At 49.2% G+C, this 115,343-nt stretch carries 109 protein-coding genes and 5 pseudogenes (2 of these 114 running past the window's edge); 27 read left to right on the forward strand and 87 right to left on the reverse strand.

All coding sequences use genetic code 11. The annotated features are described in order from the left end of the window. The 14 genes from IEW11_RS10655 to IEW11_RS10720 form a co-directional block, all read right to left on the reverse strand. Window positions 1-925, reverse strand: the 5' portion of a protein-coding gene (locus IEW11_RS10655) for an ABC transporter substrate-binding protein (RefSeq protein WP_188531061.1). Its footprint begins 329 nt before the window's first position; 925 of the gene's 1,254 nt are visible here — the first part of the coding sequence; it begins with the start codon at window positions 923-925; its stop codon lies beyond the left edge, outside the window. A gap of 170 nt (window positions 926-1,095) precedes the next feature. Beyond that, the gene (locus IEW11_RS10660; protein WP_188531062.1) at window positions 1,096-2,628 is read right to left on the reverse strand and encodes a response regulator transcription factor; all 1,533 of its coding nucleotides are present in this window, start codon (window positions 2,626-2,628) and stop codon (window positions 1,096-1,098) included. An 18-nt stretch (window positions 2,629-2,646) separates the two neighbouring features. Then, window positions 2,647-4,377 carry a sensor histidine kinase gene (locus IEW11_RS10665; protein ID WP_229725148.1) on the reverse strand — a complete coding sequence of 577 codons (1,731 nt, stop codon included), beginning with the start codon at window positions 4,375-4,377 and terminating at the stop codon, window positions 2,647-2,649. A gap of 100 nt (window positions 4,378-4,477) precedes the next feature. Next, the gene (locus IEW11_RS10670; protein ID WP_188531064.1) at window positions 4,478-5,275 is read right to left on the reverse strand and encodes a glycosyltransferase family 2 protein; all 798 of its coding nucleotides are present in this window, start codon (window positions 5,273-5,275) and stop codon (window positions 4,478-4,480) included. Window positions 5,276-5,305: 30 nt separating this feature from the next. Beyond that, window positions 5,306-6,100: a glycosyltransferase family 2 protein gene (locus IEW11_RS10675; protein WP_188531065.1), complete on the reverse strand. Its 795-nt coding sequence runs from the start codon at window positions 6,098-6,100 to the stop codon at window positions 5,306-5,308. Between the two features lie 243 nt (window positions 6,101-6,343). Further along, complete coding sequence (locus IEW11_RS10680; protein ID WP_188531066.1) at window positions 6,344-6,511, reverse strand: hypothetical protein; 168 nt, start codon at window positions 6,509-6,511, stop codon at window positions 6,344-6,346. Window positions 6,512-6,635: 124 nt separating this feature from the next. Then, on the reverse strand, window positions 6,636-8,672 hold the full coding sequence (locus tag IEW11_RS10685) for a molybdopterin oxidoreductase family protein (RefSeq protein WP_229725150.1): 2,037 nt from the start codon (window positions 8,670-8,672) through the stop codon (window positions 6,636-6,638). 63 nt (window positions 8,673-8,735) lie between these two features. After that, window positions 8,736-10,016 (reverse strand): extracellular solute-binding protein, encoded by a 1,281-nt coding sequence (locus IEW11_RS10690; protein ID WP_188531068.1) that lies wholly within the window; start codon window positions 10,014-10,016, stop codon window positions 8,736-8,738. 3 nt (window positions 10,017-10,019) lie between these two features. Beyond that, window positions 10,020-11,579, reverse strand: a complete 1,560-nt coding sequence (locus IEW11_RS10695; RefSeq protein WP_188531069.1) for a response regulator — start codon at window positions 11,577-11,579, stop codon at window positions 10,020-10,022. Next, entirely contained in the window at window positions 11,554-13,383 is a 1,830-nt protein-coding gene (locus IEW11_RS10700; protein WP_188531070.1) for a sensor histidine kinase, read from the reverse strand. The genes IEW11_RS10695 and IEW11_RS10700 overlap by 26 nt, the downstream gene beginning before the upstream one ends. 82 nt (window positions 13,384-13,465) lie before the next feature. Beyond that, window positions 13,466-15,256, reverse strand: coding sequence for a glycoside hydrolase family 66 protein (locus IEW11_RS10705; protein WP_188531071.1), 1,791 nt, complete (start codon window positions 15,254-15,256; stop codon window positions 13,466-13,468). Window positions 15,257-15,282: 26 nt separating this feature from the next. Next, a complete protein-coding gene (locus tag IEW11_RS10710) occupies window positions 15,283-16,116 on the reverse strand; it encodes a carbohydrate ABC transporter permease (protein WP_188531072.1) in 834 nt (277 codons plus the stop codon). Between the two features lie 9 nt (window positions 16,117-16,125). Continuing rightward, complete coding sequence (locus IEW11_RS10715; RefSeq protein ID WP_229725151.1) at window positions 16,126-17,085, reverse strand: carbohydrate ABC transporter permease; 960 nt, start codon at window positions 17,083-17,085, stop codon at window positions 16,126-16,128. 97 nt (window positions 17,086-17,182) lie between these two features. Further along, complete coding sequence (locus tag IEW11_RS10720; protein WP_188531073.1) at window positions 17,183-18,484, reverse strand: extracellular solute-binding protein; 1,302 nt, start codon at window positions 18,482-18,484, stop codon at window positions 17,183-17,185. A gap of 270 nt (window positions 18,485-18,754) precedes the next feature. Between IEW11_RS10720 and IEW11_RS10725 the strand changes: the two genes are divergently transcribed. After that, window positions 18,755-19,090, forward strand: coding sequence for a GNAT family N-acetyltransferase (locus IEW11_RS10725; RefSeq protein ID WP_188531074.1), 336 nt, complete (start codon window positions 18,755-18,757; stop codon window positions 19,088-19,090). A 186-nt stretch (window positions 19,091-19,276) separates the two neighbouring features. On the opposite strand, the gene IEW11_RS10730 is transcribed toward IEW11_RS10725, so the two are convergent. Next, window positions 19,277-21,244, reverse strand: a complete 1,968-nt coding sequence (locus IEW11_RS10730; protein ID WP_188531075.1) for an ATP-binding protein — start codon at window positions 21,242-21,244, stop codon at window positions 19,277-19,279. A gap of 627 nt (window positions 21,245-21,871) precedes the next feature. Then, entirely contained in the window at window positions 21,872-22,396 is a 525-nt protein-coding gene (locus IEW11_RS24885) for a DDE-type integrase/transposase/recombinase (protein ID WP_229725153.1), read from the reverse strand. 788 nt (window positions 22,397-23,184) lie between these two features. Here IEW11_RS24885 and IEW11_RS10740 point away from each other — a divergent pair. Then, complete coding sequence (locus tag IEW11_RS10740) at window positions 23,185-24,957, forward strand: ATP-dependent nuclease (RefSeq protein WP_188531076.1); 1,773 nt, start codon at window positions 23,185-23,187, stop codon at window positions 24,955-24,957. A 282-nt stretch (window positions 24,958-25,239) separates the two neighbouring features. Here the strand turns inward: IEW11_RS10740 and IEW11_RS10745 are convergent. After that, window positions 25,240-26,943, reverse strand: a pseudogene (locus IEW11_RS10745) (proline--tRNA ligase); the annotation flags it as partial. A 404-nt stretch (window positions 26,944-27,347) separates the two neighbouring features. Between IEW11_RS10745 and IEW11_RS10750 the strand changes: the two are divergent. Beyond that, window positions 27,348-27,785: pseudogene (locus IEW11_RS10750) on the forward strand (helix-turn-helix domain-containing protein); the annotation flags it as partial. Between the two features lie 191 nt (window positions 27,786-27,976). Here the strand turns inward: IEW11_RS10750 and IEW11_RS10755 are convergent. From IEW11_RS10755 to IEW11_RS10765, 3 genes and pseudogenes are all read right to left on the reverse strand, one after another. Next, complete coding sequence (locus tag IEW11_RS10755) at window positions 27,977-28,177, reverse strand: hypothetical protein (RefSeq protein ID WP_188531078.1); 201 nt, start codon at window positions 28,175-28,177, stop codon at window positions 27,977-27,979. A 121-nt stretch (window positions 28,178-28,298) separates the two neighbouring features. Continuing rightward, window positions 28,299-28,823: pseudogene (locus IEW11_RS10760) on the reverse strand (alpha-amylase family glycosyl hydrolase); the annotation flags it as partial. Beyond that, entirely contained in the window at window positions 28,816-29,853 is a 1,038-nt protein-coding gene (locus tag IEW11_RS10765) for a Gfo/Idh/MocA family protein (RefSeq protein WP_188531080.1), read from the reverse strand. The pseudogene IEW11_RS10760 and the gene IEW11_RS10765, both read right to left, overlap by 8 nt. Before the next feature lie 133 nt (window positions 29,854-29,986). On the opposite strand from IEW11_RS10765, the gene IEW11_RS10770 reads away from it, so the two are divergent. Beyond that, window positions 29,987-30,877 carry an AraC family transcriptional regulator gene (locus IEW11_RS10770; protein WP_188531081.1) on the forward strand — a complete coding sequence of 297 codons (891 nt, stop codon included), beginning with the start codon at window positions 29,987-29,989 and terminating at the stop codon, window positions 30,875-30,877. Between the two features lie 15 nt (window positions 30,878-30,892). Here IEW11_RS10770 and IEW11_RS10775 read toward each other — a convergent pair whose 3' ends face one another. Continuing rightward, window positions 30,893-31,900 (reverse strand): globin-coupled sensor protein, encoded by a 1,008-nt coding sequence (locus IEW11_RS10775; RefSeq protein WP_188531082.1) that lies wholly within the window; start codon window positions 31,898-31,900, stop codon window positions 30,893-30,895. 146 nt (window positions 31,901-32,046) lie between these two features. Continuing rightward, window positions 32,047-32,700 carry a response regulator gene (locus IEW11_RS10780; protein ID WP_188531083.1) on the reverse strand — a complete coding sequence of 218 codons (654 nt, stop codon included), beginning with the start codon at window positions 32,698-32,700 and terminating at the stop codon, window positions 32,047-32,049. 261 nt (window positions 32,701-32,961) lie between these two features. On the opposite strand from IEW11_RS10780, the gene IEW11_RS10785 reads away from it, so the two are divergent. Both IEW11_RS10785 and IEW11_RS10790 read left to right on the forward strand, forming a co-directional pair. Then, a complete protein-coding gene (locus IEW11_RS10785) occupies window positions 32,962-33,615 on the forward strand; it encodes a Crp/Fnr family transcriptional regulator (RefSeq protein WP_188531180.1) in 654 nt (217 codons plus the stop codon). Between the two features lie 149 nt (window positions 33,616-33,764). Continuing rightward, a complete protein-coding gene (locus tag IEW11_RS10790) occupies window positions 33,765-34,868 on the forward strand; it encodes a PAS domain-containing sensor histidine kinase (protein WP_188531084.1) in 1,104 nt (367 codons plus the stop codon). Window positions 34,869-34,934: 66 nt separating this feature from the next. Here IEW11_RS10790 and map read toward each other — a convergent pair whose 3' ends face one another. The 21 genes from map to ilvB form a co-directional block, all read right to left on the reverse strand. Next, the gene (gene map / locus IEW11_RS10795; protein ID WP_188531085.1) at window positions 34,935-35,681 is read right to left on the reverse strand and encodes a type I methionyl aminopeptidase; all 747 of its coding nucleotides are present in this window, start codon (window positions 35,679-35,681) and stop codon (window positions 34,935-34,937) included. Window positions 35,682-35,742: 61 nt separating this feature from the next. Continuing rightward, on the reverse strand, window positions 35,743-36,336 hold the full coding sequence (locus tag IEW11_RS10800) for a DedA family protein (RefSeq protein ID WP_188531086.1): 594 nt from the start codon (window positions 36,334-36,336) through the stop codon (window positions 35,743-35,745). 158 nt (window positions 36,337-36,494) lie between these two features. Beyond that, entirely contained in the window at window positions 36,495-37,292 is a 798-nt protein-coding gene (locus tag IEW11_RS10805; protein WP_188531087.1) for a Nif3-like dinuclear metal center hexameric protein, read from the reverse strand. 72 nt (window positions 37,293-37,364) lie between these two features. Further along, a complete protein-coding gene (locus tag IEW11_RS10810) occupies window positions 37,365-38,213 on the reverse strand; it encodes an SDR family oxidoreductase (RefSeq protein ID WP_188531088.1) in 849 nt (282 codons plus the stop codon). A gap of 1 nt (window position 38,214) precedes the next feature. Continuing rightward, entirely contained in the window at window positions 38,215-39,291 is a 1,077-nt protein-coding gene (gene uxuA, locus IEW11_RS10815) for a mannonate dehydratase (protein WP_188531089.1), read from the reverse strand. Further along, a complete protein-coding gene (locus IEW11_RS10820) occupies window positions 39,292-40,002 on the reverse strand; it encodes a GntR family transcriptional regulator (protein WP_229725155.1) in 711 nt (236 codons plus the stop codon). Between the two features lie 231 nt (window positions 40,003-40,233). Then, complete coding sequence (locus IEW11_RS10825) at window positions 40,234-40,833, reverse strand: sulfite oxidase-like oxidoreductase (protein ID WP_188531090.1); 600 nt, start codon at window positions 40,831-40,833, stop codon at window positions 40,234-40,236. Window positions 40,834-40,881: 48 nt separating this feature from the next. Beyond that, the gene (locus tag IEW11_RS10830) at window positions 40,882-42,180 is read right to left on the reverse strand and encodes an MFS transporter (RefSeq protein WP_229725157.1); all 1,299 of its coding nucleotides are present in this window, start codon (window positions 42,178-42,180) and stop codon (window positions 40,882-40,884) included. 44 nt (window positions 42,181-42,224) lie between these two features. Then, window positions 42,225-43,763 (reverse strand): leucyl aminopeptidase, encoded by a 1,539-nt coding sequence (locus tag IEW11_RS10835; protein ID WP_229725159.1) that lies wholly within the window; start codon window positions 43,761-43,763, stop codon window positions 42,225-42,227. 63 nt (window positions 43,764-43,826) lie between these two features. Next, entirely contained in the window at window positions 43,827-45,206 is a 1,380-nt protein-coding gene (locus IEW11_RS10840; protein WP_188531091.1) for an ATP-binding protein, read from the reverse strand. Window positions 45,207-45,472: 266 nt separating this feature from the next. Continuing rightward, window positions 45,473-46,876: an anti-sigma-I factor RsgI family protein gene (locus IEW11_RS10845; protein WP_188531092.1), complete on the reverse strand. Its 1,404-nt coding sequence runs from the start codon at window positions 46,874-46,876 to the stop codon at window positions 45,473-45,475. Further along, complete coding sequence (gene sigI / locus IEW11_RS10850; RefSeq protein ID WP_188531093.1) at window positions 46,873-47,688, reverse strand: RNA polymerase sigma factor SigI; 816 nt, start codon at window positions 47,686-47,688, stop codon at window positions 46,873-46,875. Before sigI ends, IEW11_RS10845 begins: the two co-directional genes overlap by 4 nt. 93 nt (window positions 47,689-47,781) lie before the next feature. Next, the gene (locus IEW11_RS10855; protein WP_188531094.1) at window positions 47,782-48,207 is read right to left on the reverse strand and encodes a hypothetical protein; all 426 of its coding nucleotides are present in this window, start codon (window positions 48,205-48,207) and stop codon (window positions 47,782-47,784) included. Window positions 48,208-48,506: 299 nt separating this feature from the next. After that, window positions 48,507-49,055: a peroxiredoxin gene (locus IEW11_RS10860; protein WP_188531095.1), complete on the reverse strand. Its 549-nt coding sequence runs from the start codon at window positions 49,053-49,055 to the stop codon at window positions 48,507-48,509. A gap of 143 nt (window positions 49,056-49,198) precedes the next feature. Continuing rightward, on the reverse strand, window positions 49,199-50,278 hold the full coding sequence (gene leuB, locus IEW11_RS10865) for a 3-isopropylmalate dehydrogenase (RefSeq protein ID WP_188531096.1): 1,080 nt from the start codon (window positions 50,276-50,278) through the stop codon (window positions 49,199-49,201). A 163-nt stretch (window positions 50,279-50,441) separates the two neighbouring features. Next, window positions 50,442-51,131 (reverse strand): response regulator, encoded by a 690-nt coding sequence (locus IEW11_RS10870; protein WP_188531097.1) that lies wholly within the window; start codon window positions 51,129-51,131, stop codon window positions 50,442-50,444. A gap of 21 nt (window positions 51,132-51,152) precedes the next feature. Continuing rightward, window positions 51,153-52,505: a sensor histidine kinase gene (locus IEW11_RS10875; RefSeq protein WP_188531098.1), complete on the reverse strand. Its 1,353-nt coding sequence runs from the start codon at window positions 52,503-52,505 to the stop codon at window positions 51,153-51,155. 109 nt (window positions 52,506-52,614) lie between these two features. Further along, entirely contained in the window at window positions 52,615-54,156 is a 1,542-nt protein-coding gene (locus IEW11_RS10880; RefSeq protein WP_188531099.1) for a 2-isopropylmalate synthase, read from the reverse strand. Between the two features lie 170 nt (window positions 54,157-54,326). After that, window positions 54,327-55,319, reverse strand: coding sequence for a ketol-acid reductoisomerase (ilvC, locus tag IEW11_RS10885; RefSeq protein ID WP_188531100.1), 993 nt, complete (start codon window positions 55,317-55,319; stop codon window positions 54,327-54,329). A gap of 206 nt (window positions 55,320-55,525) precedes the next feature. Beyond that, window positions 55,526-56,011: an acetolactate synthase small subunit gene (ilvN, locus tag IEW11_RS10890; protein ID WP_188531101.1), complete on the reverse strand. Its 486-nt coding sequence runs from the start codon at window positions 56,009-56,011 to the stop codon at window positions 55,526-55,528. Continuing rightward, entirely contained in the window at window positions 56,008-57,753 is a 1,746-nt protein-coding gene (gene ilvB / locus IEW11_RS10895) for a biosynthetic-type acetolactate synthase large subunit (RefSeq protein WP_188531102.1), read from the reverse strand. Before ilvB ends, ilvN begins: the two co-directional genes overlap by 4 nt. Before the next feature lie 521 nt (window positions 57,754-58,274). Here ilvB and IEW11_RS10900 point away from each other — a divergent pair. After that, window positions 58,275-58,742 (forward strand): GNAT family N-acetyltransferase, encoded by a 468-nt coding sequence (locus tag IEW11_RS10900; protein ID WP_188531103.1) that lies wholly within the window; start codon window positions 58,275-58,277, stop codon window positions 58,740-58,742. A gap of 4 nt (window positions 58,743-58,746) precedes the next feature. Here the strand turns inward: IEW11_RS10900 and IEW11_RS10905 are convergent, their stop codons facing one another. After that, entirely contained in the window at window positions 58,747-59,037 is a 291-nt protein-coding gene (locus tag IEW11_RS10905; RefSeq protein WP_188531104.1) for a 50S ribosomal protein L33, read from the reverse strand. 305 nt (window positions 59,038-59,342) lie between these two features. Between IEW11_RS10905 and IEW11_RS25335 the strand changes: the two genes are divergently transcribed. Next, window positions 59,343-59,402, forward strand: a complete 60-nt coding sequence (locus IEW11_RS25335; protein ID WP_373289319.1) for a hypothetical protein — start codon at window positions 59,343-59,345, stop codon at window positions 59,400-59,402. A gap of 30 nt (window positions 59,403-59,432) precedes the next feature. On the opposite strand, the gene IEW11_RS10910 is transcribed toward IEW11_RS25335, so the two are convergent. The 5 genes from IEW11_RS10910 to IEW11_RS10930 all read right to left on the reverse strand — a co-directional run bounded on the left by IEW11_RS10910 (window position 59,433) and on the right by IEW11_RS10930 (window position 62,354). Further along, window positions 59,433-59,576, reverse strand: a complete 144-nt coding sequence (locus IEW11_RS10910) for a hypothetical protein (RefSeq protein WP_188531105.1) — start codon at window positions 59,574-59,576, stop codon at window positions 59,433-59,435. A gap of 80 nt (window positions 59,577-59,656) precedes the next feature. Next, window positions 59,657-60,016, reverse strand: coding sequence for a 50S ribosomal protein L20 (rplT, locus tag IEW11_RS10915; protein WP_188531106.1), 360 nt, complete (start codon window positions 60,014-60,016; stop codon window positions 59,657-59,659). Window positions 60,017-60,062: 46 nt separating this feature from the next. Next, a complete protein-coding gene (gene rpmI / locus IEW11_RS10920; RefSeq protein ID WP_188531107.1) occupies window positions 60,063-60,263 on the reverse strand; it encodes a 50S ribosomal protein L35 in 201 nt (66 codons plus the stop codon). A gap of 25 nt (window positions 60,264-60,288) precedes the next feature. After that, on the reverse strand, window positions 60,289-60,783 hold the full coding sequence (gene infC / locus IEW11_RS10925) for a translation initiation factor IF-3 (RefSeq protein ID WP_188531184.1): 495 nt from the start codon (window positions 60,781-60,783) through the stop codon (window positions 60,289-60,291). Between the two features lie 329 nt (window positions 60,784-61,112). Next, window positions 61,113-62,354, reverse strand: a complete 1,242-nt coding sequence (locus IEW11_RS10930) for a glycosyltransferase family 2 protein (protein ID WP_188531108.1) — start codon at window positions 62,352-62,354, stop codon at window positions 61,113-61,115. A gap of 598 nt (window positions 62,355-62,952) precedes the next feature. On the opposite strand from IEW11_RS10930, the gene IEW11_RS10935 reads away from it, so the two are divergent. Beyond that, window positions 62,953-63,537: a phosphatase PAP2 family protein gene (locus IEW11_RS10935; protein WP_229725161.1), complete on the forward strand. Its 585-nt coding sequence runs from the start codon at window positions 62,953-62,955 to the stop codon at window positions 63,535-63,537. Here IEW11_RS10935 and trmB read toward each other — a convergent pair. Beyond that, a complete protein-coding gene (gene trmB, locus IEW11_RS10940; protein ID WP_188531109.1) occupies window positions 63,456-64,238 on the reverse strand; it encodes a tRNA (guanosine(46)-N7)-methyltransferase TrmB in 783 nt (260 codons plus the stop codon). The genes IEW11_RS10935 and trmB overlap by 82 nt on opposite strands. Window positions 64,239-64,502: 264 nt before the next feature. Then, window positions 64,503-64,712 carry a hypothetical protein gene (locus IEW11_RS10945; protein ID WP_188531110.1) on the reverse strand — a complete coding sequence of 70 codons (210 nt, stop codon included), beginning with the start codon at window positions 64,710-64,712 and terminating at the stop codon, window positions 64,503-64,505. A gap of 353 nt (window positions 64,713-65,065) precedes the next feature. Here IEW11_RS10945 and mnmL point away from each other — a divergent pair, with 353 nt between their 5' ends. From mnmL to IEW11_RS10965, 4 genes are read left to right on the forward strand one after another with little or no spacing between them, the layout of a single operon-like run. Next, entirely contained in the window at window positions 65,066-66,028 is a 963-nt protein-coding gene (gene mnmL / locus IEW11_RS10950) for a tRNA modification radical SAM protein MnmL/YtqA (RefSeq protein WP_188531111.1), read from the forward strand. A 1-nt stretch (window position 66,029) separates the two neighbouring features. After that, window positions 66,030-66,635, forward strand: coding sequence for a tRNA 5-(aminomethyl)-2-thiouridylate-methyltransferase MnmM (gene mnmM, locus IEW11_RS10955; RefSeq protein WP_188531112.1), 606 nt, complete (start codon window positions 66,030-66,032; stop codon window positions 66,633-66,635). A 16-nt stretch (window positions 66,636-66,651) separates the two neighbouring features. Continuing rightward, window positions 66,652-67,044, forward strand: a complete 393-nt coding sequence (locus IEW11_RS10960; protein WP_188531113.1) for a VOC family protein — start codon at window positions 66,652-66,654, stop codon at window positions 67,042-67,044. 58 nt (window positions 67,045-67,102) lie between these two features. Beyond that, window positions 67,103-68,074 carry a type I phosphomannose isomerase catalytic subunit gene (locus IEW11_RS10965; RefSeq protein WP_188531114.1) on the forward strand — a complete coding sequence of 324 codons (972 nt, stop codon included), beginning with the start codon at window positions 67,103-67,105 and terminating at the stop codon, window positions 68,072-68,074. Window positions 68,075-68,122: 48 nt separating this feature from the next. On the opposite strand, the gene IEW11_RS10970 is transcribed toward IEW11_RS10965, so the two are convergent. From IEW11_RS10970 to IEW11_RS10980, 3 genes are all read right to left on the reverse strand, one after another. Next, window positions 68,123-68,647, reverse strand: coding sequence for a DUF2062 domain-containing protein (locus IEW11_RS10970; RefSeq protein WP_188531115.1), 525 nt, complete (start codon window positions 68,645-68,647; stop codon window positions 68,123-68,125). A gap of 80 nt (window positions 68,648-68,727) precedes the next feature. Next, window positions 68,728-70,530: a B12-binding domain-containing radical SAM protein gene (locus tag IEW11_RS10975; RefSeq protein ID WP_188531116.1), complete on the reverse strand. Its 1,803-nt coding sequence runs from the start codon at window positions 70,528-70,530 to the stop codon at window positions 68,728-68,730. 108 nt (window positions 70,531-70,638) lie between these two features. Next, window positions 70,639-72,153 (reverse strand): stalk domain-containing protein, encoded by a 1,515-nt coding sequence (locus IEW11_RS10980; protein ID WP_188531117.1) that lies wholly within the window; start codon window positions 72,151-72,153, stop codon window positions 70,639-70,641. 213 nt (window positions 72,154-72,366) lie between these two features. On the opposite strand from IEW11_RS10980, the gene IEW11_RS10985 reads away from it, so the two are divergent. After that, window positions 72,367-73,353 (forward strand): RluA family pseudouridine synthase, encoded by a 987-nt coding sequence (locus IEW11_RS10985; RefSeq protein WP_188531118.1) that lies wholly within the window; start codon window positions 72,367-72,369, stop codon window positions 73,351-73,353. 81 nt (window positions 73,354-73,434) lie between these two features. Here the strand turns inward: IEW11_RS10985 and IEW11_RS10990 are convergent, their stop codons facing one another. Further along, window positions 73,435-73,782 carry a DUF3243 domain-containing protein gene (locus IEW11_RS10990; protein WP_188531119.1) on the reverse strand — a complete coding sequence of 116 codons (348 nt, stop codon included), beginning with the start codon at window positions 73,780-73,782 and terminating at the stop codon, window positions 73,435-73,437. Window positions 73,783-73,953: 171 nt separating this feature from the next. On the opposite strand from IEW11_RS10990, the gene IEW11_RS10995 reads away from it, so the two are divergent. Then, window positions 73,954-74,955: a Gfo/Idh/MocA family protein gene (locus tag IEW11_RS10995; RefSeq protein ID WP_188531120.1), complete on the forward strand. Its 1,002-nt coding sequence runs from the start codon at window positions 73,954-73,956 to the stop codon at window positions 74,953-74,955. A 112-nt stretch (window positions 74,956-75,067) separates the two neighbouring features. Here the strand turns inward: IEW11_RS10995 and IEW11_RS11000 are convergent, their stop codons facing one another. Then, on the reverse strand, window positions 75,068-75,757 hold the full coding sequence (locus IEW11_RS11000) for a M50 family metallopeptidase (RefSeq protein WP_229725164.1): 690 nt from the start codon (window positions 75,755-75,757) through the stop codon (window positions 75,068-75,070). A gap of 143 nt (window positions 75,758-75,900) precedes the next feature. Here IEW11_RS11000 and IEW11_RS11005 point away from each other — a divergent pair, with 143 nt between their 5' ends. Beyond that, window positions 75,901-77,376 (forward strand): M14 family metallopeptidase, encoded by a 1,476-nt coding sequence (locus tag IEW11_RS11005; protein WP_229725166.1) that lies wholly within the window; start codon window positions 75,901-75,903, stop codon window positions 77,374-77,376. Window positions 77,377-77,495: 119 nt separating this feature from the next. Here the strand turns inward: IEW11_RS11005 and IEW11_RS11010 are convergent, their stop codons facing one another. Both IEW11_RS11010 and IEW11_RS11015 read right to left on the reverse strand, forming a co-directional pair. Then, a complete protein-coding gene (locus IEW11_RS11010) occupies window positions 77,496-78,053 on the reverse strand; it encodes a hypothetical protein (protein ID WP_188531121.1) in 558 nt (185 codons plus the stop codon). A gap of 129 nt (window positions 78,054-78,182) precedes the next feature. Then, complete coding sequence (locus IEW11_RS11015) at window positions 78,183-79,607, reverse strand: S41 family peptidase (RefSeq protein ID WP_188531122.1); 1,425 nt, start codon at window positions 79,605-79,607, stop codon at window positions 78,183-78,185. 134 nt (window positions 79,608-79,741) lie between these two features. Between IEW11_RS11015 and IEW11_RS11020 the strand changes: the two genes are divergently transcribed. Both IEW11_RS11020 and IEW11_RS11025 read left to right on the forward strand, forming a co-directional pair. Continuing rightward, on the forward strand, window positions 79,742-80,545 hold the full coding sequence (locus IEW11_RS11020; protein WP_188531123.1) for a Cof-type HAD-IIB family hydrolase: 804 nt from the start codon (window positions 79,742-79,744) through the stop codon (window positions 80,543-80,545). A 214-nt stretch (window positions 80,546-80,759) separates the two neighbouring features. After that, a complete protein-coding gene (locus IEW11_RS11025; protein ID WP_188531124.1) occupies window positions 80,760-81,332 on the forward strand; it encodes a GNAT family N-acetyltransferase in 573 nt (190 codons plus the stop codon). A 68-nt stretch (window positions 81,333-81,400) separates the two neighbouring features. On the opposite strand, the gene IEW11_RS11030 is transcribed toward IEW11_RS11025, so the two are convergent. The 7 genes from IEW11_RS11030 to IEW11_RS11060 all read right to left on the reverse strand — a co-directional run bounded on the left by IEW11_RS11030 (window position 81,401) and on the right by IEW11_RS11060 (window position 87,959). Further along, a complete protein-coding gene (locus tag IEW11_RS11030; RefSeq protein WP_188531125.1) occupies window positions 81,401-82,504 on the reverse strand; it encodes a sulfate ABC transporter substrate-binding protein in 1,104 nt (367 codons plus the stop codon). Window positions 82,505-82,539: 35 nt separating this feature from the next. Beyond that, a complete protein-coding gene (locus IEW11_RS11035) occupies window positions 82,540-83,604 on the reverse strand; it encodes a sulfate/molybdate ABC transporter ATP-binding protein (RefSeq protein ID WP_188531126.1) in 1,065 nt (354 codons plus the stop codon). A 3-nt stretch (window positions 83,605-83,607) separates the two neighbouring features. Beyond that, on the reverse strand, window positions 83,608-84,402 hold the full coding sequence (locus IEW11_RS11040; protein WP_188531127.1) for a sulfate ABC transporter permease: 795 nt from the start codon (window positions 84,400-84,402) through the stop codon (window positions 83,608-83,610). Beyond that, entirely contained in the window at window positions 84,399-85,205 is an 807-nt protein-coding gene (gene cysT / locus IEW11_RS11045; protein ID WP_188531188.1) for a sulfate ABC transporter permease subunit CysT, read from the reverse strand. The genes IEW11_RS11040 and cysT overlap by 4 nt, the downstream gene beginning before the upstream one ends. A gap of 292 nt (window positions 85,206-85,497) precedes the next feature. After that, window positions 85,498-85,866, reverse strand: coding sequence for a DUF4383 domain-containing protein (locus tag IEW11_RS11050; RefSeq protein ID WP_188531128.1), 369 nt, complete (start codon window positions 85,864-85,866; stop codon window positions 85,498-85,500). 86 nt (window positions 85,867-85,952) lie between these two features. Beyond that, a complete protein-coding gene (locus IEW11_RS11055) occupies window positions 85,953-86,585 on the reverse strand; it encodes a YigZ family protein (RefSeq protein ID WP_188531129.1) in 633 nt (210 codons plus the stop codon). A gap of 24 nt (window positions 86,586-86,609) precedes the next feature. Beyond that, window positions 86,610-87,959, reverse strand: a complete 1,350-nt coding sequence (locus tag IEW11_RS11060; protein ID WP_188531130.1) for a glucose-6-phosphate isomerase — start codon at window positions 87,957-87,959, stop codon at window positions 86,610-86,612. A gap of 301 nt (window positions 87,960-88,260) precedes the next feature. Here IEW11_RS11060 and IEW11_RS11065 point away from each other — a divergent pair. After that, a pseudogene (locus IEW11_RS11065) lies at window positions 88,261-89,139 on the forward strand (NAD(P)-dependent oxidoreductase); the annotation flags it as partial. A 93-nt stretch (window positions 89,140-89,232) separates the two neighbouring features. Then, window positions 89,233-89,556: pseudogene (locus IEW11_RS24890) on the forward strand (PilZ domain-containing protein); the annotation flags it as partial. A gap of 79 nt (window positions 89,557-89,635) precedes the next feature. Here IEW11_RS24890 and ppnP read toward each other — a convergent pair. After that, window positions 89,636-89,953 carry a pyrimidine/purine nucleoside phosphorylase gene (ppnP, locus tag IEW11_RS11070; RefSeq protein WP_188531132.1) on the reverse strand — a complete coding sequence of 106 codons (318 nt, stop codon included), beginning with the start codon at window positions 89,951-89,953 and terminating at the stop codon, window positions 89,636-89,638. 42 nt (window positions 89,954-89,995) lie between these two features. After that, complete coding sequence (tkt, locus tag IEW11_RS11075) at window positions 89,996-92,014, reverse strand: transketolase (protein WP_188531133.1); 2,019 nt, start codon at window positions 92,012-92,014, stop codon at window positions 89,996-89,998. Between the two features lie 302 nt (window positions 92,015-92,316). Between tkt and IEW11_RS11080 the strand changes: the two genes are divergently transcribed. Together IEW11_RS11080 and IEW11_RS11085 are read left to right on the forward strand one after the other, a co-directional pair. Continuing rightward, a complete protein-coding gene (locus tag IEW11_RS11080; protein WP_188531134.1) occupies window positions 92,317-92,808 on the forward strand; it encodes an SH3 domain-containing protein in 492 nt (163 codons plus the stop codon). A gap of 45 nt (window positions 92,809-92,853) precedes the next feature. Then, a complete protein-coding gene (locus tag IEW11_RS11085) occupies window positions 92,854-93,552 on the forward strand; it encodes an AIM24 family protein (protein WP_188531135.1) in 699 nt (232 codons plus the stop codon). A gap of 39 nt (window positions 93,553-93,591) precedes the next feature. On the opposite strand, the gene IEW11_RS11090 is transcribed toward IEW11_RS11085, so the two are convergent. The 3 genes from IEW11_RS11090 to IEW11_RS11100 all read right to left on the reverse strand — a co-directional run bounded on the left by IEW11_RS11090 (window position 93,592) and on the right by IEW11_RS11100 (window position 96,442). Next, a complete protein-coding gene (locus IEW11_RS11090) occupies window positions 93,592-94,167 on the reverse strand; it encodes a spore coat protein (RefSeq protein ID WP_188531136.1) in 576 nt (191 codons plus the stop codon). Window positions 94,168-94,298: 131 nt separating this feature from the next. Next, a complete protein-coding gene (purU, locus tag IEW11_RS11095) occupies window positions 94,299-95,198 on the reverse strand; it encodes a formyltetrahydrofolate deformylase (protein WP_188531137.1) in 900 nt (299 codons plus the stop codon). 116 nt (window positions 95,199-95,314) lie between these two features. Then, window positions 95,315-96,442: a deoxyribonuclease IV gene (locus tag IEW11_RS11100; RefSeq protein WP_188531138.1), complete on the reverse strand. Its 1,128-nt coding sequence runs from the start codon at window positions 96,440-96,442 to the stop codon at window positions 95,315-95,317. A gap of 100 nt (window positions 96,443-96,542) precedes the next feature. On the opposite strand from IEW11_RS11100, the gene IEW11_RS11105 reads away from it, so the two are divergent. From IEW11_RS11105 to IEW11_RS11115, 3 genes are all read left to right on the forward strand, one after another. Beyond that, window positions 96,543-96,980 (forward strand): DUF2621 domain-containing protein, encoded by a 438-nt coding sequence (locus IEW11_RS11105; RefSeq protein WP_188531139.1) that lies wholly within the window; start codon window positions 96,543-96,545, stop codon window positions 96,978-96,980. 101 nt (window positions 96,981-97,081) lie between these two features. After that, complete coding sequence (locus IEW11_RS11110; RefSeq protein ID WP_188531140.1) at window positions 97,082-97,609, forward strand: LytA/YqiH family protein; 528 nt, start codon at window positions 97,082-97,084, stop codon at window positions 97,607-97,609. A 23-nt stretch (window positions 97,610-97,632) separates the two neighbouring features. Further along, on the forward strand, window positions 97,633-98,532 hold the full coding sequence (locus IEW11_RS11115) for a TIGR01777 family oxidoreductase (protein ID WP_188531141.1): 900 nt from the start codon (window positions 97,633-97,635) through the stop codon (window positions 98,530-98,532). Window positions 98,533-98,582: 50 nt separating this feature from the next. On the opposite strand, the gene IEW11_RS11120 is transcribed toward IEW11_RS11115, so the two are convergent. The 16 genes from IEW11_RS11120 to IEW11_RS11195 all read right to left on the reverse strand — a co-directional run bounded on the left by IEW11_RS11120 (window position 98,583) and on the right by IEW11_RS11195 (window position 114,749). Next, a complete protein-coding gene (locus tag IEW11_RS11120; RefSeq protein ID WP_188531142.1) occupies window positions 98,583-100,055 on the reverse strand; it encodes a DUF6382 and FHA domain-containing protein in 1,473 nt (490 codons plus the stop codon). Window positions 100,056-100,099: 44 nt separating this feature from the next. Beyond that, the gene (locus IEW11_RS11125) at window positions 100,100-100,603 is read right to left on the reverse strand and encodes an A24 family peptidase (RefSeq protein WP_188531143.1); all 504 of its coding nucleotides are present in this window, start codon (window positions 100,601-100,603) and stop codon (window positions 100,100-100,102) included. A 14-nt stretch (window positions 100,604-100,617) separates the two neighbouring features. Next, on the reverse strand, window positions 100,618-101,568 hold the full coding sequence (locus IEW11_RS11130) for a TadE/TadG family type IV pilus assembly protein (RefSeq protein WP_188531144.1): 951 nt from the start codon (window positions 101,566-101,568) through the stop codon (window positions 100,618-100,620). Then, window positions 101,531-103,801 carry a pilus assembly protein gene (locus IEW11_RS11135; RefSeq protein WP_188531145.1) on the reverse strand — a complete coding sequence of 757 codons (2,271 nt, stop codon included), beginning with the start codon at window positions 103,799-103,801 and terminating at the stop codon, window positions 101,531-101,533. The genes IEW11_RS11130 and IEW11_RS11135 overlap by 38 nt, the downstream gene beginning before the upstream one ends. Then, complete coding sequence (locus IEW11_RS11140; RefSeq protein ID WP_188531146.1) at window positions 103,798-104,505, reverse strand: TadE/TadG family type IV pilus assembly protein; 708 nt, start codon at window positions 104,503-104,505, stop codon at window positions 103,798-103,800. The genes IEW11_RS11135 and IEW11_RS11140 overlap by 4 nt, the downstream gene beginning before the upstream one ends. Beyond that, window positions 104,498-104,683: a Flp1 family type IVb pilin gene (locus IEW11_RS11145; RefSeq protein ID WP_188531147.1), complete on the reverse strand. Its 186-nt coding sequence runs from the start codon at window positions 104,681-104,683 to the stop codon at window positions 104,498-104,500. Before IEW11_RS11145 ends, IEW11_RS11140 begins: the two co-directional genes overlap by 8 nt. Before the next feature lie 39 nt (window positions 104,684-104,722). Next, window positions 104,723-105,598 carry a type II secretion system F family protein gene (locus tag IEW11_RS11150; RefSeq protein ID WP_188531148.1) on the reverse strand — a complete coding sequence of 292 codons (876 nt, stop codon included), beginning with the start codon at window positions 105,596-105,598 and terminating at the stop codon, window positions 104,723-104,725. Window positions 105,599-105,613: 15 nt separating this feature from the next. Further along, complete coding sequence (locus tag IEW11_RS11155) at window positions 105,614-106,390, reverse strand: type II secretion system F family protein (protein ID WP_229725168.1); 777 nt, start codon at window positions 106,388-106,390, stop codon at window positions 105,614-105,616. Further along, complete coding sequence (locus tag IEW11_RS11160; RefSeq protein WP_188531149.1) at window positions 106,391-107,626, reverse strand: TadA family conjugal transfer-associated ATPase; 1,236 nt, start codon at window positions 107,624-107,626, stop codon at window positions 106,391-106,393. After that, entirely contained in the window at window positions 107,550-108,752 is a 1,203-nt protein-coding gene (locus IEW11_RS11165; RefSeq protein WP_188531150.1) for a P-loop NTPase family protein, read from the reverse strand. Before IEW11_RS11165 ends, IEW11_RS11160 begins: the two co-directional genes overlap by 77 nt. 129 nt (window positions 108,753-108,881) lie before the next feature. Then, window positions 108,882-109,529: a fructose-6-phosphate aldolase gene (gene fsa, locus IEW11_RS11170; protein ID WP_188531151.1), complete on the reverse strand. Its 648-nt coding sequence runs from the start codon at window positions 109,527-109,529 to the stop codon at window positions 108,882-108,884. Between the two features lie 48 nt (window positions 109,530-109,577). Further along, a complete protein-coding gene (gene ndk, locus IEW11_RS11175; protein WP_188531152.1) occupies window positions 109,578-109,976 on the reverse strand; it encodes a nucleoside-diphosphate kinase in 399 nt (132 codons plus the stop codon). A 16-nt stretch (window positions 109,977-109,992) separates the two neighbouring features. After that, complete coding sequence (gene glpX, locus IEW11_RS11180; RefSeq protein WP_188531153.1) at window positions 109,993-110,961, reverse strand: class II fructose-bisphosphatase; 969 nt, start codon at window positions 110,959-110,961, stop codon at window positions 109,993-109,995. Window positions 110,962-110,993: 32 nt separating this feature from the next. Beyond that, window positions 110,994-111,806: a pyruvate, water dikinase regulatory protein gene (locus IEW11_RS11185; protein ID WP_188531154.1), complete on the reverse strand. Its 813-nt coding sequence runs from the start codon at window positions 111,804-111,806 to the stop codon at window positions 110,994-110,996. Window positions 111,807-111,821: 15 nt separating this feature from the next. Next, window positions 111,822-112,463 carry a CBS domain-containing protein gene (locus tag IEW11_RS11190; RefSeq protein ID WP_268237381.1) on the reverse strand — a complete coding sequence of 214 codons (642 nt, stop codon included), beginning with the start codon at window positions 112,461-112,463 and terminating at the stop codon, window positions 111,822-111,824. 498 nt (window positions 112,464-112,961) lie between these two features. Beyond that, entirely contained in the window at window positions 112,962-114,749 is a 1,788-nt protein-coding gene (locus IEW11_RS11195; protein ID WP_188531156.1) for a M3 family oligoendopeptidase, read from the reverse strand. Window positions 114,750-114,908: 159 nt separating this feature from the next. On the opposite strand from IEW11_RS11195, the gene IEW11_RS11200 reads away from it, so the two are divergent. Further along, window positions 114,909-115,082 carry a YycC family protein gene (locus tag IEW11_RS11200; protein WP_188531157.1) on the forward strand — a complete coding sequence of 58 codons (174 nt, stop codon included), beginning with the start codon at window positions 114,909-114,911 and terminating at the stop codon, window positions 115,080-115,082. Further along, window positions 115,079-115,309, forward strand: a complete 231-nt coding sequence (locus IEW11_RS11205) for a hypothetical protein (protein WP_188531158.1) — start codon at window positions 115,079-115,081, stop codon at window positions 115,307-115,309. The genes IEW11_RS11200 and IEW11_RS11205 overlap by 4 nt, the downstream gene beginning before the upstream one ends. 21 nt (window positions 115,310-115,330) lie before the next feature. Here the strand turns inward: IEW11_RS11205 and IEW11_RS11210 are convergent, their stop codons facing one another. After that, window positions 115,331-115,343, reverse strand: the end of a protein-coding gene (locus IEW11_RS11210) for a DUF2225 domain-containing protein (protein ID WP_188531159.1). It continues 689 nt past the right edge of the window; only the last 13 of its 702 coding nucleotides appear in the window; its start codon lies off the right edge, out of view; the stop codon is at window positions 115,331-115,333.

Raw genomic sequence — 115,343 nt, forward strand, 5'->3', positions numbered from 1 at the left:
CGATCATTGTGCTGCCAGCCGTTGTACCTTCAGGTACCGGGAAAGCAACATATTTCAGATCAGGAGCAGCATCCTTCAAGTAGCCTTTATACCAGTATCCGCCGGTTGTCATAACCGCTTTACCGTTAGCGAACACTTCTCCGTCCCAACCGTATCCAAGGGATTTCGGTGTTACCGCAATGCCTTCTTCGTACATGTCAAAGATTTTTTGCAGCGCTTGGACGTTCTCCGGGGAGTTGATCGTTGCGCCGTTGCCCCAGTCACCGCCATAGCTTTTTGCAATATTCGTAATGTGGTAAGCATCAATATTGATCGCGATGCCGTAACGGTCTTTGTTCGTCAGCTCTTTCGCCGCTGCTTCTACTTCATCCCACGTTTTCGGGTACTCGCCAAGTCCGGCTTCTTTCCACAGATCTTCGTTGATGAAGAACATCGCCGGCATCGCCGTGTTTGGAACGCCATATTGCTTGCCGTCCACCTTCCAAATATCCATCGCGGATTCGGAGAAGCGGCTCATATCCACACCGGAAGGCCCGATGTGCTCGTCCAGTGGAGCGAACAAGCCTTTATTGATATATTCGAACGAACCTTCATTGGAAATTTTGATAAAATCCGGTGCTACGCCTGCCGCAATCTCACCAGGAAGCGTGTTCCAGAATTGATCGCTGCTCGGATACTGCTTGATTTTCAGTTCAATATTCGGGTACTGCTCGGAAATCGCGTCCGCCGCAGCCTGATAAATTTGCAGATCCTGCGCCGTTCCCCAGAAGCCCATCGTAACAGTTGCTTTTTCCGCGCCCGCTTCGCCGGCTTGGCTGCTGCCGTTGTTAGCGTTGTTGTTGGCGTTGCCACCGCATGCCGCCAAGGCAACCAATAAAATCAAGGAAACGATCAACATTCCCGTAAGCCTTTTCGTCTTTTTCATGGTCATCCCCCTAGATGTATATAATTTAACTTTCTATAGCTATGTTAAAGGCATCCGCACACAAAAAAAATTAATCAAATGATGATTAATTTCATAAGATATCCTTATTTTTTTATTCATTCCGGCTTGATCGTTATTTTTTTAATATTGTTTACCTTTCTTTCATTCAATCAACCTTTTTCCTTGCGGTATTCTTTTGGCGAGACTCCCGCATATTTATGAAAGACGATCGCAAAGTGAGCCTGGCTGTTATAACCTACCATCTCAGCGACCTCATAAATTTTGTATTTGTAATCCTTGAGCAGCTCTTTTGCGTTATGGATGCGGACTTCGTTAATGTAATCGAATAATCCCCGCTCCGTTTCCTGTTTAAAAAGCCTGCTGATATAGTTCGGGCTGGCATGGAATTGTTCGCCCAGCATCTTCAAGGAAATATTCTCGTTATAGTGTTTATCGATGAACTGAATAATATTGCGGGTGAGGGGACTGTAGTCTTTGTTTTTCCCGGCGATCCTGGCGGTCAGCTTCTCGTTAAATACGGCATGGTAATAAGCTGACAATTCATTGAACTCTTCAATATGCTCCGCGTCGCCTCCTCCCTCCAGATATTCCTCCCCGTCCTGCATCATGAACAGCAAGCCTTCATAAATTTTTTTGACATCCCGCTCACTCATGAACTCAGTGTCCTGCACATATTGCTCCCACTGCGCCAAATGAACGGCAAACTCGTCATACTTTTCCGCCTTCAGCCTGTTTTTCATCAGCACGATTAAATCATTGATCCGTTCCATCGCCTGCTCTTCTTCGATCTTGCGGGGCTCATAATAAAACAACGGATCGTTGGGATGATAGAACCGCTGCTCCAGCGCCTGCTTTGCTTCCCCTGCCGCCTGCTTGAAGCCGCCGAAGGAGTGAAATACTCTGCTGACTCCAAACACCGTTTCGATGTTTAAAAACCGCTTAAGCGAAGAACTGATCGTATAGACGAGATCGTTAACATGCGAGAACGCAGCTTGTACGCTTTTTGATTCGCTGTGACTGACACAAATCGTATATAAATTGTCCTCCAGCTGCACAAACTCCGACTCTTTCTCTTTAGACAACAGCTCGAATAGGATGTTTGCTATCGTATTGGGCAGTATGGCTGTGTTTTGCCCCGTATACCGTTTGACGACCGCCGTATATTTCTTTACCGTAAACAGCACGATAAAAATATTGTTTTCCTTCAGCTTTGTTTCCAGTGCACCGTCCACAGCGCCGCTGAGCATATCTTCAAGCGTCGCTGCCTTTACACGATGATTCAACTCGGCGGCCCCTGTCTGCTGAATGGGATTCAGATTCTCTTTCACATGTTTTAGTGCTTTTTTGATCTCTTGCTCATTCATGCCCGGTTTATGAAAGTAGTCCACGGCACCTAATTTCATCGCTTCTTTAACATGCATGAAGTCATCAAAGCTGCTTAATATAATGGCCTTGGCCGTTATGCCTTTTTCTTTCATTTCCGCAAGCACATCCAGGCCGTCTTTTTTCGGCATTTTAATATCGAGCATGACGACGTCGGGCTTGCGTTCGAGCATCAGCCTGACGGCCTCTTCTCCATCCCCCGCTTCGCCCACGATTTCCATGCCTTCCGCTTCCCAATCGATCGCCGATTTAATTCCGATCCGCACGAGCGGTTCATCATCCACGATAAGTATTCTCATCACGTCTCACCTGCATTCTCATTTTTTCATCACAGGAATTACGATTTTAGCAACCGTTCCGTTGTTCTGCCCGCTTGTAATCCACAAGCCGCACCCGTCCCCATAGTTGAGCTCGATTCGTTTGCGGATATTATTAATGCCGATTGCATTCAAATGATCGGCCGGTTCGCTCTGTGCCAGATCTTGTTGCTCAGTGCCCGTCATGCCTCTGCCGTTGTCCGCGACGATCATAATGACATGGCCCGATTGCTCGTAAATCCGAATCGTCAGCTTTCCTTTATAATCGATTTCATCAAAGCCATGGAAAATTGCATTTTCAACCAGGGGCTGCAGTATAAACTTTAATGTCTTGTATTCCAGCACAGCCGGTTCAATATCATACAATACTTCAAATTTATTTAAATAACGGAAGTCCAAAATTTTTGTGTAATTTTGAATGAATATAACCTCGTCCTTGATCAGAACCTCGTCGGTTTCCGTTTTGGCCGTGAACTTAATCACGGATGAAAAGGCCGTCAGCGCCTCTTCGATTCCGGAAGCGCCTTGAATTTTAGCCATCCATTTAATGACGTTAAGCGTGTTGTACATGAAGTGGGGTTTGATCTGCGATTGCAGCGCGAGCAGCTCCAGCTTCCTCTTTTCCTGTTCTTCATGCACGATTTTCTGAATTAATCTTCGAATTTCTTTCAGCATTTTGTCAATCGTTATGCTTATCTTACCGATTTCGCCTTGCTGAATATCGATGTCCACGTCCAGATTGCCTTGCGATACCAGCTTCATCTTCCGCTCCAGAATCAATAACGGCTTCGTGATGCCTGTAGCGATGTAGATCGAGGTGATGATCGACAGACCCAGCAATACGAGCAGCGTGATTACGATCGTTCTAACGATCGTATCCACAAAACCAAACAGCTCGTTTTTCGGAATAATCGTAACCGCTTTCCATCCCGACAAGTCTGAAGCAGCCGAGATCACATAGTGACCTCTATCATAATCGTCACCTATTATATCGGCAGCGGCTTGTCCGATTTCACTGCCCGCTTTGCTGTAGATGATATTATCATTTTCATCTACCAGATAGAATCGGGTGTTGTCAGTGAAGTGAATGTCGCTCCATAATGTTTTAAGCTTTTCAACTCCGATATTTAATAATATAAAACCGAGATTTTTTTTGGAATACGGATCCACGATCGCCCGTCCGACCGAAACGACAGGCTCATCCTGAAAAGACATCAGCTTTTCAGGATGAACCCCGATCAGCACATACCTTCCGTTTTCCTTGGCTATGGCCTGGATAAACGGTTCGTCATAAAAACCATTTTCCAAATAATGATGGTCCATATAATTCGTGTTGCTTCTTCCGAGAATGATGTGGCTCTTCCGTTGATAAATGACGACCGAGTCGACCAAATCGGTATATAACAGCATGCTGCTGCGGATAATTCCGCCCACCGTATCGAAATCCTTTTGCCGCTCGTACAGGGGATAAGGCAAAGCGGCATAATCCTTTTGCATCATGTGGAACAGCTCTCGGTCCTGATTGGGATACATCGATAATCGCAGAATCGGATTGATCGAGGTATCGATATTTCTAACGATTTGTTGATTGTTTTCAACAGCCGCATCCAATATCATGCTCCGGTTCGATTCGACATACAGCCAAGACAACGTACCGCCGACAATAACAAAAGGGATAATAATAAAACAGGAAAAGGCCCATATCAGCTTATGTCTTAATGTTACATTCATCCATCGTTCCTTCAAGCGTTTCACAAGCGTTTCACCGTGCTTTCTCAAATACATCAAAGAAATCTAGAAATTATATCGTATACAATTACAATTACAATAGTCAACCTTGATCGCGCTTCTTTAATTTCTTTATATACAGCCATCCGTCACTGGCAATTGCAAATTCGGCTTCGTACTCGTCTCCCCATTGTTTCAACATTTTCGTGAAAATATAACGTTTTACTTCCGCAAAATATTTTCTGTTTTTAGGCTGCGTAGAATTACTGCCATGAGACCGGCAATTGTACAGATCCGCATCCACCCAGTGAAATTGGCTGATACCAATCAACTTAAGCAATAGATACCGGTCTTGCTCATAACGCCCTTGATGCGGATCATCGGTTTCAAATCCGTTGACTCTGCGGACGGTTTCCGTCCTAAAGAAACGGGGATATACCATCGATCCATATCGGAGAAAATCATATTTATCCTGAAAAGACCGGTGCTTTTCGACGACAACTTTATTTAACTTCCCCCCAAAATCAGTCCACACGATCGTGTTTGCATAGATCAATGAAGTTTTTATCGGTTGTTTTTCCATTTCATTTAAGAGTATTTCTAAAGCTTTCGGCTCAATCCAGTCATCAGAATCGACAACGACAAAATAGGGCGTATCGATCATGTCTAATGCCGTTTGTAGCGCAACGGCCGTTCCTTTATTTTTGGAAAGTCTGACCGTTTTAATTTTTTTTGATTTATATTTTTCGATAATATCCGGCGTCTTGTCCGTTGAAGCATCATCCACGATAATCATTTTCCAATCTTTTAGCGTTTGTTTCAATACACTGGCAATCGTGGTTTCAATATAATGCTGCCGATTATAGACAGGTATTACGACTGTGACTTTTTCCTTTGCCATCGAGTCATCCCTCCATGATGTTCGAAACATCTATTTTTTCTTCTTTTTTAATTTTTTGAGATATAACCAGCCATAACGGTCCATTCCAAATTCAGGCTCATATTTGTCTCCCCATTGTTTCAGCATTTTCAGATAGACATATCGCAGAACGGCCGTAAAGCATTTTTGATGTTTCCCGTTTGTAATGTAATCCGTATGGCTTCTTCGAAGATTATAAAGATTTGCATTCACCCAGTGAAAATCGCTGATTGCAATCAATTTAAGCAATAGATACCGGTCCTCGGCATAACGTCCCCGGTAAGGATCATCCGTTTCAAATCCGTTGACGCGCCGCACGGTCTCTGTCCGGAAAAACCTGGGATATACCATTGGCCGGTACATGATGAAATCGTATTTGTCTTGAAAGGAACGATGTTTTTCAATTGAATATTCGGGTATTCCCTTGTTTTTTCGCCAAATCACCGTGTTTGCGTATACCAGCGATGTATTCTTGGGCTGTTTCTCCATTTCATGCAGGAGCACCTCTAAGGTTTGCGGTTCGATCCAATCATCGGAATCAACGATCATAAAATACGGCGTACCGATCAGGTCTAACGCAATTTGCAATGCTTTTCCGGTGCCTTGATTTTTGGAAAGCTTTACATGGCTAATTTTTTCCGATACATAGTTGTCGATGACATCTGCCGTCCCATCCGTCGAACCATCATTTATGATCAGCATTTTCCAATCCTGCAGAGTCTGATTTACAATGCTGACAATTGCATTTTCAATGTAATGTTCTCTATTATAGACAGGTAAAATGACCGTTACCTTTTCCTTGACCATCCCCGTTCTCAACTCCTTTCGCCTATCATTTTGTCCAAGATTATCAGCTTTACCGCCAGTCTACTTCTATATAGTATGTCTGTTAATAGCATGTGAAACGGCATATGACTTTTTGGCGGAAGGGAGTGTAATAGCTAGGGATGCATGCAACAGCGGGGAATTCACGGGTACCGCCTCACAGGTAACGGACATGGACGCAGCTTTAGACAATATAAAAAGAGCCGCTATATCAGCGGCTCGGCTTTAGTTGCGTTTGGACAATTCACTTCTTATGAACCGGATAAAGCTTATCGATTCGGTTTCCGACATGAATTGATCATCTATTGTAAATTTGAACTTTTTTAAAATCTCCTCATCTTCATCATGCAGCATGTCCACTAACTCTTGTACTTTCTGATCTGTAATGTTCATAACAGCCCTCCTCTGCATATCTGGTTGCATGAAATCTATTATAGCTAACAAGAGGTAAAACATCCCCATCATAAGTGTCTAAAAAATGATAAATGCTGCGCAGAACGATTTGGCGAATAAAAATTCAAACTTTCTCGATCTGTACTCTACCCGAAAAAAAGGTTGCCCCTCCGCCCATATCGGCAATTCGGTCAGGGGTCAGCGCATTGACTACGTTTTTGCTTCCAGGGGAGTCGGCCCACAGGCCTTGGCTTACGACGACGCCCGGCAGTACATCCTCGCCCACCGCAGCTTCAAGTACACATTCTCCTCGCGCATTCCATACCCGGACGTCTTTCCCATCCGTTATCCCGAGGATCGAGGCATCCGCTGCATTCATATGCAGCCTCTGTTTTTTCTCCATCCTTACATGCTTGCCGTTATTGGAGAATGTGGAATTCAGGAAATTATGGTTAGGAGCGGGAATAAACAGGAATGGCAGGTCCTCATTTTCGCTCAACGGTGTATAGGTAGGCAAAGGCGGGTATCCTCTGCGTTCCATCGATTTTGAATAAAGCTCAATTTTACCGCTTGGCGTTCGTAATTTCCCCGGCAATAATGGTTGTGTGTTCGCTTTAACGAATTGTTCCTCTGCCAGTCTTTCATAGGTAATTCCCGCCATATTCGGATTGCTTGGGTAATCCAATGCTTGGCGGATCATGTCCGCCTCCGTATCCTGAAATGCCGGCTCTTCAAATCCCATGGCTTGCGCCAGCAAACGGAACACCTCCACATTCGACTTGCTCTCTGCGTAAGGTGCAATTACGGGCTGCTGTATTTGCACATAATGATGCCAATAAGAATGGTACAGGTCCGTATTTTCGAAAGAAGACGTCGCAGGCAGCACAATATCCGCATAACGGGCCGTTTCGGTCAGGAACAGATCGTGCACAATCGTGAATAAATCTTCCCTCTCAAGCCCCTGCCTCACTTTGCCGGCATTCGGAGCTACGAGGGCGGGGTTCGAGTTATAGACATATAACGATCGGATCGGAGGATCCAGTTCAAGCAATGCACTGCCCAGCAGATTCATATTAATGTAACGGGTATGCTCCTGCCGTAAGTCCGGCCGCTGAAGCGCAGCCGTATTATGCTCCACATAAGAGCCGTTCCCTTTGATGGCGCCGCCGCCCTGATGCATCCATTGGCCTGTCAACGCAGGCAAACAAGCGATCGTCCGTACGCACATGCCGCCATTATCATGGTGCTGGATCCCGTTACCGATCCGGATGAAGGAAGGGTTGGTTCGTCCATATAGACGCGCAAGCCGGTAAATATCCGCTGCCGGAACCCCGGTAATGGAAGAAACGGTCTCCGGATCATACTGCCGCACATGCTGCCGGAGCTCTTCATGTCCCACGGTGTATTGCTGAAGGAAGGCTTCGTCGACCATGTTTTCCGCAAACAGGATATGCATCAATCCGAGCGCAAGCGCGGCGTCCGTACCCGGCTTGATCGGAATAAACCAGTCCGCCCATCGCCCGGTTTGGTTCTTATGAACGTCAATGACTACTATCTGAGCGCCGTCCTTGCGGGCCTGCTCGGAGAGCACCACCTGATGCATATTCGTGCTCACCGCATTGATGCCCCAGAAGATATGCAGCTTGGCGTGGACCGTATCCTCGGGATCTGTCCCGAAGCTGCCGCCCATCGTATATTTGTAACCTTCCGTGCCCGCGGCTTCACAGATTGTATACTGCAAGCGGCTCGCGCCCAACCGGTTAAAAAAGCGCCGGTCCATGCCTTCGGTTCCGATCCTGCCCATGTTTCCGTAAAAGCTGTAAGGCAGGATGCTTTCAGCGCCCTCTGCCGTTATGAGCGTTTTCCATTTGGACGATATCGTGTCCATCGCTTCTTCCCAGGAGATCCTTTCAAACCGGTTCTCTCCCTTTTTCCCGATGCGCTTAAGAGGATACTGCAGACGCTCGGCATCATAGATCCGCTCAGCCATATGGCGAACCTTGTTGCATATCTTGCCTTTTGTGACGGGATGCGCGGGATCTCCATCTATTTTTACAATCTTTCCGTCTTCTTTATGAATGAGCAACCCGCATTGGTCCGGGCAATCCAGTGAACATACGGATGGAAACACCCCTGTTGTCATCTCGCTGGCAGCACGCATGACGGCACAGCCCCTTTCAAAATGTTCTGTCCTTCTAAGTATACTATAATTCAAGAAAGACATTTACTCTATCAATGCATCAATCAACGAAGAAGCTTCATCTAACGCCTCTTTCACATCCCGTTCATTCAGGAAAACATCCTCCATCATCTCATTATAGATCAGCTCGATCTCATTCCACCGCGGAAGCGCCGGACGGTAAAAGGCTTCCTCGATCCCATTGATGTATGCTTCAATATACTGATTCTCCGCACCGCCCCCTCCACCGTTGCCCCCTTGAAACGCTTCCATATTTGTAGGAATTAAACCGGTTTTGAACAGCTTTCTCTGCGTTTCCTTCTGCATCATCCAACGGATAAACGTCCACGCTTCCTCTTTTACCTTACTGCCTTTGGTCAACACGAGGCTTTCTCCGCCGATAATCGATTCATAATCGCCACCCGATGGGAACGGGACGGGATGCGTTTGCCTTAATATATCGACCTTTAAGCTTGAGGAGTTCAATAATATACTGTAATACCAAGGGCCTTCGTCGATCATCAGCGTTCTCTTGCTTGAATACACAGCGGTCCATAGATCCCCGCTTCCTTCGATTAAATCCGGGTTCAGGATGCCTTCATCATACAAATCCAGTAGAGCCTGAACCGCTTGAATGCTCTCTTCACTGTTCAAATACCCGTCCGTCATCGAAAATGATTCATCTGCGAAATGTCCCCCCAGCCCAAAAAAGTAGGGCAGGCTGTTCCATAACTCGAGACCTGACATCCCAATCGTATAATGATGCTCCCTGGCAAGCTGTATGACCTCCGACAACGAATCGGGCGGCTCAGTAATACCGGCTTCCCGCAGCAGCATCCGGTTATAGATCGCTGCCTTCGTATTCATGTTAAGAGGCAGCCCGTATATATGCTCGCCATATCGGTTCGTGTCGAGCATACGGCTTCGAAGCTCTGCCGCCGCTTCCTTGTAGTCAGAAAAAAGATCGAGCGGATACAACAGCCCATGATGGGCAAATCTCGGCACCCAGGTATAGTCCATCCGAATGACATCCGGCGTTTTGTCGGCTGATGCTCTTGCCATTAGTGCGGTCTGATACTCCTGATTATGAGCCTGTCTGACCGATTCAATGTGAATATTCGGAAATTCCGCCTCAAAGGCCGGGATTACCTCACTCTCAAATACTCTTGTTTCCTCATCGCTGTACGTATGCCAGATGACGACCGTCTTCACAGGCTGCTCTTCCAAGCTGGGAACCTCATTCTCATTTTCAATAATACCGGCATTATTACAGCCTGTGGTCAGCATAATCATAACCAGTACAATTCCAGCAAACCTGATTCTCATCTTTTACGATTCGCCCCTTTTCGGATCGTCTCGATTCGAACGATAATACTCTCTGTAATCGACCGGAGAAAGGCCGGATATTTTCTTGAACAGCTTGCTGAAATACTTCACATCATTGAACCCCGATTGCTCGGCTACCTCATAGATTTTCAACGCTGTGTCTGCTAAAAGCTCTTTGGCCTTCTGAACCCTCAGTTGAATGACATAGTCAATAAAATTATGGCCTGTCGTCTTTTTGAACAAGATGGAAAAGTAATTTTTACTGACATGGACCACATCGGCCACCTGCTGCAGTGTCAGGCTCTCGGCGTAATGCAGCCGGATATATTCCAATGCTTTGTCAACCGGGTTATCTGAAGGCTGGGCATCCGTATGCTCGGCTGTTTGTTTTTGAAGCTCCGCAATTTGCTCCTTCAACAACACGCACAGCTCATCCAGACTTTCCGATTTCACTAACCGGTCAAAAGATTCTACAAGCAGGTAAGGATCCACGTAATGTTTGAACAGGTTCGATAGGACCCGATTGGCCTGCTCCTTCAGTACGGCCGGAGATGCGCCGCCAAAAATCCAGCCAGCCTTCCATCTCTCTATCATCTCGTCTAACTGTTCATCATTCAAATAAGGCGATGCTTGCACAATGCCCGGAAGATGCGCTCCCTCACTCGTCCATGGCTGTTCCTGCTTATATGGAAAGACACCTTCCCCTTCAAAAAATCCGCGCCAGCACGCTTCTTTGCTGCGGTTAAAGCAAGCCTTGATCGCTCCGCTGCCCGCTCCGCATTCATATCCGAAGGTCGCACTGGCTCCCGTCTCTTGTTCCAGCTTGCTGCGAATCGTGCTTAGCTGTTCCACTTCCAGCTCACCGGTCGGGATTAAGAAGAACAATTCACTCTCAGCAGTCGACAATGCAATGCATAGCGGGAATCGTTTATAAAATTCATCCATAAATTGCTCTAACACGATCGATTTGTGCAGAAAACCATACATTTCTTCAATCGCACGAACCCGGTTTAAGGTCACATAAACCGCCGTGTACGTATGCTCAATCCACCCTGGAATATGATCCTTGAATAAGGTATCGGTCTTATCGATTAAAAATCGTTTCAGCTCCTGCTCATAAAGCTTCCTCTTGCGTAATAACTCCACATCCCGGGCACTCTGCAGCCGTTCCTGGAGCTGCTCCTCCTCTACAATCAGTTCCCGGCAATTCCGTACAACCTGCAGCAGTTCTTCCGGTTCCAGCGTATGCTTGAGGATATAATCCACCACACCCAGCTTCAATCCTTCCCGCACATAGACGAAGTCATTATGACTGCTGACAAGAATGATTTTCAGATGAGGGTAAACAGCTAACGCTTGACGAATCAGCTGAAGTCCATCCATGACCGGCATTTTGATATCGGTAATCAGAATTTCGGCAGGCTCCGATTGCAAAAATTCAAGCGCCTCCGCACCATTGGCGAATTCACCCGTGACTAGAAGGCCTTCTTTCTTCCAATCAATCGATGCCTTGATCCCAAACCGGATGAACGGCTCATCATCGACGATCACGACTCGTATCATATGGTTCACCCCCCTGTGCAACAGCCTTTGAGTACAAAATTAATCGAGCAGTCGTTCCTTCATCATCAGCGCTTGTTAACGTGAATTCAGAACCCCGGTCAAAATACAGCTCGATGCTTTCAAACACATGACGCAGCCCGATTCCGGTTTGTCCGGCTCCGATAGCTTCCCTTATCGATTTCTCGACTAACTGCTTCTCGGGAAGGATACCGATCCCGTTGTCCTTTACAATAATGATGATCTTACCCTCTTGCCTTTGAACCTCGATATCGATCTCACCATCCGTTCCTTTGGGGACGATGCCATGAAAGATGGAATTCTCCACAATCGGTTGAATCATCATGCGAGGAATTAAAAATTGGGAAGCGTCGGGATCGAGCTTGATATTCAGATTGAATTTATTATTATAACGAAGCTCTAAAATAGCCAAATACTTCTCGATAATGTCCAATTCCTCTTCAATCGTAACAAAATGGCCTTTCTTCCCCATATTCGCATCCAACAGGCGAATAAGTGCCGAGATGCCTTCGTTTGCTTTGTCTGTCTGATTATACTTGATAAGCCATCGCAGCGTGCTCAGCGTATTAAACAGAAAATGGGGATTGATCCGGTGGGTAACGACGCGCAATTCGGCATCCTGCTTCTGCCTTTGCTCTAATGCAACCTGATTCATCAGCAGATCGATATCGGACATCATGCGGTTAAACTGCCGGCTCATGAGGCCGAATTCATCCTTGGAGTGGACCTCTGTGCGGACGGACAGATCCCCTTGCTGGGCTAATTTCATCTGCCGTGTCAGCTGCTTGATTGGCCTTGTCACCCGACTTGCGATCACGAACCCAATCAAGATGCCTCCCAGTGTAAATACAGCAAAGGAGAGAAGAATATTATGATGCAGCGCATCCAGCTTATCTGTAATCTCGTGGATCGGAACTGTCCCCACAATAAGCCAGCCATTGCTAAGGCGTTGTTTGACCCCATAGTGAGGGACCAGTCCCTCCGCATATTCAAACTCGATGGCGTCATTTTCCGTAATATTGCGGAGCAGATCTCCGTTGCTTACAACGGTATTAATCCGCTCGGGATTCGGATCGACCATAATCCGGCCTTCTTCGTTCACAACGAAGAATCCCCCTGTCTCCCCCAGTACCATCTGCTGAAGATTTTGTATGATTTTCTTGCCGTTAATATTAACGTGGATATAACCGATGTTTTCCATCGTTTCAAAATCCTTCAATACCCGTCCGAGCGGCAGCACCAGCTCTGTATTATCGCCGCCGCCGCTGAGCTGATCGTTTTGGAGCGGCATCCAGACCAGACTGCCGTTTTTGATCAACGCTTCCTTGACCCAGTCCTGCCTGTGGATTTCATAACGCGAAAGCTTCACCTTCGAGAACGTTCCGCTTCCCCAGCTATTATTCTTGCTTTTCAATACATAGACGATATTAACGAAAGAGCTCGAGTATACCATATTGTTCAAAGCGCTCTTGAGATATTCCTCATTCTCCCGCCATAACCGGTCATTCCGATTGTTGAGCGCACTGCTCGAGACGGCATGCTGAATCCGCATATCGCTGTAAATCTGGTCCGATACGTCACTGCCTGCATTAAGAATGAAGGACAGCGAATCCGCCGCCTGCTTCGCAATTTGAATCGAAGATTCTCTTACATTATCTTTCACAGTCCGGTTGGCGACCATATAGAATGAAGCGCTTGTAAACAAGGCGGGAATAAGGATGACAACCACAAACGCAATGATCATCTTTGTCGCAAAACGGTTGAACAATTTAATGCTGCCGATCATAACAAGCACTCCTTCCCGCCTTTGGATAACATGACAGAAAGACGCCAGAACCCGGCGCCTTGTTGTCTATCTAACTATACGATTAATCCTGTGTGTATTCAATGACAACCATATCCCAGTACTTCAGCTTCGGCAGGATCAGCTCTACTGCTCCGTCAGCTTGTTTGAATTCCAGTTCAATTGCGGAACCGTTATAAAAGTCCGGCGTTGCCATCCACACCTTCTCCACCTTTTTGCCAGTTTGCACCTGCAGCTGAATATTTTCCTTCAGGGTTGGCTCTGCCTGATTGGCGTCGGTATCGTTCCAGTTCATATGCACAGCATCACTGAAGTTAATCAGGTGAATCATATCCATGCCTTCTTTTTGCTTCGCAATGGTCCATACTTTGCCCTTGTCCGCTTGAGCGGACAATTCAACATCCGCCGAGGTGACCTCCAATTCGGTCTCCTGCACCTGATCGCGCAGCACATTCTGGTACGCAGTCAGAAAATCATAATATACGATCATCTGCTGCTCCAGCTCAGCCGGAATGGACAGATTTTTATTCGGGAAATATTCTTTGGCCAGCATATTTTCCCCGAGCGCAATCTGCGAACCGCCGGATGCGAAGATCACAGCCTTGGTCAGCAGAACGCCCGGCGCATTGAATTCGCCTGTCGATTCGGCATGATTGTAGTTGAGGTAACCTGCAATGACCGTGCTTAATTCGCCCTTGCTGAATTTAAGGTTCTGATCGATGATCCCTTTCAAATCTCTGTACGTCGGATGCCCATCCCATACTTCGGTATACAGGAACTTCACGGGCGCCGTGGTCGCGATGAAGGCTTGGGCGAATTGGCCGACCGCATTCATCACATAGTCCACATCGATGGCCTTTTTGGCCTCTTGAAGGAACGGTCCGTATGTCTGCGCCAGGTTTACGCTCTTCCCTTCATAATTCCACAGCGATCCGCGGTCTCCCAGTTGATCGACATGCCAGCCGTCAAACGGCAAATGCTCGAACACTTCCTTCTCGGAGGCGATCAAATAATCCCGCCACTTTGCATTCGATGGGTCATACATCATAATATCGCTCGCCCAGGAGTCCGGAAGAGGATGCCGATCTTGATTCTGTCTGAGCGGATCTCTGAAAATCCCCCATTCCTTCTTCACGCCATCAACCTCTGCATCCTCAAAGGCGCCGAAGATCAGATTGTAATTCATCGCTTTCATATTATGCTTGTGAAGAAGATCGATATAACCCTTCACCGTATCGAAAGACACTTCGCGGTTGGCAATTTCCGGCCATGATGCCGCAGGCTGTCCATTCTCCAGCTTCAACGGAATATGGTGCTTCCACTGCCAATCGTAGAATTGGACGCCATTAATACGGAACCGGTTCAACCGGTCGACCACAGCCTGCCGCTCGGATTCCTCCATCGCCATGAAGTCCGCTAAATACCCGTACCGGGGAAATTTCCCCCAATCCGAAGAGACATCAACCGCAATATTCGCATGATCCAATACGTCTGAACCATCCTTGAAGAAAATCTCGGTCATGTAACCTTGGTAATCGTCTGCAGGCGGCGTCCAGGACCAGTTGACCTCTTCTGTGCCGTCCCGCTCCAATTCTTTCTCCTCGATCACGCGGTCCAGATGTTTGTAGCGGACGACCAGTTCCCCTTCCTGGCTGCCTTGGTTCAACGTTAAGGTGTAATTAATCGTGTCGCCTGGATTATACCTGGCTTTATCCGTTATAACATGGCTTAACAGATTCCCATCAGCCGCATCCTGCGGCTCAATGGCCGCTTTGCTAAAACATGCCGTCAGCACCGTCGTAAGCATCATCACCGAAACGCCAAGAGCGGCCGCCCTCTTCCATTGATATTTCATGTTTTTAATGATCTCCTTCGGATTAATTATCCTTTTACTCCGCCTTCGTTAAAGCCGGACTGGACGAATCGTTTCTGGAAGGTCATATAAATCACCATGACCGGAAGCAGTGCAATTAACGACGCGGCAAAGATCTGACCGTAGTTCGTCGCGTATTTGTCGTTGAACATCATGATGGCGATTGGCAGCGTGCGCAGCGCCTCGCTCTTGATCAACGTCAGTGCCAGGAAGTATTCCTCCCAGGTGCCTTGGAAAATGAAGATCGCGAGCGTTCCCATGGCTGGCAGCGACTGCGGCAGGTAGATGTGCCAGAATATGCGCCAGTTGCCTCCTCCATCGATCAATACCGATTCCTCGTACTCCTTCGGAATGCTCTCGAAGAAGCCGCGCAGGAAGAACATATTTCCCACCACGCCCCCGGCGATGTACACGAGCCAAAGTCCGGAGTACGTATTGACAAGCCCGAGGTCTTTAACGATGACGAATTGAGGAATGATGTTAATGACGCCCGGGATCATCATGGACAATAAGAAGACCCGGAAGACCAGCTCTTTGCCTGGAAAGGTAAACCGGGAGAATCCGTAAGCGGTCAACGCGCCAAGGAACAAGGACCCGACCATCGCAACGGACGTCACGATCACACTGTTCATGAAATAAGTCGTAAAGTTATTTTTGTTCCAAACTGCAATATAGTTCTTAAAGTTGGGCGTTACCGAGAACACTTCATTCGGTTTGGGCAGCGTATTCGTGCCTAGAAAGAATGTGGTCAGAATCATATAAATAAAAGGAAAGACAAACAGCAGAGCGCCCAAAATAATAATCGTATAAACGACAATTTGATTGATTAACGGTGTTTTCATGCGCCCCTCCTAGAACATTCTCTGTCTTCCGATTTTTTTCATCTGCGAGTAGGTGAGCAGGAACACCATGATCCCCATCAAGACACCCATCGCCGAAGCCGGACCGAACTTAAGCTGCTCAAAGGCCTGCATATAGATCAGGCTTGGGATAACCTGTGTCTGGTCCATTGGACCGCCCTTGGTGATGAAGTAAACCTGCGGGAAAAATCCAAATGCGCCGTTAACAAGATTAATGATGACGAAGACCGTAATCGGTTTAAGCAGAGGAACGGTAATTTTCCAAAACTTCTGTACGCCGCCCGCTCCGTCGATGTCTGCCGCTTCATACAGATCTCTGGGCACACCCTGCAGTGCGGCCATGTAGATGACAACGCCCCAGCCGACGGTTTTCCAAATGTGGAACAACCAGATCATAATCATTGCCGACCAGTAATTGCTTCTCCAAGAGATCGGTTCCGAAATGATCCCCAGCTGCTTATGCAAAATAAAGTTAACGAAACCTCCGTCTCCATCCGCAAACAGATACTTAAAGAGAAGGGCAACGATAATCCATGAGGTTACGATCGGCAAATAGTAGATGGTCCGAAACGTAATTTTGAACTTCACAAAGCGTTGATTAATCAATACGGCGAAGAAAATCGCCAGAAACCAGTTCACGGGCACCGTTGCGGCAACGTTAAGGAAGGTGTTGCGCAGCGCGACTAGGAATCGGTCATTGGGATCCTGAAATATTTTGATGTAGTTCTCGAACCCGACCCATTCATTCTTCGCATTCGGCATAATGCTGAAATCCTGAAAGCTGATCATAATATTTTTGATCATCGGATAAATGACAAATACGGCTGTACCGGCTATACCAAGCACCACAAAGGGCAGCACAGTCAGCCATTGCTTCAGCCCGATCGCAAATCGGCTCTTCTTCTGTTTAGGTCCAGCAGTTCCGCTGGACAACATTGCCCGGCTCGACATGAGCGCATCCTCCTTCTTGGGGAAATGGATTGGCTGCTTTACCTAAAAGCGGATTGCTTCAGGCAGAGCAGCCAATTTTCACCATCTGTTTCGCTAATTATTGAAGAATCGCTTGAATTTGCTTGGCTGCATCATCAAGTGCCGCCTTCGGCTCCATCTCGCCGCGAATGGCTTTCTCGAAAGCAAGGTTGAAGATCGCTTCCATTTCGCTCCATTGCGGGATCGGCGTGCGCGGCAGCGCCGTTTCAAGCTGCTGGACATACTCGGCAATGAAAGGAATATCCATCTCGGTCATCGCCTCTGCAGCCGCTTTATTGGATGGGATAAGTCCGGTTGCGGCCATCATCTTCTGAGGCTCTTCCGTCATCATCCACTTCGCGAACGTCCAAGCTTCTTCCGGATGCTTGGAGTTGACGAACACTACCAGGTCTTCGCCGCCGATAACAGACTTGCTGCCGCCCGGCCCTTCAGGCATTAAAGCGCGTACCGTTTGCGCCATCGGATCAAATCCGCTTTCCGTCTCGTTCATCAGCGAGCTGTAGAACCATGGACCATCGTCAGTCATCAGATAGTCTCCACTTTTAATGCCGTCCCACGTACCGGGTTCTCCGCCAAGCATAACGGGAAGAACCAGTCCTTCATTGTTCCAGCCTACAATTGTTTCCAGCGCTTTTACGCTTTCCGGGCTGTTGAGGAAGCCCTCAACCTGCGTGTAATCGTCGTTTGTAATGGTACCGCCAAGACTCCAGAACCAAGGTGTCAGACCCCATGCATGTACGCCGGATACGCCAAGGCCGTATTTGCCTTTGCCTTTCAACGTTTGAGCGGCTTGCACAAGCTCATCCATCGTTTTCGGTGCTTCAGTCAGACCCGCTTCTTCTAAGGTTGCCTTGTTGTAAATCGCAATTTTCGTGTTTGTGTTGACCGGCACGCCGTAGTAGCCGCCGTCATAGAAGTTTGTAGCCATTGGTCCTTCGAATACGCTGTTCTTCACATCTTCGAAGCCTTCAAGGCCGCTGATTTCGAGCAGTGCGCCTTGCGCCGCGAACTCAGGCACCCATACGATATCCATCCGCATCAAATCCGGAGCCGCATCGCCGGCTACGCCTGCGATGACCTGCTGCTTCAAACCTTCGTACGGCATACGTGTTAAGTTCAATTCAATATTAGGATGAGCCGCTTCAAACGCCGGTTTGATTTGTTCAACCAGAACCTTCTCTTCCTGATCGCTGTACGTGTGCCAGTACTCAATCGTCGTTTTCGTGACCGCAGCGCCTGAGTTACCGGTGCCGCTGTTTTCAGTGCTGCCGGAATTACCATTATTGCCCCCGCATGCAGCCAGAGTGAACACCAGCACTAATGCAATGATGCCGATAAAGCTTTTTTTCATCTTACGCATTTCTTTATCCCCCATTCGGTTGTTGAATACCTCTTGATTATGCCGCCAAATGGAAAGGATCGTAACCGTTTACATTCTCATTAGGGTGTTTTATATCTCTATCCCCCTGGCATGCAGCCCTGTCCGCTTTCTTGCGGGGGTGTCTAATATTACGAACAGCGGATAATAATGCACCCTTGTTGTGCGAGATCGCCTGGGAAAGATTCACATACGAATTGCTGCCCCATCCTTATCCAAGACAGACCGCCAACTGGTGGATCAACTTTGTAAATGAGAATATCGATAAGGGTCAGTATCTTAAAAGAACATCACAACGGTGAACTAGGATACTTTATCCATCCTGATTATTGGATTACGGGCTATGCTACAGAAGCTTGCCGAACGTTGATCGAGTTCGGTTTCACAGAACTAGATCTTGAAAGAATACATGGAAGATGCTTGACCAAAAACATCGGCTCTAAGCGAGTGATGGAAAAGTCGGGCTTAATTGTGGAAGGAATAGCAAGGCATGAAGTATTTAAATGGGGTAAATACGAAGACGTTTGTCACTTAGGCGTCATTCGCTCTGAGTGGCTGAATAGAAGGGTGATCGTCTTTACTGACTAATAGTGAACAGCACTCTACATATGTCGAATATTCACGCTCCCATCAGCAAATTGAGCAACTTCGCATCAACCTTCAACTCAACTCTCCGCTTTACCGCTATTTGTGGTACGGTTCACCGTATCACTCTAACGGCGAATAATTTTGTTATTACAGAAGAGACACCTCATTGGTGTCTCTTCTGTAATACTAATCTTCATATTTTTCAATTTGCATTTGTTGGGTTTCTCCAGGGTTATTCAAAAAATCAATTAACTCACTTAGAACGATTAAATCCATTTCTCTTTGTCCAGTGGTCAGATTCGTCATAATATGTGTTAATCCATGATACTGCCTCAAAGATAAATTGTTTTCATCTAAAAGAGATGTGATTTTATAGTTTCCGATATAGCTTTCTCCGGTCTCCCAAACAATAACTAAGCCAATGTCATTCGAGTTTTTAGAGCCATCTTGTATATTTTCAATCAGCCCATCCAAAGAAAACTTGTACTCCAATATCTTTGGCTTACTGACAAATGGAAGAGTAGAAATTGATTCTACATTTTCCTTTAAAACACCCAGAGGATTAATGTATTCATCATATTTGTGATTCTCCGCCGGTTCTTCGATCACAATTTTGTATAAACCATCGTAAGTTAATCTTTCATTTGTGGACATAATTCTTACTCCTCTGATCACTCCACCTGCAACCATCTGATTAAATAGTGCAATTACATCTTGTTCTCTTGTTGGAATCGATGTAATTGAGATTTTTCTCAGCGGCAGGAAAAAATGATCACTTATTAACTGTAAAGGATGCTCCTTTTCATAAACTGACATTTCTTCTTTCCAATCCTCGACTTCTTTTTCCCTCATCAAATCTGGTGATATGCCTGTATTAGTTTTTAGGCAGTACTTAACTTTTTGAAGGGGACCATCAATTAATCTCTTTGATATTTCTTTTGCAAATTCTACAATCTCGTTTTGGAATCCCTTTCTGCCCAGGTCAGCACTACAATTATCAAAGTGGATAACCATGTGTACCTGATTTTGACGTCCAATGTTCCTATTCAGTGGAATTTGGATTAATTCCCCTTGAGGCATATTATTTGCAGCAATTTGTATGCCGCCGTATAAGATTTTAGAATTACCTCTTATATTCAGAGACTCATTAAAACTGTTCCAAACTTTTAATGAGTATGCATAACCAAAATATACAGTCGGTGAAAATTTATTGCATACATCCAATTCATCTTCGTCAGAAATAACTAACAAGTCAATTAACTCATTTGTTGTCCACATCTCATAAAAAACGTCTAAATCCTTAAGTGTTGACGGTAATTTGTATGGGTCTTTACCCTTATCAAAAAGCTCCTTCCTTTTTAATTCTATTTGCTTAAATGAAGCCGCCTTTCTAACAATTTTTTGTGGCCATAGATATTCAATACCTTTTTGATTAACTGTTTCTACCTTCCCATTTTTATTTATTACGGACAGTACTACATTTATATTCTGATTATTAAAAAAAGCCCCCAAACCAGTTTTAACAGATAAGATCTTCATCCAAGAATCTGCAGTATCTGCTTTTATCCAACCCAATTCTTTTGGATGAGTATACTTATCGAATTTTAAATATATTGAAACACCCTTATCGATATCTTGAAAGACTGGATCAATCGCACCATTTTCATCATACTTAACCTGCGGATTCCCCGAGGGATTCTCGTCAGCTAACCACTTTCTGGCATCAACCATTTTTCCAACAGCCATAAAATCTTCTGTTTTTGAGCATATCTGCATAAAATTAAATCCGTATGCCAAATACGTTGCCCCTACTCCTTTATGACCACGAGTTTTTCCAGATTTGAATGAGAAGTCCGGCGCCAAAAAAGACTTGAATTTTGTTTCATCAAGTCCCACCCCATTATCAGTAACGATTAAATAGTTTTCCTGAATATTAATGGTGACCCAAATTGATGGAGTATACTCCCCTTTTTCTAGTTGCGACCGTTCCTCTACAGAGTCTAATGAGTTCTGTATTAATTCAGCAAAAGGGTCATACCATCCAACATACGAACTTAAAATATTACTGATTTCTCTCTTTAAGGAACGTGTAGCTACATCTGAGCTTACTACTTGCTTAGCTTGTAGTGGATCAAATGATTCAAACTTCATCACTGTATATTCCTCCAAGCATTTTTTACATATAATGATGGGTTCCCTTTAGGACCAACCTATTACTAATTATATCCACATACAATAAATATAACATCTTTTCTTTTCAACCCAGCTGCTCGTGAATCATTTAATATCGAAATAAACGAAATAAGCAAAGGGTACCCTCAAAGGGTACCCCATCTATGTAGATGCTTAATCAACTAAGTGATAATTCAAGAAAGCACTCATTAAGCATATCATGACTATGTTCGTGAAAGCGTTCATGGTACTCTTTATTTCTTATTATTTTAACAATCTGGAGTTGTCAAAAAAAGTGCAGTTTGAAAACACCCTCATACAAAAATCCAGTTGCTAAGCTGCTTGTGACAGCATTCTTTCGCGATAGATAGTTGAGGCCGACCCCCTGGATTAGAGGTGTAGACCCGCCGTCTGTTGTAGTAGACCATGATATATCTGAAGATGATCGATTTAATATAGGCCATCGGATAGCGCTCCGTGTTGATCTTGTACAGCTTCTCTTTCTTTAGCGTAGCAAAAAAGCTCTCCATCCTTGCGTTGTCATAGCAACGCCCTGTGCCGCTCATGCTCTGAATTGGCACCTCGTTTAGCTAGACACTCTCGGAATGCCTAGCTCGTGAATTGGCCTGCCTCGGCATTTCTTGCTTTACAGGCATTCTCAGAGGATTGGATGCAGAGTTGCTTGCGCATGTTATCGTCCATGGCGACGCCCACGATCTCTCCGTTGAAACAATCCAGTACCGCGGACAGATATAGCTTGCCGTCTGAACAAGGGACTTCGGTGATATCCGATAGCCACTTTTGGTTGGGTACTGAGGATTTAAAGTCTCTGCGGCTCAGGTTTTCGCTCTTCTGAGCTGCGGCATCCTCACGTGTAATGCCGTTTGGATGACGCTTGGCTTTCTTCAGCAGGCCGTGCTTCTTCATAATTTGGTAGACGGTGCTGTAGCTGGTCGTGATCTCTATTTGTGACAGCGCCAGCAGAATGCGCTGGACACCGTAATTCCTGTTGTCTTCATGTTCTGCAATAATGTCTTTGATTTTGACCAGAAGAAGTTGCTGCCGCTCCTGTTTGGGTGCGGGCTTCAAGCTACGGTAATAACCCGATTCACTGACAGCAAGTACTTCGCACATCTCCTTGACGGTCCACCGATCCCGTCGTTCACGGATATATGCATAGAGCTGGCATGCCTTTACCGCTTCCGGTCTTTTGCGAAAAAACCGAGTGCACTGCATTTTTATCGTAGCACTCCATTATTACCTTGTTAAATACCTTACTAAGCACTCCAGCGACGAACGGTTACAAGGGCGGCATAGTTACCTTTGTTCCCATGGAATGAAACTACAAACGGCTGACGGATACTTTCATTCCGTAGATGAAGTGCAGGAGCATTTGAGCAGCCTGGGAAAAGAGATTGGCAGTCAAAAGCGTTCATTACTTCGAGGATGTCGTTTGGATTAAGTAGTGGTCAGCTGCGAGGGCATAACGGGCGGGAGAAAGTGAACACTCCGTGTTCACGACAATCCGCGCGGTAGACCACCACGCAGCCTGTCTGGTTCAAAAGCAAAAAGAGAGCCCGTCAAGGCATGATCTGCGCCTTGACGGGCTCTCTTTTTTGCTTTCACCCACGCTCGGTTATGCCCCAGCCGAACGGCTGGGGATGGCACACGCCGAGTGTGGGGATGCAGGGGGCTAGCCCCCTGCGTCTCCCCCGCAGGGGGACGGAAGGGGGAGGTTTTAAGGCTCTTCCTTTACTTGACTAATGGTAGTATTTTGGCCGCATTGTTGGCGAGAAAGTCTTCTCATATTTAACTTATCGGCAACTGAAAGATTAGGTCTACAAATTCCCTATTTATGGTAGTATTAATGTTAGATAATATAATTCAACTTAATATTGCAAAACGAGAAAGTGAGGATATTTATGAGCGAAGAAGTGACATTCACTAAAGTAGATTTTAAGAATTATAAGGCCCTTAAGAGCTACTCCATCCGACTTCAGCATATGAATATATTAGTAGGACCCAATAATAGCGGAAAATCAACAATTTTGAGTGCATTCCGCGCTTTGGGAGTAGCCTTAAGACACGCATTATCTAAAAAGGCAACGATAATAAATGGTCCAGAAGGTAAGGACAGATATGGATATCAAATCAAGGAAGATACATTGCCGATATCCTTAGAAAACGTGCACACTGATTACGATGATGTTGATACTACTGTAACCTTCTCTTTATCAAATTCCAATCAAATTATTCTTTATTTTCCGAAACAAGGTGGATGTTATTTATTCTCAGAAGCTGGGGGAAGAAATATAATCACTCCTAAACAATTTAAAGATGCGTTTCCTGTAAGTATGGAAATTATTCCGGTCCTAGGACCGATTGAACAGAATGAACAGATCGTGACTGAAGAAACAGTTCGGAAGGGATTAACCACTCATAGAGCATCTAGGCACTTCAGAAACTATTGGAGTTATTATCCTCATGGCTTCGAAGAGTTTGCTGAATTGGTTAGTACTACATGGCCAGGAATGGAGATTGAACCTCCAAAACAACCGGACATGATGAACCCGGAATTAATCATGTTCTGCCGAGAGAATCGTATACCACGCGAATTATATTGGTCAGGCTTTGGATTTCAGATCTGGTGCCAACTTCTCACACATATCTCCCGTTGTAAAGATGCATCATTATTAATTGTTGATGAGCCTGAAGTATATTTACATCCAGATGTGCAACGTCAATTACTTGGTATTTTAAGGTATTGTGGTCCGGATATTATTCTAGCATCCCATTCTACAGAGATAATGGGTGAGGCTGACGCATCAGAAATCCTACTGGTAAATAAGACCTATATGAAAGCGGAGCGATTAAAGGATGTAAAAGGAATTCAAAGAGCATTAGATGCAGTCGGTTCTATTCAAAATGTAACGTTAACACACTTGGCAAGAACAGGGAGATTAGTATTTGTGGAGGGAGACTATGACTATAAAATAATGCGGAGATTTGCACGTCAACTAGGTTTAAAAGAACTAGCATCAGGAAATGAAATAACTGCCTTTGAGTCCGGCGGATTTACATTTTGGGATAGGATAAGATCCTTTGCATGGGGGTTTAAATCCACATTAGAGACCTCGCTACACATTGGTACGATATTCGATCGTGATTACTGGTGTGATGAACAATTGTCACAAATAAAAGAGGAGTTAGATGAGCACCTGGTTTTCTCGCATATTCATCGCAGGAAAGAGATTGAGAACTATCTACTCGTTCCAAATGTATTGGACCGGGCATTGAGAAGAGCGATCAGGGAACGAGCCAAACGAACAGGCTTGGAAATCACTGAATATGACTCTATCCATCAGATTCTAGAACAAGTGACTTATCCTATGAAATTCAAACTTCAGGCACAATACGTCCAAAAACGCGTTGAGTATCTAAAAAGTAGCGGGTTGGATGGAGCTACCATTGGAGAAGAAACCTTAGAGTTATTTGAAGATACCTGGAATAACATTGAGACTCGCATGGAGATAGTTAAAGGCAAAGAAGTTCTAGCCTTGCTACGAGCAGAAATTCAGTCTCGATATTCTATAAGTATCACCGATTTTAGAATTATTGATGAATTTACACCGACTGATATACCAGAGGATCTTAGAGAATTGCTTTTCAGAATGGATAAATATAGGACTCTATAGATTATGCATTTTACTCTGATAACAAAATAATGTGCGCTGCGGTAGTTAGACAATTCACTTTATACATCCATAATTTTCTAATTATGACGGTGAATATAGTGATGCGCTTCGTCTAACTACCCATTCGCGTATTAATGAAATCTGTCAGTTAAACTATTTTATTTGGATAGTTTCAATGTAGCCATTCATAGTGCAAACTATATGTCTACGTTCTCCGCGATGTCTGTAACGGCAAGTTTTATGGCCACTCTTTAGCAGGATGGCCATTTACTTGAAGCCTTACTAAACACTAGCGCTTACTCGAAGAAGAGCTTCGTCAATTGAAAGTAGCTGTTTCTCGTTCGTTCCGCGGTCGACGTATTCTACATTACCATGGACCGAGTCCTTACCAATGACGATGCGAATAGGGAGACCGATCAAATCGGAATCATTGAATTTCACGCCTGCCCGTTCGTCCCTGTCATCAAGTAGCACTTCAATACCTCTTTGCCTTAATGCATCGTACATATCATTCGCTATTTTCCTCTGAGTATCGTCCTTAATAGAGATAGGAATGAGATGCACTCTGTAAGGAGCAATTGCAATTGGCCATGCAATCCCGCGCTCATCATGATGCTGTTCCACAATTGCTGAAACGATGCGCGACACGCCAATGCCGTAACAGCCCATAATCATCAGTTGCTCTCTTCCGTTCGCGTCCAAATAGCGGGCCCCTAGTGCCTCACTATATTTTGTCCCAAGCTTGAATACATGGCCTACCTCAATTCCTTTCACGAAGCGTAGCTTGCCTGCTTCGCAACGAGAGCATGATTCACCTTCCTTGACGTTACGGAAATCACCGACGTGCTCAACCGTGAAATCCCGACCTGGAACAATGTTTCTTATATGAAATTCGCTTTCGTTTGCACCAGCTACGCCACACTCCATCCGGGCTACAGCTTCATCTACAAGAAGGGGAATCGACAACCCGATCGGACCTGCAAACCCTATTGATGCACGTGTAACCGCTACTGTCGTCTCTGCATCTGCAAGCGCCACCGTGTCGACACCTAATGCGTTCTTTACCTTTATTTCATTCACTTCATGGTCTCCGCGAACAAGGACTGCGATTGGATTTCCATCGGCAATTTAGATGAGTGTCTTCATGACGTCAATGGCCCTAATTTGTAAGTGCTGGGTAAGTTGCTCGATCGTTTGCACACCGGGGGTGTGGATTTTCTCATACACTGGTATTTCACTTTCGCTGCTCTTAAAACGATCCTCCATGGACGTTGCCTTCTCTACGTTGGCAGCATACCCGCAATGAGAGCAAACCGCTATTGTATCTTCCCCAATGTCGGCTAGAGCCATGAATTCATGGGTGCCCCCTTCGCCACCGATTGATCCTGCATCGGCTTCTACCGCTCTGAAAGTCAATCCACATCGTTCGAAAATACGATGGTACGCATCGTACATTGCTCGGTAAGATCGGTCCAGTCCTTCCCATGAGGCATCAAAGGAATAGGCGTCTTTCATTAGAAATTCGCGACCTCGAAGCAAACCGGAACGTGGACGACGTTCGTCACGGAATTTCGTCTGGATTTGATATAGTGTTACAGGCAACCGACGATAGGAATTGATTTCGTTCTTCACCAACATCGTAACGACTTCCTCGTGCGTCGGTCCCAATGCAAACTCCCGCTGATGCCGATCGGTAAGTCGGATTAGCTCTGGACTATACGCGTTATAACGGCCCGATTCCTTCCACAACTCCGTAGGCTGAAGTGCAGGCATGAGAAGCTCTTGTGCGCCAGCGCCATCTAGCTCTTCGCGTAGAATTCGTTCTACATTGCGTAGTACGCGCCAACCCAGTGGCAAGTATGTGTAAATGCCTGCGCCAAGTTGGCGAATATAGCCCGCCCTCAGCAATAGTCGGTGACTTGCGACTTCCGCTTCCGCTTCCGCTGGTGCCTCTCGTAAGGTGTTGGCAAATAGTTGGGTTTGACGAAATGAATATACCTCCTTTTAATACACTAAAGAAACAAAAAGACACACTCGTCAGGGACGAATGTGTCGTGGTACCACCCTAGTTTTGATCGCCTATTCTTGGCGATCCTCAATCCGAATAACGGTCGGCACCGGCAACGGTTACTTGAATTCGCCGTTGCAGCTCACAAGGCGGGAAATGTATCTTTCGGGGGAGACCTTGCAGCTCTAGGGTCCCTCTTTGCGCCGCCGAATTCGATAACGTGCTCCTTGGTCTAAGCTATTACTGTCATTTATTGTTATAGATCATAGTTGATGAGGAGCTCCATGTCAAGTCATTCTGAACGGAGGTGTCGTTGTTCTGTGATAATGTCACCCCATAACTGTTCTGAGATAATGTCACCATGGGACAGGAGACAATTACATTGACCAGAGCAGAGATGAAGAAGGTAGTCGTGGTGGAGAAAATTATCGGTGGACACATGACAAACGATGAAGGGGCGGCAGCGTTAGGATTGACGAAGAGGCAGATCATCCGTCTGAAACAGAAATACAATCAAGGTGGGGCCAGAGCGCTTATCCACAAGAACAGAGGCCGAAAGCCGGCACACGCGTTAAAGGATGAAATAAAGGAACGCGTTGCCGAACGTTATACACAGATCTACCACGGCAGCAACAACTGCCACTTCACGGAACTGCTGGAGGAGCATGAGGCGATCCGGTTGAGTGCGTCCAGTGTACGGCGGATCTTACTGGGAAAAGGCATCAAACAGGCGAAACAGCGTCGACGCAGCAAAGCGCACCAGCCTCGAAGCCGCAAAGCACAGGCCGGGATGCTGTGGCAAAACCACACAGCAGGATATGGAAATGGCATTGGCGAATATTGAGTGGTGATGATCCACTCTTTTTGTCTTCATGGGAGGGGGCTTCTAAATGGGAAAATCAAGCCGCCAACTGATGGCGCGGAGATTTTTGAGGTGATTTTACTGTGAAATAAGGATAGAGCGATGATATAACCGAAAAATGAGGAGGAGTACTAATGCTCTTTAAGCCATCACCTTATCCGAATGGAGCTAATTTGGACAATCTGCATACTCAATCGATTTTTCGCTGACTCGTAAGAATCGCTGCCGTTGGTCGACGCAAGCGCCACGGCATGACCTTCCGAGCGCAGCGTCAGTCCGCTTGCCCCGGCCGCCGCTACTCCGAGCTCGCGGAGCTGCCATCCTTCCAGATTGCTAGAGAACCCGGGCAAAGGAACCATTCCGTCTTTGCCTACGCTGGAGCAGGCGGAAGCTTTGGCGACTAAGGGGAACGAGCAAGGCGTCTGAACGGCGGGCGCGAAGGGGGGTGGCGATGAAAACATGGCCGATGAACATCCCGAGCTCCTCGCCCTGATAAATGTACGGCGTTCCTTTGAGCGTGTGCAGGAAGGTTGCCAGCATCTTCGCCGATTGCTTCCGGTATACCCCGTCATCGCCAAAGCGCGATACCATCCGGGGCTGGTCGTGATTGTTCAGGTACAAGCTGTTCCAGCCGCTTTCCGCCAGGTCCACCTGCCACTTGTGCATGATCGTCCTTAAGCCATCCAGCGTCCAAGGCTTCACATCCCATTTGCCACCCGGCCCGGAATCAACATCCATATGCTCGAATTGAAAAACCATATTCAATTCCTTGCGGTCATCTGCCGTGTACAGCTTGGCTTCCTTCACGCCTACGCCGGGCATCTCCCCGACCGTCATGACCTCACGCTGCGAGAGTACCTCTCTATTCATTTCCCGCATGAACTCATGGATACGAGGCCCGTCGATAAAATATTCGCCCCCCCATGCATAACGGTCGGCTTCGGCGCTTGGCAGGCCGGGTTTCATTTCCATCACCTGTCTTCCCCCATCAAATCCGGATCCACCGCTCCTCAGTAAACGATTCGATAATCGCATCTATCGTTTTCTGGTTAATATAGCCGTCCGCAATTGTCGCATCCATCCCGTCGCCTCTGCCATTCAACAGATCAAAGAAAGCTTGCATCTGGTCTGCCTTACATTCATCGGGAAGGTCCACTTTACGGAAGCCCTTGTCCCCCTCATGCGTCAAATTCACCTGCAGTGTATCTTCTTCCTCCAGGTTATAGACGAGCGCGCCCTTTGATCCGTAAATCTCGATCTGTTGATAGTTGCCACGTCCGTAAGCGAACCTGGAGATGGCCATCGAGGAGGAGATCCCATCATCAAGCGCGGCCAGCACATGGCAATAATCATCAACATCCACCTCTCCCTTTCCTTCGCCGTCAACGAGGTTACGCTCCCTGACGATCGTTTCAGCGTGGGATACGACTTTCACTGTATTGCCTACAAGGAATCGGTGAAGGTCCAGAATATGCGAGCCGAGGTCGCCCAGCGCGCCCGATCCGGAAAGCTCCTTCTGGAACCGCCAGACGAGAGGAATATCCTCCTGAATGGCCCACCCCTGCAAATATTGGCTGTAGATGTGATTGATTTTTCCCAGCTTGCCCTGCTCGATCAGCGATTTCGCGTACCGGACAGCTGACTTATACCGATAAGTAAAACAGACCATATGGCGGACCGGATTCGCTTCCAATGCCTCCATTAAGATTTCCGCTTCCCTTGTATTCAGAGCAATCGGCTTCTCAAGCGCAAACGGCTTGCGGTACTTGATCGCATCATAAGCAATGGTAAAGTGATTGAAATTAGGCGTGCCGATCATAACCGCGTCGACTTCCGGATCCTGCAGCATTAATTCATGATTCAAGTAACGGCGTGACTCAGGGATATTTAACTCATTTCCCCTCGCTGCAAGAGCCTCTTCATTAAAATCACAGATCGCCCATACTTCCGCGTCCTGGCTTGCCTTTATCCCCGCAATGTGAAAATTCGCAATTCCGCCTAATCCGATAACGCCGATTTTCAGCATCTTTTTCCCCACCATTTCGTGTACTGGATTGTTTAACTTCTTTCCCAGTATAGGTTGTGGTAGAATGAACGGGAATGTCGGATCGAGACTCTTTTTGTACAATAGCGACTTTTATACATGAGGAGGAATAGGTTTGCTTGCGATTAATGTGGAGCTTGTTCCAAAGATTCGGTTCATGGGATTTGTATCGTATAAAAGTCCGTGGATTCATTTCAAACGAAATGTCGATGAGTATATTCTGTATTTCATTAAGAGCGGTGAGCTCCATATCGAAGAAAACGGGGTTCCTTATGTGTTGAGAAAAGGCGATGTATTCATGTTAGAGCCCAACCTTGACCATGAAGGCCTGGAGAAACACGCCTGCGATTATTACTACATCCACTTTTCCCACTCTGATATTCAAGCGCTGGATATTCCAGACTTATTGACGCTCGCCAAACGCATTGTTCTGGAGGAAGACTCCCACAGCGATCAGCACGATAACACGATTTGCTACTTTCCGAAGCACTTTACGTTATCCCATAAAACAAGCCTCCACCATGCCTTTCACACCATGAATGAAATGGTTCAATTGTACCGTCGCAAGCACTATAACGAAATGCTGATCGCATTAACCTTTTCCGGGTTTTTGATTGAGGTGTCCAGGGAACATCTCATAACAAAACTCCAAAAAAATAGCAGCAAGCACACAAAATCATTCATGAAGGTGAATTCCTTATTGGATTATATCCATCAGCATTACTCCCAAAAGATCACCAGTGTAGACATTGAACAGGAATTTGAATGCAATTTTGATTATATCAATCGCATCTTCAAGCAGGTGACCGGCCATACGATCACCCGCTATGTTAACCTGATACGCATTAATCATGCCAAGGAATTAATTCAGGCCACTCACCTAAGCATAGGCGAGATTGGGTACCTTACCGGTTTGAACGACCCTTACTACTTCAGTAAAGTATTCAAGAACTATGTAGGCATGTCACCAATTCAATATTCTAAGAAGATCAAAGAGCATCATTGAAGATAACAAGTCTTGTTAAGCGTCTTGTTTTAACTGCTCAAGCTCAGAGGTTACTTTCTCGATCATTTGAACGAAGGAGGATAATTCCTGGGAGCTGGCAGCCTGTGTTTGCGCTTGTGCGGTCGTCAGTCTTGATTCACTCTCCACTTTATTCAGCAGCCGGGAAATAACCTGGAGCTTGGCATGAATTTGTGTAAGAGCATCCTTGGAGCTTGAAGCAAGCTTGCGGACTTCATTAGCCACAACCTCGAAGCCCCGCCCTTGGTCGCCGACATGGGCCGCTTCAATGGCCGCGTTAAGTCCCAACAAATGGGTTTGGGAAGCTATTTCATTCATAAGGGAGCCCATATCTTGAATATGTTTTATTTCTTGGGACAGCTCTTTCACAGATTGAAGTGACTTTTCCTGCGTTTCTGCTGTAAAGAAGGCTGTGTCTGCCACAGCTTGCGTGCTGCTGCTCAGCTCAACCATCATGGAGGCCAGCTCCTGTACAGCCGCATTAATGCCGTTTAGAAGATGACCCCGTTCATCCGCAAGAGCCTGAACCTTTCTCTTCTCATCTGCCTCGTAAGCTTCAAGCACGAGCTGTGAATCCAAATTGAACATCTTGGTGATCGCATGGTAGATTGGCAGCCACTCGTCCGGAAGAACACGCTGTAAATGAGCTGCGGCCAGATTAAGATACAAGATATACGTGCCCAAATACCACTCTGTGGTCAAGCCGATCCTGGAATGCACGCTGCCGATAAAAAGCCTTTTTTCGATAAAAGACTCATCGATTTTCCCTTCCGTCAGAGAGAGAAAATACCACCTTTGCGTCTCTTTAAGCCGCTCAACGGTACTATGTGTTTCAATCATTTTCAGGAGATCCGGGCGAAGCATGATGCGTTCATAAAGCTCATCGACCAATATATTTACAATCGCTGCGAACGCTGTTTTTTTGCTTTTCAGGAGCAGTAAATCATCTTCCGTTATGCCGATATACGCAATCTGCTCTTTACGCGCTTCTGATAAATCAATCATATATACATCCCCCATGTTGATCATTCTTTATTTCCCTCACGCTCTGTTGGATCACAAAAGCATACCGCACTCCCGGGGTGCTTGCCTGTGATATTTCTCACAGAACATCAAAAAAGCGGCGGCTCTTGGCAGGAGCCGCCGCTCATTCATTCGAAACTCAATAGCCCTTTCTTCAGCGCAAACTTGACGAGCTCCGGGCGTGTCTTTAAACCAAGCTTCTCCATCACATTGCTTTTGTGCGATTCTACTGTCTTGACGCTAATAATCAGCTGATCGGCAATCTCTTTGTTTGCGTATCCTTTTGCGACCAGCGACAATACCTGTTTCTCGCGCTCGGATAACGTCTCGTAAGGTCCCGTATTTTCACCCTGCTTCACCCGCTCCAGATACTCGCCCATGAGACGCTTAGTTGCGCTTGGATACAAATATGCATCCCCGTCCGCTACAGATTGAATAGCTGCCAGGAGCTCTTCATGCGGCGCGCTTTTTAGAATATAGCCGGACGCTCCGGCTTGGATCGCTCTGAATAAATATTCCTCGTCATCATGCATCGTCAAAATGAGTACGGACGTATCCGGCTGCTTTGTCTTGAGCTCACCGGCAGCCGTTAAACCGTCCATACCGTGCGGCATGCTCAGATCCATCAGCACGACATCGGGCTTCAGCTCGCCGGCAAGGCGAACCGCCTCGCTGCCATCCGCCGCTTCCCCCACCACTTCCAGGCCATGCTTGCCATGCAGCAGCAGGCTCAATCCGGACCTTACGACCGCATGGTCGTCAACCACGATGATTTTTATCATGTGCTCACCTCCCCTTTATCTTATAAAAAACACAGCACTGCTACAATAAGAATTGCTAATGTGATCTTTCTCACTTTTTTCAGGATAATCTCCCCCGATGATCAGAGAATTCCCCGATAACCTCATCCTTTAGGAATTGATATGATGGGAGCATGGAGAATGAAGAGGAGGATATAAGTGATAAATAATTATGATTCGGTTACTCCTATATCGGAAACGGCACAGGTACAGGGGTTGAGACAGTACTTTACGGAAGAAAACATGGAGCGGCTTGCGGGGATCATGTATCCAAGGAAGATAATGAAAGGCTCGAACCTGTTTTGGGAAGGCGATAAAGCTGAATATATATATTACATCAAAAAAGGACGCCTCAAAATGACCAAAACATCCGATGAAGGCAGCTCATTTACGCTGTATCTGCACCATGAAGGAGACTTGCTCGGCTACGGGAATGTGATGACGGAATCTGTGCACTTCCTTGGTGCCGAAGTGACCGAGGACTGCGAATTGGGCGTTATCCAGTGTAAGGATCTGGAGGTTCTGCTCTGGCAGCACGGTGACTTTGCCGTAGAATTCATGCGTTGGCAGGGGACCATGCATCAGTTGGTACAAACTAAACTCCGTGATCTGATGATGTTCGGCAAGCCCGGAGCGCTTTGTTCCCTTCTTATCCGTCTGAACAACTCCTACGGGGAACCTTACCAAGCTTACAGCCGCATTACAGTGAAGCTGAACAACACGGAATTGGCTGAAATGATCGGCGCCACCAGGGAAAGCGTCAACCGTATGTTAAGCGATATGAAAAAGGAGGGCGCCGTCTACACGGAGAACGGCCACCTCATCATCAAGGATCTGGCGTATCTCCGCGGGATCTGTCACTGTGAAAATTGCCCGAAGCACATCTGCCGCGTATGAATATAACGGTGCCAGAATATTGATCCTAAGATCATTCGAAGACTGGAGAAGCAGCAGCTTCCCCGGTCTTTTTACTTCTCAGTCGTTGCCGGGATTCTTTCCTTTTTGCTACTATAGGGAGGATACAGGAACGAGAGGATGATCACACGTTGGATGACAAGACAAACAAGCCGTATCCGGAAGTAATCGGCCAGAATGTCGAACAATTACAGGAACAGCTTGACTCCCATATTATCGATCAGCCGTTTCGCGACCGCTTGAAGCAATCGTTAAAACAGCTTGCGGACGTGAAATTTGCGCTCGATGAATCTTCGATCGTTGCCGTAACCGATCATCGCGGGACGATTCAATACGTAAATGATAAATTTTGCGAAATCTCGAAGTTTGGCCGCGATGAGCTGATCGGTCAGGATCACCGGATTATCAATTCCGGTTATCATGGCAAAGACTTCATGAACAATCTGTGGAAAACGATCTCCTCGGGACAGGTTTGGCGGGATGACATTAAAAACAGAGCGAAAGACGGGACCTATTATTGGGTAAATACAACAATCGTGCCTTTTCTGAATGATCACGGAAGGCCCTATCAGTATCTTGCCATTCGCAATGAAGTTACGCAGCTTAAAAATATAGAAGAAGAACTGAAGCATATGATGAGCCATGTCATGCAGGTACAGGAAGATGAGCGAAAAAGATTTTCGCGTGAACTCCATGACGGCATCGGCCAAAGCCTCTTTTCCCTGCTCATTCAAATCGACCGTATTATTAACGACACCGGCATGCAGCAGCTCGACGGCCTGAGAAACGATGTCGCCCGGATTATCGAGGACGTACGCGGGCTTGCATGGGAATTGCGCCCGTCGGTATTGGACGATCTTGGCGTCGTGCCGGCAATACGTTCGTACATTGACAGCTATTCCAATCATCACGGCATCAAAGTGAAGTTTACCTGCAATCTGCGCATACGTTTAACAGCGCATAAAGAAACGGCCATATACCGGATCATTCAGGAATCGTTAACCAATCTCGCAAAATACGCAGAGGTCTCCGAGGCACGGGTGAAAGTTAACGAGTACGATGATTATGTAGAGGTCAAGGTAGAAGATGACGGAAAAGGCTTTTTCAGCGGAACAGATACAATGGGTGTGGGACTTTTCAGTATGGAAGAAAGAGCCCGGGCGGCGGATGGCAAGTTCTCCATCCGGTCCGAGCCCGGCGCAGGAACCACCGTTACGTTGATCCTTCCCAAATGACAATACTGCTAGTACACCCAACAAAAAAACTCCGGGAATTTCCATTTCCCCGGAGTTTATTCTATGTTACTGCTCTGTAAGAATGAGAGGCCCATCCTTCGTGATGGCAATCGTGTGCTCATACTGTGCAGACCATTTTCCGTCGACGGTTCTGGCTGTCCACCCGTCCGCATCGATCTTGCAAGCATATGATCCGAGATTTAACATCGGTTCTATCGTTATAACCATGCCTTCCTTCAACCGTGTTCCTCTATGCGGCGGGCCATAATGAGGCACTTTAGGCTCTTCATGCATCTCTTGCCCGATCGCATGTCCGACGAATTCCCGAACCACTGACAAGCCATGGGACTCCGCGAACTTCTGAATAGCATGTGAAATATCGCCGATCCGGTTACCTGCGACAGCTTGCTCAATTCCTAAATATAGCGATTTTCTGGTCACATCCAGCAGATGGTTTGCTTCATCCGATATATTGCCCACCGCATACGACCAGGCGGAGTCGGCAAGCCAGCCATCCAGATTCACAACCATGTCTATCGTAACAATATCACCGTCTTTTAAAGCTTCATTGTTCGGAAACCCATGGCATATGACATCATTAACGGAAGCACATGTAGCAAATGGGTAACCATGGTAGCCCTTTTGCTCAGGAATGGCTTGATGGGATTCCAGAAACTTCTCCACAAACTGATCGATCTCAAGCGTAGTGATGCCAGGACGTATCAAACCCCGAATCTCCCGGTGGCAGGCGGCCAAGATCTCTCCGGCTTTTTTCATTTTGGCAATTTCTTCATCTGTTTTAATGATTATCATCTTACCGGCTTTCTCCTGTCTTTATCGTTTTTCTTTCTCTAATGTATGCGAGCCATCGATCTTAAGTACTCTTTCGCTTCAGCAAAATACGCCATATGACAATGAGAGCTAGGACTGCCGCAACAATATACAACATGTAATTATGGACATTTTCAATATACAGATTCCATTTCTCTCCCAAATACCAACCAATAGTGACAAACGTAACAGCCCATGCAATGCCTCCCGGGATCGCATAGATCAAAAAAGTACGGTAGCTCCATTTGTTGATGCCCGCCGATAAGGCAGTAAAGTGACGAACCCCGGGAATAAAAAATCCGATCGTCACTGCTATTTTACCAAACCGCTGAAACCATTTTTCCGATTTCATTAATTTTTCCGGTGTCAGAAATAGTTTGTTTCCATATTTCTCCAATAACGGCAGACCTAATTTTTTCCCGGCAAAATAACTAAAGGAAACGCCAAATATCGCGCCAAGGCTGGAGACCAGAAGCGTCATCCCGTATAACATTTCCCCTTTAAATACCAAGTAACCCGCAAACGTCATTAATAGTTCATCAGGCAATGGCAATCCGATCATACCGAGCATCATCGATCCAAAAAGTCCTGCATACCCAAATCGCGTTATAAATTGAAGAACGGCATGTTGTATCATTGTGGTTGTCCTTTTAGTTTATGAATTGGATAATCTGTACTTAGATTGTACAAGCTTAGATGATTATAACCTTAATCCTCTAATTTCGAAAACAAAAACACCATTCAGTTTCGAACGGTGTTGTTGCTTGCTCTTACCTTCCTCTTTCGAATTCGAAGTCAAATCCATTGAAACACCGGCTTCTCCCTTACGAAATGCACGGGGATCTCCGGGAATTGCCGTTGCAGAAGGTCGGCTAGCAGCTTCATACCGGGTTCTTCGCTTTCCGCATGGCCCAGTACGATCAACGCCTTCGACCGGCCCTGCCAAACGGCATCCCGCACGTATTCCGGCGTTTCCCATTCGGGGCCTTCGCCGTACACCACCAGATCGAGGTTCTCCTGCTCCATGAGCGGAATCACTAACTGCCCTCCGCCTCTATACCCTGCCAATAGACCGACCCTGCTGCAAAGGGTGTCCATTTCGCCTCCCACCCTTACACATGGGATGTCCAATGTCTTTTTCAGGTAGTTCGCTATGTCGATTACGCTCGTTGCAGGGATTTCCATCACCGAATAGGCGGGTTCATGCTTCTGTACATAAGTATCCCATGCCAACGCCTCGATCAGCCCCAGCATGATTCCGTCCTGCGGATATCGATGCCAATAATCGTGAAATCGAAATATCGAGAGCCCTGAATCGAGAATGAACTTCTTCTTCGCAGCAAAGACAGGGTCGTCCCCGTACGTGCTGTCCAGGGGCGGTTTATGTTGGAAGAACGGCCCCTCGTGGGCGATAACCAGGTTCGCGTTCAACTCGAGCGCTCTCTCCAGCACACGCTGCGTCGGCATGAACGCGGTCACGATCCCCGACACTTCAGCCTGCGGATTCCCGTAATATAACGAATCTACCGTTTCGGTCAAGCGTCCGACCGGATCGATTAACCGATTGATTACGTTCTGGATGGTGGTTTTCAATGATGAAGAACTCCTTCGGATATTTATTGATATTTGCACTTCGGTCAAATTTTCGACGTGTCCTGTCCTGGTTCAAACCCCTGAGTACGCCATGAATCCGCCGTCGACGGGAATCGTGACGCCCGTAACGAATCCCGACTGCTCCGCGTCCGCCAGCCACAACAGGATGCCGAGCAGGTCCTCGGGTTTGCCGAACCGCCTCATCGGGGTATGCGCGATGATCTTGTGCGCGCGCTCGGTCAGGCTCCCGTCCGGCTGTGTCAGCAGATTGCGATTTTGCTCCGTTAAGAAAAATCCGGGCGCAATCGCATTCACCCGAATGCCTGCATCGGCCATGTGCACGGCGAGCCATTGGGTAAAATTGTTGATCCCCGCCTTGGCGGCACTGTACGCGGGAACTTTGGTCATCGGGCTCGGCGCGCTCATCGAGGACATATTGATGATCGAACAGCCTACACGGCCAAGCATCCGTTTCGTAAACACCTGCGTAGGAATCAAGGTGCCGAGAAGATTCAGGTTAAAGACGAAACTGAATCCGTCGGGACTCAAGTCGAAGAAGCTTCGGAGTTCGGCTTTGCCCAGATCCTCCAGCTTCAGCGTCTCCTTCGTGGTCGTCCCGTCCGGATGATTGCCTCCGGCGCCGTTGATCAACAGATCGCAAGGTCCGAGTCTCGCAAAGATTTCTTCATCCGCGCGTCTGACGCTTTCCTCGTCAAGCACGTCGCAAGCGACGGCGATCGCTTCTCCGCCGGCTGCGCAGATGGCATCGGCCACAAGCTGCCCTTTCTCCGCCGTGCGGTTTAAGACGGCTACCTTAGCGCCTTGTCTGCCCAGCTCAACCGCCATCGCGGAGCACAATACGCCGCTTCCGCCGGTGACTACGGCCACCTTGCCCTTCAAATTTCCGTTCATGCCCAGCATGTTATCTCACGCCTCCTTTTTGCTCCCGTTGCATCGCATCCCATAGACCCCACAGGTACATAATCCCCATGGCACGGTCGTATAGTCCATAGCCGGGCCGGCATTCTTCACCCCATAGATGCCGGCCGTGATCCGGCCGCGCATAGCCCGTAAATCCGATGTCATGGTACGCTTTCACGATGCCGGCAATATCGACCGTTCCATCGGTCGTGCGGTGTGACGTCTCGATAAAGTCGCCATTCTCGTATACGCGCACGTTCCGAATATGGGCGAACGGTATCCGGTCTGCGAACTCCCGAATCATCGCCGGGATATCGTTCGCCGGATTCGCGCCAAGTGAGCCGCTGCACAGCGTAACCCCGTTGGCCGGATGGTCCACCATCTGCAGCAGCCTGCGGATGTTATCCGCATTGGTGACGATGCGCGGCAGCCCGAAGACGGACCAAGGCGGATCGTCCGGGTGAATCGCCATCTTGATTCCGCTCCGCTCGGCGACCGGGATGATCTCCTCCAGGAAGTATCGCAAGTTGTTCCACAGCTGCTCTTCCGTCACTTCCCGGTACGCCAGAAATAATTCAGTCAGCGTTTGGAGCCGCTGCGGCTCCCAGCCGGGAATCGTGAACTTGGGGTTGCTCGCAATGCGTTGTACCAGTTCCAGCGGATCCATATGCTCCAGCATGCTCTTCTCGTAAAACAGCGCCGTGGAACCGTCCTCCAGCTCCCGGTACAGATCGGTGCGAACCCAATCGAATACGGGCATGAAATTGTAACAGATGACCTTTACGCCGACCCGGCCGAGCTTCTCGATCGTGCGCTTGTAATTCTCGATGTATTGATCCTTGGAAGGCAGACCTAGCTTAATGTCTTCATGGATGTTAACGCTTTCCACAACTTCAATGTGAAAGCCGTGCGCTTCCACTTGACGCTTGACAGCCTCAATCTTGTCCATCGGCCATTCCTCGCCTGCGGGAACGTCATGCAGCGCCCACACGATTCCTTCCACACCCGGGATCTGCTTAATCTGCTGCAGTAACACGTTGTCATTGCCTTCGCCGAACCAACGAAACACCATTCTCATCTACGTGTCACCGCCTTGTGGGGAATTCTTAAAATAATCCGGATGCGCTCTTATGAGCGCTTCCTGATCCAGCACGATTAGGGATACATGCTCCCTCATGACCCGCTCACCGCGATCGGCATCCTTGGTTTTAATCGCCTCAACAACTTCCCTGTGCTGGGCTATAATCGTAGTCCAGTTATATTCCGATGCCAGACTGAGCATGCGGATTCGACTGAGATGGGCGTTCAGGGAATGAACGATCGCCCATGTCCGTTCTTTGCCGCTGCCAGTGAACAAGATTTCATGGAACCGGATGTCCAGATCAAAAAGCTTTGAGTAATCCTTCTCCTCCACATATTTCTCGAATAAAATCAAATTCGACTCCAGCTGGATCCGTTGGTCGGCTGTGAATCGCCCGCAGGCAAGCCTCACGACCGCAGGCTCCAGCTGCTCACGGACGAAGCGCGCCTCCTCCACTTGCTCCAGATCGATCAGCGAGACATACGTGCCCCGTTGAGGCAGCACTTCAAGCAGTTGTTCCTGGGAAAGCCGGATCAACGCTTCTCGAACCGGCGTTCGGCTGATTTGCAGCTTGGCGGCGAGTTCATTCTCCGACAGCGGTTGACCGGGCTTCAGCTTCAGCCGAATGATATGGTCGCGCAACAATTGATAGGCATACTCGCGGGCTGACTGCCCCGCGTCCGGCTTGATCATCTCGAGCTCTAGCATGGCTGTACCTCCGTAATGTTAGTTCTATCGAATATACTGACTACAGAATACCACATCACACACTTGTATACTAGTCATACTAATATATACTTTTAGTGAATAAACACATTCAAAAGGGAGGCTGCTTAGCTGCCTCCCAGTTCGCTTTATTATGGACACACCAATGATGTAAATGGCTTAAAAAAGACTCCTGTAATGGAGTCAAAATTGTTAGTATTCGATTACGCAGCGTCAATCAAAATCGTATCTTTGTGACTTCCACGGGTCTCCATACATATGGTACCCATTGCGCTCCCAGAAGCCCGGCTTGTCGGCAGCCATGAATTCGATGCCGCGCAGCCATTTCGCGCTTTTCCAGAAGTACAGATGCGGCACGACCATGCGCACCGGATAACCGTGTTCAGGCGTTAACATCTCCCCATTGTGGCGGATGCCGAGGAAAGAAGTTTCGGCGAGGAAGTCCTCTACCGGCAGGTTCGTCGTCCAGCCATGCTCCGCATGCAGCATCACATATTTGGCTTCCGGCTTCAGCTTAACCTTCTCCATAATCGTAGACACCGCTACGCCTTCCCATACATTGTCCAGCTTCGACCATGTTGTTACACAATGAATATCATTGTGGAACTCCTTCATCGGCAGCTCCATGAACTCGTTGTACGGGATGACGGCTTCTTCCTCCACCAGCCCGAAGACCCGCAGATCCCATTTGCTCATATCCTGGTAATAAGGCACCTGGCCGTGATGCAGCACCGGGAACCCTGTCGTCAGGCGCTGCCCCGGTGGTGTGCGCCGAGCCTCTTCTTCAGTCGGTTTGGTTGATCCGAATAACATGTATATCCCTCCATATTCTAAGTTGAAGTGTATTTTACATCATGCCGCTCATTTTTGGATGGCTTCAGCTGTTTGTCTTCGCAATGGTTTTGAACCGCCCAGCACAAACGGTCCCATTCCAAGCGCAAGCAGCAGCAGGACGATGCCTGTCCCTACAGATACCCCGTAGCTTTGCATCCAAAACGGTCCATCTTCAATCTGTTTATACAATATTCCGCCAACAAGCGGGCCGATAAAGCCGGTGATCCCCGTCAAAGCAGAGAACATCGCAATGTACATCGGACGATCCGATTTGGGTGTGTCGCCGATCATAAAATTGAATGCAAGCAGGTTATAACCGCCCAGCCCTACGCCAAGTAAGATATGAACAAGAATAAGGACGATAAATACCGGCATAAATTCCAGCCCGATCCATAGTAGGCAGGCCGTCGCAATAACTGGCAGTGACCAGAGCAGCAGCGTCTTCGTTGCGAATCTCGTATTCAAATTGCCCCAGTAATAATAACTGATCATCATAACAATCATTTGCACGGTCGTGATGACCGTAACTCGCCAATAGCTGATATTTAGAATGTCCAACATAACGAAGGAAAATAACGGGACGGCGATATTTTGGATTAAAATAAACAACGCGATAAACAGCGTCGCTTTCATGAATGCGCGATCCTTGACCGGTTTCAGGAACAACCCGCTCTTGCTCGACTCCCCCGATTTCTCAAAAGGAGGATTTGGATACCGCCATAACTCGATTGCGTTCCATACCGTTAAAACTGCGCTAATGATATACAACACGGTGAATCCCGCACCTTCCGACATTCTCTCGAGCACCTGTCCGCCAACCAGCAAAGAGATGCTGCCGACTGCCCAATGAATCGTATTGCGAATGCCAAAATAACGCCCGCGAAGCTGAGCCGGAACGAAGTCCGCTACGAGCGAAGACCAGAATACGCCGCAGATCGAGGCCGATAGGAAGGAAATCATGAACATTGCGATAAATACAGGAATTTGTAAAGGGTCCGGTACCATGAATGGAATTAGTCCGGTTGCGACCCACATCGTTCGATGAATGGCACCGAACGCGGTGAGGAAGAACTTTCTGTTATTTACCCGCTGCATGTAAAAAGCAGTAATAATTTGCGCGAGATTGGCAAGCGGAGGGATGGCCATCACCAATCCCACCTCTGCCGAATTTGCTCCTAAATATAATACATAGGCCGTTAAAATCGGTCCGCCAAGCAAGTTGGCAATGATCATCGCCGGAATGCCTTCTACAACTGCAATGCGCAGCGATTTTCGCTGCTCAGAGGAAGGACGCCGGCTCATAAAAATTCGGTGCCTGATATTCATTTGCTAATGTGCTCCCCACAATCCTCAATTACAATGTAAATCAATTACGTCAATAATTCGGCCAACGTCCGAACCATAACGCCCGTAGCGCCCTTCGGCTCCCAGCCCCGTTCTTTGTTCAGAAAGGCGGTTCCGCCAATATCCAGATGAACCCAAGGCTTCTCCTCGGCGAACACCCCGATAAATAATCCGCCGGTAATCGTGCCCGCGTAACGTCCGCCGCTGTTCTTCATGTCTGCGGCATCACTGTTCAACTGTTTGCGGTAATACGGATCAGACGGCAAAGGCCAGATTCGTTCCCCTGCACGGTATCCTGCTTGCACAACCCGCTGCATCAAGGTTTCATCATTGGTCACCGCACCGGTAATAAGGTCCCCAAGCGCAACCATAACCGCGCCGGTTAACGTCGCAACATCGATCAGCTTCGTTGCGCCGCGCCGGATCGCCGTCGTTAAGCCATCGGCCAACACGAGACGGCCCTCCGCATCCGTATTGACAATTTCGATCGTCCGTCCGCTCATTGTCGTGATGACATCGCCCGGCTTCAGCGCACGGTCGGAAGGCATATTCTCCGCAGCCGGTATGACTGCAACAACATTGACGGCAGGCTTCAGTTCCCCGATAATCTGCATAGCTCCAAGCACAGCTGCGGCCCCGCCCATATCGGAGATCATTTCTTCCATTCCGTCGGCTTTCTTGAGTGAAATGCCGCCTGTATCAAAGGTGATGCCCTTACCGACCAGGCCCCATACTTCATCGTTGTCGGGAGCGCCTTGATAGTGGAGGACGATCATCCGCGGTGGATTGGCACTGCCAAGGCCAACACCTAGCAAACCGCCCATCCCTTGCTCAGCGGCTGTCCATTCATCGATGATCTCGCAATCCATATTCAGCCGGGCAGCGAGCTTCTCCGCTTCTTCCGCGAGCGCTTCAGGCGTGAGGCGGTTGCCGGGAAGGTTAGTCAGATCCCTTGCAAAAGCTGTCGCTTCAGCAAACCGGACTCCGCGTTGAATTCCAGCGGACCACTCCTCCTGAAGGGCCTCCGACTCCGCTGCATTAAGCGTGTCCTCCGGTATCCATGTGACAGCCGATACTTCATGGCGAGCCTCTTCTTCACGTTTGCTCGGCTTGCGATGGTAAAGTCCAAGCAGGAAACCTTCCGTTAAAGCTTGCGCCGCTTGCTTGGGTTCACATCCCGTTGCACCGATCACGATGTCGTGGCGCAGCTGAATATCGACATGCTGTGCTTTAACCCGTACGGCTGCTTTGGCCGCCGCTGCTGCAGCATCACGCAGCCGCCCCGCAGACAGAGGCGCAGAATCCACACCGATAAACGCAACATGCGATGCCGCTATAAGCCCTAAAGTCGGTATCAGCTGAATTTCTTGCGGCTTTGCTTTAAAGACCGACTTTGCATAGTATCCCCGCAACGCAACATCCACTTGTTGATGAACCCATTGACGTTCTCCGCCCGATGCCGCCATATCCTCCTTCGACACGAACACTATAATCAAGTCCGCCGCTGTATCTCCCTGCTTTTTCATCCCATATGTAAATTGCGTATTCACTGAATAATCCAACACGTTACCCCTTCTCCCTTAACGTTATAAAATAAAAAAATCGGGTGCTAACCCGATTCTAATGCTTTATGTCACTAATGGCAAATAGATATTAAATTCCGTCCCTTCCCCGATCGAGCTATCCAATTTGATGAATCCGCCATGATTGCGAATTATACGGTAACTTACGGCTAACCCCAATCCGGTTCCCGATGCTTTTGTCGTAAAAAACGGATCAAACAACCGATTCATCGTATTGCGATCCATTCCTTTTCCATTGTCGCGAATCGTTATGATCGCATGGGAAACATCTTGTTTTACGATCAGATCGATCCGCCCTTTTCGTTCCCCGTCCAGTTCAGCCATCTCGGCTATTGCATCCAGTGCATTTTTTAAAATATTCAATATGACCTGTTTCACCTGTTTAACGTCAATGGATACCCTGGGCTGCTGATCATAAGATTCAAATTGAATAACGCAGCCTTTCATTAACGCTTCGCTTTCGGATAGCAGGATGACCTCTTTTAATAAAGAGACCACAGATACCTCTTGCTTCATAGGCGCGGTAGGCTTCGAGGAATTGAGAAATTCATTTATGATTTCATTTGCCCGATCAATTTCCATCAGAATAATCCGGGCATATTCTTCTTTTCCCAACTGCAGCAGATGCGGCCGCAGCAGCTGAATAAAACCTCTGATCGAGGTGAGCGGATTTCGGATTTCATGCGCAATCGCGGCGGAAATTTTACCTAACATCGCCAGCTTGTCATTCTGGTAAGCGGTTTGCTCAATCAGCTTATAATCCGAAACATCCTTTACACTGATCAAGTAATCGCCATCCAACTGATCGCCAAAGGTAACAGTGATAAGCAAATGACGGCCGCTTGCATCCTGTATCTCGTAATAACGGCAGCGGCGTCTTACAATGTCCTTATACAGGCTCAGTATCATTCGCTTCGTTGAACGTTTAAGCTGGGGATGGCTTAAAATGCCGGATATATTACAGCCAAGCAGCATCTTTCGTGGAATATCCATCATTTTTGCCATCTGCAGGTTAACAAACGACAAAATTCCGTCACTATCGAAAATAGCGATACCGCTATCCATATGCTGAAGCACATTCTCGTACTTGTTCTTGACATACTGTGTCGAACGGTTTGACTTGTATAATAACTCTTTCATTTCGCTAAACTCCGTCGTTTCACCCGGTTGTATGCGAAAACGGTAAGCAACCATTAATTCCATCAAAAATAAAAACGAACGATTATAGAGCTTCAGCGCTTCCTCGGATTCCACATTCGCGACCAGCATTTGAATCGTCTCTTCATGTATACCAATTATATCTTCAGGATGAATGCCGCCATTAAGCAGTTTACCCATTTCCGTTGCTTGGTAAAGTGAGACATCACTACCGCTGCGAACATATTCCGCAAGCGCCGGGAAATAATGCTTTCGTATGGCTTGCATCTTAATCCTCCCCGGCAGCAAGATCAGCTGGGCTGAACTTGCAATCGTCTTTATTGTTTAATTTATTGGATAAATAGTCTTATTTAATCATAGAGAGTTTTTATAATTGGCGCAATCAGAGATAATGTCGAACCGCGAAGCCTAATTGTCTGATCCTGTAGATACAGAAACGACAAATAAAGCCTGCTCATGTTGAGCCGGCTTTATTTGTCCGCAACGTTCTTCGGACGGTTTTAGGAACTGGTCATCGCATCCCCTAAGCCGCCTTAATCGTCTCTGTTCTGATCTACCCTATCATTTCTCTTCTCTCGCTCGGAATTGTCTTTATTGTCTCCGTTTCTCTTCCGGTCTTTATTCCTGTCTTCGTTATCTTTATTTTTATCTTTGTCTTTTTCCGCGCCGCGATCCCCGGCTTCATCCTCATTACTAACCTTGTTTTTATCCTTGTCTCTATCCTTGATACGATCTTTCTCTTTATCTTCCTTGTCCTCTTTTTCTTTTTCTTTTTCTTTAACTCTGTTTCTTTCGTTATCTCTTGCTCTATTTTCTCTTTCCTCGTCCCGGTCCCTGACTTCGTCTTTATCTTTATCTTTATCTTTATCTTTATCTTTGTCTTGGTTTCTTATTCTTTCTTGTTCTCTTTCCCGTTCCCTAACCTTTTCTCTGTTATCCTTATTTTTATCTTTGTCTTTGTCTTTGTCTTTGTCTTTATCCTTATCTTTTTGATCCTCTGCTCTATCTTTTTCCTTATCCGTATCTCTGCTTCTCTCTTTGTCACTATCCTTAATATTGTCTTGTTTCTGCTGCCCATTGTTCAGCTTAGCCGGTTTCTGCTCTTTGCCTTTTTCTTTCTCCGCTTTCAGCAGCTCGCCCAGTTTCGCCTTTTCCTGCGCTTGATCTGTTGTTTCATTCTCCACGATCTTTTGCAGTCCGCCGTTTGATCTCGCCGCATTATGAATCGAATTCTGACGCAGTTCTTCGAGCGATATGTCCTGCCCTTTACTCTTCGCTAACAAATAAACTGCCATTTTGCCAGAAGTAACGCCTTGCTGCTGCGCCTCCTCGCGAAGCTCCTGCGGTGCGCTCAATACCGTTACCTGAACCCCTGTGGCAGTACTTTCCGTCTGCTGGAGTAATTCGGTCACTGCTTGGCTCACCTTTTCCGTTAACACTGCTTCGAATGTCGAATCCAACTTTTGATTAACGACAACACTGGTAATGACGACATCTCCGTCACCGGATTCCAGATAAGGACCCGTTTGAACCCGCTCCATAATCGACTTAACGACCTGCTGCGCAGGCAGACCCGAATAGGTCAACCCTACGATTATAGATTCACCGTCATCATTCCAAGCTTTCAGCTCACGTACCCGCTCCTGGCGGTCAACTCCCAGCTCAACACTTGGATTGATATCCATTGCTAAGTAGGCCACAACCTCCGTTCCGGAAGTAAACATCCGAGGGAGCATGATAATCATAAGGATCGCGGCAGCAGCTGCAACCATCCATGGAACAGCAAATCTCCGGTTTCTGCGGGCAGATGAGGAACGGAACTGGATTTCATCGCCAATCTCACTTCCGGGCTGCTTCGGCACTTTTTTGAATTCACCATCCGGTGTCATGACGATAAGGTGGTTTTTTTCAATTTGCATGACCACTCCGCGATTCATGTCCCTACTCCTTCCTCTGCCTTAATATTGTCATCAGATTGCTCCAGATAAGATTGTAAATAAGGAAAACTGCCATTTAATACATTAGCAAGCGCAATGATATACTTTCGATTTCGCTCCAGCGTTTTGCGCGATACGCCGCACAGAGCGATGAGTTCTTTGATCGGAAGCTGCTTTTTGCTCCGCAGCTGCTCGAATAAGGTCTCATTCATCGCAAGCTGCCTTGCAATGTCAATCAGCATCCGCCTTGAATCGGCATGTTTAGGCGATACATCGACGAGCTCGGAGAACGAGATCCCATACCCGGATAAGAGCATGTTGAAATCGCCGATCTCCAGACGTCTTTCATCAGCCTCAGAATCTATATTAAATTGCTGTAACGCCTGCTGCTGCTCGATTCGATTAACAACGGTATCCTCTTCGTCCTGGGATTCAAATGAACTGTACGGAACGGATTTGGAATGGCGCTGTTCTTTGCGTACATAATCGATAAGTCTGCGTCTGATGACGGTTTCCGCAAAACCAAGAAACGATCTGCCCGCTTCCGCAGAAAACTGTCCAATCGCTTCATGAAATGCGCTTAAAGCAATGCTGAATTCATCATCGCGTGACGGATCGATATATCGTTTGCAGAACCGGCTTGTTACTTTTGCTATATAGGGCCGGTAAGAGGCGATGAACGATTCCTGAAGGGCTGTATCCCCTTTTTGGATCCGTGACACGATCATCTCAGGAGCTTCGTTCTCCCGCTCTGCCACCCGGTCAGCTTTACCGGATTTGCCCATGAATCGTTTGAACAAGACGAGTAACAACGACTCCACCTCACATTTATAGCATTCGAATCTACAGTTGTTATTGTGGGGGTACAAAAAGAAACGCCTCCGAATCGGAGGCGGATAAACGTTCTAACAATAACCTTCGGATGTGCGCCGCTGATTCAATTTGTTGCGGCGTTGATTAAGGACGCCTAGACGGCGTTTTAGTTGGGTTTCCCACTCAGCATCGCCAACCTGCTTGGCAAAGCTTAGCAGATCAAGCGCCATATCTATTTGATTATGGACCACGTCCATCGGTTCTTCATTTTCATGGTTGACGCAATTCTCCAGCAATGATCCGCCTTCTTGATCGACATAATCGTGGAAGTCGACTTCTGAAGCGCCATCGCCATGGGCATATTCTGCCAAAATTTCATATTCGTTCTCTATCATATAATGAATATCAACCTGATGACATACCGGACAGAATAATATTGGAACATTATGGATATGTGTACGGAAATGTTTTAACGTTCCCTTTGTACCGATCATGCTTGCGCCACAACAGAAGCTCATCTCGACCCCTCCTATAGTGCGACCTTCACGCATAAGGCAATTCACTCGGGGACCGTGCCCTCGGTGGAGTACAGCCGTCAATGCATGGTCGAACTCATTATCTTATTGAAAATCTTACCCTCGAGCCTACGCAGTGAATCAATAAATGAATTATAGATTACTAATTCTTATTCGATTCGGATGTCCCAAATTCCTGCTGTAGAAACAAAACAATTCCCCGCAGGCATATTTACCAGATCAACATAAAAGACCCGAACCACAAAGTGGCCGGGTCAACATCACTGAGAGAGAGTAAACTCTTACTTCGCAAGCAAAGTTTTCTCGCCCGGTTTCCAGTTCATAGGGCAAAGTCCACCGGATTGAAGTGCTTGCAGTACGCGCAATGTTTCTTCAACACTGCGTCCTACATCGTTGTGGTTAACAACCTGGTATTTCAGTTCTCCTTCAGGATCGATGATGTACAGGCCGCGCAGTGCGATACCTTCTTCTTCGATCAGGACGCCGTAGTCACGAGCAACGCTTTTCGTGATGTCTGCAGCAAGCGGGAAGTTAAGTTGGCCAAGTCCGTTGTCGTTAACCGGCGTATTGATCCAAGCGCGATGGCTGTGTTTGCTGTCCACGCTGACACCAAGAATTTCAGTGTTAAGCTTTTTAAATTCATCCGCAGCTGAGCTCAGTGCAGTAATTTCAGTCGGGCATACAAATGTGAAGTCCAAAGGATAGAAGAAAAGGACGAGCCATTTGCCTCTATAATCAGAAAGCGATGCTGTTCCAAACTCTTGACCGTTACCTAGAGCCGTTTCCATTGTAAAATCCGGAGCTGGTCTACCTACCATACGTTCTGCCATGAAATAAGAACCTCCTATACGCCTTTGCGTTTATTTATTTTTGTCATCCCTGTCATCACAAGGGTGACTGACGTATAAAATCGTACCATTCAATAAGAATAATGTCAATATTGGAATAATTATTTATTTATAATTATTATAAATTACTTCTTTAATGCAGCAACAATCAGATCGCCCATTTCAACTGTACCGATTGCTTTGCTCTTATCTACGGCAATGTCACCTGTACGGTGGCCCGCATCCAATACTTCCTTCACTGCGTCTTCAATGGATTGAGCTGCAGCATCGTAACCAAATGTCAGGCGATACATAAGCGCAACTGAAAGAATCGTCGCGATCGGATTGGAAATGCCTTGGCCTGCAATGTCAGGCGCCGAGCCGTGCACAGGCTCGTACAATCCAAAGCTTCCTTCACCAAGCGATGCGGAGGACAGCATGCCGATGGAGCCTGTCAGCATCGCAGCTTCGTCGCTCAGTATGTCGCCGAACATATTCTCGGTTACAATAACATCGAAGCTGGACGGACGGCGAAGCAGCTGCATCGCGCAGTTGTCGACGAGCACATGCTCCAATTCTACATCCGGATATTCAGGCGCGATCCGGTTAACAACCTCACGCCAGAGGCGGGATGTTTCCAATACATTCGCTTTATCAACGGAAGCCAGGCGCTTGCTGCGTTTTTGGGCAATTTCGAACGCTTGGCGAACGATCCGCTCCACTTCGGTGACATTGTAGACGCAAGTATCAACCGCTTCTTCACCGTTTGCACCCTCGCGGCGGAACTTCTCGCCGAAGTATATGCCCCCGGTCAATTCGCGAACTACGATCAGATCGGTGCCTTCAAGCACTTCCGGTTTCAGCGTTGATGCTTCTTTCAGGCAATCGAACACAGTAGCCGGACGGATGTTGGAGAATAGCCCGAGCGCTTTGCGAATGCCAAGCAATCCTGTTTCCGGACGAAGCTCCTTCGGATTGTTATCCCATTTCGGTCCGCCTACCGCACCGAGCAGTACAGCGTCCGCGCGCTGACAAATGTCAAGCGTTTCCTGCGGAAGCGGCGTACCTTTCTCATCAATCGCGATCCCGCCGAACAGCCCCTGCTCGAATTCGAACTGTAAGCCGAACATTTCCTCGGTTTTTTTCATAACTTTAATTGCTTCAGCCACAACTTCCGGGCCGATTCCGTCGCCGGCGATAACGGCGATTTTTTTTACGTCTGCCATGAGATTCAAACACTCCTTCTATTTTGACTAAACTATATCAGTTGTATCATATTTTAGGCCGTAAGACAAAGATATAAAATCTATGATTTTTATAGGTTGAAATTATAACTATACTTCCCACGCCATTTCCGGTTGTCCCGGCTCCCCCATTGGCCTCTGAAGTCTACTGTTTATCCTCTGGCTGCAGAAGGCCCATTTCCTTCGCCTTTTGTGCGGCCTCCTTACTGCTCTTGCCCCCGATTTTACGCAAAATATTGCTCACATGGTTTTTAACGGTTCTTAGCGAGATAAAGGATTGATCGGCAATCTGGCTTTGCGTCAAGCCTTTATCGATCATAGACAATACTTCCAGTTCGGTTTTGGTTATGGACTCCTTGAACCGGTACACCTCGTATTCGCGTTCCATCCGCTTCAGGCGGCGAAACTCCTCGAGCACCTGTCTGGCTGCCGCCGCATCTATGCCGGAGCGATCAACGGCGGCTTTTCTGACTGCGTCCGGAATGTCATTGAAATCCGATTTAATCAAATAATTCACTGCGCCCGAACGGAACGCCTCCACCATCAGCGACTTATCCTCCATTGAAGTAAGCATGATAATGCGCGCTCCGGTCGATTCCGACAGCTCACCTGTTAATCGAATCCCCTCGGGACTGTCAGCGAGCATAATATCCATCAATATCACATCCGGCATCATCTGCTTCGCCAGCCTGATCGCCGCTTCCGCTTCCCCGGATTCGGCGACCAGCTCCAGATCCGCTTCCTTGCTTATGTAGTGGGCAAGCCCTCTGCGCCAGTCCGGATCATCCTCAACGAGCATCACACGAATCGGAACCTCGTATGGCTGCTTGGTCATAACTATCCATCACCTACCCATTTAAGATGCTTTTGGAAAATGAAAAGCGACCACCGTCCCCTCTCCAAGCCTGCTTGAGATCTGCATCGATCCTCCCTGCCGCTTCATCAGATGGTAGCAGTACGCCAGGCCAAGCCCGAAATTCATCGTTGCCCCGCCTTTTGTCGTATAGAACGGCTCAAACACTTTACGCAGATGCTGCTTGGGGATCCCTGGCCCTGTATCGCGGATTTCCACGATGCTTTCACGCCTCGTGGACTGTATGCGAACGGTCAGCTCCCCCTGCTCTTTCATTGCATCGAGCGCATTTTGAATAACATTACGGATCGCTTCCATCGTCTGCACACGATCCGCGATAATTTCTGCTTGCACATCCAACTCCGTCCGAACGGCAATATTGCCTTCGACCGCCGGCTGGATCTCCGCCAAGCAGCCTAACACCAGCTCCGACAAGCGCAGCCTTTCCGGAACCAGCTTCAGTTCCTGCGTCCGCTCGTGAACCTTCCGAATCATCTGCTCAATATGGTCCGATGCCGTCATCATGACCTTTATATCCTGCTGAAGTTCTGCATTTCCTTGTTCCTCAGCCTGACGAAGGATTTTATCTGCAAACAGCTTCATCTTGCCCAGATCGTTCTTGATAGCATGGTTAAGAATAGATGTACCGGATGTGATGATCCGAATGGAGGAATCCAACTGTCTCCGCTCGATGAGCAGCTGTACACCTAAAAAGCCAAATGTGAACAGCGAAGTGACGAATAGTATAAAAGCGATTGCAATCGGCCAAATATTATAACGCCACATCCCGTAAACGCCAAACAGAGGCAGCACATAATTCATTGCACAGGCGAACAGCACCGCTGGCACAACCGCAGCCAGCAGAATCCCGTGCGACCGCCATTCGCTGCGCGTAGTGACATTCTTCATCAGCAAGATAATCGTCCCTACGGCAAAGTAAGGCAGCGCCCACAGTGCCAGCAGCGGATAACGGACGGGGAACTCCGTCGTCTCAGGCGGCAGCAGCAGCATCACAAGCGGCGGTATGGCGGCCAGATAGAGAAGTCTCGTCCTCAGCCGTTCAGGCAGCAACTGCGAATGATACGCTGCCGTGAAGCGCAAGTAAGCATAAGGCAGGCCGTAATAACTCGTCCATGAACAGATAAGCTGCATCCTATACAGCCATAGGTCACGCACTGTACTTGTCGGTTCCTGGGCCATAAGATAAGGACGCAAGACGTCGCCGATCGTCGCCGCTAACGCCCCCATGCCCCCACAGAAGGCTACCAGACTGAGCCAGCGCATCGATGCATTTCGCCGATTCATCATCAGCATCAATGCCGATGTCGTCCAAAGCACAATCCAAACAAACAACATAAGCGCAGCTCACCACCGCTTTCCGGTTCGTTTGGGATTATTATAACACACAAAAAGCCGCTTCCGCGGGTGGACCCTTAGGAAGCGGCATTGTTATGCCCTGTTGTATTTAGATCAAGCTCATTTTATCCCGGCGTCCCGGTGATTTGCGTTTGTCGATCAATCGATTCAGCGCATCGATGTAGGCTCTTGCGCTCGCTTCGAGAATGTCCGTGCTTAGACCGCGTCCTTGTGCGGACACTTCATCCTGCTTCAGTACAACATGTACCTCGCCGAGCGCATCCTTTCCTTGCGTGACCGATTTAATCGAGTAGTCCTCAAGCTCAACCGTCTCATCCGTCGTCAGGTCGATGGCATTGTAGATCGCATCCACCGAGCCGTTCCCTTCAGCCGTTTTCTCCTGCAGCTGCCCAGCATTGCGAACACGCACGGTTGCGCTCGGCGTCGACTCATTGCCGTAGCTGACTTGAATCGCTTCAAGGCTATATACTTCCGGCGTATTAACGAGCTTCTCTTCCAGCATCGCGCGAATATCCTCATCGCTGACATTCTTCTTCTTGTCCGCCAGCTCTTTAAACTTCGCGAAAGCGGCATTTACCGCTTCATCCGCCAGCTCGTAGCCCATATCGATGAGCTTCTCGCGGAACGCATGGCGGCCGGAGTGTTTGCCAAGCACTAATTTGGACTCTTTCAAGCCGATTATTTCCGGAGAAATAATCTCATAAGTCGTCTTCTCCTTCAACATCCCGTCTTGGTGAATGCCCGACTCATGGGCGAAAGCGTTCGCACCGACAATCGCTTTGTTGCCAGGTACAACCATACCGGTCAGCTTGCTGACCAAACGGCTCGTTTTGGCGATCTCCTTCAGATTCAACGTTGTTTGCGCCCCGTAATATTCAGCGCGAGTCGCAAGAGCCATCGCCACTTCTTCGATCGCCGTATTACCCGCACGTTCCCCGATTCCGTTGATCGTACCTTCCACTTGATCGGCGCCATTGACGATAGCAGCCAATGCGTTTGCCGTCGCCATACCCAAATCATCGTGGCAGTGCGCACTCAATTGAATCTTCTCAATGCCTGGTACCTGCTCCTTCAGCGTTTTGAAGATGTTGCCGAATTCAGCAGGTGTCATATAACCGACCGTATCAGGAATATTTACAACCGTAGCGCCTGCCTTGATCGCCATATCCGTCACTTCGCAGAGAAAATCAAGCTCGGTGCGTCCGGCATCCTCCGGAGAAAATTCAATTTTGCTGAAATATTGCTTTGCGTAACGAATCGCCCGCTCAGCCGCTTCAAGCACCTGCTCCTTTTCCATCCGCAGCTTGTGCTTACGGTGAATTGGGGAAGTTGCAAGAAATAAATGAATACAAGGGTCCTGTGCAGCCTTCAAAGCCTCACGTACCGCATCGATGTCCTGTTCGCGGGAGCGCGACAATCCGATAATCGTAGCATTTTTCACTGCGCCTGCAACGGCGGCTACACCCGCCAAATCACCAGGGGAAGCGGCAGGAAAGCCTGCTTCAATGCGATCGACACCAAGCTTCTCCAGCTGCAGCGCGATCTCGACCTTCTCATTCATGTTCAAATTGACGCCCGGGGACTGCTCCCCGTCACGCAGCGTCGTATCAAAAATATATATTTTGCGCATATCCAACACCTCCGGGCCTCTACTTAAACACCGTTCCTTTAAGAACAGAAGCATCCCGGACATCCGGAAAGCCTGCACCGCGCCCTTCAGAGAGAATAAGCGGCAGGCAGACCTCCGGTCGTTCCGGGATTGATCCTATGGCTCTATGAAATATCGATTGATGACGTAGCCTATTTCTTGATCCAGTGCATCAATTCGCGCAGTTGGCTGCCCACTTGCTCGATTGGATGCTCAGCTTCACGGCGGCGGGTTGCCGTCATCATCGCTTTGTTGGATTGGTTTTCAAGGATGAAATCACGTGCAAAACGTCCGGATTGGATGTCTTCAAGAACGCGTTTCATTTCTTTTTTCGTTTCTTCCGTTACAACGCGAGGACCAGTTACATAGTCTCCGTACTCAGCTGTGTTACTGATGGAATCACGCATCGAAGCCAAGCCGCCTTCATACATCAGGTCAACGATCAGCTTCAGCTCGTGCAAGCACTCGAAGTAAGCCATCTCAGGCGCATAACCAGCTTCAACAAGCGTTTCGAAGCCCGCTTTAACAAGCGCGCTGGCACCGCCGCAGAGAACCGCTTGCTCACCGAACAGATCCGTTTCCGTTTCTTCGCGGAACGATGTTTCGATTACGCCTGCACGTGTGCAGCCGATACCTTTAGCATAGGCAAGACCGATTGCTTGTGCGTTGCCTGTAGCATCCTGCTCGATCGCGATCAAGCCAGGCACGCCGAAGCCTTCTACATACGTACGGCGAACCATGTGACCAGGAGATTTAGGAGCAACGAGCAATACGTCTGTATCTTTGTTAGGAATGATTTGTCCGAAATGAACGTTAAATCCGTGCGAGAACATCAACGCAGCGCCCTTTTTCAAGTTCGGTGCGATTTCTTCGTTGTAAACTTTAGCTTGTGTTTCATCCGGCATCAAGATTTGCACAACGTCTGCCACTTTTACCGCTTCTGCAACAGAAAGTACTTCAAAGCCGTCGTTTTTTGCTTTCTCAGCGGATTTACCGGCGCGAAGTCCGATAACTACTTTCAGACCGCTGTCGCGAAGGTTTTGCGCTTGAGCATGACCTTGGCTTCCGTAACCGATTACTGCGATTGTTTTACCTTGCAGAACGCCTTGATCTGCGTCTTTTTCATAGAACATTTTGACTGCCATTTGAATAAAAGCCTCCTTTAATTTGAACCCTTTTGAACGGGTGCTTGAAAGGCAACGAACCACCCTATCGCTTATAAAACAGGTATGAAGCCGCTTTTGTCGCGATCGCGTTTTCCCACTCAAGCCCCCGCTCAAAAAGAGCGGTGGTTAGATGCTGCAGCTCCTGTCCGTGATTCGGAGAAGAGCTGACAAGTTCATAACATAATTTACTTTGCGTTACCGCGCATCATGGCTGTTACGCCTGTGCGGGACAGCTCACGAATGCCGTATGGCTTAAGCAGTTCCACCATCGCATCGATTTTCTCGGTATCGCCAACCACCTGCACCATCAAGGTGCTGGTCCCGATATCAACCACGGCGGCGCGGAACGTATCGACCACGCCCAGAATTTCCGGGCGGGCTGTCGGCTCGGCATTGACCTTGATCAACGCGAGCTCGCGTCCGACCATCGGGTTGGCGCTAAGGTCGACAACCTTGATGACATCGATCAGCTTATAAAGCTGCTTTGTCACCTGCTCCAGCGTATGGTCATCACCGGTGGTCACAATGACCATCCGGGACAAACCTGGCTCTTCGGACGTACCAACGGTAATGCTTTCGATATTAAAGCCGCGGCGGCCGAACAAGCCGGATACGCGCTGCAGGACGCCGGGCTGATTGTTTACGAGTACAGCTATCGTATGTTTCTTCATTCGGCATCCCCCAATATCATCGAATCGATCGTGTTTCCTTGCGTAACCATCGGATACACGTTCTCGCCTTTACGTACGACGAACTCGACAACAGCAGGACCGGGGTGTTTCAATGCTTCTTCCCATGCCGCATTAGCTTCTTCTTTGTTCGTAGCGCGGAAGCCTTTGACTCCGTAAGCTTCAGCAAGCTTCACGAAATCAGGGCTGCCCGCCAGATCAATATGGCTGTAGCGGTTGTCATAGATGATCTCCTGCCATTGGCGAACCATTCCAAGCACTTGGTTGTTAATGATCGCAACCTTAACCGGAATATTGTTGATCGCGCAAATCGCAAGCTCCTGCGCACACATCTGCATGCCGCCATCTCCGTTGATCGAAACAACCACACGGTCCGGACATGCCATCTGTGCACCGATCGCAGAAGGGAATCCGAAGCCCATCGTTCCTAGTCCGCCGGAGGTGATCCAGGAGCGCGGCTGGTTAAACTTGTAATACTGAGCTGCCCACATTTGATGCTGACCAACGTCAGTCGTTACAATTGCTTCACCTTTCGTCGCTTCATGAATCATCTCGATAACCCATTGCGGCTTCAGCTCTTCATTGGAATCCACATACCGCAATGGCTGCTCCTGCTTCCAGGCTTGAACCTGCTTGCGCCATGCGTCAGCATGATCGGCACGCTTCACATCTTTGTTCGCCAGCTGAAGCACCGTCTTGATATCACCCACAATCGGGATATCCGTCGGCACGTTCTTGCCGATCTCTGCCGGGTCGATATCGATATGGACAATTTTCGCCTTCGGCGCAAAGCCCTGCAGCTTCATCGTTACGCGGTCATCAAACCGTGCACCGATATTAATAAGCAGGTCAGCGGATTGAATCGCCGTGTTCGCTGTATAGGTTCCGTGCATCCCCGGCATGCCCATCCACAGTTCATTGCCGCTTGGGTAAGCTCCAAGGCCTAGCAGTGTTGTTGTAATCGGAATATCCGATTTCGTAACGAACTCCAGCAATTCCTCATGTCCACCGGAGTATACAACGCCTCCGCCTGCCAGAATGACCGGACGCTCGGCTTCGGTAATCGCTTTGAGCATTTTCTCAACCTGAAGCTTGTTCGGATGAACCGTCGGATTATAACCGCGAATATTGACTTCTTTGACCGGCTGGAATAGCGCCGTCTGCGCCGAAACATCCTTAGGAATATCGACAAGTACCGGACCCTTCCGGCCTGTATTTGCAATATGGAATGCTTCATGTATGATACGCGGCAAGTCTTCCACTTTGCGCACGAGGTAGCTGTGTTTCGTAATCGGCATCGTAATGCCTGTGATATCGGCTTCCTGGAATGCATCCGTACCAATGAACGATGTCGCTACATTGCCGGTAATAACGACAAGCGGCACTGAATCCATGTAGGCAGTGGCAATTCCCGTGACAAGGTTCGTTGCCCCCGGACCCGAAGTAGCGATACATACCCCAACCTTGCCGCTAGCCCGCGCATAGCCGTCAGCCGCATGGATCGCTCCTTGTTCATGCCTTGTAAGCAAATGATTAAAATCGGAAAACCCATGCATAGCATCGTAAATAAATAATACGGCTCCGCCCGGATAACCGAACACACATTCCGCACCCTCAAGGACCAAGCTGCGAAGTAACATTTCCGAACCGGTAATGACCTCTGGCTTCATCAGCTTTTCCATAATTTCTTCTTTCGACCTAAGCGTTGCACTGTGTGCGTTCATCGTCTTCCTCCTCTCCAAGCCCTTTGTAAGGCTTTGGATCATAATCTGCAACAAAAAAACCTTTCATCCCTAACACAGCAGACTGTGTTGAGGGACGAAAGGTTGAATCTTCCGTGGTACCACCCAAATTTGTCATACATTTCGCAATGTATAACCTCAGTAGGTAAGAACGGCGTGCGCGCGAGTCGTCCATACCTTTGGCACTGTAACGCGTGCCCTGCGATTTCCCCTAATAAGCCCATTCATGGTTTTTCAGGAAAACAGCTCCGAGGTGAGCTCGTAGAAAAGGGGTTTTGGCGACGGTCTCAGCTAATCCGTCCACTCTCTGAGCAAAAGAGCCCTTAACACTTCGTCCTCATCATTGCCGATGTCGTATATGCTTAGCATTAATTATATGCATTGCCAATCCATTCGTCAAGACTAGTATCCCCCCATGGAACAAAAAGTTATGTATAAACACGTTTGAAACAGGGTTACGCATACTATAAATGAACCAATCCGCATAATGGGAGGCAACGTCTATGGTGATTCGGCCCTATCGGCCCCGCACGGACAGGAACGAAATTATCCGACTGATCCGCACAGAGCTCATCCCACTCTCGCACACGGTAAAACCCAGGGACGCAAAAATAATTCGGGAAATCCCCAAACGTCTCGAGCAGGGCGTTACCTTTGTCGCGTCAAAAAGCAAGTCGTCGCTGCCTCTGGGGTTTGTCCAAGTTCTCAAAAAAGATCAAGCTTTGTTAATTAATATGCTGGCTGTCGACCGGCAGCAGCAGGGCAGGCAGCTCGGCAGTACGCTTATGCGGACTGCCGAAGCTTACGGCCTCTCAAAGGAGTGCCGGCATGCCACTGTGTTCGTTGATGAAGGCAACGACCGGGCAATGCGTTTCTATGCCCGGCTCGGCTATGGAACCGCTGGCTACCTTCAGCAGCTTCGCTGTTATGAGATGAGAAAGCAATTGGTGGATCCTTTAATACCGGTTTAAGGCGTCAATAATAGAAGCCTGGGTAGCCGCCGTAACCGTAACCTCCGTAACCTCCGAAGCCGTATGGGCCAAAGGCGAAAGGAGCCGTCCCAATTGCCAGCAGATCAAACAAAACAAGCGGCAATATCGCTTTTGTGCGCATTTTTTTGCCTTTGCCTTTCGAGAAGGATTTAATGATCAAACGGTCCTTTTCAATTCTTTCAAGCTTGCCGGTCACCACTGAACCGTCTTTTCTTACCGCATATATCGATTTACCTATCAGCCTGCGGGCTTCCTGCTTCGTCACATTCGTCATATAAGAATCCTCCTTTCCCGTTTTCCTGCATTGTATTCGGGATATAGAGGTCTCGCATGTACAGTTATCCAATGCCTAAAAAAATGGACTAGGGGGCTTTTTATCGAAAGCAGGAAATAATACCTGTTTTATTTTGATCAAAAAGGGGAACATTTGTTCTATATTTTACTTTATAGTCGTGTTATAATTTGGATACCACAGCGGAAAGGCTGGCTAAAGCGGCGGCAGATCCTCCATAGTTAACTTCTCGGACATGCCTGGGAAGGAGGTGATGCCGGGTGGATGTGTACCAAGCGTTGTCGTTAATGATTTCTTTTGCGACATTGGTCCTTCTCATTCTTACTTTCTCCAAAAAAGAAAAGTAGACCGCCCCAGCCAAGGTTATCGGTCTACTTTTATACGATAGCACTGCCGCCGCTCTTCCAGCGGTCTGCCTGTGTGTGAGGGGTCGGTTGCAGCCGATCCCTTTTCTTTCGTTTATCATACCATTTTTCAATTGGACTGACAACGCCAATGCCATCCCGCCAAGCCCGTTCCACAGCAAAAAAACCGCCGAATCGGCATCGCTAACTACAAGGTAGCAACACCCAACCGGCGGTCTTTAATCGCGCATAAATGACTACGCGTTGATTTTTTGTTTTGCTACGCCTGCAAGCGAGTTGAACGCGTTGATGTCGTTCACTGCCAGGTCAGCAAGCATTTTACGGTTAACTTCCACGCCGGCCAATTTCAAGCCGTACATGAATTTGCTGTAGGACAAGCCGTTTTGGCGTGCTGCAGCGTTGATACGTGTAATCCACAGCTTGCGGAAATCACGCTTCCGTTGACGGCGGTCACGGTAAGCGTACAGCAAGGATTTCATCACTTGCTCTTTTGCTGTTTTAAATAAACGGTGTTTGGAACCGAAATAACCCTTTGCGAGCTTCAAAATTCTTTTACGACGACGAGTGCGGACAAAACCGCCTTTGACTCTTGCCATGTGTTAAAACCTCCTGTAGTTTTTGCTTTATTTGGTCGGTCTATAATTATCTCAGTTGATCAAGGCCTTGCTTCAAGCGGCTTACGTCGCCAGCAGCCATCAATGGCTGGTTATTCAGCACGCGCTTTTGACGTCCGGATTTACCGGAAAGCAAGTGGTTTTTGTAAGCTTTGTAACGTTTTACTTTGCCAGTGCCGGTAATTTTGAAGCGGTCTTTCAGACTGCTATGTGTTTTCATCTTAGGCATTGTGTGTGGTCCTCCTTGGTATCAATTAGTTAGTTTTGGGAGCGAGAATCATGATCATGCTTCGTCCTTCAAGCTTAGGCGCGCGCTCCATGACGCAAATATCGGCAACCTCTTGAGCCAGACGGTCCAAGATCCGTTGTCCGATGGCAGCATGGGCGATTTCCCGGCCGCGGAAACGGACGGAAGCTTTCACCTTGTCGCCTTCGTTCAGAAACTTGACAACGTTACGGAACTTCGTCTGATAGTCATGCTCATCGATGTTCGCACGGAACCAAACTTCCTTAAGGTCGACGATCTTTTGATTCTTGCGGGCTTCTTTCTCTTTCTTCTGCTGCTCGTAACGGAACTTGCCATAATCCATAATCCGGCATACCGGGGGTTTGGCCGTCGGAGCGACATTAACCAAATCCATGTTAAGATCAATTGCCATCTGAAGTGCTTCACGAATCGGCGTGATCCCGATTTGTTCACCTTCCGCACCTACCAAGCGTACTTCTCTTGCCCGGATTTCGTCATTGATTTGATGTTCCCTACTAATAACCTTCCACCTCCATAGCGTTATGCTTATGTTCGTTTTTGGTTTGCAGCGCGAAGCGCCGTTTGTTGCAACAAAAAAATGCGGGCCGACTCGCGGACCCGCATTCCATTACCATTCACCGTTAGCAAGTGACATCGGTTATCCCATGCCGCTTGTTCGATTCATCGCGTAACCAGCCGGCACTACCGGGCAGGTGAGAAGCGGGCGCTTCTACTTGTGCTGCAAGTATAAAAACTTTTCAAAAAGTCACCAGAACAATATACCATGAATCTATAACACGTGTCAACGCATTTACGATAAGCAGCTCAATGTTACCCCGCCTGCTTGCTCTGCACTTCCTCTAAACGGATCACACGCGTATGCTCGGTATGGCTCCACTGCTTGTTGTTCTGCGTGAAAAAGGCATAGAACGTAATCGGCCACCAGGAAAGCAGAAACAGCGGGAAGGTAACCAGCCGGATATAACTCTTCCAATGCACCCGCTCCATATACATAACAATCGGGAACTGTACGAGTGAGTAAACCACATAGGGAATCATGATCCACAGCGGCACATAGTTATAAATCGACGAGAACAACGGCTCGCCCGGCAGCGCCAGCGCGGTCCACATCGCAACGGTCACAATGAAACCGAACAGGAACGTATAAGCATTGAATACATAGAAGGCCGCATCGATCTTAGCCGCTTTCCGCTCCTTGATCCCCTGCCACAGCAGCGGGAAGAAATATTTCCGGGCGACGTCGAAGTGCCCTTGCATCCACCGCAAACGCTGTCTGGCCGAAGCTTTGAACGTAATCGGCTTTTCATCGTAAACACGGGCGTCATAATTAAATTTAGGGTAAATATTTCGCATAATACAGCGGACAGTAAACTCCAAATCCTCAACGAGGCTTGTTGCGCCCCATCCCATCTCTTTGAGCAGTTTCGTCTCGAAGCACATGCCTGTTCCGCCCAGGAAGTTTGAAAAGCCCAGATTGGTGCGCGGAACCTGCCACAGACGGTTACAGAACCAATAGTTGATTCCGTTCGCTGCGCTGACCCACGAATCATGCGGGTTCTTTGTGTCCAGATAACCTTGAATGACGCGCTCGCCATTGCAGAGGTCATCGTTCATGTACTGCAGGAAATCAGTGCTGACAAGGTTGTCGGCATCGAACATCACGACGGCATCGTATGATTTCGGAAGCTTCCACAGCTCTTCGAGCATCCATTCAATCGCGAAACCTTTGCCGCGCTCATTGGCATTCTGGCGGACATAAGCATACACGCCATCATAGCTGCGGGCGATATCGGCCGTACGGTCTGTACAGTTATCGCAAATCACAAAGATGTCATACATGTGGCGAGGATATTTCATTTTCTGTAAATTCTCGATTAGCGCCCCCACGACCTGCTCTTCATTGTGCGCTGCGATCAGTACCGCAAATGACTTTTGCGGCGCATGCACTGGACCGTGTTTTTTCCGGCGCCAGCCATAAAACGTTAAAAACATTTGATACGCACTAAACAACGCGATAAATAACTGAAGACAGACTAAGACCGTGTTTAACATATTCAGTATTGCCCCCTTGCGACCCCAATTTTTAATTTTTTTTATTCTCTCTCTGTAATCTGTGTCTTGCTTCTGTTTGTTTTCTTTTCCTTGCTTTTGCTTACTTTCCGTTTTCTACAGTTTTTCTCTCTCATTTCTTTTCATGCGGGTAGGTGCTTTCTGCTTCTGCTCAGCAATCCTGATTTTGCTCGCTTTTTACCTATTTGTCAAAACTTGAATTTCAGCCAATTAAGGCAGAAGCGGCTAGAATGTGACCATATTGGAAAGCTAACACCATCCAGCAATGCATTTGGACCACTTTGTTCTTATTTTCATCCAATTGCGGCCTTTTTAATTCCTCCGACCTTATAAACGACTCTATTCGAGTAAAGGTTACAGCCCGCCATTAACCAATTTGTTAAAAATATCGCAGTGTTTCCCCATAAAATCCTTAAATTTTTCTAATCCGTTCTAATAAAATGATTCCGTAAGCGCCTTCCATAAACATAATTCCCATTCACTGCAATTATAAAACGATAGGTTCCAATCAAAGTGATTGTGGTATGATGATAAATAGAGGATTAACGAAACAACTTCGGGTGCTACTGTGGAGGTGACCATGAACAAACCTATTGAAGAAACCATCATGGGGCGAATTCGAACTTGGTTTCAAATCGGAGAAAAGCGAATGCTGCTGTGGGCAAACCGCAGACCTATAAACATGGCGTTAAACAAGTGGCTTAGCAGGTGGCTGGGCACCATCACGCATATGGGAGGGGCAACCTTCACCTTGGTGACAGCGCTGTTAATCGGCTTATTAGCGCCATATCCGTGGAGCACTGCAGGCTGGCAGAGCTTAACTGCCGTTGCCGTCAGCCATATTCCGGTTGCGATTGTCAAATGGAAATTCAAACGGCTTCGTCCTTATCAGGCGCTTGAGAACTTGAATATCGGCAAGCGGCCGTTGGGTGATCCGTCCTTTCCATCCGGGCATACAACGGCCGTCTTCGCCTGGGTGATCCCGCTGATCATGGCAGAAGCGGCATTGCTGCCGCTTCTGCTTCCGATCGCACTACTTATTGGCTTGTCCGTCGCGTGGTCCAGAATGTATCTGGGCCTGCATTATCCTTCCGATGTTGCCGTGGGAGGCGCGATCGGTTCATTAACCGCACTGCTCGTTTCCGCTTGGTGGTGGTCTGCGTGAGCCGCCTGGATCCACTCGCGGTAGCGGCGCAGCGTGGCTTCACCAATAACCGCCTCTAGACGGTAAATATTTTGACCCTTCTCGACGAATTTGCTCTCGTATTCGGTCAGCACGAGATCCTCTCGCAAGCCGTCCTTGTGAAGATCCAGCGAGATGTTGCGCAGCTGCAGCGCCATCTCCGCAAAGCTGTTAAGGGAAAACTCAAATAACGACGTCGAATCCGTCTTGAAATGAATTTCGCCATGCTCGTTCAGCAGCTCACAGTATTTCGCGAGAAAACGCGGATGCGTGAGCCTGCGGCGGGCATGTTTGCTTTTAGGCCATGGATCGCTGAAATTCAAGTAAATCCGCTCAATCTCACCGGGCTCAAACATCGCTTCAATCCCCTCGATATTCGCGCGCAGCAGCGCCAAATTCGGCGGACGGTCTTCCCCGCGCTCCTCCCAAACCGCTCTAGCCTTCTCGCTTGCACGGCGGATCAGCTCATCGTACATATCAACGCCAATAAAATTAATATCCGGATAGCGGCCGCTCATCTGGCTGATGAAACGTCCCTTCCCCATGCCCAATTCGACATGAATCGGTTTGTCATTGCCGAAAAATGTATGCCAACGTCCCTTGTGCGTCTCCGCTTCGAGCACGACAAGCTCCGGCTGTGCCTCCAAGCTTTCACGGATCCCTTTTCTTCCTCTTAAGCGCATAACATCGTCCTCCAAATAAAATTAAACTAGACTTATTGTGACGAAGAAAGACCGGAAAGTAAAGCCCCATCCCGCCTCTTTTGCCTTAAAGGATGAATTTTGCATCGGCGCTTTTATACAAAACGCGATTTAATCCAATTGCATGAGTTTTACAACCGGCTCGTTAAGCAGCAGCTCGAGCAGGAGGTGTTCGCCAGCCCCCATGCCGGGCATAAAAAAAAAAGCAGCCGGAGCAAGATGCTCCAGGCTGCTTACGTATCTTAGTTAACTCAACATATCATACGGAATCGTATCCTTGCGTGTCGACTCGATATGATACGTTTCCTCAAGCACTTCATTTAATTTCTTGCGCGCCGCTACCTCAAGACTGTGGTTGCCATGGAAACGAACGCCTGCAAGCGCCATCAATTCTTTGACTGTTAATTGGACGGTTACTTTCTCATCGCCTTGTGGAATTTTGACCATTGTATTCATTCCTCATCACCTCGTAAATTTTATTCACAGTATTCCCAGAAAATCAACCTGCTATGACGAGTGGAACGAGTTAGTGGAAAGCTGCTTATTCCTTGATTTGTCGCACTTTTAATATAACATATCATGTAAGGTACAGCAAGCCTAAAATCAAATTTTCAATAAAATAATTTCCAACAATAAAATACATGTAACCGCTTTAATATTGATTACCCAAAATCACTGATCGATAAGCGCCATATCCAGGCAAAGACGCCTATATGACTGGCAGAAGGTATCCATTTCAGTTACAATAGGAAGGATCGATTCGCTAGGAGGAATCTGGCACATCAGAGAAATAAAAGGAGTATCCTTTCATGGCAAGCTTACATTCTACCGCCGTTCATCCCCCGCTTCAATGGGGAGAGAAACGGTTTCATACCTGGAATTACGAAATGCGGCAGCAATTTGGGGACAAGGTATTCAAGGTTATGCTTGATGCCGGGTTCACCTGCCCGAACCGTGACGGCTCCATCGCCACAGGCGGCTGCACCTTCTGCAGTGCGAGAGGCTCCGGCGATTTTGCCGGAAGCCGCAGGGACGACTTGGTCACCCAGTTCAATAAAATACGCGACCTGCAGCATCAAAAATGGCCAAATGCCCGATATATCGGCTACTTTCAAGCCTACACCAACACCTATGCACCCGTGGAAGAGCTGCGGGAATATTATGAGGTCATTTTGCAGCAGCCTGGCGTTGTCGGCCTTTCGATCGCCACTCGCCCGGACTGTTTGCCGGATGACGTAATCGATTATCTCGCCGAGCTCAACGAACGCACTTATCTATGGGTGGAAATGGGATTGCAGACGATTCATGAGTCGACCTCCACGCTGATTAACCGGGCACATGATACGCAATGCTACCTCGAGGCCGTCGCGAAGCTGCGGGCGCGTGGGATCCGCGTATGCGCCCACATCATTTACGGGCTTCCGCAGGAAACTCATGACATGATGATGGACACCGGACGCGCAGTGGCTCAGATGGATGTGCAGGGGATTAAGATCCATCTGCTTCACCTCATGCGCAAAACCCCGATGGTCAAGCAGTATGAAGCGGGATTGCTGCGCTTCCTGGAGCGGGATGAGTATGTCAAGCTCATCGTCGATACGCTGGAGCTGCTGCCGCCGGAGATGATTGTCCATCGGCTCACAGGCGATGCGCCGCGCGACCTGTTGATCGGCCCAATGTGGAGCCTCAAAAAGTGGGAAGTCCTCAATGCCATCGACAATGAGCTGAAGCAGCGCAACACGTGGCAAGGCCGGTTATGGGAGCTGACTTAAAATGGGGCTGTTATCCGTGCTTAGCCTGGCGCACCGTTGGGTCTCCGAGCGCGTGTCCACCGGCGACATCGTCATCGACGCCACAGCCGGCAACGGTGTAGATACGCTATTTCTTGCTGAGGCTGTCGGTCCGAGGGGAACCGTCTATGCCTTTGACATTCAAGCTCAAGCCATCGCCAACACCCGCCACAGGCTTGAAACCGTATTGGGCCCCAAAGGTACGCTGCCTCACCTTAATCTGCTGCAGCAAAGCCATGATACTTTGCTGCAGGTCCTTCCCCCTGAACAACATGGGAAGGTCGCTGCGGTTCTGTTCAACTTAGGTTATTTGCCTGATCCGGCTGCCGACCACAGCCTGATCACCAAACCGGATACGACGCTGGAAGCGCTGCACGCCGCACTCGCACTGCTGCGACCGGGCGGCATACTTACGATCGTCGTCTATCCCGGCCATCCGGGCGGAGATGAAGAGGCCGACGCTGTCGATAGCTGGGCCTCCTCGCTTCCTTCGGCCATCGCGCAAGCTGCGGTGTACCGAATGATGCAAAAGCCGCAAGCGCCTTATTTAATTGCGGTCGAGAAGAGAAAACAATCCAAAACAAATTGATCTGGAGGGATTTGACATGGCAATCACAAAAATCGAACACGTTGGTGTAATGGTAAAGGATCTCGACGCTTCCATTGAATTCTACACAAAAGTGCTTGGTATGCAGCATCTGGGGACAATGTTACATACCAATGGTGTAATCCGTCTTGGCTTCCTGGCCTTTCCGGGCGCTTCGGAAACACAGATCGAATTGGTAGAGGGATATAATCCGGATCTTCCGGCAGAAGGCAAAGTGCATCATATGGCATTTACGGTGGATGACGTGCATGCCGAAGTGGAGCGGATCAAATCACTGAACATACCTTTGCGCGATACGGAGATCACTACGCTTCCAAACGGCGCGCAATATTTCTTCTTTTACGGTCCCGACGGAGAGCTGCTTGAGCTGTTTCAACCCGTAAAATCCTAAATCTGATACATCATGTCTAATACATATATAGAATAGAAAATGATGAGGAGCGAGAAACATGTCTGCAGCACCATATCCTTTACAGTTCAAACCGGAAATGAAAGAACGTATTTGGGGCGGAAGAGCGCTCGAACAATTCGGCTTGGCACTGCCCGAGGGTTCGATCGGCGAAGGCTGGATGATCGGCGATCATCCAAACGGCACGACAAAAGTCATTAACGGGGAACTGGCTGGAAAAGGCCTCGACGAGATTCGTGAATTATACGGCGCTGAATTGTTCGGCAGCAAAGGGTTCTCCGCAAAAACCGGCCGCTTCCCGCTGCTCATCAAGCTCCTCGATTGCAATGATGATTTATCCGTTCAAGTGCATCCTACTGACAGCTACGAGAAGCTGCCTGCAGGAGAGCTTGGCAAGACGGAAATGTGGTATATTCTCGATGCCAAGCCCGATGCCAAAATCATCTACGGACTGCGTGAAGGGGTCGATCACAGCGAGCTTGAAGCCGCGATAAACGAAGGTCGAATTATGGAATGCCTGCAGGAGGTTCCGGTAAAAGCCGGTGACGCCTTTTATATTCCAGCGGGGACAGTTCATGCTCTGTGCGCTGGCGTTGTCGTCGCAGAAATTCAGCAGAACTCCGATACGACCTATCGGTTATACGATTACAACCGTCCTGGCCTGGACGGCCAGCTTCGCGAGCTGCATGTCGAGGATTCGCTTAATGTCATTGCCTATGAAGGCGCAGGCGCCTCCCGCATGGAGACCGGCGGCATATCCGCCGGAGAATGGCTTGAAATTGCCCGCTCGCCTTATTTTATTGTTGAAAAAGGTATTGTCGACGGGCCTTGGTCATTATCGACACCGCAAGACAGCTTCGTCATTTTAGTCATTGCGTCTGGAGAAGGCGCAGTGAAGTGGCAAAACGGCTCACAAACCATCAAAGCCGGCGAATGTTTCCTTCTGCCGGCCAGCTTAGGCGAATACGAGCTTGACGGACAGCTTACCGTTCTGCGCAGCCAACTGCCTTAATATTGTACAAAACGCCATGCGAAAGGGTTTCCCCTCTCACATGGCGTTTTATTTCCTTACGCGCTGGCGTTTCACAGTCCGCTTGCCTCGAATCAATCGCAGAATATCCAGCCTGTACCGCGTAATTAATATCCTAACGATCAGATACCCGATAATTGTCAGTACTATACTATTGAGAACAGCGCCCCACAGGAAATCGATGCCGGCCTGCCCCCATGCATTGATCTGCTCTGCCGGCTCTTCATACTCGTCCGGCCAGATTTCCTCCAGCTTCAAATGGTCTCCGATCTCCTCCGTTTCTCCGGACATCAACCCTCTGAGCAAAATACCGGCCTTATAATTCAGGAAGAACAGCATAGGCCATAGAAACGAACCGATCGAAGCGGCGATAACCGAAGCAAGTATATTCCCCCGAACAAACTTAGCCAGAGCAACCGATAAAGCAAGCCCTACGCCAAAGGTAGGGTACCAGCAGGGAAAGAAGCCGATCACGAAGCCAAGTGATATTTGATGCGCGCTTTTATTTTGGCGGAAAAGCAAAATAAGGTTATATCGCAGCCTGCGTAAAATCACTCGGATAGAAATCGCTCCCCATTCCTCTTAGATTCATCTTGAAAATGTTAGGCTGCCCTGCAAGCGGGCTTATCTACTTGTTAAACAACCTTATCAAGCTTTAACACAAACGACTCCGGGGTTTTGCGCGAACCGGCAGCATCCGGACGGTAATACATGATTAACAACGATTCCGTCTCCAGGTCAATTGTCCCTGATGATATATATGCGTCCAGATCGAACGGCAGCTTCTCAATAACAGCATGCTTGTGCAGTTCTTTCTCTCCTACTGCCAGCTTGGAGAAACCGCCTGGAACATTCTCAGGCCGCTCGGCCAGCTTTCTCATCCAGCTGCTCCACTCGTCCTTATCCAACGCCACATCCCACCATATCTTGCGAGGCTTGTAGTTGTGATTGCGGAAATAGTCGTATTTCATTAATCCGAGCGCCACGTCAAGCTGCAGACGGTCCTTGATGCCCTCTATTGTCGAAGCCCGCTCCGTTAAGAAAGACCACAAGCGGGTGAACAAATCCTCGAGCTGGTGGCCAATCTTCTGCCAGCCCCTTTCCTCCCAGTAATCGCCGAACTGCTGGAAGAAGTCAAAGGGCGATTCAAATACGCGATCGATCAAATATAACAGCGTATGGTCCATCCGGTGCGCATTCCAATATTTCTCGAGCACATCTTCAACGCGCTTGATCCTTACGATATCCGAAAATGGCAGCAGGTCATTACCCAATATTTCGTAGGGCGCGCGATCCATGTAGATGTAACCATGCTTTGGCGCATCATGCCGCATGCCCGTTCCCCGCAGCATTTTCAAGAAACCAAGCTGCAGCTCCTCCGGCCCGAGGGCGAATACATCGTTAAAGGTTTTCCGGAACGTTGTATAATCCTCATGCGGAAGACCGGCGATCAAATCGAGATGCTGATCGATCTTTCCGCTTTCCTTGACCTTTGTCACCGTCCGGGTGAGCTTGGTAAAATTCTGGCGCCGCTGTACCGCTTCATTAGTCGGATCGTTTGTCGATTGCACGCCGATTTCAAATCGGAATATTCCCGGCGGGGCATGCTCAGCCAAATAATCCAGAACCTCCGGACGCATAATATCGGCGGTAATCTCAAATTGGAAGACACAGCCTTGATGATTCTCAATCAGAAAACGAAACATCTCCAGCGCATAATCCCGTTTAATGTTGAACGTCCGATCGACAAATTTAATCAGCTTGGCTCCAGAGGCGATCAAGTAGAGAATATCGGACTTTGTCCGTTCAATATCAAAATACCGCACGCCGACCTCGATGCTGGATAAACAGAACTGGCAGCTAAACGGACAGCCGCGGCTCGTCTCAAAATAGATCACCCGATTCGCAAGAGTCGGCTTATCTTCCTCGAACCGGTGCGGCGAAGGCAGCCTAGCCAGATCCAGCTTTGGCCGCGGCGGGTTAACGATCACTTCGGACAGCCCCTCCTTCTGCTTGCGGTACGTCAATCCGAATACAAGATGGAACTTTTGCGTATCCCGAAGCTCGGTAAGCAGGTGATGGAAGGTCTCTTCCCCTTCGCCGACGACGATAAAATCGACTTCAGGCAAACGCCCCATCCAATATTCCATGTCATAGCTGACTTCCGGACCGCCCAGCACGATGCGCAGCTCCGGTTTGATTTTGCGCAGCATATTGATGACGGTAATCGTCTCTTCAATATTCCAGATGTAACAGGAAAACCCGACCACATCCGGATTGCGGGCGTATAGATCGGATACGATGTTCATCACCGGATCCTTAATTGTATATTCGGCAATATCGATATCAAATTCACCTTCGCTATAGGCTTTTAGGCACCGCAGTGCGAGCGATGTATGAATATATTTGGCATTCAGCGTAGACAATACGACTTTCATTTCCTGTTCCCTCATTTTCATAAAGCAAAGTTGTATTCTATTGTACCGAATTCATCTGTAAAAAAGAAGAGGGACTGAACCGGCAGGCGGTTCAGTCCCATCAACACCTTAACTTCGAATATCAATATGCGCCCTGTCGCTAGCTTGAGCATGGATAACCGGATAACTGACCTTCCACTTCCCGTCAGCCATGAGCGTTTTTTCATTAGCCGCAATGCCGCGCGGCTCATAACCAAACGTCTGCTCATAATAGACGAACATCTCAAACGGTTGATCCGGCAGCATCCGTTTTAACTCGGTGACCGCATCTACCGTCCACAGCCGCATATCCCCTGCAACGGCCTCCGAATAATACATGTAGAAGGTCGGATCTATAGTGGCCGTAATGACGAGCCAGCCTTGTGCATCCCGCGTAACCTTCCAATCCCTGAGCGTTGTTATGCCCCTCATCGTTTGTATGCTGCCAAACGACTCTTTCATAACGGAGGCAATTTCGTCATTGGAAGCATTCGCCAGGCTGTCGGGAAGCGTTGACGGCAAAAACTTAGCGGTTTGGGTTCCACCTTTGTCAGCCAAACTAGCCATTAACATCTCTACATTATAGGAAGAAACGGCAAAGTTCAAATTTGCGCTCGAGCCTTCCACCTTTGAAGTTGTTATGCCGATCAACTGCCCGTTTTCATTGAATAAAGCGCCACCGGAGCTGCCATGGTCAATCGGGGCATTAATCTGTAAGTATTCGATATAGCCTTCATAATGAAAATTACTGATAAGTCCTTCGGATACGGTATTCTGCATGCCCAGCGGACTACCGATCGCCACTACCCGATCTCCCTTGGCCAGATAATCGGTTCTCCCGATCTCGACCGGTTTAATGCCCAGCGGCCCAGAGGTTTCAATAATCGCCAGATCAGCTGTCTCATCGTATTCAACCAACCCTTTGATCTGCATCGAAGTCCCATCAAGCTTCCATACCGTCCCTGCAGTTGCACGCAGCATTACGTGGTAGTTAGTAAGTATCCAGCGGTCACCGATTACGACGCCGCTGCCCTGCGCGTAATCCGTTTCAATCATAACCACTTTATCATCATTCATAGCTACGATTTCCGCAGCCGTGTATTTCTCAAGCACGGGCGGTTTGGATAACTCTTCCTGCTGCGCTTCTAACGAAGTGATCGTTATCGTACGCTTCGCCTGTGACCATGATAGCTTCGCGCCGAGCGCTTCCCCAATAAATCTAAGCGGTACCATCGTTGTACCCCGCACCAGCTTCGCAGGCACTTGCAGCTTCACAGACTTGCCGTTGACAACACCTTGCTGTGAACCAACCTTCAAAGAGATCGTCGTAAAATCCTTTCGCGCGATGACCGTCCGGCTCTGCTGCTCCCAAGTGACTTGCGCGCCAAGAGCTTGAAAGATCGGGCGCATCGGCACAAGCGTCGTGCCCTTTTCTTGTATTGGTGCCGGTTTAAACGAGATCTTGCTTCCATCTACATACACCTGAATGTCCGATTGGACTGTGGATGAAGCGGCGGCGGCACTTACCTGTCCTCCCATGACAGGAGCGAACATCAGGCCAGCAGCTAACAGCGACAGCAACAGCTTGTGAGCGAGTTTTCTCATACGTTTACGCTTCCTCCGAATTTGCCCTTTTTTACCATACTAATCTATCGTACCATTCTTCTAAAACGTTTGTCTACGGAAAAAGCTTCCGGAAAATGATAGATAGAGAAGGTTAGAGAGCTGTGATAAACCTGCCGTCCTGCAGCATGGCATAAACCGCTTCACTCATGATATAGTGGTAAAAAACAAGAGCAAGGGCGGTCTTTACAAAAAATGAACAAACACCGTTTTAAAAAGCCAGACGAGCAGCGCAAGAATAACAAATCGAGCAGACAATCGGCGGCTTCATCAATACCTCAGGGCCGGGCCCAAGCCAAACAAAGATTGTACAAAGTTGAAGAGCAATCAGAGTTGCTCGCTTTTCTGCTTCACAATCTTTCGAATAAGGGTCGAAACGCTGTAAAATCACTGCTGTCCCGCAAGCAGGTATCGGTCAATAACCATGTTGTGACGGCATATAATCACACGCTGCTCCCCGGACAGACCGTGTCCATCCGTATGGACAAAACAAGCGAAGCCCCTCCTCTGATCGGGCTCAAGATCCTGTTTGAGGATGAGGATATCATCGTTGTGCAGAAGGAAGCCGGCCTGTTGTCCGTTGCCTCTGCGCAAGAAGATGAACTGACGGCCTATCGCCAGCTTACAGCGCATGTCCGCCTGGCTCATCCCGGCAACCGCATTTTTGTCGTGCATCGCCTTGATCGCGACACCTCGGGAGTCATGATGTTTGCCAAGAGCGAGAACGTGCAGCAAGCGCTGCAAAATTCTTGGCAGGACACTGTGCGGGAGCGCACTTATATTGCGCTTGTGGAAGGACAGGTCAAGAAACCGGAGGGGACCGTCTCATCCTGGCTGAAGGAAAGCAAAACATTGAAAATGTATTCCAGTCCGCACCCCAATGACGGACAGCATGCCGTGACCCATTATAAGGTCAGCCAGTCCAATCGAAATTTTTCCTTGTTGGAGGTTCACCTTGAGACCGGACGAAAAAATCAAATTCGCGTGCATATGGAAGACATCGGGCATCCCATCGTAGGCGATAAGAAATACGGCTCCAAATCAACAGCAATCGGACGCCTCGGACTGCATGCGCGCATCTTGGCCTTTGTTCATCCCCGAACAGGCGAGCTGCTTCGTTTTGAATCGGATATTCCGAAAGTGTTTCTGAAACCTTTCCGGGAAACTTCTCCCAACAAATAAGCCTATGTATCCTCGATGAAAAGAAAAGGGCACCTGCCTTCGGCAGCCTGCCCTTTTCTTGATTCCCATATGATGTGATGATTAAGAGACAGCCTGCTGCGACAAACGCACGAGCATATGCGCCAGCATATGGCGTTCTTCCTCTTTGCCGACCTTCCACAGCTCCTGCAGCAGCTTCTCTTCCCGGTTTCTGGGCTCCTCATGCTCCGCCAAGTAATTCGCCGCCTTCTCAGCAGCCTTAGCGAGCTGTTCTTCGCCTAATCCCAGCTTCTTGGCCATCTCAATTCGCTTGCCGAGATATTGGGTGAACAGATCGAAGTTTTCTAAAATTTCATCCTTTTGCTCGCTGCCCATCCGGTTCAACGTATCTTCAACTTTTCCGATCTCGGCTTCTTTGTCCTTGTGAATTACATGATTGTGTTCTGACATATGAATGCCTCCTTATCGTAATAAAATGTTGACAACCCCTAATTACCCCCGAAAAAAAAGGATGAATCAACCACAGCAGCTCGTGTTAAAAATGACGGCGGGCCCATTCATCGGTATAATAGTGAAATCAGCAGAACAGTAAGAACAAGCTCATCAGAAAGGAATAGATGTATGATACGATTTGGCGTCATCGGAACGAATTGGATTACCGAGGCATTTATCGAAGCTGCCCGGCAGCTTGCAGATTTTCAGCTTACCGCGGTTTATTCCCGCACGGAGGAAAAGGCAAATGAATTTGCCGCCAAACACGGCATAACACACATTTTCACCGATTTGGAGGCGATGGCATCAAGCGACCAGATCGATGCCGTATATATCGCCAGTCCGAACTCCTACCATGCAGCGCAAGCAATTATGTACATGAATCACGGGAAGCATGTTCTGTGCGAGAAACCACTGGCATCGAATGCACGCGAAGTACAAGCCATGATTAAGGCAGCCAACAGCAATAACGTGGTATTGATGGAGGCATTAAAATCGACATTGCTGCCTAACTTCATATCTATTCAGCAGCATCTGCACAAAATAGGGCCTGTCCGCCGTTATTTCGCGAGCTACTGCCAATATTCTTCACGTTACGACGCTTATAAGCAAGGGACGATCCTAAACGCCTTTAATCCGGTCTACTCTAATGGCGCTCTGATGGATCTGGGCATCTACTGCCTCTACCCAATGATTGGATTGTTCGGCAAGCCGGACACTGTGCAAGCCAATGCGGTTATGCTTGACTCCGGCGTTGATGGAGAAGGCAGTATCCTGTTGAAATATGAAGGCATGGATGCGGTCGTTATGTACTCCAAAATCACCAATTCCTATGTCCCCTCCGAAATTCAGGGAGAGAACGGAAGCATCATCATGAATAAAATCAGCGAACCGGACAAGGTGGAAATCCGCTACCGCGACGGCAGCGTAGAAGATATCTCACAGCCGCAAAATAACAGCACGATGTTTTACGAGGCCGAGGAATTCATCAACCTGATCAAGAGCGGAAAGCTCGAGTCGGTGAATAACGCTCATGCCAACTCCATCGCCGTAATGGAGGTTATGGATCAGGCAAGACGGCAAACAGGGCTTATTTACCCGGCGGATACAGCCATGACAAGCGACAGCTAAGCAAGCTGTGCCGACTGCAGCCGCCCTATTGCAAGACAGCAGCAAGGGACTTCCCAGGCGTTTCACGCCGATGGGCAGTCCCTTGCTGTTTTTATACAAAGCGAAGTGAGATTCAACCGCGGATGTCACTCTTGCGGAGGCGCTCAAAAAAGTAACGAAGCGCGATCCTCGCGCAAAATAACGAAAAGAACATGAACAGCATCGCCCAAACGAATGCCGGTATGCCTGTGGCTTGCTGTAGGCCGAATGCATCCCCTGCCTCCTGCGTCCTCGCAACGGAGAGAATCATCAGCCAAATTGGCCCCAGTACAGACTCTTCCAACGTGATAAAGGCGAGCAGCAGATAATAGATGCTTCTAATCATCCTGCCAAGCAGGTAGGCTATACCGTTTAATAGGACAAACCCGATAAGCCACCGCACACCGAATCCTTCGTGCACAAAAAAGATAAGCATCAGCAGCCCCATCAGCGAGATCAGGCACAGCCCCAGCTTTTCGTTACGCTTGGCATACAGATAGAACATCAGGACAGCAAACAAGGAAGCCGTAACGTAACCCATCAGCGTAACCGCGACTACGCTCCAGGAAGAACTGATTAATGAATAGGTAACCCCGCTATGATCCGCATTCAATTCAATCCGCAGTACACGGCCGGATGACAGCAAAGTCATGATTGCATGGCCGAATTCATGAATCATCGTGTCCAAGGTACGAAAAAAGGTTGAGAACGGCAGCAGCCGTGTCAGAAATCCCGTGGCAATAAGCAAAACAACCGTAATAAACCACTTGTTTATTTCCTTCATGAAACCCTTCCTTTCCGTTCCGCTTGCATTCATATTAATCGTAACGCACGACCCCGGTCTGGCGAATGTTAAAGGAATTCCTCGTTTTATGTTGAATTGTAACAATAACTGTCGTCAATTCATAGATAGCGAGGTAGTCTTACATGAGTTGCATGAAAAAGCTGAAGTTTGCAATGATTATGTTTATGGCCATTCTATTAACCCTTAGTACAATTCCGGCATCACCCGCCGCGGCCGCCAAAGCGGCAAGCGGTTACATCGTTAGCCCCAAGCAAGTCTACACGTACGATATCATGGTTCGTGATTTACAAGCACTGTCGGAGCGGTACCCGGGCTTGATTGCCACCGGCTCCATTGGCACAAGCGAATACGGCAGAGAGCTATGGCATATCGATGTAGGCAAAGGCCCGGCAATTATTCTGCTTAACGGCTCGCATCATGCAAGAGAATGGATAACGACAATCCTGCTGATGACGATGGCCGACCGGTACGCGCTTGCTTATGTGCAAAATGCGAAATGGGGCGCTTATTCCGTTAGGGACCTGCTTGATCAGGTCACCTTCCGTTTTGTGCCGATGGTGAATCCTGACGGCGTGACATTGCAGCAGAAGGGGCTGGCTGCGTTTCCCAAGGCGGAACGCGCCAAGCTGCTGAAAATGAACGGTGGGAGCGCCAATTTTAAAAGGTGGAAAGCCAACGCGAAGGGCATTGACCTCAACCGCCAGTATCCTGTGGATTGGGAAGGCATTCGCAACCCCGCTCCCGGCCCAAGTTATATGAACTACAAGGGCGCCAAACCAATGCAGGCCAAGGAAACGCAGGCGATGATAGAATTTACGCGCAGCAGCGGGGCGGAGCTTGCGGTCGCTTATCACTCGTCGGGTGAAATTCTGTACTGGAACTATAAAACCCCGGCGGAGCATCTCTCCCGTGACCGTAAAATAGCAAACCAATACGCATCGATGACAGGCTACAGATTAGTGAAGCCTTCAGCCAATCCTTCCGGCGGCGGATTCACGGACTGGTTCATCTCTCAATTCGGAAGGCCGGGACTGACGCCAGAGCTGGCCCGCGCCGCCGGTGGAACTAACGTACCGCTCTCGGAATGGGAGCGCATATGGAAACAGCACCGCAATACCGGCTGGATGCTTGCGGCAGAAGCTGCCGAATTGTGGCTGAATCGACAGCAGGCCGTTAAAGTGAACGAATCCGTTCGCTTAACGGCAGATGAACGTTCTTATCAATGGCCGAACCTGAAATCCCGTAAGCTGGAGCTCCTATACAAAGGCCGCTATACAGCGCTCAGAGAAAAAGGCGGCTGGCTGGAGATCGCAACAGCGAACGGTATACGCTGGATCCCATCAAGAATGGCGTTAAAAGGCGAATATCAACAGCCGGCATCTCTCTACGTTGCGCCGGGACCTGAAACGGAAATGTTCGACTCGCCCTTATCGCCGCAGCCTGCCTCGCTGCAGTTAGCCGATCAAACGGTACAGGTGCTGGAAAGCTGGAGAGAATGGTTTATGATTAAAACGTCGAAAGGCGTTTTGTGGATCAGGCAGGAGGAAGCCACGCAAGCAAAAACGGCCGACGCCGGCAGCGTCCCACATCCAGATTAAATAAGCAGACCGTCAGGGATCCCCTGACGGTCTGGAGCTTGTCGATAAACCCGAATGATGAGAATTAGAACTTCATCATATGAAGGAGTTTATCGACAAGCTCGGTCTATTTTATGCCATTAACTGCAAGCAGCTGCCAAAGAGCGGGACGAATGATGCCCGAACTCACGTAATGCTCCGCGGAACAGCAGCTCCAAAGCTTCGGATTGCTCCAGATCCGCCGGGGTCGTAAGCGAAGCGCACTTCGGAACCAAGCTCGCCCCGCTTTGTTCGAATACCGTTGCCACAAACTCGGAGCAGAAGAAAGCATTCTCCCGGTTCACTTTAATATTCAGCATAATTCCGATTACACCAAGCAGATTGTATTTGTACCGATGGGATTCTTGTTCAAACTTCTTGACACAGGCGTGTATTTTCCGGTAATTTGATTCGCTTACGCTGCAGCTGTACACAGCGCACAGCGCATCCTTAAACAGCTCTCCGCGCAGGTCCTCCTTCACAAAGCCGCCGATGAACGGATTGCCCGGGCTTTTCCTGCCGAAGCTGTATACCTCGCTTAGCTGAGGATCGAACGCGATTGAAGCATGATTAAGCGGCGCTTTGGTGTAGAGCCTGATCATTCGCGTGAACAAGGTCCCCGTATCGGATAATAAAATATAAATTTTTTTCTCCTTCATCACATGTCCCCACCTGCAACTTAAATGATTGACGCTCCTTATTATCATAGTTGCTGTAAAGATGCGGAAAATCAGTCTTTTGGCGGGAATTGACCTGGACCGGAGTCTAGTTGTGGTAAATTAGGATATCTATTCCATATCATCCTTCAGCAATGTTATAGCACGCCATTTTTGCGGATCCTCCTGCACAATCTTCTCCCGCAGCCGCTGTGTAAGCCGGTAGGAAGTCCGGCCGCTTAGCATGCCGTTAATCTGCAATTTTTCTTCTCGCTGAAACCGCTCAACCGCGGCTGCAGTCGCTTCATCATAGATCCCTTTGGCCTCGCCTGCATAAAAACCGAGTGCCGCCAGCATCTGCTGCGCTGTCTTAACCTCTTGACCGAATTCGCCTATCGCGAGCTCCGTCTCCAAGGGAAGGGCTGGGAGAAATGCATACTCAGGCATCTCCACCTCAATGGTCGGTTCGATCCCTTCATTTTGAATCCAACCGCCGTCCGGCGTGCGCCACTGGGCTTCCGTAAGCTTGAGAACGGATTGATCGCGGAACTGTTGAAAAGTCTGTACAATTCCCTTGCCAAACGATTTGACGCCAACCACCTCGGCACCTGCAGAGTATTTCAGCGCAGATGCAAGCACTTCTGCCGAGCTCGCGCTGCTTTCATTAATCAATACGACAACTGGGATTTCCCAAGGTTCCTTTTGTTTCGAACGGTGCGTAATTTCCCGTTTATCATCTTTATATACGACTTGCACAATGACCTTATTATTCGGTACCAGCCTGCTCGCAATGTCAATCGCCGGACTCAGCAGACCACCGGGGTTCATACGAAGATCGAGCACAAGCCCCTTCATTCCCTGTTTTAGTAATGCATCGGCCGCGCGGTTAAATTCCTCAGCAGTGCTCTCTGCAAACCGGCTGATCTGAATCGTTCCGATTCCCCCTTCCAGCAGTTCCGACGATACAGTAGTGACCGGAACGGAAGCGCGCTTCAGCGTGATATCAAATGGCTCCGGCAAGCCTGCCCTTACGATCGTCAAGGTTACCTCCGTGCCTTCCTTGCCCCGCGTAAGTTTGATAAGATCGGGCAGCGTCTTGCCTTTAAGCGATTTTCCATCCACCGCGGCAATCACATCATCCGGCTGGAAGCCGGCTTGCTCCGCCGGCGCCCCCTTAATGGCAGAACTAATGACGAATTCGCCATTCTCTACGCGGAGCTCCACACCAATACCGACAAAATGATCCTCATACCGCTGCAAGTAATCCGCTCCCTGCTCCTTCGTATAATAAACGGAATAAGGATCTTTTAACGAGGAGACGAGTCCTTGTGCCGCACCATGGATGAGTTCATCCGGATCCGCACCGCTGAGGTAGTCACTTAATACTTCTTTGTAGGAACGGTCCAAATTGTCGAAAGCCGGCTCCTGAAGCATCGGGTATCTGTTCATCATCCACCAGCGTCCGCCTGCGAAGCCGCCTAATCCGGCTATAATAGCCACAGCAATGATAATGACAATGATCCGCTGCTGGCGTGTTTTCGAGTGTGATGTATACATGATAATCGCTCCGTTCTATACGCTGATTGACATTATCACTTTATCTTATTCGTAATGCCGCTTCAAGCCACACTTGTACAGCACTCTTTTTTTCGATACAATCAATCCTAGTATTCCAGAAGGGGACGAGAAAAATGAACTACAAGCTGATTGCGATTGATGTAGACGATACACTGCTTAACGACGAAATCAAAGTGACGGAAGCTACAAAAGCGGTGCTCGCAGCAGCAGTGGCCCAAGGGGTAACGGTTACGTTGGCAACCGGACGGATGTTTCCCTCAGCGAAAAAAATCGCCATGCAGGTCGAGCTCAATGTCCCGATTATTACGTACCAAGGGGCACTAGTCAAAACGCTGCTCGATGAACAAGTGCTTTACGAACGCTACGTTCCGACCGATGCTGCCAAGACACTATATCATTTCTGTGAAGAGCATGGGCTCCATTTGCAGCTGTACGTCAATGATGTGCTGTATGCGAAAGAAGATAATGACAAGATTCGCGCGTATTCCAAGCTGTCCAACATTCCTTATACTGTTGAGCCGAATTATGAACAGCTGCTCGAGCAGCCCCAGACGAAAATGCTCATTATCGATGATCCGGCACTACTTGATCAAATGGCCGAAAAGCTGCAGCCGCTGATCGGTGATCGCGTGCATATCACCAAATCCAAACCTCACTATCTTGAATTTATGCACAAGGAAGGCACAAAAGGACATGCCGTGCAATTCTTGGCTGAGCATATCGGCTGTACGATGGATCAGGTCATCGCGATTGGCGATTCATGGAATGATCACGAAATGCTGGAGGTGGCCGGACTTGGCGTTGCAATGGGCAATGCAATCCCAGCATTGAAGGAAATCGCTGATTTTGTGACCCTCTCAAATAACGATGAAGGCGTGCGCCATGTAATCGAAAAATTCGTGCTACAGAAGGCCTAAGACAAGCAGTGACATTTTGGGGGTACCATCAGGTACCCCCTTCATAGTATAATAATGTGGTACCGTCTTTGTTACTGGCTTTTACGGATTGACAAGCAGAAACGGCTTACGCCGTCTTTGGGGGCGGAAGATCCGTTCGCGGTGAATGATAAGATATCCGGTTAAACCTATGTATCTTATCTTTTTAGAAAACGCTTACAATGGAGGTGCTCCTATGTTTTCTTACACCCTGACCGAACAGACGGAAATGAAACTGCTCGAACCGCAGCATTCAGAGGCGCTTTACCAGATGACAGAACGAAACCGGTTATTCCTGCAAAATTGGTTCAAATGGGTGCAGCATGTGCGCAGCGAATATGATACCCGATCCTTCATCGACGAATTATCCCGTCGGCAGCGCGCAGGCGAAAGTTATGGTTACGGTGTATTCTATGAAGGCCGATTGTGTGGAGTAGCAGAGCTGCGCGATGTCAATTCGCCGGATCGATGCGGCAGAATCGGATTCTGGTTATCGGCAGATGAGCATGGAAAAGGATTAATGACACATGCATGCGGCCATTTAACGGATTACGCTTTTGATCAGTGCGGGTTAAACCGGGTGGAGATCCATGCCTCTGCGGATAATAAGAAAGGCCGGCTCGTTCCTGAACGGCTCGGCTACACGCTCGAAGGCATCGCCCGCCAAGCCAAGAAATACGATAACCGCTTCATTGATCTCACCATTTACAGCGTGCTTGCTGAGGAATGGGCAGAGATGGACCGGATGTCAAGATACGTAGGATTTTAAATGAAGAGCTGCAGTATCGGAGTGAGTCGCTCATTCCGCCGCTGCAGCTCTATTTTACCATTGAAGCTTTATATTCCAGCCAACACCTGATACCAGATCCCGCGTTGCGAGTACAGCTTCTCACGAACCTCATCCCAGCCTCCGAGGTACTCGATGTCGAACAGTCCTGCGGGCTGGGCAAAGCGGCTCTTCACTTCGTCTGCCACCGCTTCATTAACCGGCCGGAATCCATACTCGGCAAATATCCGCTGAGCCTCGTCACCATGTAAAAATTCAACAAAAGCCTCAGCTACCGCTCTAGTGCCATGCTTATCCACGTTTTTATCGATAACCGCGGCTGGATTTTCGATTAGGATTGTATGCTTGGGTATTACGATATCATACATAACGCCCTGGTTGATTCTGGCCAGCAATTCATTCTCATACGTAACGATGACATCGCCCACCCCATATTCGAAAGCAGCCATCGAGGCGCGTCCGCTCTTGTCCAGCGATTGTACATTCTGGTGAATTTGTTCCAGGAAGCTCTTTGCGAATTCCGGATTCATAACCCCTTCGCGCTCCTCAGAGATCTTTAGGCCCGCACCGTAGATCGCGTTAATATCCCACTGCGCGCCGCCTGATGTCTTAGGATTCGGGTATAATACCTTTACGCCCGGCTTGGTCAGATCTTCCCAATCTTTAATATGAAGCGGATTTCCCTCACGGGTCCCCATCACAACAATCGACCGGGTGACCATTCCTTCTCCTGCAGCGGCCTTCCAATCATGGGTGATAAAACCGGCCTTTTCGATTTTTTCGACATCACCTTCCATCGCAAGCAGCGTCACATCCGCTTCAAACCCGCCGACGATGGCTCTGGCTTGCGTGCCGGAAGCTTCATACGATTCCTGGAACGTAACGGTCTGGCCCGTCTCGGCCTTCCATTGCGCCTGGAACATCGGCAGCAGCTCGGCAAACGCATCCCGAACAACGGAGTAAGCGCCAATAACGAGCGTAACATCGCCTTGCTGCTCCGTAATTGCGTCAGGCGGTGTATCGCTGCTGCTGCATCCAACAGCAAATAGGGCCACTAACAGCAAATACGTCAGGCACAGCAGAGCCCGGCCCTTGAGCCCTGCCTTGCGACCTTTGCGATCGGTGCGGTTGTTGATCTTCAAGGATGGTTCCATGGCTGAACACAACACTTTCTCTAATAATATTCGGTCTAAATATGAATCGGCATCGGATCCTCTTTCAATTTGTTCTCCATGATCCAGCTGTCATTGTCATTAAACAGATAAGCCCGATGAACAAGTACGCTTACCTCATCACCCGGCTGCAGCACTTCCTTCTCCAGGGAACGGTACGTAATCAATGTGGTATCGCCGACTGTGACCTCTACCATCCACTCGCTGCCGCGGAAGTGGATATGCTTCACGCGGCCCGGCTCGGTCGCCGAAGCGATGCGAAACTCACTGCGTTTGCCCACCTCGATATACTCCGGCCGGATCAATGCTTTCGTACCCGGCCACACCGATGCGTCCTCAAAGCCTTTGAGCTTCGAAACATCCTCCACAATTGTCGATTCGCCGATAAAGCTTGCCACGAATTGCGTTTGCGGATTTTTATAAATATCCCAAGGGCTTCCTTTTTGCTCCAAACGCCCTTTATTAATGATCATGATCTCGTCCGCGACCTCGATTGCCTCATCCTGGTCATGCGTGACGAAGATGGATGTTATGCCAAGGCGTTCAATCATATCCTTCAACCATGTGCGCAGCTCATGCCGGATTTTCGCGTCAATCGCGGCAAACGGCTCATCTAACAGCAGCAGCTGCGGCTCCGGCGCCAGCGCTCTTGCAAAGGCTACCCGCTGCCGCTGTCCGCCTGACAGCTGATGCGGGTAACGATGCTCAAATCCCTTAAGCCCCGTCAGCTCAACCAGCGACATGACACGCTCGCGGATTTGATCCTTCGATTGCTTCTTCACCTTTAAGCCAAATGCGATATTATCATATACGGTCATATGTTTGAACAGTGCATAGTTTTGAAAAACAAAGCCGATGCCGCGCTCCTGCGGCGGCAGCTCATTGACTTTCTTCCCATGGAACACGATGTCTCCCGAAGTCGGGGATTCCAACCCTGCCAGCATACGCAATATCGACGTTTTACCGCCGCCGCTTGGGCCAAGCAAACCGATCAGTCTACCTTTTTCGATGGTAAAGCTGACGTCCCTGACAGCATGAAAATCACCGAAATGTTTATTCAAATTGCTTACTTCAATATGCATGGCTCAATGCCCCTTTCGCTTTTTGGCCCATTCCATCAACAGCAGCAATCCGACCGACACGGCTGCCAGCACAAGCGCCACACTGTTGGCCGCCAGCACGTTAAAGTTCTCGACATCCTGATAGACGAGCGTTGTTGCCGTCTGTGTCTTATTCATAATATTGCCCGAAACGACAAGAACCGCTCCAAATTCCCCCATCGATCTGGCGACAGTTAACACGACACCGTAGATGACGCCCCAGCGAATCGAAGGCCAGGTCACTTTCCAGAACGTATACCAGGAGTACGCGCCTAGCGTCGACGCCGCTTCCTCCTGCTGTGTTCCAATCTCTTGCAGCACAGGCATCACTTCACGAACCATCAAAGGAAAGGTTACGAACAAGGTTGCCAGAATCATCCCTGGAAGTGCGTATACGACCTTAAAGCCGATATCCTCAAAGAAAACGCCCATAATCGTATTCGGACCCAGGATGAGCACGATCATCAAACCGCCGATAACCGGCGATACCGCAAACGGGAGATCCACCAAGCTGTTCAGCAGCTGCTTCAGCCGCTTCCCAAGCCACGTCGCACGCACAAGATATAAGGCAAGCATAACGCCGAAAATCGTATTAAGCAGTGTAACGCTAACGACAATAATCGTAGTCATCCATAGCGCATGCAGGGATTGCGGGCGAGTCAGCGCCTCTACAAACCCCTCCCAGCCCTCCGCCCAGGAACCGGAAAATATACGGATGAGCGGTATAATAAGCAGTACGATAAAGACTAAATAAGTAAGCGAAATCCACAGCTTTTTCATTTACCTGCCCTCCTTGACTGAATGACGTTAACCGTCCACAGAATCAAGAAGGAGAACGTAAGCAGCAGCACCGATACTGCGGCCGCTCCCTGCGGGTTACCGCTTTCTACCTCACCGAAAATGTACACCGAAGCGATCAGCGTTTTGCCTGGAATATTGCCGGCAACAAGCACAACGGCTCCGAATTCGGCGAGCCCCCGTGAAAATGCCAGCATCGCGCCGCTTAATATACCCGGCAGGATCGTTGGAAAGATTACCTGAAAGAAGGTTTTGGCTTTGGAAGCGCCGAGTGTATAAGCAGCCTCCTCTTCCGATTGATCCATTTCCTCAAGCAGCGGCTGTACCGCGCGAATAACAAACGGAAAGGTTACAAACAGCATCGCGATCACAATAGCCGGCTCATGGAATACAATTTCAAAACCGAGCCTTTCGGACAATTCTCCAATCCAGCTATTGGGTCCGAGCAGCAGCAGGATCATAAGCCCGCCAACCGCTGTCGGCAGCGCAAACGGCAAATCAACCAGGCTGTTCAAAAACCGGCGGCCGAAGAAGCGGTAGCGAATTAATACCCAAGCAATCATCGTACCGATAAATACATTAATTAATGTGGCAATGACCGCTAAACGAATCGTAAGCAGCACGGCCTTCCAGGCGAGCGGATCGCTTACACTGTACCAGAAGGGTTCCCACCCTAACGAGAATGAGTGCGTGTATACACCGATGATCGGCAGTACAATCAAAACGACAAAATACAGCATAATGGTGCTCCGGAATCCGAAACTCCACCAGCGGCTGCGAAACATCAAATTCACCGTGTCAAACCCCCTAGACCTTCGGCATGTCCGATCAACCTGCTTTAGATTATAATTTCGTAGTTCGTACAATTCCTATTAATTTACTTGGTATTATTACTTTAGCAGAATCTAACCCTTTCAGTCAATCCTCAAAATAAGAAAAAATAATGATTCCTATATAACTCCTTAATATATATGCAAAAAGGGCTCCCGCTGACTTTCATCCGGTGTAATTCGTTCTGAAAAAAGCAAAAACCCGGCAAACAGTGCCAGGTTTTAAAGCTTAAATATGATCGTCGTTTCACATTCTCGACGAACGGGTCTGCGGCGAGGCTTCTGCCACAACATAGCCTAAATACAGCGCAATGGCTCCAACAACAAAATGCAGGATATTCTCGGCAAGCGCGACATGCATCAGTCCGAAAAGGTCTTTAATGAAAAAGCCCAAAACCGCCATGGCCATAAACACGATTCCCAACGCTTGCGCAAAACGGTAGGCATACCCTTCATGCGAGGCTGCAAAAATTCCGAGCACACCAACAACCAAATGGATGATGTTGTGCGTTGTGTCGACATGAAAGATTCCAAACAGATGGTTATAAAAGAAGCCAAGCACACCGATAAGCAGAAATACGATACCGACCAAAGCCGCAAACCGTCTTGCCGCCATAGCGATTCCTCCCTGTTGGTCTGAAGTCGGGGGGCAGATGGCCGCCTCCCTATACAGAACCCTATGCATGTACAGGGGGAAAAATGCTATTCGCCTTCAATGAAATACAGCGTATCTCCAAGCATGATCTCAGCCTGGCCTTGCGTGAGGTCGGTTATCCATTCTACAAATAACGCCGCCTCAGGCTCCTCCGGCAAACAGGTAATCGTCACACGATCGGTAAACGCCGTATCGCCGATGCGGAGACCGCGCTGGTGAAACTCGTTCTCGAGCTTGCCGTACCACGTATAATCCACATCGACCAACACCTCGCGGTGCAGCACCTTTATGATCGGATCCGCCGCTTCGATAGCGGCGACTGCTCCGTCCGTATAGGCCCGGATCAGTCCGCCCGCTCCCAGCATGATGCCTCCAAAGTAGCGGGTGACGACGATCGCCACATTTTTGAGGTGCTGGTTCTTCATCACTTCAAGAATCGGTTTGCCGGCTGTGCCGCTCGGTTCGCCGTCATCGGACTGCTTCTGAATCTCATCGCGCTCACCCAGTATATAAGCCGAGCAGTTATGTGTAGCGTTCCAATGCAGCTTCTTGATTTCTTCGATAAAGGCAACGGCTTCTTCCTCTGACTGAACCGGCTTGCCATGGCCGATGAAACGCGATTTCTTAATGACAATTTCCTTATTCCCTTGTTCTCTTACTGTTTTATAACGTTCCAGCATCACACCCGGCTCCTTGCCGCCGTGTTATAACCGGGCTTCCAGCTCAGCCTTTTCCTTCTCGTAGCCTGGCTTGCCCAGCAGCGCGAACATGTTTTTCTTATACGCTTCAACGCCCGGTTGATCGAACGGATTCACACCCAGCAGATATCCGCTGATGCCGCATGCTTTTTCAAAGAAGTAGACCAAATATCCGAAGGTATAAGGGGTCATGTCGGCGATGTTAACGACAAGGTTAGGCACATTGCCGTCGGTATGCGCGAGCAGTGTACCCTCAAATGCTTTTTTGTTGACGAAATCCATGGTTTTGCCTGTAAGGAAATTAAGCCCGTCCAGATCATCGGCATCATGGCCAATCGTCAGGTGCTCGGACACTTCTTTCACTTGAATAACCGTTTCAAACAGGTTGCGCGTTCCCTCTTGGATGAATTGGCCCATCGAGTGAAGATCGGTGGAGAAGTCAACGGAAGCCGGATAGATGCCTTTGTTATCTTTTCCCTCGCTCTCCCCGTACAGCTGCTTCCACCATTCGGAAACAAAGTGCAGCGCCGGCTCATAATTCACGAGGATTTCGGTTTGTTTGCCTTTACGGTACAACGCGTTACGAACTGCGGCATATTGGTAGCTCTCGTTCTCCGCCAGATTCGGGTTGCTGTACTCCTTCGACGCATCAGCCGCGCCCTGCATGATCGCATCGATATCCACGCCTGCAGCTGCAATCGGCAGCAAGCCGACAGCTGTCAGCACGGAATAACGTCCGCCTACATCGTCAGGGATAATGAAGGACTCATAGCCTTCTTCGGTCGCCAGCGTTTTCAGCGCGCCCTTCGATTTATCCGTTGTTGCATAGATCCGTTTGCGTGCTTCTTCCTTGCCGTACTTCTTCTCCAGAGCTTCACGGAAAATGCGGAAGGCGATCGCAGGCTCTGTCGTCGTACCCGATTTGGAAATGACGTTGATCGACCAGTTTTTGCCTTCGAGCATTTGAAGCAGATGCGTCACGTAAGTGGAGCTGATGTTGTTGCCCGCAAAGAAAATTTGCGGTGTTTTGCGCTGGCCTTCAGGCAGCGCGTTATAGAAGGAGTGCGTCAGCATCTCAATGGCAGCGCGCGCGCCCAGGTATGATCCGCCAATACCGATTACGATCAGTACCTCGGAGTCGGATTTAATTTTTTCAGCAGCTTGCTTGATACGTGCAAACTCTTCCTTATCATAGTTCGTCGGCAGATCGATCCAGCCCAAAAAGTCCGAACCGGCACCTGTCCCGTTATGTAATTGTTCATGCGCCAGACGAACCGCGCCTGCCAGATAATCGACTTCGTGTTGCCCTACAAACGACAACGCTTTACTGTAATCAAACGATACGGCTTTACTCATGAAACCAACAACCTCCCTGATTTTCGATTGAGGATGGCGTATAAGGCACAACCTTCACTCATTGACACTAGGATTAGAATAATAGATTTCCTAATCAAACACAAGGAATGCCCTCTGTTGCTGGAACAATCCTTTCCAGACACTCCTCTGCTTACATTACATCTTCCCTTTTTCAGGAAAACCATGCATCGCGCAGTAAATAAGTTGCCGTGTTTGGAATCTTCCGTTTATGGTAGAATATAGGCACGTGTTGAATGAAGCTGCTTCACTAACTATGCCTTTACGGGAGGATTGGATCAACATGACAACGATTGGATTTATCGGCCTTGGTACCATGGGTGCGCCCATGGCGGCAAACTTACTTCGCAAAGGATATGCAGTGACCGTTTACAACCGCACGCCGGGCAAGACAGAAGAGCTGGTCAAGATGGGTGCCGATCTATCCGACTCCCCGATGGACGCTGCGAGAAACTCTGATATCATCATTACAATGATCAGCAACGATCAAGCGATTCGAGAAGTATATTACGGGACAAACGGCATCTTTCAAGGCCTTAAACCCGGACAGGCCATCATTGATTGCAGTACGATATCTCCCGATCTGGCAAGACATCTGGCGCTCGAAAGCGAGGCTAAATCGGTTCAATTTCTTGATGCCCCGGTCACGGGCAGCAAACCTGCTGCTGAAGACGGCACGCTCGTGTTCATGGTTGGAGGCAGCCTTGAAGCGGTCAAAGAGCATGAAGAATTGCTGCTGGCGATGGGACGCAAGGTGCTGCATATGGGCGGGAACGGCAGCGGTTCGATCGCCAAGCTTGCCCACAACACAGTTGTTGGCATTAATGCGGTCGGCCTGATCGAAGGCATGGCAATCGCCGCACGCGGCGGGATCGATGCCTCATCATTTCTGGAACTTGTGCAGTCCGGAGGGGCAGCCAGCAAGCAAGCCGATCTGAAGGGCCGGAAAATCATAGAGCACGAATTCAGCAACCAATTCTCACTTGCGTTGATGCTTAAAGATTTACGCCTGTCGTCCGTACTGACGGATAACATGAACGTGCCTACGCCAATGCTGGAGGCGGCGAAAAGCCAGTTCCAGATCGGAGATGCCATGGGCTACGGCAACTTGGATCTGTCAGCGCTCGCTTTATGTTATGAGCGTTGGATTGGCAGGCCGATTGCAGAGGCTTACCAAGGCGGCGCGGATGCGGCGGCGGCTGAGCGGACTAGCGAGTCCGCGAACACGCCGCCAATCGGTGCCGAGCGCAGGCGGAGCGCACGGCTGGCAATGGAGATACCACTGATGCTGTCCGTTTATCAGTGGGAGCAAGCCGGCTCCTTCTCCGGCCAGACGATCGAAGGGAAGCTGCTGGATCTATCCGATAGCGGATTGCAGATCTCATCTTCGATCCGGCTTGAGAAAGACATGTTTGTCGTCATTCACTTCCTGCAGGAGGCCGGCCTGCCGCCAATTACAGCGCGGATCATCCGTATCGAGCAGCAGGATGATATCTTCCACTACGGCTGCATGCTTACAGGTCTGTCTCCGTATCAGCGTCTGCAGCTTGAACAGTATATACACAGCAAGTTAGATTAATTCGCAATACAAAAGGCCGTCCCCAGCAGCTTCATGCTGTATAAGGACGGCTTTTTCATGTTATCTGTAATACCTGGTATTACTCACTGATGTAAGAGCAGCAGTAGTCGGTTGTTACCGATACTTGCAGCTTGAACTTGGTGTTGGCCGGAACGATAAATTCGCCTTCGCCTTGGATGTGAAGCCACTCGGTCTCACCCGGCAGCAGAACTTTCAGATCGCCGGCAACAATTTCCATGATTTCCTTTACATCCGTGCCAAATTCATATTCGCCCGGAAGCATGATACCGAGCGTTTTTTTCGTGCCGTCTGCAAATAATACCGTGCGGCTGGTTACTTTACCGTCAAAATAGACATTCGCTTTCTTGACGATCGATACATTGTCGAATTGGGACATGATTCCTGCAATCTCCTTTAACTATACAATAGCCGCTTCGAATTACAGCAGCGCTTTAACTTTGCTTACTACGTTCTCTACCGTGAAGCCATACTCTTTGATTACACGGTCGCCAGGAGCGGAAGCGCCGAAGGTATTGATACCGAGAACAGCGCCTTGATCGCCCACATAACGCTCCCAACCGAACGGGGAAGCCATTTCTACAGCAAGACGGGCTTTTACATCCGGAAGCAATACGGAATCTTTGTATTCCTTGGATTGCTTCTCGAACAGGTCCCAGCTCGGCATGCTGATCACGCGGACTTGAATGCCTTCTTCAGCCAGCGCTTTTTGTGCAGCGACTGCCAATTGGACTTCAGAGCCTGTTGCGATGATCTGCGCTTGCGGCTTGCCGTTAGCAGCATCAGCAACAACATAAGCACCGCGTTTGATGCCTTCACGGGCATTTTCAGCTGTTCCTTGAAGCACAGGCAGGTTCTGACGCGTCAGTACCAGCGCAACAGGATTAGCCGTATTCTCAACAGCGTATGCCCAAGCTGCGGAAGTCTCGTTTGCATCCGCCGGACGCAGAACCGTCAGATCCGGGATGATGCGGATCGAAGCCAATTGCTCGATCGGCTCATGCGTAGGACCGTCTTCCCCAACCGCAATGCTGTCATGGGTAAACACATAAACAACTGGCAGCTTTTGAATCGCAGCAAGACGAACTGCCGGACGCAGGTAGTCGGTGAATACGAAGAACGTACCGCCGTATACTTTCAGGCCCCCGTGCAGCATAATTCCGTTCATTGCAGCAGCCATTCCGAATTCACGAACGCCGAAATAAATGTTACGGCCATCGTAGTTGTCTGCTGTATAGACCGGAAGACCTTTCAGATGCGTCATCGTGGAGCTTTCCAGGTCGGCGGAGCCGCCTACGAGATTCGGAACGTTTTTGGCTAAGCCGTTCAATGCGTTACCTGAAGCGACACGGGTCGAGAGCGCTTTGTCTTCTGGCGAATAGACCGGCAAATCGCGATCCCAGCCTTCTGGCAGCTCACCATTGAGAGCCGTTTCGAACCTCGCAGCCAGCTCCGGATAAGCTTTCTTATACTCAGCGACCAACGCATCCCACTTGGCGTTTGCTTGCTCGCCTTGTTTCTTCACTTCTGCAAAGTGCGCACGCACTTCATCCGGTACGAAGAAATCTTCTTCAGCACTCCAACCGTAAGCTTGCTTAGTCAGTTTCGTTTCTTCCGCACCCAGAGGAGAACCGTGCGGGCCGGCATGTCCGCCTTTACCGCCTTTGTTCGGGCTGCCGTAACCGATCACCGTTTTCACTTCGATCAGGGTTGGCTTGCTCAGCTCCGCTTGCGCTTCAGCTACCGCTTTGGAGAGGGCATCCAAGTCGTTGCCGTCTTCAACGCGAAGCACTTGCCATCCGTATGCTTCAAACCGTTTTTGTACATTTTCAGAGAATGAAAGGCTCAATTCGCCATCCAGCGAAATATCGTTGGAATCATACAGCACAACCAGTTTACCCAGTTTGTAGTGTCCTGCGAGCGATGCAGCTTCGCTGGAGATCCCTTCGCTCAGATCGCCGTCTCCACAGATGGAATAAGTGAAGTGGTCAATGACATTGAAGCCTTCTTTATTATATGTAGCGGCAAGCTGCGCTTCCGCCATCGCCATACCAACGGCCATTGCGACCCCTTGTCCCAAAGGACCTGTTGTTGCATCAACACCTGCTGTATGCCCGAACTCCGGATGGCCCGGCGTCAGGGAACCCCATTGGCGGAAATTTTTCAGCTCTTCCATCGGCAGATCATATCCGGACAGGTGAAGCAAGCTGTACAACAGCATCGAACCGTGCCCTGCGGACAATACGAACCGGTCGCGGTTGATCCAAGTCGGATTGGATGGATTATGATTCATGTTTTTGGCAAACAATTGATACCCCATTGGAGCTGCGCCCATAGGCATGCCGGGGTGACCGGATTTCGCTTTTTCGATTGCATCGATTGCAAGCGTCCGGATTGTATCGATCGAAAGCTGATCGATGGACTTTTGTGTAACTGTCATTTTCTTTACTTCCTCCCATACCTTTTCTGATCTAACTTTGTTAATTATCTCTCTCTATCCTTCTTTAGCGCGAGTTCTCGGCGCAATGGCTTTGAAATATTGTACCATTTGCGATCAAGCTTTTCCACAGAAAATGTATTACGATGCTTGCTGGAACAAATTGCGCCGTACTTCGTATATATAATATGCCGACAAAATGTTCCAAATGTTTACCTTTGATCGAAAAAAACTGTAAAATAGAAGCAGCTATAGAACTTCGGTACGAAGGACAAGCCTATACCGAAAAGAGGTGAAGCTTCCTTATGACAAAAAAATCTTTTTTTTACGCTACCTTCATCATGTCCATTGCGTTTTTGTTTCACGCATTTCACTCCCCTTCCACTGCCCATGCCGGTTTTTTTGACCGAGTGAAGGACATTTATACCGCTCCGGAAAAGCTCGACGAGGTTCGCGAAGAGTATAACAATCTTTTAAATTCGATCGAGCAGCAGCAAGCCGAGCTCAATGCAACCCGCCAGGAGGCCATCGACAGCGCCATGCGCTTTGAGGAGGAGCAGCGCAAGTGGATCGAGCAGAATGAAGCCTATCGCCAGCAGAACCAAATGCTGGCCGCTCGCAATCAGGAACTGACGCAGCGCTTGGCAAACCTGGAAACAGAACAACAGAATAGAAAGGCTCTCATTCATAAAGTCATTCTTATTACATCTTCTATTATCGGACTCATTCTGATCTACTTCATTTCCATGCGCCTGCTTAGAATTACAATCTGGCGGCGGGAAAAACGCGCGCTATAACAGCTTCGCAAATTAACCTTAACTAGCATATAGGAGGGACAGCGATTGCAGTTTAGCGGAGGCAATGAGCAAACACAGAACGGACATGTCCTCATCTCTTTGACAGAAGAGGACAGGCTTCACATTTTGCATCCAGGACAGATTATAGCCTACAAAGGCAATCCTTCAGGCCGGGAAGACAGGTTCATGGACCTGGCCGGCATGTACCGCAAACGAAGATGGATTCGCTCCAAAATCTCCGGTCCCTCTGAGCTTCTGTTGGGTCTTCCCCCAGGATGCCGGCTGCACGTCGTGCCGATCGAAGCCGAGAGCAGCCTGCTCTATGATTTTCGCAACGTCTTGTTTTTCTCCGATGGCATGACGATGAAGAACCGGCTGCAATCGATCAAAAACGCGGTCATTACCCAGGAGTGGGTACGCATAAAATTTTCGGGACCCGGCCAGCTTGGCATCATTTCCACCGGCTTTATGGAGACGTTGACCCTTCATCCGGAAACGCCGTTATATGTCGACGCAGGTGCGCTTATCGCCTACCCTGAGGATGCATCGTTGAAAATAAGCGTCTACGGCAATTCTCTGGCCAGCCAGCATATGAAGGTGCAGTGGGAGATTAAAGGCAATGGGCCCGTTCTCATCCAAACCGGCTCCTCCGATCCCCAGCTGGAGAGGCAAATGCGCCAGGATAGCCTGATTCGCAGGACTTTGCGGGAAGTGCTCCCGTTCGGCGGCGTATTCATCAAATAAACCGACCAGGCCTATCATGGCTTGGTCGGTTTATTTCGATTAGGCGTGCGGATAGGACGATTGAATCGGCTGATACATATGCAGGTAAGTTTTCGCTGTATGATCATGCATTGTCGGCACTTGATACGTGCCTTGATTGTTCATGAGAACAAACAGCTCATAAGCTTGATTAGCGCAGCTGACCGCACCGTCCATCAGCATCTGCCGCACATTCGGATCGGCGCATTCCAGCGCTGCTTGCATCTGATTTTTCGCTCCATTCTTGTGGCAGCTTAACGCATACGAAGCAATCTGGTCATCGGTGAATGAACCATTCATCTGCATCTGCATCTGCACCTGCTGCATCATCGGCTGATGAAGGCCGTATTGAATTTGCTGCGGCCGCAGCTGTGGAGCGCTGTAGGGCTGCATTCCCCCGAATGCGGCGGAATAATCATGCGTGTAGGATACTAACTGGTTGTATGAAGCAATCATGCTTTGCAATTGGTGCTCGATCACCGACTTCAACTGGGGATTGCGGCACATGCCCGCATAAAAAGAAAATTGCTCAATCGCATTTTTCTTCTCTGTTAAAATCTCATGAACCTCTAACGTCTCATGTGCGCCGAATGGCATACGGACCACTCCCTGCTCTTGGATTTTTTTTCATTTATACGATCTCCAGATCGCCCGATTCTATTCGTATTTATGAGTAAACGCCGGGAAAAAGAAAACCCGCCATTTGAATTGGCGGGTTTCATTGTTGATTAATTAAATACAACGGTTTTGTTCTGGTGCACGAGCACTCTGTCTTCGATATGCCATTTCACCGCACGGGCAAGCACAACCCGTTCAATCGTACGTCCAATCCGTTTCAGATCTTCCACATTGTCACGATGGCTGACCCGCTGAACGTCCTGTTCGATGATCGGACCGCCGTCCAGCTCCTCCGTCACATAATGGGCTGTTGCGCCGATAATCTTCACACCGCGCTTGTAGGCCTGTGCATATGGCTTGCCGCCGACGAAGGCTGGTAAGAATGAATGATGGATATTAATAATCCGATTCGGGTACTGCTCGATAAACTTCGGTGGAATGATCTGCATATAACGGGCAAGCACAATCAGATCGGCTTTGTCCGAAACGATCTCCAGATGTTTTTTCTCCACTTCAGCCTTCGTATCCGGTGTAACCGGAATGTGATGGTATGGGATACCGAACGATTCGACAAGGGCCCGCATATCATCATGATTGCTGACGACCATTGCGATTTCCGCGTCCAGGTCCCCTGCCTGCCACTGCCACAGCAGCTCCAGCAAACAGTGATCTTCCTTGGATACGAAGATCGCCAGCCTTTTCTTCCGGCTGGCCCGGAAAGTATGCCACTTCATATCAAAGCGGTCCGCCACTCTAGCGAAGTCTTCCTGCAGGACAGGAAGCTCCTTGTCCAGATCTGCGAGATCAAACTCAAAGCGGATAAAGAACATGCCGCCTTCCGGATCCATCGTATATTGGTCCGATTGCACGATATTCGCGCCATGCTCGTACAAAAAGTGCGATACCGCAGCGACAATTCCCGGACGGTCCGGGCAAGAAATCAGCATGCGTGCACGGTTTTTCTTCTCCGATTGCCCGGATTGTTGAGGTTGATAAGAATTAGATTGCATGTAATGATAACTTCCTTCCATTCTCGTTTTGCGACGGGGGTCCATTCCATTCGCGCATTCGTTCGATGAATTCTCTACACGAACCCTTGCCCCTTCGCTTCCTGATCTACTGTCTCTTACGCATTGGCAAGCAGCGCCTTACCGGCAAACCATGCGGTTATCCGATGGTTCACTGCTTCCTCGCTAAGGTCGGGCAGCACATTGTGCTCCACTACCAAATCATACAGCCTGTCCATCGGCTCGCGCGGATCGGCTTTCTTCGCTTTCGCATCATTCTTCAGCACATCCCATGTTCCCAGCACAAAGGTGCGCGGGTCAATCGACTCTTTGCCGAAGAAATGATGCAAACGCTCCACATGATCGAAGAACGAATCGCCGAACCGGTCCATCGCATCGCCGCGCAGCAAAGCGATCTCCGCTTCGTACATCGGCCGCTGCGTTTTGCCGTCTTTGCCGATCCATGGCGTTTCAAGAATGAATGGCCGTCCGGCAAGCCGTTCATGGTGCACGATATTTTTGATCGCTTCATGGCCGAGCCAACCTGCGCCAATCGGTGCATGGCGGTCTTTGCCGGCGCCGCGCGGGTTCTTCGTGTCATTAATATGAACGACAGCTACCCGGTCCAATCCGACGATCCGGTCAAACTGCTCCAATACGCCGTCCAGATCATCAATGAGATCATAACCGGCATCATGCATATGGCAGGTATCCATACAAACCGTTAACCGGTCATTTTCTCCTACCTTCTCGATAATCGAAGCGATTTCCTCGAAGCTGCGCCCGATCTCGGTGCCCTTGCCGGCCATCGTCTCCAATGCGATATTCACATCGGTTTCCTTCGTGCCGTCAAGCACCTCATTCAAGCCCTCAGCGATCCGGGCAATGCCGTATTCCGCATCCTTGTCCGTATAAGCGCCCGGGTGAAGAACGATATTTTTGACCCCGATCCGGTGCGTGCGGCGAATCTCTTCCTGCAAAAAACGGACGGCGAGCTCGAAGGTATCTTCCTTATAGGAACCCAGATTGACAATATAAGGCGCATGCACGACGATCTCGTCGATCCCGCTGGCCTGCATGACAGCTTTACCTTCTTCAATGTATAAATCCTCAATCGGCTTGCGCCGCGTATTTTGCGGAGCGCCCGTATAAATCATAAAAGAACTGGAGCCGTAGGTTACCGCTTCCTGCGCGGCAGTCAATAGGCCTTTATCTGAAAATGAAACGTGTGATCCGATCTTCAACATGATTTTAATGCCCCTCTCGCTTCTTTTCCATCCTATTTTACAGGGAATATCGAAATAAATCTAGGAATACGCTATAATTCATCATAGAGGTGAAACAATCATGAATGAAGCGTCCGATGGGTTTATGTACTTTATTATTTTCTGGGCGATTGTGCTGCTGGGCTTCATGTCCATCGGCGGATATTTCATGTTCCGCAAGTTTCTGAAGGTACTGCCGAAGCAGGACGGCAAGTCCAAGCTGGATTGGCAAAATTATTGGGTGGAACGAAGCCGCCCGATGTGGACTGAGGACAGCAAAAAATTTCTGGACGAGCTTGTCTCTCCTGTTCCCCAAGCCTTCCGGGATATTGCCAAACATACAATTGCAGCGAAAATCGGGCAAGTTGCCGTTGAGAGCGGCGCATCAGAGGTTACCCGCGATCATTGCGTCGAAGGTTATATCCGGGCAACTCCGCGCCGTGACTACAAAAGCCTTGTTTCGTTCCTTGAGAAGCAGCAGATCGACTATACGCCTTACAGACATCTCCTCAATAAATAAGCCGCCATTTGGGGCGGCTTGTTTCATTTTTTCGCAAAAATTACAGTTGATTTGGAACCTCTCAGGGTATACATACGTTATACATATAGGAGGTGGTCTACATGACCCATACATCAAAGAAAAAATCAAAAGCAAAAACCCATCTTGCTCTGGCTTTAGTCCTTGCCGTTTCGTTAACGACGGCTTGTGCCAATAACGACGTTAACAGCGCACCGCCGGCAGTAAACAACGAGAGCGGCACCAATGATCCGGCTAACAATTCGATGAACAACGAAGCTAACAATCCGACAAATGACCATACACCTTCGGATGACAATACATCCGCTGAGCTTCCGGATCCAGGCGTTGCGGAGCCGAATTCCCCGGCAAATAATGGGGGCGAGCAGCCCGGAGATACTGGTGTTGTCCAAGCGGAAGGAACCTTTAACGGTCTCGTAGACGGACATACCGTTGAATTGGAAACACCGAATGGCCCCGTCGCTTATCAACATGACGAGACGCTTGCTGATTCCTTATCCGGTCTGGAGCAAAATGATAAGGTCAAATACGAGTATGAGGAAAGAGAATACGAAGCAGACGGTGAAACGTATACACAGCTCTGGCTGACAAAGATTGAAAAAGTGATTTGATTAGAAACGATTGAGGTGATTGTATGCGCATAGCCATCACAGGAGGCTCCGGATTTATAGGCAATGCCCTGGCACAATATTTGCTGGATCGTGATGATGAGGTCTGGATCGTAAGCCGCTCCACCGGTCGGGTGGAGCAAAAGCATCCAAAGCTCCATGTCATCACATGGGAGGATATGGCGTCAAAACCGGAGCGCCTTGAAGGCGTTGATGCAATCGTCAATCTGGCTGGAGAGTCCATTAACCAGCGCTGGACCGACGACGCAAAAGAGCGAATTCTGAAGTCCAGGCTTGATGCCGCAGACCGGATCGCCAAGCTTGTCCGTGCGCTGCAGCGCAAGCCTGCGGTGGTTGTTAATGCTTCGGGCATCTCGATCTACGGCATCTCAGAGACAGCGACATTTGATGAGAATAGTCCCGCGCATATTACTGACTATCTCGCTTCTGTTGTGGAGAAATGGGAGAAAGCCGCTGACGCGATTGAAGTGCCAAGGCTTGTAAAGCTGCGTGTCGGGCTTGTCCTCGGCAATGAGGAAGGCGCCTTTCCTAAGATGGCCATGCCTTACCGGTTCTTCGGCGGGGGCAGGGTTGGCAGCGGCAAACAGTGGATTTCCTGGATCCATCTCGAAGATATGGTTCGGTTAATCACCTTTTGCATCGATAACAAGCTCATTGAGGGACCGGTTAACGCATCGGCTCCCGAGCCTGTCACCAACGACCATTTCGGCCGGGCGATCGGCCGGACGATGGGAAGGCCGCATTGGTTTCCCGTTCCTGCATTCCTGATGAAAGCTTTGTTCGGCGAACTATCGGTGCTGCTTCTAGAGGGCCAACGTGGCGTACCGCGCAAAGCAATGGATGCAGGTTTTAAATTTCTATATCCGGACATTGATTCAGCTATGAGAAATTTGCTAGGTAAATAAATAGCTAAGAAGGGAGACCTTTCGGGTTTCCCTTTTTCTATTGCGGTGGTTCAGGCTTTTTTCAGTTGATAGACCGGACCGCCGCCCCCTGCAAGCTGCAGCCTGTCCCCCGCTTCCAGCGAATAAAGCTTATAGGGAATCATCATCTGCCCATTCAGCAGACTGCCGTTTCTCGAGCCCAGATCCTTCGCCGTGCACAGCAGCCGATCCATGCCGAATTCAATATGCGCCCGGGACAAGCCTTCGCCAAGATCAACATAGTCAGCCGATTCGGCGGAGCGCCCAATGACCAGCTTGCCTTGGTTCAATGTTATCCGCTCCTCATTCCCATTCGCGCTGCGTTCCAGAAAAAAGCTCTCCTTGTCCGCACCATGATCAATGCCTTTAGCTTCTTTATTGCTGTCGGCCAACATCACAGTGGCTTCTGAAGACTGCTTTGTAAATCCCATCTGAACAGCCCCGGCAGCCTTCGGTACTTTAGGTAGAAATTGCGAATCCGGCGCGTCCAGCTCGTGATGGGGCTCTTGACCGGACCAACTGCTCCAGCGCGGCGCTTGCTGTCCCCTACCCATTTCTTCTTGCGGTACCGGCACAGCCGCCAATTCTGCTGGTGCTGCTTGTCTGTGCAGGATCCAGCGCCATGCCGCATATACTGTCCCGAGAACAATCAACGAGCTTCCGGCACTGATCATAGCTGTTCTGCCTGATGGTGCTTCTAGATATAAATAACGCCACAAGGCAGCAATCGCAACGACAGTGATAGCCGCCGCATACCACCTGAACCGGCCAAGGTCTCGCTCCGGTTTGTCCTCTATAACACTAACAGCGGGTACAAAAGCATCAGCATGCCTTTCCTCTGGAATCGAATAAAATTCTAACGGCTCGAACGGCCGAATGGGATCGCCCTTCATTTCAACTGGCGCGCTGCTGAACGATGTCTCGATCCGGTAAGGTTCAGATAGCTTTTCCAGCAGCAGACTTCTCATGGCGGCCCACCCCCCTCCGCCTTCTCCATCCAAAGCATGAAGAACCATCTGCAGACCGTTTCCGTCCACCTGCTCAACATGCGCAGTCCAGCGCACGGCAAGCGATAGCAGGTCTTCACGCACGGTTCGGGAAGTTTCTTCCTTACGAATCGGTACGTAGACCAGTCCGATATCCTCCCATTCCTCACCTACAAAAATATAATTCTCATGCAGCAGCACCCCTTCTGCGCGGAGCATGTAATGCTTGCAATCTTCCAGCGCTTCGACAACAGCCAGCAGCAGCGCATAATAATCGTTCATCGTAAACGGCCGAAGGTGAATCCGCTGCGAGAGCATTCGTTTGCCTGATAACTTGTAATGAAAGCTTATCTGTCCGTCCAGTTCAAGCCATTCCACCTTCAACAGACGCGGAAAACTTTGAGCCTGCAGCATATGAAGTTCAATCTCCTCGAGCTGATCCCGTGCCATTCCGGCTTCCCGCTGCAGGATCATCTCGTGACCACGATGCATGGTGAAATCTACACGATATGGCTCCATATTATCCCCACTCCTTCATGCGTTAATATGCCGTTGAAATCATGCTAATAAAAATACCATGCCACTGCAGCCCCAGGCGCTACCGCAAGCATAAACGGAAATTTTGTTCCCTGCTGCCATACACGGGGAAAGCCCATTCGTCCAGCCGCCGCTGGAAGAACGGAGCTGAGAATCATCGTAAAGACGCGCTGGAAGAAGGGGCGGTAAACCACCATAAACACAACGCCAATCATTCCCGCAATCAAAACGGAATAGATAAATAACTGAAAAATCAACTCCGCCCCGATCCAGGCTCCTAACGCTGCGAACAGCTTCACATCGCCTGCTCCGATTCCCTTCAATACATACAGAAAAAGCATAGGCAGCAGCCCGATCGCCGTTCCCAGCAGCACTTTCAGGACACCCTCGACCCCACCTGTAAAAACGGAATATATCCAAGCGGCTGCGCATGCTGAGGCGGTTAGCCAATTGGGAATGATCATGGATTTCACATCATGCCAAAAAGCGACTCCTAACACTATTAGGGCTGCACCATAACTAAACGTCATCATCTTCCTCCTCTCTACTTCGCTTTTTCCACGGAAAAATGCATCCCGACCTGTTTGGAATCCTCTGTCGATACGTACAGCTCCCACACCCCGGGTGTGGTATTGCCGGATACATGCCATTCCCAACTCACCATGCCGTCTGCATCGGCGGTTTGTTCCCCCAGAAACTTCGCTTTGCTTGTGCCGCTTTTATACTCAACGGTAAGAGAAACCTTGCGGTTTGGATCGGTTAGCGCAATGACCCGTGCCTTCCTGCCTGGCCTGACCGGAGAGGGCTCGATTGCCAGGATTTGAAGATGATCCGCTGCATCTTCTGAGCTTTCTGGAGTGATAGGAGCGGCGATTGCGTCACTCACCCATACCCTTTCCTCTGCCCGCTCTCGCAGGGTTAATGTTTTACGGGTAAACGGAAGATTGAGCGGCAGCTCGTATTCTACGGTTATGGAAAAATACGGCTCCTGCTTTTCTTTCAGATCCGGCATCGAGAGCCGGTATAACCGGACCTCGTCCGGATCGAGCACCGACGCCTCCGCAAATTGGCGAAGCAGCGGCTGTACTACGCCGCGTCCAATCTCTGTTGCCGCCATATCGACTACCGGACTCCAATCACCCTCGCCAATCGATTCCAGCAGCGGGCCGGCCGGCTCGGGAATCCACTCTGCAAGCTGCCCGGCGACACTTTCAATGTCGCTGAGCGACAGTTCCCCGATGGATGCCGTTGGCAGCTCGAAACCCGACTGCTCTGCTGCAAGCGCAATCGGATAAATATGCGCTGCTGTCTGCCTCACGGCTTGGGAAGCCGTATCATGAAGCGCCATCTGGACTGCAGCCAATCTGACCATAACTACGAGAAACAAAAGCACGAATAAGAACACCGGCGCCACTATAGCCGCCTCCAGCGCGATTCCGCCCTGCTCACCCGCTGGATCAGGAATACGACCAAGCAGCCGTTTTCGTCGATTCATAACGGTTTCCGACAACCTTTCCGCTTAATAGTCGAGTGCGGGTCAAGCTTTTCATAATACCAGGCAGAAACCAGAGCTTTACCGATCCCCTTGCCTCGCCGGATACGCCTGCCGTCATCTGTATGAGAGAATAACCGGTATTGAATTCGATTAACGCAATCATGCGGCTAATCTTCGTCTCCGGGCTGCCATGAATGAGCAGAAACATACGGAGATAATCTTTATAGGCAATATCTACATCAGCATATTTGGATAAAGGAGTGGACCCCTGCTTGACGAGCTGAACGATATCTTCAAGCGATTTCTCTAAACCGTACAGCAACGCGGCGGACAAAATCATGAGCGGATGTCCCAACGTCCGTGCTTGCACCAGTCCCTCCATCGTTCGAATAGCCAGCCGAAAAGCGAATATTTCCGCATATGCCGCAGCGATATTCGAAGCGGGGTGATGGAAGCCGTAAAGAATATATTCGATTTCCTGCTGATTAACATCCAATACGCCGGAAAGCTCAACTTCCTCCCCTTCTCCTAAAACCACTGCGCTCAGATTTTGCGGGCTTAACGATGAGAAACGGCTAACCGCATACTCATTCAGATACAGCGGATCCCTGATCGACACAAGCATCTCAGCCATTCCGCCAAACATCCCGCGAGTTGTGTCCAATGATTGATCCGCCTGCTGTGCCGCGTCGCCTCGACCCGCCCCGCTCCCGTTATGCTCCGGTTCAGCCGGTTCAGCCGGTTCAGCGGATTGATTGGCAAGCCTATTCTTCTCGAAATGCCCTTTCAGCTTTTCAAAAGCTTGTTTCTGTTCATCCGTTGGCTGGATTGTATTCATTCGCTGCAACAGCTTGCGCGCCTCATTCAGCTTCGCTTCTTGTTTTGTCCGCTGCTCTTTTCGATCCGCTTCACCTGCACTCATCGATAACATTCCGTTTTCTCTCGCTGCTAATATTGAGGCGGGTTGAATGTATTTTTGACGATAATCAGCATAAGCAGATTGAAGCCGAACAGCGGTCCCAGGCAGCGTCGAAGGTAAGGAAGCCGAGCTTAATGCAGCAGACAACTGCGCCTCAAACGTTACCGTTTCCATATCCAGCGTTGTGAAATCCGATGCTTGGCGATTGATCTCATCCTGAAAATCATCGAACCATCCGGCTTCCATGACCAAGTCCTCTGACATCAAGCGCACTTCCTTTAACTGCTGGGGCACTTGATCCGGAACGGCGCCTTTACTGCCAGAAACGCCATCAAGACGGGACTGGCCCGCATGCGATGAAGACGATTCCGCTTGCTGCGCCAGCTCTCTCATCTGCTCATTCAATTTTTTTGCCGATTCGACCTCGTGCTGCGCTTGTTGCTGCATCTGTGTGTGCTCACTTATCAAACCCGCACTTAACCGGCGCAGGCTGAAGGCCGTCATCGTTGAGCTTTGCCGGAAGCTGGCGATTTCGATGGTATATTGAGGCTTTTCATCTTCTTCAAGATCCTCATCGCTTAACACCCAATCCACATAAGAAGCATAATTCTCCGCAATGCCGCTAACCGTTCCATATCCGCTGCCGCCGCTGCCGCCTGCAGGAAGGAGCAGCGGCACTCCAGAGGATGCAAGCGCGTCAGCCGCTTTCTTCTGCAGCATGATCGCACTTGAAAGATGACGTTCTCTTGCTTCATACAGCTTTTCCATCTTCTCAAGCACGTCAACTGTTGCGGCCGCTTCCTCCAGAGCGCTTGACAGCGGCTTGAATTTGCTTAACATCTCCACCGTAAAGTCGATTGGCGCCTTATATTTCATTTCTTCCAGCACTTGTCTTTTAAATACGGGATGAATACCGAGATATGACGAGCTGTTCACGTGTGAAGCCTCCACTTGAATGTCCAATAGCCTGAAAGAGCTTGATTCTCCCGAGGTTATGCTGTTTTCCAGTACGCGTTCAAAGATAGCTCCGGCATCACTCCCGCCTCTGGCGAACAAGCCATAGCGATCATAGAGCTGCTCGTCATAAGCGGATAACACCGAACGGATACCTGAGCGCGAAGCGGCTTCCAATTGATTATTCATCGAGGCCACTCTTGCGTAATCAATCAGTACCGCGTTGAACAAAAAGATTGCCGCTGTAATGACGATAAAATAGACCGACACCGACCCGCTTTTCTCCCGGGCCCACCGTATCCGGATACCGGATACCGGCATTTTACGGTTCTTCCCACTTCCCCGATTTGCCCCCATCACTTGGCAGAGCCTCCTCGCTCGGCTGTTTTCCTTCCTTTAAGAATGGTCGCCGCTTCTGCAGCAGCCGCAGCGCCATCAGACCGATTGTTGAATTTATCGGTGTAATAACGTACCAGATCAACGCTCCGAATGAACTCTACCGGATCTACGACTGCGCTGTTAGCTGCTGCCCTTGGCTCTGATCGCCCATTCAACGCTTCAAGCGGGTCCAGCGATATCGCATGCCGCAGCTTAACCGAGATCGTCCGCTGCCAAATCTCCCGTTCATACATGACCTTCCCGTCATACGGACTCGGGATCCAAGCAGAAGCTGATCTCATCTTGGATTCCGGAAGTGATGTCTCGCCATTTCCCGCGGCGTCCCGCAGCGTAATTGAGGGCGCCTTAGCATCCACAGCCAAGCCGAACAAAGCTTCGAGCATTTGATCATCGTGCAGACGCCAATACAATCCGTCATGCTTGCCGGCCGGTGCCAAACCGCTGGCCGCGGAGCGATGGCTGTTATCCCATCCAAATGCCGTACGTTCCGCAGTGGTCGATGCAATATAATAGAGGATTACTTTTTGATACACGTACATGCTCATCAACAGCATTGTTAACGTCAAAATAAACACAATCGGAAATACCATCGATGCTTCTAATGAAAAACTGCCTTTCTCATCCCTGACCCACGCCGGCCAACGCGATTTCATCATATCAATCAAAAATTTTATCAGCCTCGCCGTCGGCTTTTCCCATCAAATCCTCAATTAACTCAATAATCCAATCTTTAAATAACAGCGCGATTATAATGACGACGGATATGATCAGGATGATTTCCAATGTACCCAAGCCTTCCTCCGAACGCCAGAATCGTTTAACAGCCTGCTTAATTTTCAACATGTTGCAGCTCTCCTTCTCTCGTAACATAGTTGGCAATGATTATCCCAATAAAAGAACAGCAGGCGAAGCGACCAGTACCATCAATACCAGAAAAATAATCACCAAGGGAAAGACCAGCTTGGAGGAAGCTTCCTCTCCTCTTGAACGTGCCACCGCTTTGCGCTTTTCCCATAACGTGTATGAAAGCTCCCGTAACGATAATGTAAACCGTTCGCCGCCGCGCCGATAATTAAGCAGCACCGTAGTTGTAAAGATCGACACCTCCTGCACGGAGCAGCGTTTGCTGAACGATTCCAGAGCAATTGGAAAGGCAGTGCCGTTATGAAGCTCATTACACATCCTCTCCAGCTCGACATAGAGCGGGTTCGTTCCATTCTCAGGCCGATTATGGCTTTCAAGGCAGCGCATCAGCGCTCGAACGACTGTTTCTCCAGCACCAACCAGCAGCATCAGCTTGCTGAGCAGCTCCGGAAGCGCCAGCAGCATGTCCTGCTTTCGCCTGGCCACCTTGCGGTGAATATCCCTGATCCGGGCAGTCGGCAGCAAAACCGCCAGCAGCAATCCCATAACTGAAAACGCCGGTTCTTTAGCTGCCCAGGATAACAGCAGGCCGCCGCAAAGCGACAAATAACCGATCCCGATCGTTTCCGCCACATAATGCTTGGAATCATCAACAGTGTGGGCCGTACCATTAAGAATAACGAGATTGCGGTGCACAGCAGTCATGAAGGTTTGGGATCTGCTCCACAGCTTCAGCCGTTCAAAAGCTCGAAGAAACGGATCGCCGAGCAGCGCGGCTTTAGCAGTGCCCTTCGGCGGTACCCTGCTCCCTGTCTTTTGCTTGCTTTTCAGGATAAGCCAGCCTGCTTCACCCATCCACAGAAGCAGCAGCGCAAAAGCCGCAGCTCCGGCCATTGAGGTCCCTCCCTTCTAGGTTTTAATATTCATTAACTTGATGATGAACCAGTAACAGCCCGCAAGCAGCAGCAGCGCAAGAGTAAGCATCACATAACCGGCGCCTTCGTATAACGGGGCCATATAGTCCGGAGCGGCATAGGATAAAAAAGCGAGAAAAACAAAGGGCACCGCCATCATAATCCTGGACTCAAACCGCTTCTGTGCGATCATTACAGCGATTTCAAGTTGAATCTCCAGCTTCTCGCCGATAATGGATGAGGTTTGGCGAATCACCTCGATCAGGTCTCCGCCCGATCGTTTGCCGATACAGAACACATCCACAAAATGTTTGATGTCGTCCAAGGCCGCTCGGTCGCTAAAGTCGCGAAGGCTGCGCTCGAGCGGTTCTCCATTTTCCAGGCGGAATCGGATCACTTCAAATTCACGAACAATATCCGTCCCGGGATCGGGATAGATGAGCTTCAAGTCGACCGGAATCATCCGAAATGCATTTTCTACCGAGCGGCCTGCCGCCAGCGAAGAAGTCAATGAAAACAACGCTTCTTTAAATTGCTGCTTTAACTGCTCTGTGCGTTTCTTAAGCAGCACCTGCCGATAGACGCGGGGAGCGAGCAAACCAGCCGCCGAGAAGACAATCGCTGCGGCTGCGGAGTGATAAAATATATACGCTGCCAAAAAGCTGATTGCGGCGCCAACTGCAATAGATAAAACAAACTGAGGCCGGGACAAGTTGTAGACAGCGTAATCGGTCAACACCCTTCTCCGAACAGCGCCTTGGCGGATGTTCAATCAGACCGCCTCCACTTCTTCGCTGCTCAAGCCCGCCATCTTCAGCTTTCTTGTATCCAGCAAGCGGCTTCCGGCCGTTCTTAGACTCCCGACAATTCGCCCTTCGACTTCGCCGTCTTCCACAAACTGATACAAAGGATTCAGCGCCACCTCGCCGTCTTTCATGCCCGCAACCTCGCAAATTTCGGTTACCCGCCTGGTGCGGTCACGCAGTCGCGAGAGGTGGATAAGCACATCGATGGCCGATGATATTTGCTGGCGAATGACCGGAACAGGCAGCTCCGCAGCGCTTAACACCATCGTCTCCAAACGGCCCAGCATATCTTTCGCTCCGTTGGCATGGCCGGTAGACAAGGCACCGTCATGACCAGTATTCATAGCCTGCAGCATGTCAAGCGCTTCTCCGCCGCGAACCTCACCGACGATAATGCGGCTTGGCCTCATTCTCAGCGATGCGCGAATGAGCTCACGCATTGCGATCTCCCCCTTGCCTTCCGTATTCGCATTGCGGGTCTCCAGCGAAACCAGATTGGACACATTGCGTATTCTCAGCTCCGCCGAATCTTCAATCGTCACGATCCGTTCATCGGATGGTATGTATTGCGACAGCGCATTAAGAAATGTCGTTTTCCCGGAGCCGGTTCCGCCGCTAATAAAGATATTGTATTTTGCCATAACAAGCTTTTTTAACAGCTGTGCCGTCTCTTCGGTTAAAGAGCCCAGCCGGATTAAATCTTCCATCAGCAGCGGGTTCTCCGGAAATTTACGAATTGTCATTGTCGGTCCCTTCAATGCGATCGGAGGCAGCACCACATGCACGCGGGAGCCATCCTTCAATCTGGCATCTACGATGGGGCTTGATTCATTCACGACCCGATTGACACCGGCAACTACAGCCTGAATGATATCCTCCAACCGTTGCCTGCTCTCAAACGCCACCGGATAACGCGTTAACTTTCCCGCGCGTTCGATAAACACCTCATCATGCGCATTAATCATAATCTCCGTAACCGACCGATCCTCCATCAGCGGCTGCAGCACATCCAACCCGCGGAAAGAATGAAACAATCTCCGCACCAACTGCAGCTTCTCTCCCGCCGTGATTGCATGGACCCGGCTCCACTCAAACACGGCCTGTTCAATGATGCGGGTTAACGCCTCATCCGATACGGATCCGCTCAGATCGATCCTCTCCCGCACCAAGTCCCGCAGCTCGAGCACCACCTCCTCTGTCACTTTCCGCCCCCCCTTCCGGCCAGATCCATTGCTTTAACAAACCCGTTACCGCCCCCCTGTAAGGCGGAGATGACAAAAGCTGCGCCGGCTGCTCTGCCTGATGCCATTGCGGATGGAAGGGCAGCAATCCATGTGCGGATAGGAAGCTCTGCTCACTGGGTCGGCCGCCTTCTTCCGCCGCATGCACTCCGACCTGTATTATTCTGAGCTTTGCCTCCAGCTCACGAAAAGCTTCTCCCCGCTTCCGCCTGCCATATTGAACAGCGAGCTCTGTTTTGCGCTTTGCAGTCACGTCGGTGCCGTTCAACCACAACATCAGGCCGCATTCCTCAAGCACCTGGAAGAAGACATCATCCATTCTGCAATCCAGATCGATAACCAGCAGATCATACTGGCCGCTTGAAGTAATCATGTCTACCATCGCAGAGGCAAGCTCTGAAGTAAGGGCCAACCGCTCATCGGGACTTGGGGCAGGCTGGAAATAATCGATCTGCATACCTGGATGATGTTTGCGAATGGACGCGAATTGTGCCGCCGATTGCTCAGACCCGGATTGCAGCATATACAGCATTCTCGAAAAATCATCCTCGCCGTCTGCCCCGCCGCCAAAGTACATCCCCGTGGCGTTCCACATCTCTAAGTTCAAATAAAATACGCGTTTGCCCCCTTCTGCCGCCTGCTTCGCCAAATTAAGGGCCAGTGTCGTCTTGCCGATGCCTCCAATGGCTGAATAAATAGCGGCAACGGGCGTTGTTCCCTCTTTAACGCCCGCAAGAGGCGAACCTCCGCTAGCTTTTGTATAGATCTCATTCAACTGCTTCAGAAGCTGAGGCAGCGGCTGATATTGCAGCAATTGCTCATAATCATCCGCTTCGCCCAGATGCCTCACAAGCGCCGCGGCAACGGCCTTGGCCGGCATAACCTCCTTGGCCTCCTCAAGGAAGTTCGGCTGCAGCGCCAGCAGATCCGCAGGATACCCGCTTCGCAGATACTGCTTTAAGGCCGGAGGATGCGTAAATGCTGTGACCTGCCAGCTGCTTGTGGCCGGAGATTCACGGATGTACTCCGCCAGCCGTTTTACATATTCCTGTTCTTTGGCGGCAATGACAAGCGAATGGATCCTCATACAGCTCTCCCCCTTGAACGCAAAAAAACACCGCAAACCGCGCATGATGATGCGCTGATTTGCGGTGCTTCCGCTCGTAAATTGGTTGAATTTGGAGTTAATGTATCATAATATTTCCAATACGTCAACTTATTTGCTTTGCATTTTGTTCCAATCCGCCAAGAATTTCTCAATGCCAATATCGGTCAAAGGATGCTTCCACAGGGAAGGCAGCAGCGAGCCAGGAATGGTCGCAATATGCGCTCCGGCAACGGCAGCTTGCTCCACATGGCCGATATGGCGAATGCTTGCCACAATAATTTCCGTATCAAAGCCATAATTATTAATGATCGCGTTCAACTGATGAATCAGTCCCATCCCTTCAACGGCAATATCATCCAAACGGCCCACGAACGGACTGATGAATGTAGCTCCCGCTTTAGCGGCCATCAAGCCTTGAGCGGCAGAGAAGATAAGCGTTACATTTGTTTTGATTCCTTTTTGGGACAGCTCATGCGTAGCATACAAGCCATCTTCCGTCATCGGCAGCTTAATGACGACATTGGGCGCCCACTCCGCGATTTCATAGGCTTCCTTCAGCATGTCCTCCGCTTTGGTTCCGATGACTTCAGCGCTTACCGGACCGGAGACGATGCCGCTAATCTCCTGAATGACCTGCTTAAAATCGCGTCCTTCCCTAGAAATCAGAGAAGGATTCGTCGTCACTCCGTCTACTAATCCAAGCTTGGCAATCCGTTTAATTTCCTCAACGTTTGCTGTATCTAAGAAAAACTTCATTGATCGCATTCCCCTCTCAATTTTTATATATTTTAGTATATACTACCTTTATTTAAAGAACAAACCAATCTCTCTGACTGCACTATCAGGGGAATCGGAGCCATGCACGATGTTGCTTGCGACATCCAGTGCAAAATCACCGCGAATCGTACCTGGGGCTGCATCGGCCGGATTCGTCTTGCCAATGATCGCACGTGCGTTCTTCACCGCATCTTGCCCTTCCCATATCATTGCAAAAACCGGACCTGAGGTAATAAAATCAACGAGTTCTCCGAAAAATGGCCGTTCTTTGTGCTCGCCGTAATGATCCTGCGCAAGCTCAGTCGAGATGCTCATTAGTTTTGCATCGATGAGTTGAAAGCCTTTCTTTTCAAACCTTGCAACAATTTCACCAATTAGTGCTCTTTTGACCCCATCCGGTTTAACCATGACAAATGTACGCTCCATATTAATTATCCCCTTTTTATGATTTGCGCAGCAGTGGTTTGTTTGGCAAATAATGCAATGACTTTATGTAACGGATGGTTCGCGTTTTGGCACGCATGACAACAGAGTGGGTCTCTGCCCGTTGATCCGGCAAATATCTCACGCCTCCGAGAAACTCCCCGGGGGTTACGCCGGTCGCCGTAAAGATCACATCGCCAGTACCGACCATATCATCCATCGTCAGCAGACGGCGCGGGTCTTCAAGCCCCATCTCGATGCAGCGGTCATGCTGCGACTGATCCTCCGGCATCAGGCGCCCTAGGATTTCCCCGCCCAAGCACTTCAATGCCGCCGCAGCCAGAACGCCTTCTGGCGCCCCGCCCGATCCGACATACAGATCGATCCCTGTCTCGGGAAATGCCGGCGCCATCGCTCCAGCCACATCGCCATCAGACAGAAATTTGATTCGTACCCCTGTTCGCCGCAGGTCGGTAACGATTTGTTTATGACGCTCACGATCGAGCAGAATTACCGTCAAATCGGAGAGCGGTTTGCCAAGCGCCAACGCAGCCTTCTCCACCGTAGTGCGGATCGGGTCGAGCAAGCTCAGCTTACCCGCCAACGCCGGACCTACCGCCAGCTTCTCCATGTACATGTCAGGCGCATGCAAAAGCTGTCCCTTCGGTGCAATGGCCAAAACCGACATTGCATTGTTGAGCCCCTTTGCAACGATTTCCGTTCCTTCCAGAGGATCAACGGCTACATCGACAGGCGGTCCTTGCATATTGCCGACCTGCTCACCGATATAAAGCATCGGCGCCTCGTCCATTTCACCTTCACCGATCACAACGGTTCCCTGCATGGAAACGGAGTCGAACATTCTTCGCATCGCTTCCGTTGCCGCTTCATCCGCACTGTTCTTATCGCCGCGTCCCATCCAAGGCGATGCTGCCAGTGCCGCCAGCTCAGTCACACGCACCAATTCCAGCGCCAGCTCACGTTCCATGATCGGTCATCCCCTCTTTACCGTTTTATCCCTTATCGGTTTATTTCATTCAACCAGGCGCTTACTATGCCTGCGGTTTCTTCGATCGCCCGGTCCGTTACATCGATGATCCGGCAATCCAGCGATTGCATGACCTTGGCCGCATAGGACAATTCCTCGTCGATCCGTGCGATCGATGCATACTGGGACACCGGCGGCAGTCCCATCGTCTTCAGGCGTTCCTTCCGGACTTTAATCATATGCTCGGGCTGCATCGTCAGTCCGACAATCAATCTGCCCGGTACCGGAACCAGCTCAGGCGGCACCTTAACCTCGGGAATAAGCGGAAAATTCGCCACTTTAATGCCTTTATGAGCCAAGAAAATGCTAAGCGGGGTCTTAGATGTCCTCGATACGCCAACCAGCACGACCTGCGCCTGCTGCAGCCCTCGGGCGTCTTTGCCGTCATCGTATTTAACGGCAAATTCGATCGCTTCGATCCGCTCGAAATAATCCTCATCCAGTGCGTGCAGCAGACCAGGCTGACGCTTCGGAAAGCCGTTAAAGGTATCAATATAGGCCTGCATCATCGGGCCCATCACATCAACAACGCGAACGCCGCATCGCTGCGCTTCCTCCTTCATCATCTCCCGCAGCTCCGGCTGCACGAGCGTGAAAGCGATAAAGCCGCCTGTTGCCGCCGCTTCCTTGACGATAGCAGCGATTTCTTCTTCACTCTTGATATGTCCATACCGTTTCAGCTTCACTTCTCCGGCTGGAAACTGACGCATCGCTGCTCTTGCGACGGCCTCTGACGTTTCACCGACGGCATCTGAACAGACATAGATGATTTTCTCCTGTCCCATGAATGATTGCTCCCCCTATTCCGCGGTCCTAACCAGATCCTTAAGAAGATGTATGACATTCGTTTTCGTGACCGATCCTACCGCCTCCGGCCCTTGGCCGTCCTGTCCATCAATAACGACAGGCAGACAATCCACCTGATGGGTGATCATCTTTCGAACAGCTTCGGTAACGGGATCATCCGGTGTAACGGTGACGGTATTCGGATAACGGGTCATCACCATGCTTACAGGAATACCGGCAGCATTCGGGTTGCCCAGTGTCACTTTCAACAAGTCCTTTGGCGTAACAATGCCTACAAACCTTTTTTGCTCATTAACTACCAAGAGCGTATCAGCATTCTCAATGAACAAGTTGACCACAGCATCGTGTACGGATAAAGTATCCGCTATATTAACCGGCAGTCCTTGGACATGGCGAACCAGCATCGTTTTGAGGTTCTGCAGAGCGGCATTATCCTGTCGGTATGCATTGCCCAAAAAATAGCCTACCTTTGGCTTCGCATCCAGCAGCCCCAGCATAACCAAGAGTGATAAATCGGAACGCAGGGTCGGTCTGCTCACACCCAGCAGCTCGGCAAGCTGCTCACCGGTTATCGGGGCATTCTGTTTAACCAGACTCATGATTTCAAGTTGTCGTGCGGAAAGTTCAATAATCAATACCCCTTTCTGTTTGAGACATAATTAATTCGGCAATAATCCCTTTTTAATGTATCACATATATATTTGATGTACAATATATGAAAGATACGATCGATTAATTAATAGCATTAATAGTTTAATATGACTTATTTAATGCGTAGCCTTCTTCACTCTTCAATCGCTCTCCTGCCATTTGTTTATGGCGGAGATACTCCATGCTTTGACGGCATCATTGATGACGCGGACGAGATGGTTATCGGGGATATCTTCCTGCAAGTCCATGGGCAAGTAAGGTGGTCCAGGTATATTCGATGTACAAAAGAAGCCTCTCCTTTGTTCATGTTTGGTCGTACTTACATGTTAACAAGGAAAGGCTTTTTTTTGTTTGTTTTTAGGAAAGAAACGGTTACGCCTAAACGAAGCAGATCGAATGATTCTGGAGAAGCGTCAGCGATCGGAAGAACATTCGACTGCGCAGTGAATGCGGTAAAACCAAATTCGGCTTGTGCCTGAAGCTTACTCTGCAGTCAGCTCCAGGAAAGTGCGGACATCCGCAGTCGCTCTCTCCACCGCGTCCTTCCAGAACGATTCCTCTTCAAGCCGCACACCCAGATGTTTGTAAGCCAGCTCCTCCACGGTCATCCGTCCGGTATCACGCAGCAGTGCGGCGTATTTCTCCGTAAATGAAGGACCTTCGGCCAGCGCCCTGGCGTATATGCCGCTGCTGAACAAATAACCAAATGTATAAGGGAAATTATAGAACGGAACATCCGTTAAATAAAAATGCAGCTTCGAGGCCCAGAAATGCGGGTGTTTGCGGCCGATCGCTCCGCTGAACGCTTCCTCTTGGGCCTGCTCCATCAGTGCGCTGATCTCTTCCGGTGACAGCATGCCGCTGCGGCGGCGTTCGTAAAATGCGGTTTCAAACTTATACCGGGCATGAATGTTCATAAAAAACGCAACAGACCGCCCGATCTTGTCCTCCAGCAGCGCCAGCTTCTCCTGCGGATCCCTTGATAGCTGCAGCGCCGAGTCGGCCACGATCATCTCTGCAAACGTTGAAGCGGTCTCTGCGACATTCATTGCATATTCCTGGGCAAGCGGCGGCAAATCGTCCATTAAGTGCTGATGATAGGCGTGACCCAGCTCATGGGCCAATGTCGCAATATTATCCGCCGTGCCGGAATACGTCATGAAAATCCGCGTTTGCCGGCTTTTAGGGAATGCGGTACAGAAGCCGCCCGGACGTTTGCCTGGACGATCCTCCGCTTCAATCCAGCCTTCCCGGAACGCTTTCTCCGAAAAATCCGCGAGGTCCGGGTTGAAAGCGCGGAACCGTTCGACAATAAAAGCGGCTGCATCGTCAAAAGATACGGTTTTCGCGGCTGTACCGATCGGCGCCTCCACATCATGCCAATCCAATCGCGGCAGTCCGAGCAGCTTGGCTTTTCGCTCCAGAAAAGCGACCAGAACCGGCTTGCCCGCATCCACTGCAGACCACATCGCATGGATCGTCGCCTCACTCATCCGGTTGATCTGCAGCGGCTCTTTAATAACCGTGTCCCAGCCTCTACGCTCATACAGCTTAAGCCTGAAGCCGGCGATCCTGTTCAATGCATCTGCGCACAGGTCAGCCTGTTCGCTCCATTCCCGCTCCCACTCATCAAACGCCGTGCTGCGGACCTCCCGGTTACCATCGGACAGACGATTCTGCATTTGTCCTGCTGAGAGCAGTTTTTCTTCTCCTGACTTCGTGACAACCCGAAAGCGGGCCCGCGAAACAATCGTATTGTACAAATCACCCCATGCATGATAACCATCCACTGCCAGATCTCCCGCCAGCGCTTCTTGTTCAGGCGGCAGCTTCTCTTTGGCAATTTCACGCCGTTCATTTAAATTGAACGCTACAGCTTCCGCCTCCGGCTTCGCCATCCAATCAGACCATGCCGGATCGTCAATTGCCCGAAGCGCTTCATCAAAGCGGGTCAGCACGCCAAGGAAACGGGCGCTGATCGATTTTACACGATCGCCAAGCACTACCGCTTTGCTATCCTTCACATTTTGGGCAAGCAAACAGGATACGAATGATTCCGATTGGCGAAGTCGCAGCAGAATGGATTGCATCTGCTCTGTCCAGCTTAACAGCAGAGTCCCGTCTTCCTTACCCGCTGCTGAAGACAACGATTCACCAAGCTGTGCGATATCCTGTTCAATCCCATTCAGCTCAGCCGCGAAGTCCTGCGATTCCGAGCCTCCCTTATACAGCACATCAAGCTCCCAGCTCACCCTCAGATTTTTCTCCATGACAAACGCCCCTTTCCCATGCCAAATAGCCGGCCGGACGCTGGGCCTAATGTTTGCGCAATCCGTGCCGGCAGTGTATAACTTTAATATAGCCATATCATTAAATTATGCTTACAAATCGGATTTCCTGCCGAAATCCTTTCTTGAGGAGGAACTAAGATGTCCAAACCATTGCAAATCTCACCGGAAACCGCTATAAAGCTGGCCGAGCAATTGAAGGTGCCGATCGAGCATCTTATGCATATGCCCCGCCATATTTTGCTGCAAAAGCTCGCAGAATTGACTGCCGGCGAAGCAAAAAAAGCGGATGAATCAAAGGATAGCCCCTCATGATTCCATTCGAAAATTGCCTTCCGTATGACCGGATCATGAATGATATTTATATTCCGACATGCCCCTTCTGCGGCCAAGAGAATGTACTTCTCGCTCTGCGCCCTTCGGAGCTGACGGAAATTCATGAAGGCAAGAAGCGGCTGCTGATCTTTCCTTGCTGCCATAATAAAGTGACGGTAATCGATACCGACCGCGATTATTTGCTAACGAATCAGAAAATTAGATAACTGCAGAACAGGAGCTCCGAATCAGGAGCTCTGC

This window comes from Paenibacillus abyssi (genome assembly GCF_014640295.1).
Taxonomy (GTDB): Bacteria; Bacillota; Bacilli; order Paenibacillales; family Paenibacillaceae; genus Paenibacillus_D; species Paenibacillus_D abyssi.

What these genes read in the sequence shown, in the direction of transcription:
- IEW11_RS11145 (WP_188531147.1), bottom strand. Translation starts at nt 104,683, where the DNA reads ATGTTGAAAATTAAGCAGGCTGTTAAACGATTCTGGCGTTCGGAGGAA.
- ppnP (WP_188531132.1), bottom strand. Translation starts at nt 89,953, where the DNA reads ATGTCCCAATTCGACAATGTATCGATCGTCAAGAAAGCGAATGTCTAT.
- IEW11_RS10840 (WP_188531091.1), bottom strand. Translation starts at nt 45,206, where the DNA reads ATGCAAGCCATACGAAAGCATTATTTCCCGGCGCTTGCGGAATATGTT.
- IEW11_RS10710 (WP_188531072.1), bottom strand. Translation starts at nt 16,116, where the DNA reads ATGAAAACACCGTTAATCAATCAAATTGTCGTTTATACGATTATTATT.
- IEW11_RS10670 (WP_188531064.1), bottom strand. Translation starts at nt 5,275, where the DNA reads ATGGCAAAGGAAAAAGTCACAGTCGTAATACCTGTCTATAATCGGCAG.
- IEW11_RS11205 (WP_188531158.1), top strand. Translation starts at nt 115,079, where the DNA reads ATGATTCCATTCGAAAATTGCCTTCCGTATGACCGGATCATGAATGAT.
- IEW11_RS11055 (WP_188531129.1), bottom strand. Translation starts at nt 86,585, where the DNA reads ATGCTGGAACGTTATAAAACAGTAAGAGAACAAGGGAATAAGGAAATT.
- IEW11_RS11000 (WP_229725164.1), bottom strand. Translation starts at nt 75,757, where the DNA reads ATGAAGGAAATAAACAAGTGGTTTATTACGGTTGTTTTGCTTATTGCC.
- glpX (WP_188531153.1), bottom strand. Translation starts at nt 110,961, where the DNA reads ATGGAACGTGAGCTGGCGCTGGAATTGGTGCGTGTGACTGAGCTGGCG.
- IEW11_RS11100 (WP_188531138.1), bottom strand. Translation starts at nt 96,442, where the DNA reads ATGTTGAAGATCGGATCACACGTTTCATTTTCAGATAAAGGCCTATTG.
- IEW11_RS10855 (WP_188531094.1), bottom strand. Translation starts at nt 48,207, where the DNA reads ATGAGCTTCTGTTGTGGCGCAAGCATGATCGGTACAAAGGGAACGTTA.
- IEW11_RS10930 (WP_188531108.1), bottom strand. Translation starts at nt 62,354, where the DNA reads ATGTTAAACACGGTCTTAGTCTGTCTTCAGTTATTTATCGCGTTGTTT.
- IEW11_RS11025 (WP_188531124.1), top strand. Translation starts at nt 80,760, where the DNA reads ATGTTTTCTTACACCCTGACCGAACAGACGGAAATGAAACTGCTCGAA.
- mnmM (WP_188531112.1), top strand. Translation starts at nt 66,030, where the DNA reads ATGGGGCTGTTATCCGTGCTTAGCCTGGCGCACCGTTGGGTCTCCGAG.
- IEW11_RS10985 (WP_188531118.1), top strand. Translation starts at nt 72,367, where the DNA reads ATGAACAAACACCGTTTTAAAAAGCCAGACGAGCAGCGCAAGAATAAC.
- IEW11_RS11200 (WP_188531157.1), top strand. Translation starts at nt 114,909, where the DNA reads ATGTCCAAACCATTGCAAATCTCACCGGAAACCGCTATAAAGCTGGCC.
- mnmL (WP_188531111.1), top strand. Translation starts at nt 65,066, where the DNA reads ATGGCAAGCTTACATTCTACCGCCGTTCATCCCCCGCTTCAATGGGGA.
- IEW11_RS11035 (WP_188531126.1), bottom strand. Translation starts at nt 83,604, where the DNA reads ATGCATATTGAAGTAAGCAATTTGAATAAACATTTCGGTGATTTTCAT.
- IEW11_RS10870 (WP_188531097.1), bottom strand. Translation starts at nt 51,131, where the DNA reads ATGACCAAGCAGCCATACGAGGTTCCGATTCGTGTGATGCTCGTTGAG.
- IEW11_RS11010 (WP_188531121.1), bottom strand. Translation starts at nt 78,053, where the DNA reads ATGAAGGAGAAAAAAATTTATATTTTATTATCCGATACGGGGACCTTG.
- IEW11_RS10810 (WP_188531088.1), bottom strand. Translation starts at nt 38,213, where the DNA reads ATGCTGGGCATGAACGGAAATTTGAAGGGCAAGGTGGCCGTAGTCACC.
- IEW11_RS10900 (WP_188531103.1), top strand. Translation starts at nt 58,275, where the DNA reads ATGGTGATTCGGCCCTATCGGCCCCGCACGGACAGGAACGAAATTATC.
- IEW11_RS10705 (WP_188531071.1), bottom strand. Translation starts at nt 15,256, where the DNA reads ATGAAATATCAATGGAAGAGGGCGGCCGCTCTTGGCGTTTCGGTGATG.
- IEW11_RS11115 (WP_188531141.1), top strand. Translation starts at nt 97,633, where the DNA reads ATGCGCATAGCCATCACAGGAGGCTCCGGATTTATAGGCAATGCCCTG.
- IEW11_RS10825 (WP_188531090.1), bottom strand. Translation starts at nt 40,833, where the DNA reads ATGTTATTCGGATCAACCAAACCGACTGAAGAAGAGGCTCGGCGCACA.
- leuB (WP_188531096.1), bottom strand. Translation starts at nt 50,278, where the DNA reads ATGGCAGACGTAAAAAAAATCGCCGTTATCGCCGGCGACGGAATCGGC.
- IEW11_RS10980 (WP_188531117.1), bottom strand. Translation starts at nt 72,153, where the DNA reads ATGAGAAAACTCGCTCACAAGCTGTTGCTGTCGCTGTTAGCTGCTGGC.
- tkt (WP_188531133.1), bottom strand. Translation starts at nt 92,014, where the DNA reads ATGACAGTTACACAAAAGTCCATCGATCAGCTTTCGATCGATACAATC.
- IEW11_RS11020 (WP_188531123.1), top strand. Translation starts at nt 79,742, where the DNA reads ATGAACTACAAGCTGATTGCGATTGATGTAGACGATACACTGCTTAAC.
- IEW11_RS10785 (WP_188531180.1), top strand. Translation starts at nt 32,962, where the DNA reads ATGGAGCGGCTTGCGGGGATCATGTATCCAAGGAAGATAATGAAAGGC.
- IEW11_RS10995 (WP_188531120.1), top strand. Translation starts at nt 73,954, where the DNA reads ATGATACGATTTGGCGTCATCGGAACGAATTGGATTACCGAGGCATTT.
- IEW11_RS10945 (WP_188531110.1), bottom strand. Translation starts at nt 64,712, where the DNA reads ATGAATACAATGGTCAAAATTCCACAAGGCGATGAGAAAGTAACCGTC.
- IEW11_RS11105 (WP_188531139.1), top strand. Translation starts at nt 96,543, where the DNA reads ATGAATGAAGCGTCCGATGGGTTTATGTACTTTATTATTTTCTGGGCG.
- IEW11_RS24885 (WP_229725153.1), bottom strand. Translation starts at nt 22,396, where the DNA reads ATGTGCGAAGTACTTGCTGTCAGTGAATCGGGTTATTACCGTAGCTTG.
- IEW11_RS10780 (WP_188531083.1), bottom strand. Translation starts at nt 32,700, where the DNA reads ATGATAAAAATCATCGTGGTTGACGACCATGCGGTCGTAAGGTCCGGA.
- IEW11_RS10715 (WP_229725151.1), bottom strand. Translation starts at nt 17,085, where the DNA reads ATGTCGAGCCGGGCAATGTTGTCCAGCGGAACTGCTGGACCTAAACAG.
- IEW11_RS11050 (WP_188531128.1), bottom strand. Translation starts at nt 85,866, where the DNA reads ATGGCGGCAAGACGGTTTGCGGCTTTGGTCGGTATCGTATTTCTGCTT.
- IEW11_RS10860 (WP_188531095.1), bottom strand. Translation starts at nt 49,055, where the DNA reads ATGGCAGAACGTATGGTAGGTAGACCAGCTCCGGATTTTACAATGGAA.
- IEW11_RS11195 (WP_188531156.1), bottom strand. Translation starts at nt 114,749, where the DNA reads ATGGAGAAAAATCTGAGGGTGAGCTGGGAGCTTGATGTGCTGTATAAG.
- IEW11_RS10820 (WP_229725155.1), bottom strand. Translation starts at nt 40,002, where the DNA reads ATGCTAGAGCTCGAGATGATCAAGCCGGACGCGGGGCAGTCAGCCCGC.
- IEW11_RS10990 (WP_188531119.1), bottom strand. Translation starts at nt 73,782, where the DNA reads ATGTCAGAACACAATCATGTAATTCACAAGGACAAAGAAGCCGAGATC.
- IEW11_RS11060 (WP_188531130.1), bottom strand. Translation starts at nt 87,959, where the DNA reads ATGAGTAAAGCCGTATCGTTTGATTACAGTAAAGCGTTGTCGTTTGTA.
- IEW11_RS10675 (WP_188531065.1), bottom strand. Translation starts at nt 6,100, where the DNA reads ATGGTCAAGGAAAAGGTAACGGTCATTTTACCTGTCTATAATAGAGAA.
- IEW11_RS11185 (WP_188531154.1), bottom strand. Translation starts at nt 111,806, where the DNA reads ATGGGACAGGAGAAAATCATCTATGTCTGTTCAGATGCCGTCGGTGAA.
- IEW11_RS10845 (WP_188531092.1), bottom strand. Translation starts at nt 46,876, where the DNA reads ATGAATCGCGGAGTGGTCATGCAAATTGAAAAAAACCACCTTATCGTC.
- IEW11_RS11090 (WP_188531136.1), bottom strand. Translation starts at nt 94,167, where the DNA reads ATGCCATTCGGCGCACATGAGACGTTAGAGGTTCATGAGATTTTAACA.
- IEW11_RS11005 (WP_229725166.1), top strand. Translation starts at nt 75,901, where the DNA reads ATGAGTTGCATGAAAAAGCTGAAGTTTGCAATGATTATGTTTATGGCC.
- IEW11_RS11125 (WP_188531143.1), bottom strand. Translation starts at nt 100,603, where the DNA reads ATGACGTTTAGTTATGGTGCAGCCCTAATAGTGTTAGGAGTCGCTTTT.
- rplT (WP_188531106.1), bottom strand. Translation starts at nt 60,016, where the DNA reads ATGGCAAGAGTCAAAGGCGGTTTTGTCCGCACTCGTCGTCGTAAAAGA.
- IEW11_RS10720 (WP_188531073.1), bottom strand. Translation starts at nt 18,484, where the DNA reads ATGCGTAAGATGAAAAAAAGCTTTATCGGCATCATTGCATTAGTGCTG.
- IEW11_RS10880 (WP_188531099.1), bottom strand. Translation starts at nt 54,156, where the DNA reads ATGCGCAAAATATATATTTTTGATACGACGCTGCGTGACGGGGAGCAG.
- IEW11_RS11080 (WP_188531134.1), top strand. Translation starts at nt 92,317, where the DNA reads ATGACAAAAAAATCTTTTTTTTACGCTACCTTCATCATGTCCATTGCG.
- IEW11_RS11130 (WP_188531144.1), bottom strand. Translation starts at nt 101,568, where the DNA reads ATGAATCGACGAAAACGGCTGCTTGGTCGTATTCCTGATCCAGCGGGT.
- uxuA (WP_188531089.1), bottom strand. Translation starts at nt 39,291, where the DNA reads ATGAGAATGGTGTTTCGTTGGTTCGGCGAAGGCAATGACAACGTGTTA.
- IEW11_RS10690 (WP_188531068.1), bottom strand. Translation starts at nt 10,016, where the DNA reads ATGAGAATCAGGTTTGCTGGAATTGTACTGGTTATGATTATGCTGACC.
- IEW11_RS10875 (WP_188531098.1), bottom strand. Translation starts at nt 52,505, where the DNA reads ATGTTGTTTGTTTGGATTGTGCTTTGGACGACATCGGCATTGATGCTG.
- ilvN (WP_188531101.1), bottom strand. Translation starts at nt 56,011, where the DNA reads ATGAAGAAACATACGATAGCTGTACTCGTAAACAATCAGCCCGGCGTC.
- IEW11_RS10685 (WP_229725150.1), bottom strand. Translation starts at nt 8,672, where the DNA reads ATGCGTGCTGCCAGCGAGATGACAACAGGGGTGTTTCCATCCGTATGT.
- IEW11_RS11110 (WP_188531140.1), top strand. Translation starts at nt 97,082, where the DNA reads ATGACCCATACATCAAAGAAAAAATCAAAAGCAAAAACCCATCTTGCT.
- rpmI (WP_188531107.1), bottom strand. Translation starts at nt 60,263, where the DNA reads ATGCCTAAGATGAAAACACATAGCAGTCTGAAAGACCGCTTCAAAATT.
- ilvB (WP_188531102.1), bottom strand. Translation starts at nt 57,753, where the DNA reads ATGAACGCACACAGTGCAACGCTTAGGTCGAAAGAAGAAATTATGGAA.
- IEW11_RS10765 (WP_188531080.1), bottom strand. Translation starts at nt 29,853, where the DNA reads ATGCTGAAAATCGGCGTTATCGGATTAGGCGGAATTGCGAATTTTCAC.
- IEW11_RS10905 (WP_188531104.1), bottom strand. Translation starts at nt 59,037, where the DNA reads ATGACGAATGTGACGAAGCAGGAAGCCCGCAGGCTGATAGGTAAATCG.
- ilvC (WP_188531100.1), bottom strand. Translation starts at nt 55,319, where the DNA reads ATGGCAGTCAAAATGTTCTATGAAAAAGACGCAGATCAAGGCGTTCTG.
- IEW11_RS10975 (WP_188531116.1), bottom strand. Translation starts at nt 70,530, where the DNA reads ATGAAAGTCGTATTGTCTACGCTGAATGCCAAATATATTCATACATCG.
- IEW11_RS10695 (WP_188531069.1), bottom strand. Translation starts at nt 11,579, where the DNA reads ATGATACGAGTCGTGATCGTCGATGATGAGCCGTTCATCCGGTTTGGG.
- purU (WP_188531137.1), bottom strand. Translation starts at nt 95,198, where the DNA reads ATGCAATCTAATTCTTATCAACCTCAACAATCCGGGCAATCGGAGAAG.
- IEW11_RS10740 (WP_188531076.1), top strand. Translation starts at nt 23,185, where the DNA reads ATGAGCGAAGAAGTGACATTCACTAAAGTAGATTTTAAGAATTATAAG.
- IEW11_RS10935 (WP_229725161.1), top strand. Translation starts at nt 62,953, where the DNA reads ATGAACAAACCTATTGAAGAAACCATCATGGGGCGAATTCGAACTTGG.
- IEW11_RS10965 (WP_188531114.1), top strand. Translation starts at nt 67,103, where the DNA reads ATGTCTGCAGCACCATATCCTTTACAGTTCAAACCGGAAATGAAAGAA.
- IEW11_RS10660 (WP_188531062.1), bottom strand. Translation starts at nt 2,628, where the DNA reads ATGAGAATACTTATCGTGGATGATGAACCGCTCGTGCGGATCGGAATT.
- IEW11_RS11030 (WP_188531125.1), bottom strand. Translation starts at nt 82,504, where the DNA reads ATGGAACCATCCTTGAAGATCAACAACCGCACCGATCGCAAAGGTCGC.
- IEW11_RS10680 (WP_188531066.1), bottom strand. Translation starts at nt 6,511, where the DNA reads ATGAACATTACAGATCAGAAAGTACAAGAGTTAGTGGACATGCTGCAT.
- IEW11_RS11150 (WP_188531148.1), bottom strand. Translation starts at nt 105,598, where the DNA reads ATGGCCGGAGCTGCGGCTTTTGCGCTGCTGCTTCTGTGGATGGGTGAA.
- IEW11_RS10830 (WP_229725157.1), bottom strand. Translation starts at nt 42,180, where the DNA reads ATGAATATCAGGCACCGAATTTTTATGAGCCGGCGTCCTTCCTCTGAG.
- IEW11_RS11015 (WP_188531122.1), bottom strand. Translation starts at nt 79,607, where the DNA reads ATGTATACATCACACTCGAAAACACGCCAGCAGCGGATCATTGTCATT.
- IEW11_RS10775 (WP_188531082.1), bottom strand. Translation starts at nt 31,900, where the DNA reads ATGATTGATTTATCAGAAGCGCGTAAAGAGCAGATTGCGTATATCGGC.
- IEW11_RS10960 (WP_188531113.1), top strand. Translation starts at nt 66,652, where the DNA reads ATGGCAATCACAAAAATCGAACACGTTGGTGTAATGGTAAAGGATCTC.
- IEW11_RS11040 (WP_188531127.1), bottom strand. Translation starts at nt 84,402, where the DNA reads ATGAAAAAGCTGTGGATTTCGCTTACTTATTTAGTCTTTATCGTACTG.
- IEW11_RS11120 (WP_188531142.1), bottom strand. Translation starts at nt 100,055, where the DNA reads ATGGAGCCATATCGTGTAGATTTCACCATGCATCGTGGTCACGAGATG.
- cysT (WP_188531188.1), bottom strand. Translation starts at nt 85,205, where the DNA reads ATGTTTCGCAGCCGCTGGTGGAGTTTCGGATTCCGGAGCACCATTATG.
- IEW11_RS10800 (WP_188531086.1), bottom strand. Translation starts at nt 36,336, where the DNA reads ATGATACAACATGCCGTTCTTCAATTTATAACGCGATTTGGGTATGCA.
- IEW11_RS10700 (WP_188531070.1), bottom strand. Translation starts at nt 13,383, where the DNA reads ATGATCGGCAGCATTAAATTGTTCAACCGTTTTGCGACAAAGATGATC.
- IEW11_RS10665 (WP_229725148.1), bottom strand. Translation starts at nt 4,377, where the DNA reads ATGAATGTAACATTAAGACATAAGCTGATATGGGCCTTTTCCTGTTTT.
- ndk (WP_188531152.1), bottom strand. Translation starts at nt 109,976, where the DNA reads ATGGAGCGTACATTTGTCATGGTTAAACCGGATGGGGTCAAAAGAGCA.
- IEW11_RS10725 (WP_188531074.1), top strand. Translation starts at nt 18,755, where the DNA reads ATGAGAATATCGATAAGGGTCAGTATCTTAAAAGAACATCACAACGGT.
- IEW11_RS11165 (WP_188531150.1), bottom strand. Translation starts at nt 108,752, where the DNA reads ATGAGGATCCATTCGCTTGTCATTGCCGCCAAAGAACAGGAATATGTA.
- map (WP_188531085.1), bottom strand. Translation starts at nt 35,681, where the DNA reads ATGATAATCATTAAAACAGATGAAGAAATTGCCAAAATGAAAAAAGCC.
- fsa (WP_188531151.1), bottom strand. Translation starts at nt 109,529, where the DNA reads ATGAAGTTTTTCTTAGATACAGCAAACGTTGAGGAAATTAAACGGATT.
- trmB (WP_188531109.1), bottom strand. Translation starts at nt 64,238, where the DNA reads ATGCGCTTAAGAGGAAGAAAAGGGATCCGTGAAAGCTTGGAGGCACAG.